The sequence below is a fragment of the Rhizobium sp. WW_1 genome (assembly GCF_003610155.1).
GTDB classification, from domain to species: domain Bacteria; phylum Pseudomonadota; class Alphaproteobacteria; order Rhizobiales; family Rhizobiaceae; genus Rhizobium; species Rhizobium tropici_A.
Map to the genome: position 1 here is coordinate 57,419 of NZ_RAIN01000013.1, position 106,150 is coordinate 163,568.

The window sequence follows — 106,150 nt, forward strand, 5'->3', positions numbered from 1 at the left end:
CAGACTTCGCAGCCCATGATCCTGAGCGGACGCGGCGTGACCGCGGTGCTCGGACCGACCAATACCGGCAAGACCCATTATGCCATCGAGCGCATGGTGGCCCACGGCAGTGGCGTAATCGGCCTGCCGCTGCGGCTGCTTGCGCGCGAGGTCTATACGCGCGTCGTCGAAAAGGTCGGGGTGCAGCATGTCGCGCTCGTTACCGGCGAGGAAAAGATATCGCCGCCGAATGCACGTTTTTCGGTCTGCACCGTCGAGGCGATGCCGCGCGACACGCGCGCCTCCTTTGTCGCGATCGACGAGGTGCAGCTTGCCGGTGATCTGGAGCGCGGGCATATTTTCACCGACCGCATTCTGCACCTGCGTGGGCGCGACGAAACGCTGTTGCTCGGCGCTGCCACGATGCGGCCCATCCTCGAGCAGCTTCTGCCTGGGATTACCGTGCTCGAGCGGCCTAGGCTCTCGCATCTTTTCTATGCCGGACAGAAGAAGATCACGCGTTTGCCGCAGCGCACCGCCATCGTCGCCTTTTCCGCCGACGAGGTCTATGCGATCGCGGAACTCATCCGCCGTCAGCGCGGTGGCGCGGCCGTCGTGCTGGGGGCGCTCAGCCCGCGCACCCGCAATGCGCAGGTGGCACTCTATCAGGCCGGCGATGTCGAATATCTGGTGGCGACAGATGCGATCGGCATGGGTCTCAACCTCGATGTCGATCATGTCGCCTTCGCCCAGGATCGCAAATTCGACGGTTATCAGTTCCGCAATCTCAATCCGGGCGAACTCGGCCAGGTCGCCGGTCGCGCCGGCCGCCACCTGAAGGATGGCACCTTTGGCGTGACGGGACAGGTGGACCCGTTCGACGATGAGCTGGTGCGCCGGATCGAGGGACACGAATTCGACACGGTCAAGGTGCTGCAGTGGCGCACCAAGGATCTGAATTTTGCATCGATCGCGGCGTTGCGCGCCAGTTTGGAAGACGCGCCTCGCGTGCAGGGCTTGACGCGGGCGCTGCCTGCGGTAGACCAGCAGGCGTTGGAATATCTGTCACGCGATCTGGAGATAGTCGATCTTGCCAGCAACCCGGCCAGGGTTGAGAAATTATGGGAGGCCTGCGCGCTTCCCGACTATCGGCGCATCACGCCTGCACAGCACGCCGATCTCATTGCCGCCCTCTTTTCCGATCTCGTGCGCTATGGCACGGTGAAAGAGGACTTCCTCGCCGAACAGGTGCATCGCGCCGATCGGACGGATGGCGAGATCGACACGCTTTCGGCGCGAATCGCGCAGATAAGGACTTGGACCTATGTGTCGAACCGGCCCGGCTGGCTTGCCGATCCGACACACTGGCAAGAAAAGACGCGGGAAATCGAAGATCGATTGTCCGACGCGTTACATGAGAGGTTGACGAAACGCTTTGTTGATCGCAGGACATCTGTGCTCATGAAGCGCCTGAGAGAGAATGCGATGCTGGAAGCTGAAATCAGTGTGAATGGAGATGTCTTCGTTGAAGGACATCATGTGGGACAGTTGACCGGATTCCGGTTCACGCCTATCGCAGGTACCGAGGGACCGGATGCCAAGGCTGTCCAGACGGCCTCGCAGAAGGCGCTATCGCTGGAGTTCGAGGCACGTGCCGCACGTCTGCATGCGGCCGGCAACGGCGATCTCGCCATCAGCGCCGATGGTCTCGTGCGCTGGCTTGGCGATCCCGTGGCGCGCCTGTCAGGCAGCGATCATGTCATGCGTCCGCGCGTCATCCTGCTCGCCGACGAGCAGCTGACGGGCAATGCGCGCGATCACGTCGCCGCTCGTATCGAGCGCTTCGTGAACCACCATATCAGCACGATCCTGAAGCCGCTGGACGATCTCCAGCGCGCCGAGGATCTGCAGGGCCTTGCCAAGGGGCTGGCCTTCCAGCTGGTGGAAAATCTCGGCGTTCTGTTCCGCCGCGACGTCACCGAAGAAGTGAAGTCGCTGGATCAGGATGGACGCGCTTCCATGCGTCGCTACGGCGTTCGCTTCGGAGCCTACCATATTTTCGTGCCCGCGCTTCTGAAGCCGGCTCCGGCCGAACTCATCACGCTGCTTTGGGCTCTGAAGAATGATGGCCTGGACAAGCCCGGCTATGGCGATCTGATCCCGGTTCTGGCAGCCGGCCGCACGTCTGTCGTGACCGATCCGGGCTATGAGCGCACCTTCTACAAGCTCGCAGGCTTCCGGTTCCTCGGCAAGCGCGCGGTGCGCATCGATATCCTCGAGCGCCTGGCGGATCTCATCCGTCCGCTGCTGCAGTGGAAGCCCGGCCAGACTTCGCGTCCTGACGGCGCTTATGACGGCCGCCGTTTCACGACGACGACCGCGATGCTCTCCATTCTCGGCGCAACGCTCGAGGACATGGAAGAGATCCTCAAGGGTCTCGGCTATCGCGCCGATTCGGTAAAGGCTGAGGAGGCGACGGCCTTCCTCGCTCAGCAGGATGCGGCAGCAGCCCCGGCGACGCCGGACGCCGTTGCCGAAAAGGCGGATCACGATGACGCCGATGCTGCGAGTGAGGAGCCGGCTAAGGAAACGGAAGCGGTGTTGCAGGAAGCAGCTCCGGCTGCCGATGCCCCGGCTGAACCGGTCGCGGTGGCAGCCGAGGTTGTCGAGGCTGGAGCCGTTGCCGCGGAGTCGGCCGAGCCGAAGCCGGTTCTGCTCTGGCGCCTCGGCGGTCGCAGCGACCATCAGCAGCGGCAAGGCGGCCGTGGTCATGGCGATCGCCGTGGCCAGCAGGGCGAAGGTCGCGGTCAGCACGGCAATCGCCGTGGCGGTGGCGAGCAGGCAGCCGGCGAAGGCAATCGCGAGGGCGGTCGCGACCGTCGCGACGGACGTGACAATCGCGAGGCACGCGGCGACAACAAGGGTCCACGCGGCAACCGCGAAGGCGGTCGTCCGCAGCATCAGGGCAACCGCGGCGACCGTCAGGAGCGTGGCGAACGCAACGACCGGAACGATCGCAACAATCGCGGTGCCTCGCAGCCGTTGCGCTTCGAAGCCAAGCCGCCGCGCAAGGAAAAGCCGATCGATCCGGATTCTCCCTTCGCAAAGCTGGCTGCCCTCAAGGAGCAGATGAAGAAATAAGCCATGACGGACGAGAAACAGCCATTTTCCGGTTCGCGCCAGCGCATCGACAAATGGCTGTTCTTTGCCCGCATGGTGAAATCCCGCTCGCTGGCGCAACTGTACGTGCAGAATGGCAGCGTGCGGATCAACGGCGAACGGGTCGTGCAGCCGAGCCATGGCGTCAAGACCGGCGACCGCATCGAGCTTTCGCTGGAGCGTCGGGATGTCATTCTGATCGTACGGGCACCCGGCGAGCGCAGGGGCCCTTTCGAGGAAGCCAAGCTGCTCTATGAAGACCTGACTCCACCGCCGGATGAGACAAAACGCCTCACCCCTTTCGAGCAGGCATTGCGGGCGCCGGGAAGCGGCAGGCCGACGAAACGGGATCGGCGCGCGATCGATCGCCTGACTTCCGACGAGGATTAGAAAACTCTGCCTGTCGCAGGCGGTTTTCAAGATTGTTTGTCCTTGAAATTGGCTGACAAAGTGGATACCTCACGATCAACCTGCCGGTAACCAGCCGGACGGCACGTCTGCGCGTGACGCATTCGTCTGCCCGTTCGGCACCGCGGAAGGGCGCGACGTTCCAGGTTGCGCATCTGCGGAAGCTAGAGACATTCCTGGAGTGCTTCATGACATATGTCGTGACCGACAATTGCGTTCGCTGCAAATACACCGACTGCGTGGAAGTCTGCCCGGTCGACTGCTTCTATGAGGGCGAAAACTTCCTCGTCATCCATCCCGACGAATGCATCGATTGCGGTGTCTGCGAACCGGAATGTCCTGCCGAGGCGATCAAGCCCGACACCGAGCCGGGTCTCGACAAGTGGCTGAAGGTCAATGCGGAATATGCCGCCATCTGGCCGAACATCACGGTCAAGCGCGACCCGATGCCGGAAGCCAAGGAAATGGACGGCGAACAGGGCAAGTTCGAGAAATATTTCTCGGCCAACCCCGGTGCTGGCGACTGATCGAAGGCCGTGACAGGCCGCCGATAAAGGTGTAGTCGATATCGCAGAAAGCGAATCATTGCCGTTGGGCCGCTGGTCGGTCAACGTGGCCATTTTGGCGCGCGCGCAGCAAATTATTGATTTCCTCAGATTTTTGTGATAGCTTCCTCACACTGATCCACTGCGGCATTTCGCGTGCCCAAAACCATCACGAAAGCAAATCACCAATCCGTACGCGGTTTCCTTGACATATCAACGTATTGTGTTGTCGGGTCCCGGATCGCGATGGATGGGTTTCTGTTTGTATAAGTCTGGCTGGACCAGGATGAAGTGACCCGACGGTATGCCCGTCTCATCCGGGCCTGACTGACCCGGCCCCCCGGCCCCAACGGGGCGCGTAACAGGGAGTTTTTGAAAAGAATGACGACCCAGCAGAAAAAACCTTCAGCAGCACGCCATGGCTTCAAGACTGGTGAAGCGATCGTCTATCCGGCCCACGGTGTCGGCACGATCACTGCGATCGAAGAGCAGGAAGTCGCAGGCATGAAGCTCGAGCTGTTCGTAATCGACTTCGAGAAAGACAAGATGCGCCTGAAGGTGCCGGTGGCCAAGGCGATGAGCATCGGCATGCGCAAGCTTTCCGAGACGGATTTCGTCGATCGTGCGTTGAAGGTCGTGCAGGGCAAGGCCCGCGTGAAGCGCACCATGTGGTCGCGTCGCGCGCAGGAATACGATGCCAAGATCAATTCCGGCGATCTCATCTCGATCGCAGAAGTCGTTCGCGACCTCTATCGCGCCGAGAATCAGCCGGAGCAGTCCTATTCCGAACGCCAGCTCTATGAAGCAGCGCTCGACCGCATGGCGCGCGAAATTGCCGCCGTCAACAAGATGTCGGAAACCGAAGCCGTCCGCCTCGTCGAGACCAATCTTAACAAGGGTCCGAAGCGCGGCAAGGCCATTGAAGAAGACGACTCGCAGGACGAAGCCGCATAAGGCCAAGGCGCCCATATTGCTTCAAAAAACCCGGCCTTCGCGCCGGGTTTTTTCTTTGGAACCTTTTCCGTTCTGCCGCGTTTAAACCTCGTGTTTGCGGTCGGTGTGGGTGCGCTCCCGTGGAGAGGGGTTCCGGAACGGCCGTTTTATAGACATTCACGAGGACCGGCCTATGCGTTTTCATCCGAAGCTCCCCGGCGATCTGCAGACGCTTCAATCGTCAGACCCGTTCGATGAGATCGAACTAGACTAGTCATCGATATCCGGCACGCCGGATATCGGTTTCCAATTTGCAATTTCATTCATTGATTTCCATCCGAACAGCGATGTTCGGAAACGATGCTTGCTGCCCTTTTCGTCGACCGCGGCATAGAGACGATTTGAGGCCGAACCCAGGAGATGCATATGACGAATATGTCTGCAGATCGGCGCATGATCAAAGTTGCGATGGCTGCTCCCTATCTCGATCGCGACGAAGAGCATAATCTCGCCATTCGCTGGAAGGACCACGATGATCGTGGTGCCCGCAATCAGATCGCAACCGCCCATATGCGCCTCGTCATTTCCATGGCGGGGAAGTTTCGCAATTTCGGACTGCCTATGAGCGATCTGGTGCAGGAAGGCTATGTCGGCCTGCTGGAAGCGGCTGCCCGCTTCGAGCCGGAGCGCGAGGTTCGCTTCTCGACCTATGCAAGCTGGTGGATACGCGCTTCGATCCAGGACTATATTCTGCGCAACTGGTCGATCGTGCGTGGCGGGACAAGTTCGGCGCAAAAGGCGCTGTTCTTCAATCTGCGCCGTCTGCGTGCCAAGCTCGCCCGCAGCAATTCCAGCGTCACCGTGCAGTCCATCCATGAGGAAATCGCCGTCACGCTTGGCGTCAGCCTTGCGGACGTGCAGACGATGGATGCGCGCCTCTCCAGCAGCGACGCCTCGCTGCAGGCGCCGTCGATTGCGGGTGATTCCGAAAGTGCCGAGCGTATCGATTTTCTCATCAGCGATGAGCCGCTTCCCGACGAGCAGGTTTCGGACATGATCGACGGCGAGCGCCGCCGCATCTGGCTGGCCTCGGCACTCAAGCACCTCAACGAGCGCGAAATGAAGATCATCCAGGCACGTCGCCTTGTCGAAGACGGGGCGACGCTCGAAGAGCTCGGCGCCGATCTCGGCATTTCCAAGGAGCGCGTCCGCCAGATCGAAAGCCGTGCCATGGACAAGCTGCGCAACGCGCTCGTCGATGCAGATCCCCGCATGGCAAGCTACGCCTGAGGGTATTCTTTTTCCGGCTTCGGGAAGAAGAGCCGATCGCTATTCGGAGATAATCTTGACCTTGTCGCCCGGTGCAATCGTCGCGCCGGTCGGCAGGGCATTGATCAGTTTGAACAGATCGAGCTTGCGGTCGGTGCCCATCATGCGGGCGGCGAGCGTCGTGATGGTGTCGCCCGGTCTGACCGTGACGACGCGGACCCTGAGCGGCTTCAGCGAGGCCGCCTCTTCCGGTGTCATATGCCGGAAGCTCGAGCGCAGCACATCGGCTGTCTGGTTGAGCTGAGCGATGTTCCCCTTCGGCACCGCCGTCAGGAAGCGGAAGATCTGCGTGCGGTCGCGGATCACGGTCACGTCGAAATCCCAGCGATCGGCAGAGGCGCGTGCGGTCGCGGCCGGCATGCCGTTGACGGTGATCGACTTGATCGAGGAGGGATCGAGGCCCGTCACCCAGCCGCTGGAAATATAGTTCGTCAGATTCTGGTTCTGCGTGTCGGCGACGCCGTCGAAGCGGATGGCGATGTCGCCAGGGCCGGTCGCCATCACGGCTTCAGCCTTGTTGTCGATGCGGAAATCGGTCGGCACGTCGAAGCGGATGCCAAGGCCGCCATGCAGGAAGGTCTGGCCGCGCACATAGCCTTCCTCGGGGCTGTCGCCATAGAGCAGGCCGTCGATGCCGTTCAGATAATAGTCGCGGCCGGTGTCGCCAACCTTGCCTTCCTCGCCGAATTCGCGCGCATGCGCCTTGGCAAGATCAATACGCTGTGGCGTGCTCGGATGGCTCGAAAGGAAGTCCAGGCTCTGGTCGACGTCGGAATTGGCCGACATGAAGCGGCTGTAGTCTTCCATGGCGTTCAGGAAGCGAGCGGCGGCGTAAGGGTCGTAGCCGGCTTGGCCGAGCGTGCGGATGCCGATCTCGTCGGCCTGTAGTTCCTGCTGGCGCGAGAAGGCGGCAAGGCGCAGCTTGCCGCGGGCAAGCGCCTGCTTGCCAGCGATATCGCTCGACAACACTTCGGCGACGACGCGGCTGGCGATGACTTCGGCTTCCTCGCGCTTCTGACGCTCGATGCCGTGATTGGCCGTGACGTGCGCCATCTCGTGCGCCAGCACGGCGGCAACTTCCGAGGCGTCGTTGGCAAGGGCGAGAAGGCCGCGTGTGACGTAGAGATAGCCGCCGGGCAGCGCAAAGGCATTGATCGAGGGCGAGTTGAGAATGGTGATCCGGTAGGATTGCTGCGGGTTCTCCGAGACGCTTGTCAGTGCGCCGGCGATGCGGGCGACCAGCCGCTCGGTCTTTGCGTCTTTGTATTCGCCGCCGTAGCTTGCAAGGATGCGCGGATGCTCGCGTGCGCCCATCTGTGCGCGCGGATCGTTCTTCTGAACCTCGGAGACAATTTGCGGATTGGCTGATGGAGAGACGCTCGGCTGATAGGATTGGTCCATCACCGTTTGACAGCTGTCCAATATCACCGCGGCGACTAGAAGGGGGACCAGGCGGCGCAAGTGAACTGCGACGGTCGCACCGATCCTTCGTTCTGCTCGCTTGCTCTGCTTCAGGACCTGTATCCTACTCATTTCGCTGCCATGCCGGCTCGGCGCCCAATCCGGTTGATCGTTACCGGGGCGATCATCGTCGCGTGCCGATAGCGGTTGCTTCCAACCCCTTCGATCCGCATTTACCCGGACGGTCTCCAATCCTTGCTGTAGCCGATTTTGGGACCGGTTGCATAGCGAGACTCCGTTTAAATGTGGCAGCGTTGTATTTTAGCAAGCATTTGCCAGGACTTTCAGCTGCTCGGCTAGACGAAATTAAGGCAAAGCCGGCGACAAGGTGCTGTGGCGCAATCAATGTTGCAAAAATGTGGTCAATGCCGGAATGCCGCCCGTCTCCAGGAAGGTTCCTATGGGAGCGGCGAGCTTGATCGTGCCGTCATCGATGAAAACGGCATGGTCGGCAAGGCGCCGCACCTCGGCCGGATCGTGCGAGACGATGAGCACCGTATTGCGGGTTTCGCGATGCAGCGTCTTCAAGAGTTCGGCCATGCCGGAGCGCAGGCCAGGATCGAGCGCGGCAAAGGGCTCGTCCAGAAGCAGGATCGGCTTGTCGCGCACCAGCGCCCGGGCGAAGGCGGCGCGCTGCCGCTCGCCGCCGGAGAGCGTTCCCGGCTTGCGTTTCTCGAAACCGGGCAGGCCGACGCGGGCCAAGGCCTCGGAGATCCGCTGCCGGTCCTGCGTCGCGAGCTTCAAGGACGGGCTGATGCCAAGGCCGACATTGGTGAAGAGATCGAGATGGGCAAAAAGGTTGTTGTCCTGGAAGACGAGGGATACCGGCCGTTCGGCGGGGTGCAGGCCGGTGACATCCTGTCCGGCCAGCAGCACGCGGCCGCGATCGGGCTGTTCGAAGCCGGCTAGCAAATTGAGGAAGGTCGATTTGCCAGATCCCGACGGCCCGGCGACGGCGATGATCCTGCCCTGCGGCAAGGTGCAGTCGAAGCGGAAGTCATGCCTGCCGAGGCGCAGCTCGACACCGGCCATGGCGATGCCCTGTTTCATCATGTAGTCGCCGTCAGTCATTTCGTCTGCTTTCGTGATCGCGCGCGCCCTGGCCGGCCGTGCCGGCAATGGTCAGGAGAAGGCACAGCAGGCCGAGGATCAACGCATATCCGTCGGCGTCGTTCGTGCGGTAGCTGCCGAGCTTGCTGTAGATCAGCCAGGGCAGGGTCATCAGACTGTCGGAACCGAAGAGCGCCACGGCGCCGAGATCGCCGAGCGACAGAGCCATGGCAAAGGAGAGTGCGGTGAAGAGCGGTTTGCGCAGGCCCGGCCAGTCGATCAGGCGAAGACGGGAGACGCCGTGAAGCCCGAGGCTTGCCGCCAGCCGCTCCGTGCGGCTGACATGGACCGAATAGGCCGGTTCGATGACGCGAATGACGAAGGGCAGCGCCATCAGCGCATTGATGACGACGATCAGGATGGCGGCAAAGTGGCTGGGATCGCCCAATGGCCGGAGCGCCAGAAACCAGCCGGTCGCCAGGACGATCGGCGGCACCAGCAGGATGAGCGAGGAACTTCCGCCCAATGCGATCGTCAGCGCGCGCAAACCGAGGGCTTTGCGGCGATCCGCCGATATCACCGCTCGGGCACGAATGATCGTAAAGGATATCAGCACGGCCAGAAGCCCTGCGGCGAATGCGATTGCCAGGCTCGTAACGGCCGCTTGCAGGAAGATCGGCTGGACGGCGAGTTTCGGAAGATCTGACTCAAGGCCGGTTACGACGACCGAAGCGAGCGGCAGGCCGAGAAAGAGGGCGGCCAGCGACAGCAAAGCGGCGTCGGTCCATCGCGCGGCCGTCCTTTGCCCATCGATGCGCCGCAGGGCGCGGCCGCTGGTCAGCCCGTGATCGTCGGGCGCGCGAAACAGCGTCATGGCGCCGAGGACAAGGAGGGTGACGACGATCTGCAGGAGCGACAGCATCACGGCACGGCCAGGATCGAAATCGAAGCGGAGCGCCTGATAGATCGCCACCTCCAGCGTCGTCGCAGCCGGGCCGCCGCCGAGGATCAGCACCAGCGTGAAACTGGTAGCGCAGAGCATGAAGATCAGGCCGGCAATGCCGGGGATGAGGCCGCGCAGGATAGGCCATTCGATGAAGCGGAACACCGATATCGGGCGCATACCAAGGCCGCCGGCAACGAGCCAATATTCCGCCGGCACGCGCTCCAGCCCGGCCAGCATCAGTCGGCAGGCGAGCGGCATGTTGAAGAAGACGTGTGCCAGAAGGATGCCGGCTAGCCCGTAGATGCTGACGGGCTGCGACAGGCCGAGGGCGGCAAGTGCCTGATTGAGCAGCCCTTGCCGGCCCCATATGCCGAGCAGGCCAAGAGCGCCGATCAGCACGGGCAGGCCCATCGGGACGGCCATCAGCCGGATCAGCCATAGCCGGCCGGGAAAGCGCGGCTGGCGCGCGAGAGCGCGGGCAACCGGTATGGCGAGCATGACGGAGAGCAGCGTCGAGAGCACCGCCTGCAGCAGCGTGAAGCGCAGGACGCGCAGCAGGTACGGGTCCGTCAGCGGGTTGTCGCCGCCGGATTCGATACCGGCGGCAAGCAGGATCACGACGGCGATCCCGACGAAGAGCATGATGCCGGCGAGGCTGAGCGCTCCGCCGGAAATGGCGCGTCGTCTTTCGGGCATCGTGAGCATGGTCAGGATGTCAATTGCCGCTGGTGGCGGTCAGCCATTCGTCGATCCAGGCCTTGCGGTTCTTGTCGACGTCGGCGGGGCTCATCAGGAAGGTCTTCGACGGCACCACGAGCTTGCTGAAGGCATCCGGCAGCGGCTCCGACGTGGCCGAGACCGGCATCATCCAGTTGCTTGTCGGGATGATGTCCTGGAAGCCGGGGGAGATCATGAACTTCAGGAAGTCGCGGGCAAGCTCCTTGTTCGGGGAGGATTTGGTGAGGCCGGCGACCTCGATCTGGATATAGTGCCCTTCCGAGAAGGCGGCCGCCTGATAGCGATCGGTCTTGTCCTCGATCATGTGATAGGCCGGTGAGGTCGTGTAGGAAAGCACCATCGGCGCTTCGCCCTTGGTGAAGAGGTCATAGGCTTCCGACCAGCCGGGTGTTACCGTCAGGATGCGGCCCTTGAGCTTTGTCCAGGCGTCGGCCGCCTTGTCGCCATAGATCGACTTGACCCAGAGCAGCAGGCCGAGGCCCGGTGTCGAGGTGCGTGGGTCCTCGATGACGATCTTTTGCGAGGGGTCGCCCTCGACGAGATCCTTCATGCTCTTCGGCGGGTTCTTGATCGTCTGGCTGTCGTAGATCACGGCGAAATGGCCGTAGTCGTAAGGCACGAAGACATCGTCCTTGAAATCGCCGGGAACCTTGAGGGCCGATGTGTCGACGCCGCTCACATCGAACAGGCCGGTATCCTTGGCTTCGTCGACGAGATTGGTGTCGAGGCCAAGAACGACGTCGGCCTTGGTGCCGGCACCTTCGAGCTTCAGGCGGGAGAGAAGCGCCACGCCATCGGTGACGGCGACGTAATTGACCGTGCAGCCGCAGGTCTTTTCGAAGGCGGCCTTGACCTTGGCGCCCGGACCCCAATCGGCGGTGAAGCTTTCATAGGTGTAGATGGTGAGTGTCTTGTCGGCCGCCGCGGCAGGCTGTGCGGCGAGAAAGCTCGTTCCGGCGGCAAGAGCCAGGCCGGCGAAGAATGACAATAGCGAACGGTCGGGCATGGCAGCGCCTCCTCTTTGGTTTCGTCTTGAAGGGGAAAAGGGCGCTATGATTTCGTCACGCGTCTAATCCCTCCGCCGGTGTTAGCCGGATCAGGTTCCGCGGGTTGGCCGGTGAAAGCCTCTCAGCCAGATATCCGATAGGACATAAGGCACCCCGTTAGAGCGACGGCAGATTTAGCCTTGTGACGGAGGGATGACAAGGGAAATGATTCCCTTGTCGATTGCAGGATGGAGGACGTTACTCGGCGGCGTGGGCAGCGGCGACGCTGTCCAGTTTCTTCGCGGCACTCGGCAACTGCACGTTCTTCAGCGTCAGCGCAGCCAGAAGGCCAAGCAGACAGAAGCTGGCGGCCGTCATGAACAGCGGGCTGAAGGCGCTCGCATAGGCGTTGGCGACGGCTTCGCGGGTTGCTTCCGGCAAGGTCGCCATCATTTTCGGCGTCAGCTGCTCTATATCCGCGACACCGGGAATAGAGAGGCCGATATTGCCGAGCTTGGCGGCGATGATGGCGCCATAGATGGAGATGGCGATAGAAGCGCCGCCCATGCGTGACAGCGTGACGGCACCTGTCGCGGCTCCGACGTCACGGGCTGCGGCCGCATTCTGCACGCCGATGACGGGCACCTGCTGCGCAAGACCGATGCCAATACCATGCAGCAGCATGAGAACGCCGATGACAGCGATGGGCGTGCCGGCATGGACGAAGGCGAGCGATGCAAAGGCGATGGTGCTGCAGGCGGCGCTGGCGATGGCGAAGGGCTTGTAGCGTCCTCTGGCGGCAATCAACCGGCCGGCGGAGAGCGAGCCGCAGACGAGGCCGCCGGTCAACAGAATGAACAGCAGCCCGGTCATCGAGGGCGAAAGACCCGTTGTCGTCTGCAAGAACAGCGCGAAGTAGTTGACCATGCCGATGGCGACGGCGCCACTGGTGATCGAGATGATCAGCAGCAGGCCGAAAGTCGGATTGCGGAACAGCGTCATTGGCACGATGGGTTCGGGGGCGCGGCGCTCGATAAAGACCCAGGCGATGGCGCAGACGACGCCAAAGGCGATGATCCCAAGGCATTGTGGTGACAACAGCGAGCCGAACAATTCGCTGCCGTCGGCGGCAAGCACGATGCTCGTCGTCGTCAGCGCAAGGACTATGGCTCCGGCATAATCGATCTTCGGCCGCCGGGCCGGCTTGCGATAGGGAAGCATGAAGGCGAGGCCGGCGAGCACGACAAAGCCGATCGGCACGTTGACGAGGAAGATCGAGCGCCAGCCGAAAAGATCGCTCATCGTGCCGCCGAGAACCGGGCCGATGGCGCCCGACGCCATCAGCACGAGGCTCGAATAGCTCTGGTAGCGCGCGCGCTCGCGCGGCTCGAAAAGGTCGGCGTTGACGGCGAAGATCGAGACCATGATGCCGCCACCGCCGAGGCCCTGGAGCACGCGGGCGGCAATCAGCGTGTTCATCGACACGGCAAGGCCGCACACGGCGGAGCCGATCGTGAAGATCGCGATCGCCGTCATCATCACATATTTGCGGCCAAAGAGATCGCCGAGCTTGCCGTAGACGGGCATGACGGCGGAGAGGGAAAGAAGATAGGCCGATCCGATCCAGCCGAAACGTTCCAGATGGCCGAATTCGCCGACGATCGTCGGAAGTGCAGTCGATACGATCTGGTTGTCGAGGGTTGCCATGAACATGGCCGTCATCAGAAACAGGAAAAGTATAAGCCGCCGCTTATGATCCGCCACAAGCGGCGGTAACGTTGTCTGCATGTCCATGGAGCTAGAAATCCGAGCTTGGCCGAAGCGCTGCGCGATCGATCGAATGCGCGGGGCGCCCCGGTTTTCATACTTGAGATATATGTGCCATTAGCATATAATTGTCAACGACAGGTGAATGCTGTTTGCATGTTTTCTTTGTTTTCTGCCTCTGATATGGTGGAATGATGACATCAGCGACGAATACACGTGAAGTTGAAGCTTCGCCTCCGATTGAAGACGAGAATCTGCTGCGCATCGGCCAGGCAATGGCGCGCATGCGCCTGCTGACGGGCCGCCGCATGATCGGCAGGCTTGCCATCCAGAGCGTCGCGCCGGGGCTCGAGCTTTCGCATCTCGACGTGCTCGATGTGGTCAGGCGGGCGGAGGCGGCGAGCGAAGTCACCGTTGGAACGATCGCCGAGATGCTGCGCATCGATCCGTCGCGGGCAAGCCGCATCGTTGCCGACATGGTGGCTCGCGGCGTTCTGCGCCGCAAGGCTTCGCAGGCGGATGCCCGCCGCATCGTCGTCGTGCTGACCGCGCTTGGCCAGCGATTGCTCTCCGAGATCCAGGCGCAGAAATATGCGGTCATCGGCAGCATCTTTGCCGACTGGACGCAGGAGGAGATTGCGGACTTCTCCGTGCTGTTCGACCGCTATGTCACCGGCTACGAGCAGGTTTTCCAGGCGCGGCTGAAGGAAACGGACGACTGAGCGGTCCGCAGGGCCGTTCTTGCGCATGGCGCTCTTCCCTAGGGATATGACTTTGCGCTATGGGCTTGCCTCATGAGCCAGTCCACCACGTTCACCATCCTGCTCGGCGGCGAGCTTCGCCTGACGAAGCGGTTGCGCACCGCCATTTCCGGCAGCCGCTTCATCGCGGCCGATGGCGGCATGCGCCATGCGGTCGCGCTCGGGGTGGAGCCTGAGCTTTGGGTCGGCGATTTCGATTCCACGCCAGCCGATTTGCAGGCTGCGTTTCCCGATGTGCCCAAGCAGCCCTATCCGGCTGCGAAGGCTGCCACCGACGGCGAGATTGCCGTTTCGGAAGCGATCGATCGCGGCGCGGTCAGGTTGATACTCGCCGGCGCCATGGGCGGCGAGCGGTCCGATCATGCAATCCAGCATCTGCTCTACGGCGTGCATTTGGCCGAAAGGGGCCTCGATGTGCTGCTGACTTCAGGCGACGAGGAAGCGGTGCCGCTTCTACCCGGCGATGTCACGCTGGCGCTGCCGGCGGGCTCACTGTTCTCCGTCCTCGGGTTCAGCGATCTGACGGGCCTGTTCATTGAGAATGCTCGTTATCCCTTGCGCGATTTCCATTTGCCCTTCGGCGCATCGCGCACCATTTCCAACGTAGCGGAAGGCGACGTGCGCTTTTCGCTCGGCAGCGGCAGGGCGATCGTTCTTGCCCGCCCTTATGACCTTTCCGGAGTCTGATCTTGGCCCCTCGCATTCTGAAACTTGACGACATCTTCCTGAGCTTTGGCGGCGCGCCATTGCTCGCCGGTGCCGGCCTGCAGGTGGAGCCGGGCGACAAGATCTGCCTTGTCGGCCGCAATGGTTCCGGCAAGTCGACGCTCCTGAAGATCGCCGCCGGTCTTGTCGAGGCGCAGTCGGGCGAGGTATTCCGCCATCCGTCATCGACCGTGCGCTATCTCGAGCAGGCGCCGGATTTCGCCGATTACAAGACGGTGGCAGCTTATGCTGAATCCGGCCTCGGACCCGGTGACGATCCCTATCGCGTCACCTATCTCCTGTCTCATCTCGGCCTGACCGGGGAGGAAGACCCAAAAAACCTCTCCGGCGGTGAGGCACGCCGCGCCGCTCTGGCGCGCGTCATGGCGCCTGAGCCGGATATCCTGCTGCTCGACGAGCCGACGAACCATCTCGACCTACCGACTATCGAATGGCTGGAAGGCGAGCTGCAGAAGAGCCGCAGCGCGCTCGTGCTGATTTCGCACGACCGGCGTTTCCTGGAGAAGGTTTCGACCGCCACCGTCTGGCTCGATCGCGGCACCTCGCGCCGGCTGGACAGGGGATTTGCCCATTTCGAAGCCTGGCGTGACCAGGTGCTGGAGGCCGAGGAGCTGGAGCAGCACAAGCTCGGCAAGCAGATCGAACGCGAAGAGCATTGGCTGCGCTACGGCGTGACGGCGCGGCGCAAGCGCAACATGCGCCGCCTCGGGGAGCTGCAGGACATGCGTTCGCGTTACCGTGGCCACAAGGGTGCTTTGGGCACTGTGCAAGCGGCTGCCTCCGATGCGCAGGAAAGCGGCAAGCTGGTGATCGAGGCCGACAAGATCACCAAGACCTACAATGACCGCACCATCGTTGCGCCGTTTTCTATGCGGGTGCATCGCGGCGATTGCATCGGCCTCGTCGGCCCGAACGGTGCCGGCAAGACGACGCTTCTGAAGATGCTGACCGGCCAGCTCGAGCCAGACAGCGGCACGGTAAAGCTCGGCACCAATCTGGAAATCGCCACCCTCGACCAGAAACGCGAGGAGCTCAATCCGGAAGATACGCTCGCCAACTATCTGACCGACGGCCGCGGCGAAAACCTGCTCGTCAATGGCGAACAGCGGCATGTGACCGGCTACATGAAGGAGTTCCTGTTCCAGCCTGAGCAGGCGCGCACGCCGATCAAGAACCTTTCCGGCGGCGAGCGCGCGCGGCTGATGCTGGCACGTATCCTGTCGCGGCCGACCAATCTTCTGATCCTCGACGAGCCGACGAACGATCTCGACATCGAGACGCTCGACCTGCTGCAGGAAATCGTTTCCGGCTTCTCCGGCACGGTCATCCTGGTCAGCCACGACCGCGATTTTCTCGATCGCACCGTGACCTCGACGATCGCTCCCGCCAATCCGGAAGATCCGGATGGTCGCTGGATCGAATATGCCGGCGGCTATTCTGACATGCTTGCCCAGCGCAAGGGCGCGATGGAAGAGCGCAAGCGGGCAGAAAAGGCGGCTGAAAAGCCCAGGGCAGCAGAAGCACTGGCGTCCGATGCTTCGAAGAGCAAGGGCAAGCTTTCCTACAAGCAGAAATTCGCGCTCGAAAACCTGCCGAAGGAAATGGCAAAGGCTGAGGCCGAAATCGCTACCCGCGAGCAGAAGATGGCCGATCCGAACCTCTTTTCCAAGGATGCCGCAACCTTCAACCGCCTTGCGGCGGAGACGGAAAAGCTACGGGAGAGCCTGATGCGCATGGAAGAGGAATGGCTCGAGCTCGAAATGCTGCGCGAAGAGCTGGGGGGCTGAGGCCCTCGGCCCACTCATCCTATGGGCGTCTTTCTCTGCAATGAAAACAAGTGGTTGCGTTCCCGCTGCCGCTTCATTCCCTGTTGTCGAATTCGATAAACCGTTTATACATTAGCGCGTGGTGCCAGCCCGTAGGCTGGATGATACCCGGGTCGATGAGGCCCGTGGCGCATGTTGGGGAAGTCCGAAGCAACCTGATTTGATTACGCCTGATGGCGACAGGTTCTTCGTGGAAAGTTGCAGGCAAATTTCGTGAGCGCTTACCGTGATGACGGCGCGTGATGCCGCATGCGGTTTTTCGAGGGGGGCTTCATGCCTATGCTGCCGCGTGCCATTTTTTTCAGCTGTGTTCTTACCGTTTTCATGGGTGCCGAAGCCCTGGCACAGGGGGCGCCGTCTGCGCCGCCGGTGACCGTTGCCAAGCCCGTCGTTCGCGATGTCATCGACAGCGATGAGTTCATCGGGCGTTTCCAGGCGGTCGATGAGGTTTCCGTGCGTTCGCGCGTCGGCGGCTATCTGCAGGAGGTGCATTTCAAGGATGGCACCATGGTCAAGCAGGGAGACCTGCTTTTCGTCATCGACCAGCGGCCTTTCATAACGACGCTGAACGAGTCGACTGCCTCGCTGGAGGTGGCGAAATCATCGCTCACGCTTGCCGATGCACAGTACAAGCGGGCGGAATCCCTCTCGACCACAGGCAGCCAGTCGGCTTCGACACTGGATGATCGCCGTCGCGACCTTCTCTCCGCGCAGGCGAATGTGCGCGGCGCGCAGGCGACGGTCGACCGCGCCAATCTCGATATGGATTTCACCCGGATCACCGCGCCGCTCAGCGGTCGCATCGACCGGCGGTTGATCTCGGTCGGCAATCTCGTGCAGGCGGACCAGACGGTGCTGACGACCATCGTGTCGCTCGATCCCATCGATTTCTATTTCGATGTCGACGAGCGCCGGCTGCTCTCCTATGCCGACGAGGCCCGCAAGAACGGCAGCGCGCTGCAGCAAGGCGGCGGCGGGCTTGATGTGACCGTGACGATCGCGGATCAACGCCAGAAGCCGTTCAAGGGCAAGCTGGATTTCGCCGAGAACCGCGTCGACAACCAAACGGGCACGATCCGGGTCCGCGCCAGGTTCCCGAACCCCGATCTTGTCCTCCAGCCCGGTCTCTTCGGGCGCATCCAGGTGCAGGGTTCCAACAGCTACAAGGCGATCCTCGTTCCGGACGAAGCCATCGGTTCGGACCAGAACCAGCGTGTCGTCTACACCGTCGATACCGCCGGTAATATTACGCCGAAGTCCGTCCGTCTCGGACCGAAGCTCTATGGCTATCGCGTCATTCGCGACGGCATGACCGGTGACGAGACCATCATCGTCAACGGCCTGATGCGCGTGCGGCCTGGCGTCAAGGTTTCGCCGCAGCTGATCGAACTGCCGCAGCAGGCGACCAACGACGAGCCGCCTGCTCAGGCGGATGCACAGGGGACGGATCAATGAGATTCTCCCATTTTTTCGTCGATCGGCCGATTTTCGCGTCGGTTCTCTCCATCGTGCTGCTGATCGTCGGCGGCATCGCCTATTTCCAGCTTCCGGTTGCGCAATATCCCGAGGTGGCGCCGCCGACAATCGTGGTGCGCACCTCCTATCCGGGCGCGGATTCGCAGACCATCGCCGATACGGTGGCGACGCCGATCGAGCAGGAAGTCAACGGCGTCGAGGACATGCTCTATATGTCTTCCTACTCCAGCGCCGATGGCTCGATGTCGCTGACGATCACATTCAAGCTCGGCACCGATCTCGACAAGGCGCAGGTGCTGGTGCAGAACCGCGTCGCCATCGCCGAGCCGCGCCTGCCTGACGATGTCCGCCGCATCGGCATCACCACGGTCAAAAGCTCGCCCGACCTGATGATGGTCGTGCATCTCCTATCGCCGAACAATCGCTACGACCAGCTCTATATCTCCAACTATGCCCGCACGCGTATCCGCGACCTGCTCGTCCGTCTCGACGGCGTCGGCGATGTGCAGCTCTTCGGTGAGCGGCAATATTCGCTGCGTATCTGGCTCGATCCGGAAAAGCTCGCCGCCTATGGCATGACCGCTGGCGACATCGTCCAGGCGTTGCGGGATCAGAACGTGCAGGTTTCGGGCGGTTCGATCGGCGGACCGCCGGTTTCGGGCACCAACGCCTTTCAGTATACGGTGACGACGCAAGGGCGCTTTTCCGATGCGCGGCAATTCCGTTATGTCATCGTCAAGGCGACGGATAGCGGCCGGCTCGTGCAGCTGCAGGACGTCGCCCGCATCGAACTCGGCGCGCAGGATTATGTCACCAACAGCTACTTGAACGGCAATCCGGCCGTCGCACTCGGCATCTTCGCTCGCCCCGGCACCAATGCGCTCGATGCCGCCGCCGATATTCAGAAGACCATGCAGAACCTGTCGCAGGATTTCCCGCAGGGGCTCGAATATCGCATCATCTATAACCCGACGGACTTTATCGCCGAATCGATCCACGAGGTCTACAAGACGATCTTCGAGGCGGCCGTTCTCGTTGCCATCGTCGTGCTCGTTTTCCTGCAATCGTGGCGGACGGCGATCATCCCGATCATTGCCATCCCCGTTTCGCTGATCGGCACCTTCGCCTTCCTGCTCGCCTTCGGCTTTTCGTTGAACATGCTGACGCTGTTCGGCCTGGTGCTGGCGATCGGCATCGTCGTCGACGACGCGATCGTGGTGGTGGAGAATGTCGAGCGAAACCTCGCGCTCGGCATGACGCCCAAGGAGGCGTCGCACGTGACGATGAACGAGGTCGGCACAGCCGTTCTGGCGATTTCGCTGGTGCTGATCGCGGTCTTCCTCCCGACGGCTTTCATCCCGGGCATTACCGGGCAGTTCTATCGACAGTTCGCCGTGACGATTTCGGTCGCGACGGCGATCTCCTGTCTGAATTCGCTGACGTTGTCGCCGGCGATCGCCGCGATCGTCCTGCGTCCTCACGATCACAAGAAATCGAACAACATCTTCTCGCGCTTCGGCAGGGCGCTGGGAGATGGGTTCAATCGCGGCTTCGAGAAGATGAGTGAGGGCTACTCATGGATCGTGCGCCACCTCGTCACGACCTGGGCAGCCTTGGCCTGCGCGCTGCTCGTCTTTGTCGGGCTTCTGGCCGCTACCCTGTATATGGGCAGGATCGTGCCGCAAGGCTTCGTTCCGACAATGGACCAGGGCTACGCCATCGTCGTCGTGCAACTGCCGGACGGCGCTTCGCTCGCCCGCACCAATGCCGTCATCCAGAAGGCGACAGCCATCATCAACAAGACGCCGGGCATCGAGAATGCCGTCGCCTTCGCCGGCTTCAATGGCGCGACCTTCACCAACGCCTCGAATTCCGGCGTCATCTTCACGCCGTTCAAGCCTTTCGAGGAGCGGTTGAAGACCGGAGATTCGGCGACCAAGATCATCGGTGCGCTCTATGGCGGCCTCCAGGGCATTCAGGAAGCCTTCATCATCGCCATCCCGCCGCCCTCGATCCGCGGCGTCGGCAATTCGGGCGGCTTCAAGATGCAGATCATGGACCGGGAAAATCCGGACATGCGCCGCATCCTGCCGCTCGCCTATCAGATGATGGGTGTCGCCGCGCAAAATAAGGGCGTCAGCGGCGTCTTCACCACCTTCTCCGCCAATAGCCCGCAATATTTCCTGGCGATCGACCGCGACAAGGCGCGGGCGCTCAACGTGCCGATCCCGAATATCTTCGAAACCCTCTCGATCAATTTGGGCACGTCCTACGTCAACGACTTCAACGCGTTCGGCCGGGTCTATCAGGTACGGGCACAGGCCGATCAGCAATATCGCATGGAGCGGGAGGATATTCTGGCGCTGAAGGTGCGTTCAGCGACTGGGGCGCTGGTGCCGCTCGGCACGCTGGTCGATATCAGGGATACGACCGGGCCGGCGCTGGTGCAGCGCTACAACATGTATGTTTCGGTTCCCGTGCAGGGCAATCCGGGACCGGGCGTCTCCACGGGTTCGGCTCTCGACACCATGGAAGGCATAGCGAAGAACCTGCTGCCGTCGGGTACGACCTTCGAATGGACGGAGCTTGCCTATCAGGAGAAGCATACCGGCAATACGGCGATCTATATTTTCGCCCTGTCGGTCATCTTCGTCTTCCTGGCGCTTGCGGCCCAATATGAAAGCTGGGTCCTGCCGCTCGCCATCATCCTCATCGTGCCGCTCGCGGTTCTAGCGGCGCTGATCGGGGTGCATCTGAGAGGCATGGACAACAATATCCTCACGCAGATCGGGTTGATCGTGCTGATCGGCCTTGCGGCCAAGAACGCGATCCTGATCGTCGAGTTTGCGCGACAGGCGCAGGCTGAGGGGAAGAGCGCCGTCGAGGCGGCGATCGAGGCCAGCCACTTGCGCCTGCGCCCGATCCTGATGACGGCGTTTGCCTTCATCTTCGGTGTCGTGCCGCTGATGATCGCCACCGGCCCGGGCGCGGAAATGCGCCAGTCGCTCGGCACGGCCGTATTCTCAGGCATGCTCGGGGTGACGCTGTTCGGGCTGTTCCTGACGCCGGTGTTCTATGTCGTCCTGCGCCGGCGGCGCAAGCAGGAGGAGGCAGCCGCGGAGGAGCCATCGGCAACGGACGCCGCGGCGCAATGATATCCGACGGAGCGACCGAGCGTCTCACGGGAATCGTTCGGTCGCACTCTTCGCTTGCCGTTGCGCGGCTCCGAGCGAAAGGCTGCCGTGAGCTTACCCGACAATCGTTTCAGAGGTGCGGGTTGCGCGGCCGGTATTTTCTAACCAATTGCTGATTGATTTCCTTGGCGCCCGGCATATTGGCGCTGAGGTAGACGGGCGGATTGCCGTCCTTGCAGAGTTCGGCGGCGACATCGGCGAAGATGGCGTTCAGGACCGTCGTGCCGACGGCCGTCGAGGCCGGTCCGACCTTGAGCTCCGTACCCGGCAGGTCGATCATGGCGTCGCCCGGCGGCAGGCCGTTGTCCAGCACGATATCGGCGATATCGGCGAGCCGCCGCCTGCCGTTGGCAATGGCGGCGGAATAGGCGAGCGACGTGATGGCGATGACGGTCGCGCCGATTTCGCGGCCGTAGTCGGCAGCCTCGATCGGCGCGGCATTGACTCCGGAATTGGAGGCGATGATCAGCACATCGCCCGGCTGCATGCCGTAGCGTTCGAACACGGGGCGGATGAGGCCTTCGGTGCGCTCGTAGACCGAACTGATGACGGCGCCTTCATGCAGCATGGCGGAACCCACCAGCACCGGAATGGTGAAGGCGAGGCCGCCGGCGCGATAATGCACCTCTTCGGCCAGCATATGCGAATGGCCGGTGCCGAAGACATAGACGCGGCGATCGGCGCGCGCGGCGGCACAGATGGCGGCCGACGCCTGGGACATGGGCTCGGCCAGCGCCTCGCGCAGGGTTTCCAGCCGGCCGATGAGCGCGGTGAAATAGCTGTCCGTGACTGCGGTCATGCCGCGCTTCCTCTTCGAATGTATCGGAGCATTTCGCTTTTCCTCGCGGCGCGAAATCGCTCCAGAGCCTTTCCGCTTTCCTTCGAATCGCGAAAAGGCTCTGTCTGTTTGCTTCTACGCAATTCCGGGCGGAAAGCCGCTATGCGGCTTTCCTGGAATTGCTCGATTGTCTTGCCCTTACGCATTTCGAACGGAAGACCGCCGAGCGCTTTTCGGCATCATGCTCTACTTCTCTGATTCTAGAGCGGATTCAGATTTTAGGTCGAACAGACCTAAAATGATCCGGCTCTAGGCCGATGGCTGGCCGGAGATCCATGTTTCGGTGACTTCGATGCCGTCGTTGATGTGAACGAGATCGGCGCGCATTCCCGGCGTCAGATGGCCGCGATCGGTCAGCCGCAGGAAACGGGCAGGATAGGAGGTCGCCATGCGCAGAGCTTCGGCAAGCGGTAGCTCGAGGATGTTGACGCCATAGCGGATGGTGGAGGCCATATCGACATCGGAGCCCGCCAGCGTGCCGTCATCCAGCGTCAGCTTGGAGCAGTAGCCGCCCTTGGTGCGATAGACCGTGCGGCCGTTCAGCGTGAAGCTCGGAAGGTCGGTGCCGACGAGCGACATGGCGTCCGTCACGAAGAACAGGCGACCTTCACCGCGCTTGGCGCGCAGCGCGACCCTGAGCGCCGCCGGCTCGACGTGGTGCCCATCGGCGATGATACCGCACCAAGGAGCAGGGTGATCAATCGCAGCACCGACGAGGCCGGGTGCGCGATGGCCCATCTGGCTCATGGCGTTGAACAGGTGGGTGACGCCACGCGCGCCGGCGTCGAAACGGGCATCGGCGGCTTCCGCGGTACAATCGCTGTGACCGATGCTGACGATGACGCCGCCTTCGGCCAGCGCCTGCACCTGTCGCTCGGTGACCTGTTCGGCCGCGATCGTCACCAGCAGCGTGCCGATCGCCTCGCGGGCGCGGATGAAGGTTCTGACATCGCTGTCTTCGACCGGACGCATCAGCTCGGCAAGATGGGCGCCCTTGCGGGCGGGAGCCAGATGCGGGCCTTCCAGATGCAGGCCGGCGACGCCGCGATTGGCCTTCACGGCCTCGATGGCACCCTCGATCGCCGCAGTGGTCGCGGCCGCGACATCGGTAATCAGCGTCGGCAGCAGCGATGTCGTGCCGTAGGGGCGATGCCCCTCGGCGATCATGTACATGGATTCTGCCGAAGGCTCGTCATTCAGCATGCGGCCGCCGCCGCCGTTGACTTGCGCATCGATGAAGCCGGGGGCGAGGACGCCACCCTTCAACTCGATCGTTTCGGCATTGTCGGGCACATCGTTGATGTCGGTGATCGCGTGGATGCGGCCGTTGCCGATGACCAGCGCGCTGTCCTCGTGAAAGCGGTCGCCATCGAAGATGCGCGCGCCTTTAAAGACCTTGTAGTCCATCACATGGTCTCCGTTACCTTGAGAAGATTAGCCGGCTTGTCCGGGTCGAAGCCCTTGCGGCGCGTTACTGCCTCGATGAGGCGATAGTAGCACAGCAGCGACACCAGCGGATCGAGCAGGCCGTTACCCGTCGTCGGCATGCGCAGGTTGATGCCGGCGAGCGGCGCGGTCGAGAAGGAGACGGCGGTCGCCCCGAGCTTCTGCAAGCGTTCAAGCGCCTGCGCATTGTTGGCGAAGGCGGCGTCGTCGGGCGAGAAGGCGACGATCGGGAAGCCGGGCTGCACAAGGCGCATCGGGCCGTGCATGAGTTCGGCCAGCGAGAAGGCTTCGGCGTGCAGGCCGGCTGTTTCCTTGGCCTTCAGCGCTGCTTCCAGCGCAATGGCGAAAGCGGGGCCGCGGCCGCTGGTATAGAGCGACGAGGCCTCGAAGAGCACATCTTCAGCGGCCTTGCCATCGATGCCCGAGGTTGCGGCCAGCGCTTCCGGAAGCTTGGCAAGGCCGTCGATCAGGGCCTTGTCCTGCGAGACCGCTGCGGTGACGCCGGCAAGAGCGGCAACGGAAGCAATGAAGGATTTGGTGGCGGCGACGCTCTGCTCCTTGCCGGCATTGAGGCCGAGCACGATGTCGGCCTCCTTGGCGAGCGGGCTGTCGGTGACGTTGACGACGGCGATCGTGGTGGCGCCGCCCTTCTTGGCGGCTGCCTGCATGGCGATGATATCAGGGCTGCCGCCGGACTGGGAGACGGTGAAGTGGATGCCGCCCTTCAGGTGAAGCGGCGCGCCGTAGACCGAGGCGATCGACGGGCCGACGGAGGCGACCGGGATGCCACAGGAGATTTCCAGCAGATATTTGAAGAAGGTGGCGGCATGGTCGGACGAGCCGCGCGCCGCCGTCGTGATCAGCGACGGACGACCGGTCGAGAAGAGCTTCGCGATCTCGGCGAAGGCGGGCTTTTCCTTTTCAAGCAGGGTTGCAACCACTTCAGGCGATTGGCCTGCTTCCGTCAGCATCAGGGACTGGGTCTCGCTCATAGGTCATCTCCAATTCTCAATTCGGCAACAAAATCATAGGCATCGCCGCGATAATGCGAGCGGGTATATTCAACCACGCGCTGGTCGGCCAGGCGGGAAACGCGCTCGATCAGAAGCGCCGGCGCTCCGGCCTTGACGGTCAGGATCGATGCGGAGGTGGGGTCGAGCGTCACGGCGGTCAGCCGCTGCTGTGCGCGCACGGGCTTAAAGCCGTTGGTGGCCAGTGCATCGTAGAGCGATCCTTCGGATACGGCGCCTTCGCCGAGAAACTTGATGGGAACGACGGCGCGCTCGATGGCAAGCGGCTGGCCGTCGGCGAGGCGCAATCGGTCGAGCCGCAGCACAGGTTCATCGAGGCCGAGGCCGAGAAGGAAGGATTCTTCCGGCGCCGGTGCGCTGATGGTGCGTTGGAGGATGCGGGCCGCCGGCTCGCGGCCACGCGAGCGCATGTCGGCGGAGAAGGAGGAAAGACGCCAGAGCGGCTGTTCGATGCGCTCGACATGCTGCGAAACGAAGGTGCCGCTGCCGTGACGGGATTCGATGACGCCGGATGCCAGCAGGTCACGATAGGCGGTCCTGACGGTAACGCGGCCGATTTCCAATGCACCAGCGAGATCGCGCTCGCCTGGCAATGCCGTGCCCGGTTTTAGCAGGCCTTCCTGGACAAGACCGGTCAGCGCCTGCGCAAGGCGCTTGTACAGCGGCCCGCTTCCGGTCCCGTCGCTGAGACCGCGATTGTTCAATTCGGCGATCAAACTGGTTCTATCCATGACTTCTATATAGAACCTATTTAGAACCAATTCACAAGATGAATCTGGCCGTGGCGCAAAAAAGAATCGGCCGGGCGCTTTGGACGCCCGGCCGAAATTCACGAGAGCGGCACATGGCCCGCTCAGTTCTTGGTGAAGATGTAATCCGTTTCCTGCCGCAATACCTCGCCCGGGCGGAGCACGGCATTGGGGAAGCCTTCATGGTTGATGGCATCGGGCCAGACCTGCGTCTCCAGGCAGAAGCCGGCAAACGGGCCGATCTTGCGGCCGTCGTGGCCGGGAACGGGAACGTTGAGCTTGAAGCCGGTATAGAACTGCACGCCGGGCTCGGTGGTGCGGACCTCAAGCGATACGCCGGAATTGACGCTGCGGGCGAGCACGACGGAGCGCTTGGCTGTGCGCTCGGTCGACAGGCAGAAATTATAGTCGTAGAGCGCCTGCTCGGCCCCGTCGAAGCGCTTCATCGGCGACATCTCGCGGAAATCGAAAACTGTGCCCTCGACGGCGCGGACCTCGCCGGTCGGCACCTGCTTGTCGTCGGTCGGCGTATAGTGGTCGGCGGCGATCATGATGTCGTGGCCCAGCGCATCGTCGCGGCCGTCGAGGTTGAAATAGGCGTGCTGGCAGACATTGGCGAGAGTCGGCTGGTCGGTGGTCGATTCGTAGGTGATCGAGAACTCGCCGTTGCCATGCACCCAATAGGTCGCCTGGATCGTGCAATTGCCGGGATAGCCGGCCCGGCCATCGGGATCGACGATCTTCAGGACGACACGGTCGGTAGCGTGCTCGACGATCGTCCAGTTGCGCTTGGCGATATTGTCCTTGCCGCCGTGCAGATGGGTGACGCCCTTCTCGTTGAGTTCGAGCTGGTATTGCTTGCCGTCGAGCGTGAAGTGGCCGGCGCCGATGCGGTTGGCGCAGCGGCCGGGCGTGGCGCCGAAATAGGAGGAGTGGGCGGGATAGTCGGGGAAATTGTCGAAGCCGACGAGCAGAGCGGGCTCATGGCCATCAAGCCGGAGATCCTGGATGACTGCGCCCCAGGACATGATATGGGCCGTCAGGCCGCCGCCCACGATCTTGACCCGATAGACGGTTTCTCCATCGGCCGTCGTCCCAAAAACTTCCCGCTGCAAAGTGCTTTCCGTCATATCAGCTCATCCATTGATATCGATCATGCAAGGCTCAGACCCTGCCCCCATTCGCCGCGTTCCGCAACCGATTCCCTGGCGAAATTTAGGGGCGGGCGAAGGGGGATCAAGGTTCAACTGAGCTTTCCCCAATAGCTTCGGACCGGCAGGCTACGCCATGAATGTACGACGCGTAAGACAAGCGGACGGTTTGCCTTGGTTTGGGGGCGCGCTTGATTGTTGGCGTGGCGTTCCTTCTGCCGCATTCATGGAAAAATGCATCCGCCTGCTAGGTCTTGTCGTTGAGAAATTTAATCGGTTTCCTGCTGAAAAGCGCTTTGATCGGTTGCTTTGATCCATCCGCTTTTCCGATAGCCATGATTATCATCAGCCTATTGCCATCAACGGCAAGAAAGATATCGAACGGCTTTGAGACGTACACGCCGGTTTGAGCGCTCCATCGCCCTGCGCCTACCGCGTAGTTCACATTTCCATTTCGACTGGTCTCCGCCGTTGCGCTCCAGCCGTTGTTCGCGCTGATCGTCATAAATCTGCCATGCCTTACTATTCCCACGCGGCATTTTCCGCATGGGCCGATGTCGGAATGGGTCTGGTCCCACTGGCCGGAAAAATCTCCTTCCTCTGATCTCGCCGGCTGCGAGACCAACAACATGGTTGAGATGAAGAAAAGCAATCGAACAACATAGCGCACGCACATCTCCACCAGTTTCCCCAGCGATCGGAGCCAGTTTTCCTGCGTCTATTTTTCTACAAACGGTTGTGGTGATTTGGTGGCGTTTCGGTTCGCAAATATGGCCGCGGCCGCTCCAAAAGAACTGAATTCAGCGCGACAATTCTCTTGTCGCCTTTTCCAGCCCGCCGAGGGTCAGCGGATACATGCGGTCGGTCATCAGCCGGCGGATGATGGAGATCGAGGTCGTATAGCCCCAGTAGTTTTCCGGCACGGGATTGATCCAGATGCATTTGCGGAAATGGCCGGTCATGCGGCCGAGCCAGGTCTCGCCGGCTTCCTTGTTCCAATGCTCCACCGAACCGCCGGCCTGGGTGATCTCGTAGGGGCTCATGGAGGCGTCGCCGACGAAGACGACGCGGTAGTCGGGGCCGAAGGTGCGGATGAGATCCGTCGTGGCGGTGATGTCGACGCGCCGGCGGCGATTGTCCTTCCACACGCCTTCGTAGAGGCAGTTGTGGAAGTAGAAATATTCCATGTGCCGAAATTCTGACCGGGCGGCGGAGAAGAGTTCCTCCACGACACGGATGTGATCGTCCATCGAGCCGCCGACGTCGAAGAACATCAGGAGCTTGACGGCGTTGCGGCGCTCCGGCCGCGTCTGGACGTCGAGATAGCCATGCTCGGCGGTGGAGCGGATGGTGCCGGAGAGATCCAGCTCCTCGGCCGCGCCTTCGCGCACCCAGCGGCGCAGGCGTTTCAGCGCCACCTTGATATTGCGGGTGCCAAGCTCGACGCCGTCGTCGAGATTCTGGAAGTCGCGGCGATCCCAGACCTTGACCGCACGGCGGTGGCGCGAGGTTTCCTGGCCGATGCGCACGCCTTCCGGATTGTAGCCATAGGCGCCGAAGGGCGAGGTTCCGGCGGTGCCGATCCATTTCGAGCCGCCCTGATGCCGGCCCTTCTGCTCGGCCAGCCGCTCGCGCAGCGTTTCCATGAGCTTGTCGAAGCCGCCGAGCGCCTCGATCTCCCGTCTTTCCTCTTCGGTGAGATGCCGCTCGGCGAGCTTGCGCAGCCATTCTTCCGGGATGGCGGTCGCTTCGACCGCTTCCCCTTCGGCGCCTCCGCCGATCGCTTCGACGCCGCGGAAATAATCCGCAAAAATCTGATCGAAGCGGTCGATGAAGCGCTCGTCCTTGATGAGCGTCGTGCGCGCCAGATAATAGAAGGCCTCGACGTCATAGTCGGCAATCCCCTCTTCCATTCCCTCAAGCAGCGACAGGAATTCCCGGAGCGTTACCGGAACTTTCGCTTCCTTCAGTTTGAGGAAGAAGGGAATGAACAAGCCTCAGGTCCTTTCCTGGCCGATCTCCTCCAGATCATACGGCGTGGTCTGGTAGATCTCGTTGATCCAGTTGCCGAAGAACAGATGCGCGTGACTGCGCCACCGGTTCTGCGGGGCGATTTCCGGGTCGTTATGCGGGAAGTAGTTGTGCGGCATCTTGATCGGCACGCCCGCATTCACATCCCGGAAATATTCGTCCGCCAGCGAGGTGGAATCATACTCCACGTGATTGAACATGTAGAGCCGGTTGCAGGCCCGTTCGTGCACGAGGCAGACGCCCATCTCGCTCGAATCCATCAGGATCTGCAGGCCGGGCACCTTTTCGATGTCGGCGCGCCTCACTTCCGTCCAGCGCGAGACCGGAATGGCGAAATCGTCGGAGAAGCCGTTGAGATAGACCGAGGAGGGCTTCAGGTTCTGGTGGCGGTAGACGCCGAAGGCCTTTTCCGTCAGCGTATATTTCGGCACGTTGTGGAAATGGTAGATTGCCGCCATCGCGCCCCAGCAGACGTTCAGCGTCGAATGGACGTTGGTGGCCGTCCATTCGAAGATCTCCTGCATTTCCTTCCAGTAGGTGACGTCCTCGTATTCCAGCAGCTCGATCGGCGCGCCCGTGATGATGAAGCCGTCGAATTTGCGGTGCTTCACCTCTTCCCAGGTCTCGTAGAAGGAAAGGAGATGTTCTTCCGAGGTGTTCTTGGCCTTGTGGGCGCCGATGCGCACCAGCGAAAACTCCACCTGCAGCGGCGATGCGCCGACCAGGCGCGCCATCTGGACCTCGGTCTTGATCTTGTTCGGCATGAGGTTGAGAAGCCCGATCTGAAGGGGGCGGATATCCTGACGGAACGCCACCGTTTCGGTCATCACCCGCACACCCTCGCTCTGGAGGGTTTCAAACGCGGGGAGCGTATCGGGAATCTTGATGGGCATTGCTTCACTCGCCAAATACAAAAAAACCGGCCGCGATGAATCGCTACCGGTCCGCACGCGGCCCTTTAGCGACTTATTTAACGTGGCTGCAAGCCGGCCGGCCAAATCACCACGAGGGAAATTTCATAAACCTGTCATTCCGGCGGGTCAATGGGCTAATGTTCAGCTGTTGCGGCCGCGTTCCGAGGTCGGCCGCAGCTTACAGACGGTCGAGTAGGGCTTCCATGTCGTAGCCCAGATGTTTCCGTGCCTCGGCAATCGGTATCCAGGAAAAATGGAAGCAGATGGGCTCGCCGCCGCCAAAAGGCGTTGTCTCGACATGATGCCATTCGGCCGGCGCGGCTTCAGGCACTTCGCAGCGAAAATAGTGCCGTCTGTGATGATGGCAGCGCCCGTTCTTTTCAAACCGGTAGTCACTGACGCCCAGCGGCCGCAGCGCTGTTGCGATCAGTCCCGTTTCCTCCTCGAATTCGCGCGCTGCTGCCAGAGCCAGATCTTCGCCGACCTCGACCGTGCCGCCCGGAACCTGCAGCTCGATGGCCGGAAAATCCGGCTCGTCGAAGACGAGCAGATGCCCGTCGCGAACGGCATAGATCAGGACCTTGACCGCATCCGGCTGCATTACTTCCCCTGCCCGCGCGCCATGAAGGCCAGGCGTTCGAAGAGATGGACGTCCTGCTCGTTCTTCAGCAGCGCGCCATGCAGCTTCGGCAGCGCGTTCTTCGCATCGGCGCGCAGCGTTTCGGGATCGACGTCGTCGGCGACCAGCAGGCGAATCCAGTCGAGGGCTTCGGAGGTCGAGGGTTTCTTCTTGAGGCCGGGCACCTCGCGGATCTCGAAGAATTGCGTCAGCGCCGCGCGGACGAGCGCCTGCTTGATGCCGGGATAATGCACCTCGACGATGCGTGTCAGCGTCTCCATGTCGGGAAAGCGGATATAGTGGAAGAAGCAGCGGCGCAGAAAGGCGTCCGGCAACTCCTTCTCGTTGTTGGACGTGATGATCACGATCGGGCGGATGGCCGCCTTGATGGTCTCTGCGGTTTCGTAGACATGGAATTCCATGCGATCGAGCTCCTGCAGGAGATCATTCGGGAATTCGATATCGGCCTTGTCGATCTCGTCGATCAGCAGCACGCATTTTTGCGGCGCGGTGAAGGCCTGCCAGAGTTTGCCCTGGCGGATATAGTTGCTGACGTCATGAACTCTAACGTCGCCGAGCTGGCTGTCGCGCAGCCGCGAGACGGCGTCGTATTCGTAGAGGCCCTGCTGGGCTTTCGTCGTCGATTTGACGTTCCATTCGATGAGGTCGAGTCCAAGGGCGGCTGCGACCTGGCGGGCCAATTCGGTCTTGCCGGTGCCGGGCTCGCCCTTTACAAGAAGCGGTCGCTCTAGCCGGATGGCGGCGTTGACGGCCACCATGAGATCCTTGTCGGCGATGTAGTCGGCAGTTCCTTGGAATTGCATCGGAAGGCTTTCTCAATCTTTCGGGTGCAAGCTATTCCCTCACCCAATTCGGTTCAAGGCGCGAAACGGTGTATATAGGAACGTGATCGCACCTATCTGCTGCAAGGATGGACATGAGGGCGGGTCATGATTAACTGACGGGACGCGTCGCAGGGAAGTGCTGATGGCAGTTGAAAAGCAAGCCAAGCCGAATATCCAGGGAAACGAGCAGGTCGGGTACGATTTGAGCCTTTTCTTTCGGCTGAGGATGATGTTCTCCGCCTTCTGGAATTCGCCGGTCCGCCTCAAGATCATTTCCCTGACAGTTGCGCTTTTCGTGATCATTCTGGGCACGGCCTACGTCCAGGTGTTGCTCAACAACTGGAATGCGCCCTTCTACGATTCCCTGGCGCGTCGCGATATCTCCGCCTTCTTCCATCAGCTCGGCGTCTTCGGCATCATCGCGGGATCGCTGCTCGTCCTCAATGTCATTCAAGCCTGGCTCAACCAGATGACGGCGCTCTACATGCGCGAGGGGTTGGCGCGGGATCTGGTCAATCAGTGGCTGCAGGCCAAGCGCGCGCTTCGTCTCGCCTCTTCCGGTTTGATCGGCGTCAATCCCGACCAGCGCCTGCATGAAGACGCCCGCAATCTCGCGGAAAGCACCACGGGACTTGCCATCGGTCTGGTTCAGGCGACGATCCTGCTTTTGAGTTTCATCGGCGTGCTCTGGGAACTTTCCAACGGCATGGTCTTTCACCTCAAGGGCATGAGCTTTTCCATTCCCGGCTATATGGTCTGGGCGGCGATCCTCTATGCCGGATCGGCATCGTTCCTCAGCCAGTTCGTCGGGCGCCGCCTGGTGCGGCTGAATGCGGATCGCTATTCGAAGGAAGCTGAACTGCGCTTCGCGCTCATGCATGCCAATGAGCACATGCCGGCGATCACGATCGCCGGCGGCGAGGAGAACGAGCGCAGGCGGATCAATATCGACATATCGGCCGTGCTTGCCGTCATCCGCCAGCTTGCCATCGCCAACACCAATCTCACCTGGGTTTCGGCCGGTTACGGCTGGCTGGTGCTGATCATCCCGATCCTCGTGGCGGCGCCAGCCTATTTCTCCGGCGGGTTGACCTTCGGTCAGCTGATGGTCGCTGTCGGCGCCTTCAATCAGGTCAATTCGGCGCTGCGCTGGTATGTCGCCAATTTCGGCCCGATCGCCGAATGGCGAGCGACGCTGATGCGCGTCACCGATTTCCGCAAGGCCCTGACGGAAATGGACGACAAGACGCCGATGCCGTACACCCTCGTCTTCGACAAGGCGGCTCCCGGCACGATGGTCTGGACCGATCTGGAGATCTCGACGAAGACCAACGACGAGGCGACGGAAAACGGTTTCAGGATCGCGGAAGGCACGGTCACGATCAATGCCGGCGAGCATGTCATGATCAATGGCGATCATGGCGTGAACCGCAGGCTGCTGTTCGAGGTGCTGGCGCATCAATGGTATAGCGGCTCCGGTACGGTCAGCCTGCCGCCGATGGAAGACATGATGTTCGTGCCGCACACGCCCTATGTGCCGACCGGCACGCTCCGGGAGGCGATCTGCTTTCCCGAGGACCGGGACGCCTACGACGATGCCGCCGTCGATGCCGTTATGGATAAGGTCGGGCTCGGCCGCCTGAAGAATCGCCTCGACACGCAGGCCCGTTGGGATCGCTTGCTCGATACCGAAGAGCAGAAGGCCGTCGGCTTTGCGCACCTGCTGCTGGCGAAGCCAAAGTGGGTCGTCTTCGACGATGCCCTCGAAGGGCTGGAGGCCGAAGTGCAGGCGAAAGCTTTTGCCCTATTGGCGGAACTTGACGATGCGACCCTGATCTATATCGGCCGCTCCGATGCTTTCATGCACGCCATGTCACCGCGCGTCCTGCATCTGCAGGCTTTGGCTCCGCATGAACACAGCACCGATATGCAAGCGCCTTCCGAAGCTGCCGCTGTGGCGGAGACGGACGAGAAAAAGGCCAGCGCGCCGTAACGCGGCGGCGCAGTATCGCAAAGCGTCCCGGATGGTGCTCGGCTATCAGCTGGCCCAAAATGCAAAACGCCCCGTCACGAGGACGAGGCGTTTCTTATGCAAGCAGGAGGCCGAGGCTCAGTCCTTGGCGCGCTCAACGTAGGAATTGTCTTCCGTTGCGATGACGACGCGGGTGCCGGCTGTGATGTGCGGCGGCACCAGGGTGCGGATGCCGTTCGACAGTATGGCGGGCTTGTAGGACGAAGATGCCGTCTGACCCTTGACGACCGGTTCGGTCTCGGTGATTTCGAGCGTCACGTGGCGCGGCAGCTCGAGCGCCAGTGGGATGCCTTCGTGGATCGACAGGATGCAGGTCATGCCTTCCTGGAGGTAGGCCTTCTGGTCGCCCATGGTTTCGACGTCGACGACAACCTGGTCGTAGGTGGCCGGGTTCATGAAGTGGAAGCCTTCGCCGTCTTCATAGAGGTACTGGAAGTTCACGTCTTCAACGAAGGCGCGCTCGACCTGCTCGGTGGTGCGCCAACGCTCGGACACCTTCACGCCGTCGACGATGCGGCGCATGTCGACCTGGGTGACCGGGGTGCCCTTGCCCGGATGAAAGTTCTGTGCGGTGAGAACGACATAGAGCTTGCCGTCGACGTCGAGAACGTTGCCCTTGCGGACGGAAGAGGCGATGACCTTGACCATAAGACTTCCTTGTAACGCTGCGTTTTGCGTCGTAGAGGGACTGTCAGAATGCTCTCCGAGACGCAGCTTTTGTTTGCTTGGGGGCGCAACTACCCTAAATCAACGGAAATTGCCACCCCCCAACGCAGCCGGTGCGCGGAAGAAAGCCAGGAATGAAGCCAAAGACGAGCAAAGCGTCCCCCTGGTGGTCCCGCAATGTCCATGCGGACCGGCGGCCATTCCTCATCGGCCGCAATGCCATCCAGGCGGCACTGCGGATTTTCTTCGCGCGCAACGACTTCATCGAGGTCGATACCGCAACGCTGCAGGTGTCGCCAGGTAATGAGGCGCATCTGCATGCCTTCGAGACCGAAGCGCTGACCATCGATGGCAAGGCATCGCCTCTCTATTTGCATACGTCGCCGGAATTTGCCTGCAAGAAACTGCTTTCGGCCGGCGAGGAGCGCATCGCCTGCTTCGCCCATGTCTATCGCAACCGCGAGCGCGGCCCGCTGCACCATCCGGAATTCACCATGCTGGAGTGGTATCGGGCCGGCGAGAGCTATGAGGCCCTGATGGCCGATTGCTCCGCGCTTCTGGCGCTGGCGGCCGAGACTGTTGGCGCGAAGAAGCTCACCTATCGTGGCGCCGAGACCGATCCGTTCCTGCAGCCCGAACGCATCAGTGTGGCCGCCGCCTTCGAGCGCTATGCCGGCATCGACCTCTTTGCCTCCATCGGCTTGGACGGTTCGACGGATCGTGAGCGTCTGGCGGCGGATATGCGCAAGGCGGGCATCCGCGTTGCCGATGACGATCTCTGGCAGGATCTCTTCAGCCGGGTGCTGGTCGAGAAGATCGAACCCAATCTCGGTTTCGGCCGCGCCACGATCCTTGACGAATATCCCGTTTCCGAGGCCGCACTTGCCCGGCCATCCGCCACCGATCATCGCGTCGCCGAACGTTTCGAGCTTTATGCCTGCGGCGTCGAGCTTGCCAATGCCTTCGGCGAGCTCACCAATGCCGGAGAACAGCGCCGCCGTTTCGAGATCGAGATGGCCGAAAAGCAGCGCGTCTACGGCGAGACCTATCCGCTGGACGAGGAGTTTCTGGAAGCGCTTGCCGTCATGCCCGAGGCGAGCGGCATCGCACTCGGCTTTGACCGGCTCGTGATGCTGGCAACCGGTGCTTCGCGGATCGAGCAGGTGCTATGGGCCCCCGTTGCGGAGTACGGCATATGAACGTGATGCGCCCCATCCGGACGGTCGGCGAGCTTGAGCGTGCCGGACTGATCGATGCCGATCAGGCAGTTGCGCTCGAAGCGGTGGCGGAGCGCTATGCCGTTGCCCTGACGCCGACCGTGACGCGCCTGATCGATCCGACCGACCCGGCCGATCCTATTGCCCGGCAGTTCGTGCCCGATGCGGCTGAACTTATCGTCACGCCCGATGAGCGTGCCGATCCGATCGGAGATCATGCGCATAGCCCCGTCGAAGGCATCGTGCATCGTTATCCGGATCGCGTGCTCTTGAAGGCCGTGCATGTCTGCCCGGTCTATTGCCGTTTCTGCTTCCGCCGCGAGATGGTCGGGCCGCAGGGGCTGGGCACGCTGGACGGCGATGCGCTCGACGGCGCCTTTGCCTATATCCGCGAGCGCAAGGAGATCTGGGAGGTCATCCTCACCGGCGGCGATCCGCTCGTGCTTTCTCCGCGGCGGCTGGAAGAGATCTTGAGGCAACTTGCCGATATCGACCATGTGAAGATCGTTCGTTTCCACACGCGCATCCCGGTCGTCGATCCCTTGCGGGTGGATGCCGCGTTGATCGCGGCGCTGAAGGCGAGCGGCAAGACCGTTTATGTGGCGCTGCATGCCAACCATCCGCGTGAACTGACGGAGGAGGCACGCGCCGCCTGCGCAAGACTGGTGGATGCGGGGATCGTGCTTGTCAGCCAGTCGGTTTTGCTGAAGGGCGTCAATGACGATCCGGACGTGCTGGCGGCGCTGATGAAGGCTTTCGTCGAAACGCGGGTGAAGCCTTATTATCTGCATCATCCCGATCTTGCGCCCGGCACCAGCCATTTCCGCCTGACGATCGCCGAGGGACAGGCGATTGTCGCCGCTCTGCGCGGGCGTATTTCCGGCCTCTGCCAGCCGACTTATATCCTCGATATCCCCGGCGGCTATGGCAAGGCCGATATCGGTCAGAGTTCGGTTCGCGAGTTGGGCGAAGGCTGCTATTCGATTTCAGACTATCGTGGTGGCGCGCATGTCTATCCGCCCGAAGGCTAGAGCGTGGCATCGCAAGTCTATACTTCGACTGACGCTCTGATTGTGATGATATTTTTCAAATAAAACGTTGTGGCGAATTCGGGTGCGTTAACCTTCTCTGGTATCGGTCCTTTTCAAAAGTCATCACATCTTAATATTAGACTTATTTAATATTTATGCGTGAGCCGCGATTTAGATGGCTTACGTTTGGTAAATTTCAATCGTAAAAGTCTCGAATATAGCAATTTCCTACAAACTATAAGTTGTTTGTATTTACCACGTCGCTTAGTGGAATGTTCTATTTTGCCTGTTACTTCTTGGCGAAAGATAAGACTGTGTAACTGCGGTTATGCTTGTCATTGCCAGAAGGGACTAGACTATGAACAAGACGATTCGCGATTTGCTGGCCAAGTTCGGCGCTCTTCCCGTTGCTACCGATCAGATCGAAGACGATGCTGATCTCTACGCAACCGGACTGTCTTCTTTCGCTTCCGTACAGTTGATGCTTGGCATCGAGGAAGCCTTCGACATCGAATTCCCGGACAATCTTCTGAACCGCAAGTCCTTCGCCAGCATCGCTGCGATTGAAAGAACTGTCGGCATGATCCTCGACAGCAGAAAGGTCGCATAATGACTGCGGCGGTCGCTTTACTCGAGGTTGGGACGGGCGAGGGAGCGGCGGTACGCGCCGCCCGTGTCGCAGCGATCGCCAGCCAGCACGCCGACGCCGTCGATGCCGACGGCCGGTTCCCACGTGAAGCCGTCGACGCCATGCGCGCCGAAAAGCTTCTCTCCATCCAGATTCCCGCCGATCTCGGCGGCGAAGGCGCGTCGATGACCGAAATCGCCGAGCTTTGCTCGATCCTCGGTCAGGCTTGCGCTGCCAGCGCCATGGTCTTCGCCATGCATCAGATCAAGCTTTCGAGCCTGGTCGAGCACGGCGCCGAAAGCGACTGGCACCGCGACTTCATGCGCCGTATCGCGCGGGAACAGCTGCTGCTCGCTTCGGCGACGACCGAGGGCGGGATCGGCGGCAACCTGCGCAACAGCATCTGCGCGATCAAGGTCGAGGGCGACACCTGCTACCTCGAAAAGGATGCGACCGTCATCTCCTACGGCGCCCATGCCGACGCCATCCTGATCACCTCGCGCAGCCATGCCGAGGCTGCCTCCTCCGATCAGGTGCTGACCTGCTTCCTGAAAGACCAGTACGAGATCAAGCGCACGGTCGAGTGGAACACGCTCGGCATGCGCGGCACCTGCTCCGACGGCTTCCTGTTCAAGGGCGAAGCTCCGGCCAAGCAAATCCTGCCGAAGCCGTTTGCCGAGATCGCCGCGCAATCGATGCTGGCAAGCTCGCATCTTCTCTGGAGCGGCGTGTGGTACGGCATTGCTGCCGACGCGGTTTCTCGCGCCCAGGCCTTCGTGCGTGCCGCTGCCCGCAAGTCTCCCGGTGCGCCGCCGCCCGGCGCGCTGCGTCTCGCCGAAGCCTCCAGCATGCTGCAGATGGTGAAATCCAATGTGGTTGCCGGGCTGAAGGCCTATGAAGAGGCGAAGCTCGACGCTGACCGTCTGTCGTCGATGGCCTTTGCCGTGGCGATGAACAACGTCAAGATCGCCTCGTCTGAGATGATCCTGCCGATCATCAACCACGCCATGCTGATCTGCGGCATCATGGGCTACAAGAACGGTACGCCCCACAGCCTCGGCCGCCACCTGCGCGACGCGCATTCGGCGCAATTGATGATCTCGAATGACCGCATTCTCGGCAACACGTCGACCATGCTGCTCGTCCACAAACAAGATACCAGCCTGTTGGGGTAATCGTCATGGATATGCAAACATCGTTTCTCGACCGTCTTTTCGATTCCGGCCTTTTGATCGACACCGGCGTTGATGGCCTCTATGGCCGCAGCGGCCAGTTCGAAGACGTTATTGCCGCTTTCGAGCGGCTGATCGACACGTTCGGCGGTGCCGATGGCGCCGAAGCCATCCGCTTTCCGCCCGGCATGAACCGCGCCTTCTTCGAAACGAGCGGCTACATGAAGAGCTTCCCGCAGCTCGCCGGCACGGTGCACAGCTTCTGCGGCAATGAGCTCGACCATATGAGCCTGTTGAAGTGCATGGAAGTCGGCGACGACTGGACGAAGGATCAGCAGGCGACCGATATCGTGCTGACGCCGGCGGCCTGCTATCCGCTTTATCCGACGGTTGCCAAGCGCGGTGCCATTCCTGAAAACGGCGCGCTCTACGACCTGCAGTCTTATTGCTTCCGCCACGAGCCCTCCAAGGACCCGGCCCGTCAGCAGCTCTTCCGCATGCGCGAATATGTCTGCATGGGCAGCGAAAAGCATGTGACTGACTTCCGCCAGAGCTGGATGGATCGCGGTGTCGAGATGATGAAGGCCGTTGGCCTCGACGTGACCATCGACGTCGCCAACGACCCGTTCTTCGGCCGTGCCGGCAAAATGCTTGCCAACAACCAGCGCGATCAGAATCTGAAGTTCGAGCTGCTGATCCCGATCACCTCGACTGCCAAGCCGACCGCCTGCATGAGCTTCAACTACCACCAGGATGCCTTCGGCACGAAGTGGGGCCTGAACTTTGCCGACGGCAGCGTCGTGCATACGGCCTGCGTCGGCTTCGGCCTGGAGCGCATCGCGCTGGCGCTGTTCCACACCCATGGTCTCGACGTCAAGGAATGGCCCGAGAGTGTGCGCAAGGCATTGTGGGGCTGATCGCTTCCATGGCTGCCGTCTTTCAGAGCCTTGACCCCTCCGCCTACAAGCCACATGCGCTGCATGATAGCGAGCGCATGTGGCCCGAGACGAATTGCTACATCGATCTCTGGATCGAGGTGCTTTCGAGCCTGAAGCTGCCGCCGGAAGCCATGCTCGGCTTCACGGTAGGTCAGGATTTCGAAGGCGACCAGTTCACTTTCTTCAAGGTGCCGCTGGAGGATCTGGAAGCGCTTTACGGAGTGCGCTGCACCGAGCTTGCGATCTACGACAAGGTTGAGAACCATGTCGCCGAGCAGATCGGCCGTGGCCGGCTCTGCCTAGTGGAGATGGACTCCTTCTTCATGCCGGACACGCAGGGCGTCGGCTATCGCCGCGAGCACGGCAAGACGACGGTGGCGATCAACCGGCTCGACATGCAAGGCCGCACGCTCGATTACTTCCACAATGGCGGCTTCTTCCAGCTGTCCGGCGAGGATTTCGACGGGCTGTTTCAGCTGCATTTGACGGATGAGGATCTGCCGTTCCTGCCTTACACGGAATTTGCGAAATTCCCGGATAGGGCGCCAGCTGAAGCCGCAATCCATCAGACGGCACGACAGCTCTTGTCTTTCCATTTCCGCCGCCGCCCGCAGGCCAATCCGATCCGCGCCTTTGCGGAGGTTTTCCCCGCGCAGGTGGAAGCGATCGCTGAACGGCCTTTCGGCTTCTTTCATAAATACGCTTTCAACACCCTGCGCCAGCTCGGCGCCAATTTCGAGCTTGCCGGCAGTCATTTCGACTGGCTCTCGGCCGATCTGTCCGAAGCGGCGGCTGAGGCACGGAAGATTTCCGAGGCGGCGAAGTCGGTGCAGTTCCAACTGGCCCGCGCCATCACGCGCAAGAAATTCGAGCCGCTGCGCACAGCCCTTGATCCTGCCGCAGATGCGTGGGATGCCATGATGGGCGAGCTCGAACGGAAGCTTTGATCGGCTTCCATTCGATCGTCATAAGGCTGGGTTATTTCTGAACATATTGGGGCGGGGGAAATCCCCGAAAAATGTCATGGGCGGGCGCTTGGCGGATCTCGGCGGTGCAATGCGGCTGAGCGAAGGATGGAATCTGGTACTGACGGATGCAGGCACCTGCATCTTGCCGTCAGATGTGCCGCTGACCTCTGGCTTCATTCCGGCACCCGTGCCAGGCACTGTGGCGGAAGCGCTGGAAAAGGCCGGGCGTTTCGACCGGACGAAACCTCAGCCTCTTAACGAACGCGATGCCTGGTATATATGCCGTCTGGTGGATGCCGAGGCCGGTGAGGCGGTTTTGCGGCTGGAAGGGCTGGCGACGCTTTGCGAAGTTTTCCTCAATGGCCAGCAAACCCTCGTTTCCGAAAGCATGTTCGAAGCGCACGACGTCGACGTCACGCTGCTTGGTGGCGACGAGCTGGCGCTTTGCTTCCGCGCGCTGGAGCCGAAGCTTTCCGAGCCCGGCCCGCGTGCCCGCTGGCGGCCGCAGATGATCACGCCGCAGGGCTTGCGGACGGTGCGCACGACGCTGCTCGGCCATATGCCCGGCTGGTGCCCGGAGGTTCACGCGGTCGGCCCGTGGCGGCCGATTTCGCTGTTGCGGCCGAGCGCGCCCGTCATTCGTGATCTCTCCTTGCGGTCGGATTTGCTCGAAAACGGCGAGGGCAGGCTCTATGCCTCGCTTGCGGCCGAGGGCGATATCAACGAGCTGGTGCTGAAATGCGGGGAGACTGAGCAGGCGTTTGAGAAGGATGGCGGCGGTCGCTACACGGCAATCCTGAAAATTCCCGATGTGGCGCCGTGGTGGCCGCATACGCATGGCACGCCGCAGCTCCATGATGTCTCGCTCATCGTCGATGGCGCCGAATACGCGCTTGGAAAGACCGGCTTTCGCCGGCTGTCGGTCGATCGCGGCGCTGATGGCGAGGATTTCGCTGTGATCGTCAATGGCGAGCGGATTTTCTGCCGGGGTGCCGTGTGGACGACGGCCGATATCGCGCGCCTGCCCGGCGGCCGCGAGGATTACGAATCCTGGCTGCGGCTGGCAGCCGAGGCCGGCATGAACATGATCCGCATCGGCGGCACCATGGCCTATGAGACGCCGGACTTCTTCCGCCTTTGCGACGAGCTCGGCCTGCTGGTCTGGCAAGATTTCATGTTCGCCAATTTCGACTATCCGAAGAATGACAAAGCCTTCAATGCCCATGTCGAAACGGAGGTTTCACAGCTTCTGAGCCGTACCCGCCTCTCGCCATCTCTGGCAATCCTTTGCGGCGGCAGCGAGATCCACCAGCAGGCGGCGATGATGGGCCTGCCCGAGCAGTTCTGGAAAAGCCCTGTTGTCGAGGAGATCATCCCGCCGCTGGTGCAATCGCTGCGACCGGATGTGCCCTATGTGGTCAATTCGCCCTCCGGCGGCCCGATGCCGTTTTCTTCGAATGTCGGCGTCACGCATTACTATGGTGTCGGCGCCTATATGCGGCCGCTTGCCGATGCCCGTCGTGCCGATGTCCGCTTTGCCGCCGAGAGCCTGGCTTTCGCGCATGTGCCGCAAGCCCGCACGCTTGGACAGCATCTGCTGGTTCCTGCAGTCCATAGCCCACTATGGAAAGAGCGCGTGCCGCGCGATCGCGGCGCATCCTGGGATTTTGAGGATGTGCGCGATCATTATCTTCAGGAACTCTATGGCTTCGAGCCCAACAAGCTGCGGCGGGAGGATGCGGATCTCTATCTCAACCTCTCGCGCGCCGTGACCGGCGAAGTGGCCGAGGAGACCTATGCCGAGTGGCGCCGCCATGGTTCCGGCTGTAACGGGGCGCTCGTTTGGACGCTGCAGGATCTCTTGCCCGGTCCGGGCTGGGGTGTGATCGATTCGACCGGAGAGCCGAAGCCGGTCTGGTATGCGCTGCGCCGTGCCTTCCGGCCGGTGCAGGTGCTGCTCACGGACGAAGGCACCAACGGTCTCGATCTGCATATCATCAACGAGAGCGATGCGGCGCTCGATCTCACGGTCCAGGTCTCCTGCCTGCGCGACGGCCGTCAGATCGTCGTCGGCGGTGGCCGCGATCTGGTGCTCGAGGCCCGAGGCAAGCAAAAGATAGCATGCACTGATCTTTTCGGCGCGTTCTTCGACACGACCTACGCCTTCCGTTTCGGCCCGCCGTCGCATGATGTCACCGTGGCGCGGCTGACGGTGCCGGCAACCGGTGCTGTCATCGCCGAAGCCTTCTATTTTCCGCTTGGACGCACAAAGGCGTTTCACGATGCCGAGATCACGGCATCGGCAGTGCTGGAGGGCGAGGATTGGTTCCTTGATCTCAGCACCGATCGGCTCGCGCAGTCGGTGCAGATCGATCTGGAAACCTATCGGGCGGAGGATGACTGGTTCCATCTGGCGCCGGGCAGCGGCCGGCGCGTTCGGCTGCATCGGCGCGATGGCGTTCCGGCCGATGTCATTCCGTCCGGCCAGATCCGCTCCATCGGCAGCCGGCGGATCGTCGAGGTTTGATCGATCCGCAGCATGCTTCGATTATAGCGTCACGCCGTCCGGGCCGAACAGATGGCAGCGCTCGGGATCGATATGGATGCCGACCGTTTCGCCGGCGCGGATGCTCTGCTGATCTTCCAGCGCGACCGTCAGTGCCTGGCCGCCATGCAGCGTGACATAGAGGATGGTCTGGCCGCCGAGGTGCTCGACGAGATCGACTCGGGCATCGCCGAGCCCGACACCACGGTCACGGACATTCAGATGTTCCGGGCGGGCGCCGAGGGTGACGGGTTGTCCTGGCTGCAGGCCGCCTAGCCGCCGCGGCAGGCGCACCGTCTGGCCGGCGAGATCGATGATGGCGGAACCGTCGTCGGAGGCGACGATCTTTGCATCGAGGAAGTTCATCTTTGGCGAGCCGATGAAGCCGGCGACGAACTTGTTCTTCGGTTTGTTGTAGAGGTCGAGGGGAGCGCCGACCTGCTCGATCTTGCCGCCATTGAGCACGACGATCTTGTCGGCCATGGTCATGGCTTCGGTCTGGTCGTGGGTGACGTAGATCATGGTGTTGCCGAGACGCTGGTGCAGACGGGCGATCTCGACGCGCATCTGCACGCGCAATTCGGCGTCGAGGTTCGAAAGCGGCTCGTCGAACAGAAAGATGTTGGGCTCGCGCACGATGGCGCGGCCGATGGCGACGCGCTGGCGCTGGCCGCCGGACAGCTGCTTCGGCTTGCGCTGGAGAAGCTGGGTGATCTGCAAGATTTCGGCCGCCTTTTCGACGCGCGGCTGGATCTCGTTCTTCTTCATGCCGGCGGTTTCGAGGCCGAAGGCGAGGTTCTTGTAGACGGTCATGTGCGGGTAAAGCGCATAGGACTGGAAGACCATGGCGATGCCGCGCTTGGACGCGGGGACATCGTTCATGCGGCTGCCGTCGAGATAAAGGCCGCCGCCGGAAATCGGCTCGAGACCGGCGATCATGCGCAGCAGCGTGGACTTGCCGCAGCCGGAGGGGCCGACGAAGACAGTGAATTCCCCCGGCTCGATTTCCAGGTCGATCCCGTGAACCACCTGAAGCTCGCCATAGCGTTTGATAACCTTCTGCAGCGATACGCTTGTCGCCATGGGCGCCTCCTCCTTGTTTCTGATGGCTCGCGGGGCAATGTTCATGCCGGCCTCCAGCTCTTGTATTTCTTGGCTTCCGGCCCGACGGGGAAGCGGACTTCGGTGCGGGTTTCCGACGATTCATAAAATGCCGTGACCAGTTCCAGCGCCTGGCGGGCATCGGCCGTCGTCACCGGAAGCGGTCCGCCCGACACAAGCGCTTCATGGAACAGCCTCATCTGCGTGTTGAAACGGTTCGGGATCGGCGACCAGTTGGCGAGCAGCGCATCGATCTTGGAGGCAATCTCGTCATTGGCGGGAACGATCTTCCAGGGGTCCTGGCCGGGGCTGTAGGGCTCATGGTTGCTTTCGATCAGGACGTTTTCGAAGGCAAGGCGCAGGCGGCTGATCTGCTCCTGGGACCCGAGCGTGGCGCTGATGGTGGCGAGCGCGCCGTTTTCCATCAGCAGGCTGGCACTGGCGCAATCCTCCACCTCGATATCGTTGACCCGGGTGGCGACGCGGCCGAAGAGGCCTGCGATCGGCCCCATCAGATAGGTGAGCATGTCGTGCAGGTGAATGGAGTGCGTCATAAGCACGCCGCCGAGTTCGGTCTCCCACTTACCACGCCAGGGAACCGCGTAATAATCGGCGCCGCGCACCCAATGCGTCTCCGACGTTGCGACATAGGGCTTGCCGGCAAGGCCTGAAGCGATGATGCGCTTGGCTTTCTGGATGCCGTCGCCATAACGGTACTGGAAGATCGGCATCAGCCGGCCCTTGGCGGTCCTTTCGGCGGCGATGACGGCATCGACATCGGCGAGCGATCCCACGAGCGGCTTCTCGCAGACGACATGCTTGCCGGCTGATAGCGCCTGCATGATGAGCTGGAAATGCGAGCCGGGCGGCGTGCAGATATCGATGATGTCGATATCGGGCATGGCGAGGACTTCGGAGAAATCCTTGACGCGCTTGGCAATACCAAATTCGTCACCGACCGCGTTTAGGCGTTCCTCGTTCAGATCGCAAAGAACGGCCACCTCGAAGCGATTGGCATGCGGCAGATAGCCTTCGACGATATGGGAGCGGCCGATGCCGAGGCCGATGATCGCGACTTTCTTGATGTCGGACATATCGAAATTACCTCTGAATGTTCTTGAGCGATGTCGCTTCGGCCAGCGCCTGCGCCTTCAGCGCCAGCTCCATCGCCTTGAAGCAATGTTCCTGACCCATCGCCGTTTCCGTACGGTCCCTTATGTCGGCGGCAAGCTGACGGCCGTAGGGCAGGTCGAAACCGGTGCAATCGATATGCTGCATGCCCTTGCGATCGGTGAGGAGGAGGTGATCGGTGCCGGGGCGACCGGCGACGTCGATATATTTGCGCAGCTCGATCGTGCCTTCGGTGCCGACGATAAAGAGGCGGCCGTCGCCCCAGGTGGAGAGACCGTCCGGGGTGAACCAGTCGACGCGGACGTAGCCCGTGACGTCAGGCGTGCGCAGGTGGAAATCGCCATAGTCCTGCAGGCCGGGCGTATCGGGATTGGCGCGGTTCGACACAGTCGCCGACAGCACTTCGGCTTCGAGGGAATCGGCGAAAAACAGGAACTGCTCGCATTGATGCGAGGCGATGTCGGTGATGATGCCGCCGTAGCGCTTGCGATCGAAGAACCAGTCCGGCCGGGTCGGCTTGCGCAGCCGGTGCGGGCCGAGGCCTGTCGTATGAATGACCTTGCCGATGGCGCCTGCCTTCACCAGCTCGCCGGCCTTGACCGTCGATGCCGTCTCGAAATGCTCGGAATAGAGGATGGAGACGATACGCTTGGTTTCGGCCTGCACCTTTTTGACATCCGCGAGCTGATCCAGCGTCACCATGCCGGGCTTGTCGAGCATGACGTCCTTGCCGTGGCGCATGGCTTCAATGGCAAGGCCTGATCGCTCGCTGGAAATGGCGGCACTGACGATCAGCGCGATCGAACTGTCCTCCAGGATTTCTTTTCTGTCGGCGACACGTTTCGCTTGCGGGAAACGTCCGGCAAAGATGGCGGCGAGATCGTCTTCCACCGCATGGAAGGCGACGAGTTCGGCGCCGGCCCGTAGCATGACGTTGACCTGGCCGTAGATGTGATCGTGATTGAGGCCGATGGCGGCAAAGCGCAGCGCGCTCATGCGACATTTCCTTTCAATGGGTTTCTTTGGTTACGGTCCCAAATCTTGGGGTATTCGGGACCGCGGGTTCGTAGTCAGCGCTTGAGGCCGGCGGTCGCGATGCCGTCGATCAGCAGCCTCTGGAAGAAAAGGAAGATCAGGAAGACCGGGATCAGCGACAGGCTCGACATGGCGAACAGGCTGCTCCAGTCGGAACTTCCGGTGGAGTCGACGAAGGAACGCAGGCCGAGCTGCACCGTGTAGGTATTGATGTCGGAGAGGTAGATCAGCGGCCCGAAGAAATCGTCCCAGGTCCAGATGAAGGAGAAGATGGCGGCCGTCGCCATGACCGGCAGCGACAGCGGCAGCATGATGCGCCAGTAGATACGCCATGGGCTGCAGCCGTCCATCATCGCGGCCTCGTCCAGCTCGCGCGGGATGCCGCGGAAGAACTGCACCATCAGGAAGATGAAGAAGGCGTCGACCGCGAGGAATTTCGGCACGACGAGCGGCAGCATCGTCTTCACCCAGCCGAGCTTCAGGAAGAGGATATATTGCGGGATCAGCGTGACGTGATAGGGCAGCATCAGCGTGCCGAGCATCAGCGCGAACCAGAAATTCTTGCCCCAGAAGTTCAACCTTGCGAAGGCGTAAGCGGCCAGCGAGCAGGAGACGACGTTGCCGATGACCGAAAGAACGGCGATGACGGCCGAATTCCAGACAAAGGTGCCGAAGGTGACCTGGCCGCCGAACCAGCCGCGGGCATAGGAGCTGAAATCGAATTGCGACGGGATCAGCGATGCCGTGCCGAAGATCTCGTTCTGATCCTTGATCGAGCCAGAGAGCATCCACAGCAGCGGATAGAGCATCACGATCGACGCGGCGATCAGGGCGATGTGGATGAGGACGGAGAGGAACCACGGGCGCTCGCGCGGCGGCTTCATGTCCTCGGCAAAATGGGTGAGCTTCGCGTCAGTCATCGTAATGGACCCAATAACGAGCGGAGAGGAAGGAGAAGGCGGTGAAGATGGCGATGATAACAACCAGAACCCAGGCGAGGGCTGCGGCGTAGCCCATGCGGAAATAGCCGAAGGCTTCCTGGTAGAGATAGAGCGTGTAGAACAGCGTCGAATCGATCGGGCCGCCGGTGCCGGATGAAATCACATAGGCTGGCGTGAAGGCCTTGAAGGCATCGATCGTCTGGACCACGGCGTTGAAGAAAATGACGGGCGTCAAAAGCGGCAGGGTGATCTTGAAGAAGATCCGCACTTTCGAGGCTCCATCGAGGCTGGCGGCCTCATAGAGATCGGTCGGGATCTGGCGCAGGCCGGCGAGGAAAATGATCATCGGAGAGCCGAACTGCCATATGGCGAGGATCACCAGCGTGTAGAGCGAATAATCCGGATTGGAGATCCAGCTTGGCCCGTTAATGCCGAAGGCATACCAGAGCAGGGTGTTGACGATGCCGTCGGCATCGAAGATCTGCCGCCACAGCACCGCGATGGCAACGCTGGAGCCGAGCAGCGACGGCAGGTAGAAGATGGCGCGATAGACCGGCAGGCCCTTGATGCCGCGATTGAGCAGCAGCGCCACCAGCAGCGCGAAGGCTAGCTTCAGCGGCACGGAACAGACGACGTAGAACAGCGTCACCTTCATCGACGACAAGAATTTATCGTCGGCCGTTGCAATCCGCACGTAATTGTCGATACCGACAAGGTTCGGCGACTGGAGCAGATTGTAGTCGGTGAAGGAGAGATAGAGCGAGGCGATCGCCGGCCCGAGGGTCAGGCCGAAAAAGCCGATAAACCATGGCAGAAGGAAGAGGTAGCCGGGCGCGTTGCGCGCGAAAGCGCTCGGCGCCTTATAGGTGGTTTCCACGCGCAACGGCGCGGGCGCACCGACGGCCAAGCCGCCGGCAACGCTCTTGCTGTTTGTACCCACGGTATCAGCCTCGCGTAATGTTTGCTGCTGCCTGTTCGGTGAACTTCGTGCCAGCGTCCTGCGCGCTGGTCTTACCGAAGGCCACTTCCTGGGCGATCTTCGTCAATAGGAGCGCGTTTTCGCCGGCGCCGTTCGGTGGAGACGGCGGCAGCGCTCCGACATGCGGCGTCAACCGGCCGATATAATCGACCACCTGCTTGCTCGTTGCGTCGAGATCCGGGGTCAGGAGGTCGCGTATCTTTGGCGACGGCGGAATGCCGCGCTCGACGCCGAGCGTCTTGGCGCCTTCCGAATCCTCCACCAGATAGTTGACGAAGGCGACGGCGGCATCCTTGTTCGCAGATGTTGCCGAGACCGACATCAACATGGAGGGCTTCAGATACTGCCCGGGTTTGCTGTCCGCACCGGCGACCGGAAAGGAGACGATGGCGAGCTTTTCCTTGCTCAGGCCCTGGATGGCCACGAACTGGTTGGAATGGGCGAAGCTCATCGCCGCCTTCTTGGTGACAAGCATGTCGGTTTCAAGCGTCTGCTGGTCGAGCGCCTGGACGTCGGCCGGAACGCAGGCGCCGCTCTTGCGCATATTTCCCCACAAGTTGAACCACTCGGTCGCGTCCTTGGCCTCGAAGGCGAGCTTGCCGTCCGTCGTATAAAGCGCCTTGCCGCGCTGGCGCAGCCAGCATTCCAGCGCCGGTTCGTTGCCGCTGGCATCCCCTGTGCCGTAGAAACCGCGCCGCTTCTTGGCTGATGTCACCTTGGCGCAGGCATCGCCGATCTGCTCCCATGTCATGGCGTCATGCGGCGGCTCGACACCGGCTTCGGTCCATGCGGCCGAGTTGACGACGACCATGAAGGAATTCACGCCGAGGCTGACGCCGTAGATCTTGTTGTCGACCTTGCCGGAATCGATGTTGGCCTGGCCGAAATCCTCGATCTTGAGGCTCTTGCCGAGATAGGGCGTCATATCGAGCAGCGCGCCGCGGCGGGCATATTCGAAGATGTAGCGATAATCCATCTGGATGAGGTCGGGGGCGTTGCCGCCGCCCGTCTGCGTGGCGAGGCGAGTCCAGTAGCTGTCCCAGCCGAAGGATTCACCGGCGATGGTGATATCCGGGTTCTTGGCCTGATAGGCCTTCACGGCTGCAAATGTGCGGTCGCTGCGCTCCTTCGATCCCCACCAGAGAAGGCGCATTGCGGTTGCCGCATTGGCGCGTGATAGTCCAATACTGCTGAAAGCCAGCGTAGCTGCCATGCCGGCAAGCATCTGCCGGCGGTCGATCGTCAACGTCATCCTGGTCTCCTCCCCAGCGAACCGATGATTTACGAACTGCTTGCATGATATAACTATTTGGTTACAAGTTGGATAGAAACGCGACCGCTGTCAAGCGCCAATCGTGTGACAATCAAAACGGGGCATGCGGGAGCCGATGGCATCCGTCGCTGAAAGCACCGGTCAGGAAGGAGATCGTCCATGGCGGGTAGGGCGAGGCAACAGACTGAAAATACAGCGGAAGCGAGTGCGGACAAGAGCGCCAAGCCGCGCTCGAAGAAGGTGTCGCGCAATCCGCAGCGCACCCAGGAGACGATCCTGGACGCGGCGACCGAGGAATTCGCCGCGCACGGCTTCGGCGGCGCGCGGGTGGATGCGATCGCGGCGCGGGCGCAGACCAACAAGCGCATGCTCTATCACTATTTCGGCGATAAGGAGGGGCTTTATCTCGCCGTGCTGGAGGCGACCTACGCGACGATCCGAAATGCCGAAAAGCAGCTTGATCTGGCGCGTCGCCATCCGGAGGAGGGGATGCGGGAGCTTGCCTTGTTCACGTGGCGGCATTTCCTGGCGCATCCCGAGTTTCTGAGCCTGCTTGCCACCGAAAACCTGCATCATGCGCATTATCTGCAGCGATCGGAAAAAGTCTCGGTCATGCATTCGCATCTGATCGACGAGCTTGCGGATGTGCTGCGTCGCGGCGAGGCGCTCGGCATTTTCCGGCCGGCCGTTGACCCGATCTCCGTCTATCTGACAATTGCGGCCCTCGGCTATTTCTATCTGTCGAACCGTCACACGCTGTCGACGATCTTTGCCCGCAAGCTGACGACCCCGGATGCGCTTAATGCCTGGGGCGAGCACATCGTTGCCGTCACTCTCGCTTCGATCCGGGTATAGATGCCGGAAATACCGGACTTCCGGCACTTTCGAGAAATTTCCAAAAGGCGATTGACAAGGTCGGAGGTTACGCGCGATCTTGTAACTATATGGTTACATTGCTTGGCCGGCCAAGCATTTGCTTTTCCTGATTCTGGAGGGAATCAGGGCATGGAGGATGATGATGAATCCTGTCGTATCGGCACCGTCCGTCGTTTGCCATAAGGCGGAACGATTGGCCGACGGTACAACGGCTTCTGCAATGGCCTAAATAGCCCCTCACCCCAGCCCTCTCCCCGTTGAAACGGGAGAGGGGGCGCCACAGCAAGCCAACTCGCTATCTCTATCGTGAGTTGGACATAGGCTGAAAAACTCCCTCTCCCCGCAGGCGGGGAGAGGGCTGGGGTGAGGGGCCATGCGGATTTACCCCTATGCAAACAGACTTGCCTGACAATCACGGGAGCCGACCAGCATCATGAACGATCCATTGAACATCAGGCTTGTCGAGGCCGACGCATTCGAGCGCCCGGTCAAGCTGCGGCTTCCCTTTCGCTTCGGGGCGGCGACCTTGCGGGAGGCACGGCAGATTTTTCTGCGTGTGCGTATCGAGGATGCGCAGGGACGCGCGGCGCAGGGGATGGCGGCCGAGTTGATGGTGCCGAAATGGTTCGACAAATCGCCTGAACTTTCCAATGCCGACAATGAAAACCAGCTGCGTCGCTCCCTGGCCTTGGCGCTCGATGCGCTGAAGAATGCCGGATCGGGAACGGCCTTCGGCCTGCATGCGGCTGTCGAGGCCTCGCATCACGCCCGCGCGGCGGCAGAGAAGCTGAACGGGCTGGTCGCCTCCTTCGGTCTTGCGCTTGCCAATCGGGCCATCCTCGATGCGCTCTGCCGGTTGGAAGGATTGACGATCGCGCAGGCGGTCAAGGCCAATCGTCCCGGCATCGATGCCTCCACGGCGCGCGATCTCGCAGGCTTCGATCTCTCCGGCTTCCTATCGACGCTGGAACCATCGGCGAGCCTTGCCGCCCGCCATACTGTCGGCCTGGTCGATGCCATCGTCGCTGGCGACATTCCGGCTGGCGAGCGGCTGAACGACGGGTTGCCGGAAAGCTTCGAGGAGGCGATCGACGCCTATGGCCTGACTTTCTTCAAGGTGAAGGTTTCGGGCGTTGCGGACGCCGATATCGACCGCCTTTGCCGCGTCGCTGCCGTCATCGACGCCAAAGTGCCCTCTTATTCGGTGACACTCGACGGCAACGAGCAATTCTCATCCGCAGAGGCTGTGGCCGATCTGCTGGCCCGTGTGAAAGAGGAGCCCAGATTAGCGCGATTTGCGGCATCGATCCTGTTCGTCGAGCAGCCTATCGCCCGCGCCCATGCCTTCGAGAAGCCGGTCAAGGTGCTTGCCGCCTTCAAGCCGGTGGAGATCGACGAATCCGACGCCGATATCGATGCTTTTGTGACCGCCAGAGGGCTCGGCTATAGCGGCATCTCCTCGAAATCCTGCAAAGGGTTCTATCGCTCGCTATTGAACCGGGCGCGTGTTGCCCAATGGAGCGCCGAGGACGGCATTGCCTATTTCATGTCGGCGGAAGATCTGACGACGCAAGGGGGCCTTGCCGTGCAGCAGGATCTGGCGCTCGCCTCCCTGATCGGCATGACGCATATCGAGCGCAACGGCCATCACTATGTCGACGGCATGGCCGGTGCGCCGGAGGCGGAGCAGGCGGCCTTCGTTGAGGCTCATTCCGATCTCTACCGCATCAGCAATGGCCGCACGCGGTTGCGCATCGAGGCGGGACAGCTTGCCATCGGCTCCGTTGTCAATTCCGTTGGACTTGGTTCGTCCGCGGAACCGGATTGGGCGGCGATGGAGAGGTCACGGATGTAGGATTTTGGTCGAGGTCGTGAGGGTTTTGATCCCTCTCGAGCATGGCCCCTCACCCTAGCCCTCTACCCGCTCGCGGGGAGAGGGGACGACGGAGGAAGACGGTCGAATTCTCAGCTCGGATCGCGGCTTTGGTTTGGTAGGGAAAGCTCCCTCTCCCCGCAAACGGGGAGAGGGTTGGGGTGAGGGGCACACCACGGAGATCAATTCAGGCCGCAAGGCCTCGTCATCGCTGTTTGCAGATTCTGGAGGAGCAGATGCAGTCATCGAAGAAACGTTACGTTCTGGTCGGAACGGGAAACCGCGGCGCGACCATGTGGGGCAAGGATCTTGTGGAGCGCTGGAGCAACGAGGTCGAACTCGTGGCAGTCTGCGACCTCAATGCCATGCGCGCGAAGCGGGCGTTGGAGTATATCGGTGCATCCGTGCCCGTTTATACCGACTTCGACGAGTTGTTGCGGGTGGAGAAGCCGGATCTCGTCATCGTCTGTACCCGCGATTCCACCCATGACGATCTGATCGTCAAGGCGATGGAAGCCGGCGCCGATGTCATCAGCGAAAAGCCGATGACGACGACCGTCGACAAGATCAAGCGTATCCTCGATGCCGAGGCGCGCACGGGCAAGCGGCTGGATATTTCCTTCAATTACCGTTTCGCGCCGACCTCCGCGAAGATCAAGGAGCTGATCAATTCCGGCGTCATTGGCGACGTCACCTCCGTCGACTTCCATTGGTATCTCGACACCAGCCATGGCGCTGACTATTTCCGCCGCTGGCACGCTTTCGTCGAAAATTCCGGCAGCCTCTTCGTTCACAAGGCGACGCATCACTTCGACCTTCTAAACTGGTATCTGGATTCCGATCCGGAGAAGGTTTCAGCCTTTGCCGATCTCAAGCATTACGGCCGCAAGGGTCCGTTTCGCGGCGAGCGCTGTCGCAGCTGTCGCTACAAGGGCGAGTGCGACTACTATCTCGACATCAGCGCAACGCCATTGCTCGAAAGCCTCTATGAGGACCCGTCAATCGTCGATGGCTATGTGCGCGACGCCTGCGTCTTCCGCGAGGGTATCGACATCCCCGATACGATGGTTGCTTCCATCCGCTATCGCAATGGCGTCAATGTCTCCTATTCCCTGAATACTTATATGCCGATCGAAGGGCATCATCTTGCCTTCAACGGCCATAAGGGGCGCATCGAGTTGCGCCAATACGAGAAGCAGCATTGGACGACGCCGCCGGCCGATGAGATCGTCGTGATGAAGAATTTCGGCGATGTCGAGCGCATCTGGGTGCCGCACTCATCGGGCGGGCACTATGGCGGCGACGACCGGCTGCGCAACATGCTCCTGCGCTCCGGCCCGAACGATGAGCTCAAGCAGCGCGCCGGCTCGCGGGCAGGGGCGATGTCTGTCCTCTGCGGTATTGCCGCATTGCAAAGCAGCCGCACAGGCCAGCAGGTATCGGTTGCCGATATCTGGGGCGAGGACGACGGCTTGAATCTGCTGGAGCCGCGGCCCTGAAGCCTCGGCTCCTTAATCTTCGCGAATCTTCATCCTGACCGGTTGTCGAGATCAATTGCAGCCGGGCAGCTGCTGCGCATAGATTCTCGTCATGCCGTTGAAGCGTCTGGCGCCGGCGAGAGCGGTCGCATTGCCGCGCCATGACCCCTGCAGATAGCCCTTGGGGCCGGAGTAATAGGCGAGATAGAGGCTGTAGGAGTCGTTCAGCGGAATGCCGGTCTGCTGGTGCGTCTGGTAGTGATACCAGCCGACGAAGTCGATGGCGTCGGAGAAGTTGGTGCGGCTTGCCGTCCAGTTGCCGGTCTCGCGCTTGTACTTGTCCCATGTGCCGTCCAGCGCCTGCGAGTAGCCATAGGCCGTCGTCGGCCGCTTCCAGGGAATGAAGCCGAGCAGATAGCGGCGCGGCGGACGGGCGCGCGGCCGGAAGCCGGATTCGGTATAGATCGTCGCCATCAGGATCGGCACCGGCACGCCGTATTTGCGCTCCGTGCGCTCGGCTGCCCGCTGCCAGTTGTTGAACCAGCCATCGCGCTGGTCGAAGATCGCGCAGATGTTGCGGGTGCGCGATGGTGCGGTGGCACAGCCTGCCAGCACGCCGAGCAACATCACGGCCAGAATGGAAAGGACGCGGGTACGCATTACTAGAACCTCTTCATTGCTGCGCCGCGCGTCTTTCAGGCGCGCAAAGGACGCAGCAACAACTTTGTTGGCGCATGATCCTTTTCAAAAATTCGAGGTCGAACTTTTGAGATCATGCGCTAGGAAGAGTGCTAGCGCGGAATGATTAAAAACGGGTTGTCTGCCTGTGCCGAAATGGGGCGATTTCAGGGTGTTTTCATGAATTTGCTGCGCCGCATCATGCCATGCGCGCCATGTCCTCTCGGCGCACCTCGTAGAGCAGCGGCCTGCCTTCGATGAAGCGGATGGTTTCGTCGACCGCCATTTCCCCAAGCCGCGCCCGTTCCAGGCCGACAGCGCCGGCAATATGCGGCGTCAGGAAAACATTGGGCAGCTCGTAGAAAGCCGATGCCGCTTCTGGAATTTCGGGGTCGGTGACGTCGATGATTGCGTCGATGTGGCCGGTCTTCAGCACACGGATCAGGGCGGCTTCGTCGACCAGGGCGCCGCGTGCCGTGTTGATGAAGGTTGCTCCATCTTTCATCATCGACAGGCGGCGCGCGTCGATCATATGCCGGGTGGCGGGCAGGGAAGGCGCGTGCAGCGAGACGATATCGGCCGATGCCATCAGCGCGTCCAGTTCGGCTTTTTCGACGCCGAGGCGCGCCGCTTCGGCCGCATCGACCATCGGGTCATAGAGCAGAATGCGGTAGTCGAAGGGAGCAAGCAGTTCGATCACTCGCCGGCCGATGCGCGAGGCGCCGATGATGCCGATGGTGCGGCCGTAGTTGCCGATGGCGTCGGCCTGCATCGGTACCGTCCGTTGGCGGTTGCGGTCGGCAACGTAGAAATCGCGGAATCGAAAGACTTTCTTGCCGGCAAAGATGATGGCGGCAAGCGTGAATTCGGCAACCGGCAGCGCATTGGCCTGTGCCGCATGGCTGACCAATATACCGCGATCGAACAGGCTGTCGCCGAGCAGCCCCTTCACCGTACCGGCGGCATGGACCACCAGCTTCAGGTGCGGCGTCTGTGCGAGCGCGGCGGCGTCGATCGCCGGCGAACCCCAGCCGGTGATCAGGATTTCGGTTTCTGCCAGCAGCTTCGCCGCACGCTCGTCGTCGAAGCGTTGCATAGGCGTGGCGTCAAGTAAGCGCCCGACGGTGCCGAGACGCTGAATAAGCGTCTCGGGCAGAACATGCTGTGTGCGCGATGGCTGCATGGCAAGGGCAATGGCCGGGTGGCCGGATAGAAATTGCATCATGGCAGGCGACCGGGTGCCTGGATGGCGCTGACTGTGATCCCCTTGTCGGCCATGAGGCCGCGAAGGGCATCAATATCGGGCTTGGCGGGCGGCTTGGTCCAGGCATGATCGACGGCGGACGGGTCCTTCTCCGCAAGTACTGCGGAGACGAGAATGGTCTCGCCCGCCGGGATCGTGCCTCGCAATTGCGGCACCAAGGTCTTTGCGACGATGAGGTTGGTGTTGGGTGGCGCCTTCTGGGCGAGGCCCTCCCTAGAGATCGTCGAGCCAAGGTCGAGAATGCCGCTGAAATCCTCCTCGCCGATCGCGTAGGCGGCGCCCGTCTCGGATGAAAGCGTGTCGGCCTCGAGATCGCGCCTTGCGATGGCAAAGCCGCCTTCGGCTGTCTGCAGCGGACGCGGCGTATTGATCTTGTGCAGGCGGACATGCCAGGGCGCGGCCGGCAGCAGCCATGTCTCCACCGTCACATCCGGATAGGGCGACCATTTTGCGTAGAGCGTATCGCCAGCGAGCTTGGCTTCCTCATTGGTTTCGCGCACGCGGTAGTGCAGGCCGTCGTCACTGAAGGCGAGCATGCTGTCGAAGGCGCCGCCGGCAAAGATGCGCTCGTCGCTTTCGACGCTGAAGCCATAGCGGGCGGAGTAGGCGAATTTGGAATACTTCTCCGCGCCGAAGCGCATCTGCTGGTTTTCCTGGCCGCAGGAGAGCGCCACGACATCGGCCTTGCTTGACATCAGGACCATGCCCGGATGTTTTTGCGGGATGATAGCCGGCTCATTTTCCGACGGCTTTTCTTCCGCCATCCAGAATGGGTGCGTTTCCGGCAGCGCCAGCGGCAGGAAGGCCTTGAAGGCCCAATAGGGCGAGCCGGCGGAATTGTAATTCTCCGACATCAGCAGGTTGGGATAGGCAAAGCCGATCGGCAAGGTGCCGTCGCGATGGGCGATCGGCTTGTCGGCCCACCAGCGCAAGTGCCTGAGGCAGAGGCCCTTGATCTCACCCCATGGCAGCGCCTCGACATCGGCGAAAGCGAGCGCCGACCAGAAGCCGGCGCAGGCGAAGCGATAGGTGAGGCTCCGGCCGAAGGGGATCGTGGCGCCATCAGGCGCAAACCAGTGGCGGAAATCCTCGGCGAAGAGGATTGCGCGCTCTCGGTAACGCTCGGCGCGATCATCTTTGACGAGCTTGGAATAGATCAACCCGTAAAAATGCATGGCGAAGGGAATGTAGTGATCGATGCGCCGGACATTGCCGTCGCGATACCAGCCATCGGCGATGTAGAAGCCATCCAGTTCGTTCAGGTAGCTTTCCGTGAGGCTACGGTCAAAGGAGACGCCGAGGCGGTCTAGCGCGATATCGACGAGGATGCGGAAGAACTTCCAGTTGTTGTCGGCATAGTCGAAGCTGCGCGCATGCTTGAGGTAAGTGACGAGGTTGTCGCGCGCGAGCTGATCGAGCGGCTCCCAAACCTTTTCAGGCACGAGGGCAAGGGTAAAGCCGAGGGCTGCAAGTTCGACCATGCGCTGATCGCGGCCGTGGAGCGTGCCCCAATATTCCGGGTGTTTCGGATCGACGCCGTTGGCGAGGCCTTCGGCGAAGCGGTCCCAATGGCGGAAGTCGCCGCCACCGGCGCCGAGCGGTGCCAAGCCCCAGAGCGGACGGGCAAAGCCTTCGAGATCGGCGGCGGTGCGGTCGAAATGGGCTCCTGCGCCGTCGATGCGGACGCGGGCATTGCCTTGCGAAAAATAGGGTAGCAGCGGATCGAAAAGATCGGTCAGCGCGCGGCGCATGTCGGTTAGATTCTTCAACGGATTGCCGGCAAGCGGATTGGCGCTGGCTGGGTCGTAGATCATCGGCGTGGCTCTCTCGATTGTTTCCGCTTTGGGGAAGGCTCAGCTTTCGGGTGGAACGGTGCCTCCGGCGATCGGTTGAACGCCATGGCAGATTTGGCGGGCCTGCGCGTCACGGTCGCGGAAGCGCGCGACCATCAGGCCGATGGCCTCCCGCCCGAGCGCTGCGCGGTCGACGCGCATGGTTGCCAGCCGGGGGTTGGTCATCAGTGCGCAGGGAAGATCATCGAAGCCGACAATGGCGAAATCCTCCGGCACGCGCAGGCCGGCTTCGATCGCGGCGTCGAGCGCACCGACGGCAATGAAGTCGTTCATGCAGAAGGCGGCCGTATAGCCCTCGCCCGCGGCGAGGATCTCGGCGGTCTTGTCATGGGCCTCATGGCTGGAACTGCCGCGAAAATTCATCGGCACGATCCGGCCCTCGGCGCCTTCCACCGAAGCGACTGCCGCCTCGAAGCCACGGATGCGCTCGCGGATCGTCTGGCGGTGCGAGCCAGTCAGATGCAGAATGCGGCGGTGGCCGGCATCGATCAGACGGCGCGTCGCATTATAGGCGCCGAAGAAATTCGAGGGCGAAACGCCATCGAAGCGCAGCTTCGGGTCGGTGCCGTTGACGAGCACGGTTGGCGTGCCGCTTGCCTCGAGCCAGCGGCACAGCTCTTCAGAGGGGTCGATACCGACGAGAAACAGGCCTTCGGCGCCGGCGGTCTGCAGATATTCCTTTACCAGGTCCGGCTCCGTCCTCGCTTCCCGGACAAGGCGGATGTCGAAGCGCATGCCGCGCTCGGCAGCCCCAGCGCGCAGACCTTCCAGAATGCCTTCGTAGAAAATGCTCAGGCCGCCCGTGACGCTGTCGCTGGCAATCAATGCGAGGCCGCCGGTTTCGGCTTCCGTTGTTGTCTTCAACGGATAGCCGAGATCGCTCGCCACCTTGAAGATGTGCTGGCGGATCGTCTCGCTGATGCCGGGTTCGTTGGTGAGTACACGCGACACGGTGGAAACGGAGACGCCGGCTGCGGCAGCAATGTCGGCCTGTCGGATGCGTTTGGAGCGGATATCGTTCATATCGCAAACGGTATGCAAAATTATGCAAATTTGCAATAGAAAGATTTTTTATTGCGCAATGCTGTGAAGTTGCATATCGTCGCGCCACTTGTCCGCTGAAGGCGTCGGGGAGATCGTCGCGGACGACAACGCAAGAGAAGGAGGAATCTCATGCGCATGAACCGCCGTTCTTTCATGATCGGAACAGCCGGAGCCGCCGCGGGTCTCGCATTCGGGGGAGGGGCAATGCCCGCCTTCGCCGATGCCACGCAATTGCGGGCGATGTGGTGGGGCTCGCCGGACCGAGGCAAGCGCACCGTCGCGGTTGCAGAGTTGTTTCACAGCAAGAATCCGGATCTGTCCGTCATTGGCGAAAGCATCAGCGGCGACGGTTATTGGACCAAGCTTGCAACGGGTATGGCCAGCCAGAACATCGCCGATGTCTTCCAGCTCGAGCCGAGCACGATCTCCGACTATTCCAAGCGCGGCGCCTGCATGCCGCTCGACCAGTTTGTGCCTTCGACGCTGAATATCGACAATTTCGGCAAGGACGTGCTGAAGCTGACCACGGTCGATAACAAGCTTTACGGCGTCGGCCTCGGGCTGAACTCCTTCGCGATGTTCTATGACGAGGACATGTTCAAGAAGACTGGCCTGACGCCGCCCGGCCCGACGACGACATGGGCGGAATATGCCGATCTCGCCGTGGAAATGACCAAGGCCGCCGGCAAGCGCGGCTATTGGGGCGGACCTTACGGAGCGCGCTATAACTATGTGCTCGACGTCTGGCTGCGCCAGCGCGGCAAGAGCCTCTTCACCGAGGAGGGCGGGCTCGGCTTCGGTGTCGATGACGCCAAGGAATGGTACAGCTACTGGGAAGAGCTGCGCAAACGCGGCGGCACCGTTTCCGCCGATGTCCAGACGCTCGACCAGAACGTCATCGAGAGCAACTGCCTCGCGCTCGGAAAATCGGCGATCGGCATGGCCTATTCCAACCAGCTCGTCGGCTACCAACTCGTGGTCAAGAGCAAGCTCGCCGTCACCATGCTGCCGCGCGAGAAGAAAGATGGCCCCTCCGGCCATTATTATCGCCCGGCCCTGATCTGGAGCGTCGGCGCCACCAGCAAGAACGGCGAAGCAGCGGCGAAGTTCATCAACTTCTTCGTCAACGATGTCGATGCCGGCAAGATTCTCGGCGTCGAGCGCGGTGTGCCGATGTCACCCGCCGTGCGGGCTGCCATCCTGCCGACGCTCAATCCGGTCGAGCAGCAGACGGTGCAATATATCGAGCTGTTGAAGGATCAGGTCGGCACCTACCCCGTGCCGGCACCGCTCGGTTCGGGAGAGTTCGACCAGAACGTCGCCCGCCCCGTCGCCGACCAGCTCGCCTTCGGCAAGATCACGGTCGCAGAGGCGGCGAAGCGGCTGGTGGAAGAAGGCGCGACGAAGCTGAAGCGGAAGAGCTGATTGGGGCGCGTCGGAGGCTCTTGATGGGCGTCCGGCACCCCCCTCTGTCACTTCGTGACATCTCCCCCACAAGGGGGGAGATTGTTGGGAGTTCGTTGCGCCTCCCAACTATGCAATGCGCTTCAGTCTCTACTGATGCAATGTTGGTTTGAGGCAGGTGGTCAATCTCCCCCCTTGTGGGGGAGATGTCCCGAAAGGGACAGAGGGGGTATCGCATCCTCCTCGAATTCCTTATCAACGCCTTCTCCCCAATCTTCACCGCGCCGCCCAATTGGCGCCGCGGCGGAAGATGGTCTTCATCTGCGGCACGTCGAATTCCTTGGCCTGGTGGCCGAGCGAGGAGTAGAAGACGCGGCCCTTGCCGTATTTGCGCTTCCAGGCGACTGGCATGACGACACCGTCGATCCAGTAGGCATGATCGCCGGTGAAGGTCGTGGTTGCCAGCACCTCGTTCGACGGGTCGACATGCATGTAATATTGCTCCGACGTGTAGGGGAAATCGGTGATCCCCTCCATGATCGGATCGTCCGGCCGTGTGATATTGACCGTGTAGTCGATGATGTTGCCGGGATGGGCGACCCATTGGCCGCCAATGATGAACTGGTACTCGACGCTTTCGCGGAACGAGTCGCCCGCGCCGCCATGATAGCCGGCAATGCCGACGCCGCTTTCGATCGCGGCGGCAAGGTTCTTCACCTCCTCCTTCTCGATCTTCGACATGGTGACGATCGGCACGATCAGGCTGAGATCGTGGATCGATGGGTCGGCGAAGGCCTCGGTGCTGTTTTCGAGGTAGACCTTGAAGCCATCCTCTTCCAGCATGTCGCGGATAATATGGGCGCATTCCTGCGGTTCGTGGCCGCTCCAGCCGCCCCAGACGATAAGTGCTTCACGCATGATGATCCTCCTGAAATTGTACTGTTAGCGGCCGATCTGCCCATCCACGAGGGATTCGGACAGAGGGGCCGGACGCTCCGTTTGCGTCGTGATGGTGACCGTGCGCCCGCTGTCGGAAGCCGTCTGGAAGGCTTCCATGACCTCGAGCACGTGCAGCGCCAGGCTGCCATTGGCGCGGTGCGGGCGGTTCGAGCGGATGGCATGCGCCATGTCCGCGACGCCAAGCGAGCGGTAGTTGCCATCGGCGTAGGGCGCGGCGATCTCGCGCTCGGCGAATTCGCCGCCCTTCTTGAGGAATTCCACCGGGCCACCGAAGCGGTTCGGATCGGGCACGATCAGCGTGCCCTCAGTGCCGTAGACTTCGAGCGGCACATGCTTGTGGCCGGCGACATCGAAGCTCATGCCGATCTGGACGACCGCGCCATTCGCAAAAGCCATGACGCCGGCGACATGCGTCGGCACATGCACGGGGATGTGTTCGCCGTTGCGCGGCTCGCTGGTGATGATGCGCTCCTTGCGCGGCGTAACGGTAAAGCCGGCGACCTGGGAGACGGGGCCGAGCAGGTTGACGAGGTCGGTGATGTAATAGGGACCCATATCGAGCATCGGGCCACCGCCGACTTCGTAATAGAAAGCCGGATTCGGATGCCAGCGCTCATGGCCGGGGCACATGAATGTGGCGGTGCCGCCGACCGGGGTGCCGATCGCGCCTTCATCGATGATGGCGCGGGCCGTCTGGTGGCCGCCGCCGAGGAAGGTGTCCGGGGCTGCGCCGATCCGCAGGCCCTTGGCGGCCGCTGCATCCGCAAGCTTCTTGCCTTCGGCGAAATTGATGCCGAGCGGCTTTTCCGAATAGGTGTGCTTGCCGGCATCAAGCGCCTGTAGCCCGACAGCGACATGTGCCTTCGGAATGGTCAGGTTGACGATGATTTCGATCGTGGGATCGGCCAGCAGCGTGGCGATATCGACGGCCTTCAGGCCGAATTCGGCGGCTTTCGCCTCGGCGAGCTCGCGATTGAGGTCGGCGACGCCTTTGATGTCGAGAATGGGAAAGGATTTCATGGCGGTGAGATAGGCGCCGGAAATGTTCCCGCAGCCGATTATGCCGATACCGACCTTATTCATAAGCTTCCTCCAAATGTATTGTCTTTGTTGCTCTGCGGGATCACAGGGCCGGTGCCGGCCCCGTCGTCCCCCAAGGCGATTCGTAGAGTTCGCGCAGCGCCACGACCGCGGCGCCCTGCGCCCAGGTCTCGTCGGTCGACTGGTCGAACACCAGCTCCGTCACGCCTTTGATCGACGGCGGAATGGCCAGCGAATAGGCCTCCCGCAGGCTGTCGAGGAAGGGCTGGCCAAGCGCCAGGCTCGATCCCACCAGAATGACGCGGGGCGGGGCAAACAGCGTGACGATATTGGCGAGCGCCATGCCGCAGGCCTCGCCGGCGCGGGTGGCCGCGCCGATCAATGAGATATCCTCGGCATCGATCAGCGTCTTGGCATGGGTCATTCCGCGGCCGAGGCGGATGGCTTCGGCAAAGCGGCCGCTGGGCTGGTCGCCAAGAATGGCGCTTTCGCCGGCAAGGCTTGCCAGGCGGATGATGCCCTGCGGCCCCATGCCGAGCACGAGATCGCCGAGATTGTGGCTGAGGCCGCCGGCGCCGCGAAAAAGCTGGCCGCCATGCAGCACGCCGAGCCCCAGCGTCTGTTCCAGCGATACCAGCACCATGTCGTCGAGGTCTCTTGCCTTGCCGAACCAGTGATGGGCGAGCGTGATCGCGTGCGCATCGCTTTCGACGATGGTGGTCACGCCCAGTCGCTCGGACATTTCCTTGGCGAAGTCGACGCCGCTTTCGCGAAAGATCGGGCTGGTGCGGACATGGCCGGTGCGATGCTCGACGACGCCGGGCAGACCGAGGCAGACGGAATCGATCTCGTCCAGCGCCAGATTGGCATCGACGACACAGCGGCGCACACCATCTTCGATCAGATCGGCGATGACGCCGATCGGCTGGCGGTCGACGCGCAGCGCCAGCGTCAGCGTCGAAAGAACCTCGCCGCAGAAGTCGGTGACGACGAAGACCATGCGGTTGGCGGCGATTTTCGCGCCGACGACGCGCACGGCATCGGGATTAAGCTCCAGCATGACGCGCGGCCTGCCGCGGCTGGCGGACTCGCGCAGATCGCCTTCGGTGCGGGCGAGAATCAGCCCGTCGTCCAGCAAGGATGCCGTGATCGCCGACACCGTGGTGGTCGAAAGCTGGGTGCGGTCGCTGATTTCGATACGTGCGATGGAGCCGGCCCGCCGGATCGTATCCAGCACATTGAAGCGGTTTATCGCCCGCATAAGCTCGGGATCTGCTGTTTTCATGAGATTCGTGCCGAATGACGGACCCGCTCGGCTGCGGCCTGGTATTTTTAACGGAATGCGAATTAAATAACCTATGGTCGTTGCCCAATGTCAAGCCGTTTTGCTGCCAATCTGCCGAAAATTTAGCGGTGGCGGTTGACATTTCACCAAAGCTCCGTTGAATTATTCCGCATAAGGGAAAAAATATTGAGGCTCTTGGTTCCCTTGGGAGGAGAAAATCATGATCCATCTACGTGGGGCCAAGGCCCTTCGCATTGCCGCTATTGCCGCGACGAGCGGGCTGGCGATTCTGGCCGCCGTCACGAGCGCTGCCGCCGAGACCACCGTGAAGTGGCTGCATCTTGAGGCCAATCCGGCTTACGTCGCCATCTGGCGCAAGATCGCCGACGAATATCAGGCCAAGCATCCCGGCACGAAGATCGAGATGCAGTTCTTGGCCAACGAGGCCTTCAAGGCCAAGCTGCCGACGCTTCTGCAATCGAAGGATGCTCCGGACCTGTTCTATAGCTGGGGCGGTGGTGTGCTGAAGCAGCAGCAGCAGACCGGCACGCTGCTCGACCTGACCTCGGCGATGGATGCGAAGGACGGCGCCTGGAAGAAGAGCTACAATCAGGCTGCGATCAAGGGCCTGACCTTCGATGGCAAGATCAGTGCCGTACCCTATCAGATGGGCACCGTTTCCTTCTTCTATAACAAGGCCCTCTTCGCCAAGGCCGGCGTCGACGCCGACACGATCAAGACCTGGGACGACTATCTGGCCGCGGTGAAGAAGATCAAGGCCGCCGGCATCGTGCCGATCGCGGGCGGCGGCGGTGAGAAATGGCCGATCCACTTCTACTGGAGCTATCTCGTCATGCGCGACGGCGGCCAGCAGGTGTTCAACGATGCCAAGAACGGCAAGGGCAACGGCTTTAACGATCCGGCCATCATCAAGGCCGGCGAACAGCTTGCCGAACTCGGCAAGCTCGATCCCTTCCAGCCGGGCTATCTCGGGGCCACCTGGCCACAGACGCTTGGCGTCTTCGGTGACGGCAAGGCGGCGATGATCCTCAGCTTCGAGACGACGGTCGCCACCCAGCGCGTCAATTCCGGTGACGGCAAGGGCCTGGCGGACGACAATATCGGCCGCTTCGCCTTCCCGGCTGTGACTGGCGGTGCGGGCGCACCAACCGATACGCTCGGCGGCCTGAATGGCTGGGCCGTTACCAAGAAGGCTCCGCCTGAGACCCTCGACTTCCTCGCCTATCTGACGAATGCCGAGAATGAGCGCACCATCGCACAGGCCGGTTTGATCATTCCTGTCGCTGTCGGTGCGGAAGACGGCATCAAGTCACCGCTGATGCGCGGAGCAGCCGATCAGCTGGCGCATTCGACCTGGCACCAGAACTTCTTCGATCAGGATCTCGGTCCTTCCGTCGGCCGTGTCGTCAACGACATTTCCGTCGGCATCGTCTCCGGCCAGATCACTCCCAAGGATGGCGCACAGCAGGTCCAGGACGCCTTCGAACAGGACCAGCTCTAGCGGCATCCGGCGCCGGCCACTCCCTTGTGCCGGCGCCGGTTTTTCTTTGAACTGCAATTGTCGAGACCGCCCATGACCGATGTCAGCGCCACGACCGCTATCCCTGCCGTCGCAAGATCAAGGCCTGCCGCGAAGCGAAAATCGCCGGCGGCGCGCGGCCGTATGCCGGTTATCCTGCTGTTCCTGCCTCCCGCCATTCTGCTTTTCACCATCTTTGTCATCCTGCCGATGGGGGAGGCGGCCTGGTACAGCCTCTATCGCTGGAACGGCTACGGCCTGCCGACGGAGTTTGTCGGCCTGCGTAATTTTGAGGTGCTGTTCAAGAACGGCGCGTTCCTGACATCGCTCAAGAACAATGCGCTGATCATCGTCGTGTCGATCGCCATACAGGTGCCGCTTGCCATATGGCTCGCGACGATGCTGGCGAACCGCATACGCGGCGTCGTGCTCTTCCGGCTGATCTTCTTTCTGCCTTACGTGCTGGCCGAAGTCGCCGCCGGCCTGATCTGGCGCTTCGTCTATGACGGCGACTACGGCCTGTTTGCCGCGATCGCGCATTTCCTCGGCACGCCGACGCCCTACGTGCTCGCTGACAAGGATCTGGCGATGTATGCCGTGCTCGGCGTCATCGTGTGGAAATATTTCGGCTTTCACATGATGCTGTTCATCGCCGGCATGCAATCCCTAGACAAGAGCGTGCTGGAGGCGGCCGAGATCGATGGCGCCACCGGCTGGCAGAAGTTCCGTTACGTGACGCTGCCGCTGCTCGGCTCGACGCTGCGTCTCTCCGTCTTCTTTGCTGTCGTCGGATCGCTGCAACTCTTCGACATGATCATGCCGCTCACCGGCGGCGGCCCGTTCAACTCGACCCAGACGATGGTGACCTTCCTCTACAATTTCGGCGTCACCCGCATGCAGGTCGGTCTCGGCAGCGCCGTCGGCGTCGTGCTGTTCGTGATCTGCGTCACCCTCGCCTTCGGCTACAAACGGATATTTATGCGCAATGACTGATCTGGCCTCATCCGTTCGACTGACCACCGGCACGAAGATCTATCTCTATGTGTCGCTGACGATCATTGCCGCCATCGTGCTGATCCCGCTTTTGACGACCGCGCTCGGCGGCTTCAAGACACTCGGCGATCTCCGCACCAATCCCTTCGGCCTGCCTGTCGAATGGCATTTCGAGAATTACACTGGCATTCTCTTCGGCGATCGCTACTGGCGGCAGATGATGAATTCGTTGATCATCGCCGTTCTCACAGTGTTCCTGACACTGTCGGTCTCGGCGATGGCTGCCTTCGCCTTCGCGCATGTAAAATTCTTCGGCTCGAACTTTCTGCTGAACTATTTCCTGATCGGCCTGATGTTTCCGGCGGCCACTGCCATTCTGCCGCTGTTCATCCGCATCCGTGATCTCGGCCTGCTCAACACCTATTGGGGCGTGGTGTTGCCGCAGGTGGCTTTCGGCCTCGGCATGAGCATCCTGCTCTTCCGGAATTATTTTCGAAACCTTCCGGAAGAATTATTCCAGGCCGCCTTTGTCGACGGTTGCGGCTATATCCGCTTCTTCTGGCATATCTCGCTGCCGCTTTCGCGGCCGATCATCGCGACCGTCAGCATCATCTCCTTCGTCGGCAGCTGGAACAGCTACATCCTGCCGCTGATCATGCTGAATTCGGATTCGATCTATCCCTGGCCGCTCGGCATGATGGTCTATAGCGGCGAGTTCGGCACGGAATGGGAGCTGGTGCTCGCGTTCATCACGCTCACCATCCTGCCCACCATCATCGTTTTCTTCCTGGCGCAGAAGCACATCATTGCCGGCCTCACCGCCGGCGCCGTGAAATCCTGAGCCTTACTGGAGCACAAACAAATGGCATCCGTCGAACTGCACAATATCCACAAGGCTTATGGCGCGCTCACCGTCATCCACGATGTCTCGCTCTCGATCGACGACGGCGAGTTCATCGCGCTCGTCGGCCCATCCGGCTGCGGCAAGTCCACGCTGCTGCGAATGATCGCGGGGCTCGAGGAAATCACCGATGGCGACGTGTCGATCGGCGGGCAGGTGGTCAACGCCATGACGCCGCGCGAGCGCAACATCGCCATGGTCTTCCAGTCCTATGCGCTCTACCCGCATATGACGGTCGCCGAGAACATGGGCTTCAACCTGAAACTCTCGGGCGAGACCAAACCGGTCATCGAGCAGCGGGTCAACGAGGCCGCGCGCATGCTCGATCTCACCAAGCTGCTCGACCGCAAGCCGGCGCAGCTTTCCGGCGGTCAGCGCCAGCGCGTCGCCATGGGCCGCGCCATCGTGCGCAATCCCGCCGTCTTTCTGTTCGACGAGCCGCTCTCCAACCTCGATGCAAAGCTGCGTGTGCAGATGAGGTCCGAAATCAAGGCGCTGCATCAGAAGGTGCAGACCACCTCGATCTATGTCACCCACGACCAGATCGAGGCCATGACGCTCGCGGACCGTATCGTTGTCTTGAACCAGGGCAGGATCGAGCAGCAGGGCACGCCGATCGAGCTCTACCGCAAGCCGGCCAATCTCTTCGTTGCCGGCTTTATCGGTTCGCCGGCCATGAATTTTCTCGATGGCGTGGTGGAAGGTGTCGAAGGTGCGCCCGCCGTGCGGTTGAAGGACAGCACGCCGATCCGCATCGCCGGGGAACGCAAGGTGAAGGCGGGCCAGAGCGTGAAGGTTGGTCTCAGGCCCGAGCATCTGAGCCTTGCAAGCGGCGGTTCGCCGCTCACCGGCCAGACATTGCTCGTCGAGCCCACCGGCGCACAGACACATGTGCTCTTCGACCTTGCCGGCGAACAGGTGACTGCCGTGGTCGATGGCGAGGCGCCGGTGCGCTACGGCGAGCCGCTCAACGTCTCGGTCAATCCGGAGCAGGTCTATGTCTTCGATGCGTCGAGCGGTCTCGCCCTCTAAGTGACGATATCGATGGAATCGATGCGGTCGGGGTAGAAGGCCATATAGTCCTTGATACGGCCGACCGAAGGATAGGGGCTTTCATAGGTCCAAATCGCGTTCACGGAACGCTCGCCGCCGGCGGAGATGCTGTAGTAGGAGCACTCGCCCTTGTAGGGGCAATAGGTCGTGTGGCTGGTCTTCTCCAGCAGCGACATGTCGACATCCTTGCGCGGGACATAAACGACGGCAGGATAGGACGCCTCTTTGAGCGACAGCGCCTCGCGCGTGTCGGCAATCACCTTGCCGGCGACGGAGACGGTGACATGCGCCTGCTTTTCCTCGATCGTGATCGGATGATCCGGACCGGGGATCTTGATCGGCTTTTCGGACATTCTCGTTCTCCTCAGCTTTGATAGTGCTCAGCGGAGCGTGGTTCCGTCGTGACTATGTGCCCCTGCCCCTTATCTTAGCCTCTCCCCGCATCGCGGGGTGAGGGGCCAGGCATGAGGTTGCGGCAGCAGGAGACTCGCCTGACGATCTCAATTCAAAAGCATATAGGAAACGTTCTGCCGATTATCAGGCCCTTTGCGGCAGCCGCGCCTTCGGGGCTCCCCAGCGCAAGCCATCCATCAGCAGACGCACCAGCCGGCGGGAGCGGTCATACCATTCCGGCGAATTCGGCATGGAATAGGTGCCCGACAATGCGTGCAGCACATCGGTGCTGTCGACATCGGCGCGGATCGCGCCGGCGGCGATCGCCTTTTCGATCAGGCCTGCGAGAGCGATCGGCACCTTGCCGTAGCTGTCGGCAAAGAGTTTGGAATTGCTGTTGATAAGGATGCGCAGGCTCTCGGCCATGCCGCGCTTGGTGGCGATGTATCCGACGAAGCGGTTCATCCATTCCTCCAGAGCCTCGTCCGGAGCCCGCTCACGAGAAAGCTCTTCGGCCGCATCGCACAGCGCCTCGACTTCGTGATGATAGACCGCCTCCACCAGATGTTCGCGGCTTGGAAAATGCCGGTAGAGCGTCCCGATGCCGACATCCGCGCGCCGCGCGATATCCTCCAGCGAGGCCGCGGTGCCATGGCTGGCGAAGGCCTGCGCGGCAACGTCGATCAGTTTGTCGTAGTTGCGTCGTGCATCGGCGCGCAGACGCCGGCTTTCATTCGGCAGCTTGGGTTCCGGCAACGGCTTGCGCGCCAATTTCTGCTCCTTGCGGATCGCTGCGTGACGATGCCAGTCATTCGCGACAGATCGTGCGCGGCAACATCTTCTCCATGGCGATGCACTGCAGGATTGTTAGCGCATTCGGCATCGACGCGCCATTGTCCGCTGCGGGAATCGCGAGGGATAGATCGGGCGCCGGATTTTTGGCCGATTTACGGAGACGGTGCGCCGAAGTGGCTCGGTCCCGGGCCCGGACCGAAACTCGGCCCAAGGCTGGGTCCGAAGTCAGATCCCGAATTCGGCCCAAAGCTCGGGCCTTGATTGAAGCTGGCGAAGGGGGCGGCAGGATTGTCGCGCGCTGGCGGAACGTCGAGATAGCTCATGATGTTCTCGACGTGGCTCACCTGCGAGCGCAGGCTGTCGAGCGACTTGCCGGTCAGATTGGTGCCGGCGGGCAATTGCGCCGTCAGCGGGTTTTCGTAACGGCCGTTGACCCGCAGTTCGTAATAGAGGTGCGGGCCGGTGGAGTAGCCCGTCGAGCCGACATAGGCGATAACCTGTCCCTGGGTGACGCGCTCGCCGACACGCAGATCCGACGGCGTCGACGAGATATGGGCATAGGTGGTCTCGTAGCCGCCGTCGTGGCGGATGCGGACATATTTGCCGTAGCCGGTTTCCCAGGAGATCTTTTCGACGACACCGTCGCCGGCGGCCTGGATGGGGCTGCCCATCGGGGCGCGGAAATCGACGCCGTTGTGGAATTTCCTCACGCCGAGAATCGGGTGAATACGCCAGGCAAAACCGTCGCCGAGCGTGCCGTTCGGCACGGGGCGATGCACGAGGACCTTGGCGATCGAATGGCCGCGTTCATCGTAGAATTCCGAAGAGTCTTCGCCATCGTTCTTGTGCAGATAGAAGCGATGCGTATCGCCGTCGGCGTGGAATTCGATGAACATCAGTTCGCTCCGGCCGTCATCTGCCTTGCGGAAAAGCAGATCGACGCTGTCGGGAGCATCGTCGATGCTGGTGAGCGAAATGCCCTTGGCCTTGGCGAGCTTGATGAGCTGCGAGGCATATTCCTTGGTCAGACCGGCTCTTTCGAGCTTTTCGCCGACCGTCGTCTCGTCGCTTTCGTCGACACCCTTGAGATCGACGGCGGCGACCTCCGTCGAAGACGGGGCGTCGGCCTGGCTCTCGCTATAGAGCGTGGAAAACAGCCTGTCGTTGGCCATCGGCACGAAACCGTTGGCATCGTCGCGGGCAACGACGCGTTCGGGCGTCTTGTCGCCGCTGAGACGCGCCATGATCAGCTTCGGGCGGGCATTGGGGCCCTTCTTCTCAAGCAGCAATTCCAGGCTGTCGCCGGGGGAAACGGTGTCGGTCTCCAGCGCGCGCTGCAGCTCGTCGCCGGCATCGCTGCCGAGGCCCGCGGATGCCAGGATGTCCTGCAGATCCTGCTTGTCCTTCGGCATGGAGACGAGCCTGTGGAATTCGCGGCCGGTTTCGCCGGTGGTGGCGCGCGCCACGCTGACATTCAGCGGCACGCCGCGAACCGGGAAGCGCGAGCGCCGCACCGCATCATAGCGCGTGGTGGACTGAGGATAGATGCCGTGGCGGATATCTGAAAGCGACGGCGGCGAAAACACCACCTTGTCGGCCCGTTCCTCGCCATAGGCGGCGTTGATCGCGCCTGCATTTCCGCGCACGAGGGCGGTCTCCTCGGATTTGAAGACCAGCGTCGTGCGATGATAGGTGAAAATTCGGGTTTCGCCGCTGGAGAGCTTTTCGGCCACCTGGGCAAAGCGGGCGCCGTCGAAGCGCTGTCTTGCCGCCAGACGACCGGCTTTCCGCATGGCCGGCTGAGGGCGCGCGAGCTGGGCGGTACGCACCGGCGTTGCCCGTTCGATCGTATGACGGGCGAGCAGCGGATAAACGATCGTGGCGAGCAGGCCGAAAGACGCGGTGCCGGCAAGACCGATGGCGATCAGATGGCGCAGATGGGCGGAACGCGGCAGAAATGGAATATGAAAATCGTGATGCGGCCGCGCCTGGATCGCAGCCTCTGCAGGAAATTGAACGCGCAATGGACTTTCGGCCATGAAGTGAGGAACCCTGCAGATTGCGGTGGGCCCAAACTAGGGCAAATCATGGCAAAATCTAGGCAAATATTACGAGTCTGTTAATTGCCGTGATCGTCCACAGGGCCAGATTCGCGCGTTCAGGGTGATTCGTCAACCGACGATGGTGTCGTAGAGCAGTTTGAAGTTCAGCACCAGGATGATTGCAGCAACGATCCACGAGAGAATGGCTATGCTTCTGGAGACGGTAAAACTGCCCATTTTCTCGCGATTCGTGACGAATTGGACCAGGGGAATGACGGCGAAGGGCAATTGCATTGACAGGACGACCTGGCTCAGCACCAGCAGGTTGGCAGTGCCTTTTTCACCATAAATGGCGGTCACGAACACAACCGGAATAATTGCGAGGCTGCGGGTTAAAAGTCGTCTTGCCCAGTGCGGAATCCGCAGCCGAAGGAAGCCTTCCATGACGATCTGGCCGGCAAGTGTGGCCGTCACCGTAGAATTGAGGCCCGAGGCAAGCAGCGCGACGGCAAAGAGCGTCGAGGCGATGCCGAGACCGAGCAACGGCGACAGCAGTTCGTAAGCCTGACCGATCTCCGCCACATCCGAGTGGCCGGTGGTGTGGAAGGCGGCGGCCGCGACGATCAGGATGGCAGCGTTGACGAAGAGCGCCAGCATCAGCGCGACGGTGCTGTCGACCGTCGCCCACTTGATGGCATCGCGGCGGCCTTCTTCCGTGCGCTTGTAGGCGCGCGTCTGCACGATGGAGGAGTGCAGATAGAGATTATGCGGCATGACCGTCGCGCCGATGATGCCCATGGCGATATAGAGCATCGCGGGGTTTGTGACGATTTCGGGCGATGGAATGAAGCCGTGGAGGATTGCCGCGACCGGCGGCGCGGCCGCGGCGATCTGGACGGCAAAACAGATGGCGATGACAGTCAGCAGCGCGATGACGAAAGCTTCGAGATAACGAAAGCCCTTGCTCATCAGAAGCAGGACCAGGAAGGCGTCGAGCGCAGTAATCAGCGCGCCGCCGATCAACGGGATTCCGAAAAGCAGCTGCAGCGCGATGGCCGTGCCGATGACTTCGGCAAGATCGCAGGCGATGATGGCGAGTTCGCAGGCCAGCCACAGCGCCAGATTGACCGGGCGCGGATAGTGATCGCGACAGGCTTGTGCAAGATCGCGGCCGGTGGCGATGCCGAGCCTTGCGGAAAGCGCCTGCAGGAGGATCGCCATCAGGTTCGACAGCATGATGACGGTGAGGAGCGTGTAGCCGAACTGCGCGCCACCAGCGAGATCGGTCGCCCAATTGCCGGGGTCCATATAGCCGACCGAGATCATGTAGCCCGGTCCGACAAAGGCGATCAGGCGGCGCACCCAGCTGCCGGTATGGGGAACCTTCACGGTCGCGTTGACTTCGGGCAGGCTCGGACGGTCGTCCTCCTCGCGACTGGCAAATTGCCATGCGCGCCGCTGCGTGGCAGCTTCCTGAACTTGCGTCATGCGGGGCTCCGGGAGGATCATGCTGTGATGCTACCAAACAAATATGACCGATATCAGAATTATGCAACGGGCTATATTTCAATGGTTGCTGCATCCATGCTGCTGAAAGCGCTGGCCTGTCGGTCGTTTGCCCATATCGGGGAGCTTCGAGGGGGCAGGGCTTCAATCGGCGCGGCAATCTTTGAGCCTGCGATGGGAAGGTCGGATCAAGCCGGGGATTGCGAGGGAGGGAGGCGGTACGGTTTGGTGGAGAAATGCCGGCCCGTCTTCGAGCGAAGGAGGGTCACAGCCTACCGTCGCGCGACGGTGAAATGGCGGGTTTGAGCGCGGGCTCAATCTTGTGTCACCCGGAAAGGCCTTCCGCCATTCCGGATGGCGAAAGGCGAATTACCGTCAGCGCTTATTCTGCGGCGTCGTGCTTGGAAATGGAATCGCGAACGACGCCGTATTGGCTGCCCCAGCGATCGGTCATTTCGGCGCGGATGTCCCAGAGATCGGGAAAGAAGCGATGGCGCGCGCCCGCCTGCAGCAGCTCGACGGGGCGTCCCTTCAGCGATTTCGAACCGAGCCCGATGGAGCGCTGGATCAGGTACATGTGGTTGGCGCGGAATTTCTGGAACAGTTCGTCATATTCCACCAGCGCTTCGGCGACCACGTAGCTGTCGCCGTGGTCGTATTCGCCGTCATAGATGTCGGCGATCGTGAGACCCGGCGCATCTAGATAGTTCGCCTTGAAGGCGTGCCAGAGATCCGGCGGCATGCGAAGCAGAAAGCCGAAACCGGGCGATTCCTGGCCGCTGCCATTGCCGAGCTGCAGGCGGATTTGCTGATATTCCTTTGGCGACATGGTTTCGAGAAGATCGAGCTGGGTCGTCATCATGCGCATGATCCGATGAACTCGGCCCATGAGGGTGACGACGCGATGCGTATTGCGCTCCTCCATGAAGGCGATGACGTCGACCAGCGTGTAGGCCATCAGCTTCATCCAGAGTTCTTCGACCTGATGGACGATCTGGAACTGCAATTCGTCGCCGTTGACCATGCCGTTCAACGGCTTCTGACAGGCCAGCAGCTTGTCGCATTGCAGGTAAACGCCATAGTCGCGCATTTCGGGCGCCTCGATGCGCGCGTAATAGTCTTTCTTCTGCATCTTCGTTCCCTTTGTTCGGCTCTTCGCCGCCAAGCATGTTTGCCCTTTCTCAAGGATACGAATTTCGGCCCGAACATTGTTCCTATTTGTCATTCAAGATCGGGAAAATAGAGTACGATCGGTCATATTTTCCTGAATGGAGAGAACGATGGAATTGGATGCGCTCGACCACAAGATCATTGCTGCGCTGGAGGCTGATGCCCGCATCTCCTTTGCCGCGCTTGCCGATCTCGCCGGTCTCAGCAAAACGCCCTGCTGGAAGCGGGTGAAGGCGCTGGAGGAGGCAGGGGTCATCAGGGGGTACAGGGCGCTTCTCGACCCGGCCCGGCTGGGCTTCGGGCTGGAGGCCTTCGTGCAGGTGTCGATCGATGTCGAGCGCTTCGATGCCTTCGAGGCTGCCGTGCGCCGCCATCCGCTGATCTGGCGCTGTCATGCGACGACGGGCGAGGCCGATTATCTCCTGCATATCCTTGCGACAGACATGGCCGCACTCGACCGGCTGCTACGGCAGGAACTCAACCGGCTTCCGGGCGTCCGGCATACGGTGACATCGATGTCGACGCGGGAAATCAAGTCGGACATCTCTCTTGCCGAGGCCGTGCGCCATGCCGGCGCGTGAGGCGCCCTGCTATCCCTGGCTTTGCTTCCAGCGTTTCAGCTTTTGTCCTTATTGGAGGCGGCCAGCGGCTTTCGCGCCGCGCATGGAGCCGATGAGGCTGCGTATCAGCCGCTCGCCGATATCGACCAGGGGGAAGGATTTGCTCGACCGGAGCCATTCGGCCAGCAGGCCGTTCATGGAGCACTGGATGGCGCGAGCGGCGGTGTCGGCGGTCCATAGCGGCGCAAGCGGGCTCTGCTGGTCGGCCATCTCTATCAGTCGCGTCAGCTTGCCGAACATTTCGTGATTGGCGGTCACTATTCTCTGGGCTGCATCGGACAGGTGCTCCGTGAACTCGCAGCCGAGGATCATGATGGCGAAGACCCGCTGCTGCTGCTCGTCGTTGGCAAGGGTCTGCAGCACCTGGATGGCGCCTTCCTCGATCAGCCCGAGCGGATCGTCGTGGCCATGTTCGATCGCATAGTCGACGATGGTTTCCTGCGGCAGGCGAATTTCCCTGTGCAGTGCCGTGAGCACCTCGGCCTTGTCCTTGAAATGCCAGTAGATCGCGCCGCGCGTCACGCCGGCGCGCTGTGCGATCTTTTCGAGGCTCGAGCCGCTGACGCCGTTTTCATAGAAAATCTCGGCGGCGGCAGTCAGCACTTCCTCGCGGGTCTTGGCGGCATCTTCCTTGGTTCTGCGCATGCGCCTCCTCAAAAATTCCGCGGGCGAAAAGGGGGATTTCGCCTCGCTCTATGTCGCTGATTTCATGCGCCAATGTTCTAGACCCGCTTGAGGTTCCCGACACCAGACACGAAAGCCACGTCGATTTGGTATTTACAATCATTCATGTATGTTTGTATATTGCAGCGCAACAAGAATGTCGAATCTCGCGGTGATTTTCCCATGACGACGCATAAATCCCTCCTTCTGCGCAACAGTCTCCTTGCGGCCGGACTGCTCTTTTTCTGCGCGTCTTCCTCCCTCGCGCAGCAAGCCGGACAGATGCCGCCGCCACAGGTGACCGTGGTCGACGTCAAGCCCCAGACCGTGGCGCTCTCCTATGAATATGCTGCGCGCATCTCCGCCTTTAGGCAAGTCGACGTGCGGGCGCGCGTGGGCGGTATCCTGTTGAAAAGAAACTTTGTCGAAGGCGCGGAAGTGAAGGCCGGCGATGTGCTGTTCCTCATCGATCCGGCGACGTACAAGGCAGCGCTTGCCCAGGCCCAGGCGCAATTGCAGCAGAGCCAGGCGCAGCTGACCCAGACCCAGCGCGAAGAGAAGCGCAACGTCACGCTCTTCCAGCAGAATGCTGCGACACAAAAGGCGCGGGATGATGCGATTTCGGCGCGGGAGCTGGCGGAGGCGGCCGTTGCGGCTGCGCAGGCGCAGGTCCAGACGGCACAGCTCAATCTCGACTATACGCAGGTCACAGCCCCGGTCGGCGGCATCACCAGCCTCGAGCAGGTCTCCGAAGGCAGCCTCATCGGCACGACGGGCGATACCGGGTTGCTCACCAGCATCACCCAGCTCGATCCGGTCTACGTCAACTTCTCCTTCTCGGATACCGAAGCCGCCGAAGTGCGCAAGCTGATCGACATGAAGAAGGCCAAGGGCGAGGCGCCTAACCTCGGCGTCAAGATTTCCTTCGGCGACGGCTCGACCTACGATCACGATGGCGTCGTCGACTTCACCTCTTCGACGATCGACGTGTCCACAGGCACGCTGCAGGCCCGCGCCGTGGTCGACAATCCCGATCGCCGCCTGCTGCCGGGTCAGTTCGTCCGGGCGAAGGTAACGGGTGTTTCGCTCGACAATGCCATCACGATCCCCGAAGTGGCGCTGATGCAGAGTCCGCAGGGGCAGTTCGTCTACACGATCGACCAGGAAGGCAAGGCGCACATCAACCCGGTGACGCTCGGCCAGAAGGTCGGCAATAGCTGGCTGGTGCTGTCTGGCCTCAAGGCCGGCGACAAGCTGATTACCGAAGGCATCATCAAGGTGCGCCCGGGTGCACCGGTGCAGGCGACGGCCGATGCAACGCCTAAGGACGCGAAGAAGGTGGCGCAGAACTAATGTTAGGCAACAGATTCTTTATCGACCGCCCCGTTTTCGCGGCGGTGATCTCGATCGTCATCCTGCTTGCAGGTGCGGTCTGCATTCGCATCCTGCCGATCGCGCAATATCCCGAGCTGACGCCGCCGCAGGTGGTGGTCACCGCAACCTATCCCGGCGCCAGTGCCGAGACGGTGGCGCAGACCGTTGCCGCTCCGCTGGAGCAGCAGATCAACGGCGTCGAAAACATGCTCTACATGCAGTCGACGAACTCCAACAGCGGCGCCATGCAGATCACGGTGACCTTCGCGCTCGGCACGGACCCGGATCAGGCAGCGATCAACGTCAACAATCGCGTCCAGCGCGCGGTATCGACCTTGCCGCAGGACGTGACGCGCCTCGGCGTCGTCGTGACGAAGCGGTCGACCTCGATCCTTGGCTTTATCGCCATGTATTCGACCGACAGCCGCTATGACCGCACCTATGTCGGCAACTATGCGCTGCTCAACGTCGTCGACGACCTCAAGCGCATTCCGGGCGTCGGCGACGTCAATCTGCTTGGCGATATCGACTACTCCATGCGCATCTGGCTGCGGCCGGACAAGCTGGCCCAGTACAATCTGACGCCGAGCGATGTCGCGACCGCGATCCAGGAACAGAATTCGCAGTTTGCCGCCGGCCGTTTCGGCGATCAGCCCAGCAACAATCCGCAGGCCTTCACCTATACGGTGACGACGCAAGGACGCTTGCCCGACGTCGATGCCTTCGGCGAAATCATCCTGCGCTCGACGGCGAACGCCGCGACGCTCAGGCTGAAGGACGTGGCGCGCATCGAGCTCGGCACCAAGAGCTATTCGGTTCAGAGCAGCCTCAATGGCACGCCGGCCATCCCGATCGCCGTCTACCTGCAGCCGGGCGCCAATGCCCTGAACACGATGCAGGCACTCAAAACGCGCCTCGACGAGCTGCAGAAGTCGTTCCCGCAGGGCGTTGCCTATGAAATCCCCTACGACACGACGAAGTTCATCCAGGTGTCGATCGAGGAGGTGATCAAGACCTTCATCGAAGCGATCCTGCTCGTCATTATCGTCGTCTTCGTCTTCCTGCAGAACTGGCGGGCGACGTTGATCCCGGTCATCGCGGTGCCGATCTCGATTATCGGCACGTTCGCCGGCATGTATCTGCTCGGCTTCTCGATCAACCTTCTGACCCTGTTCGGATTGGTGCTCGCCATCGGCATCGTCGTCGACGACGCCATCGTCGTGCTCGAAAACGTCGAGCGTCTGATGACGACAGAGAAATTGTCCCCGAGAAAGGCCGCGATCAAGGCGATGGGCGAAGTGACCGGGCCGGTCATCGCTATCGTGCTCGTGCTCTGCGCCGTCTTTATCCCGGTCTCGTTCATGGGCGGGCTGGCGGGCCAGATGTACAAGCAGTTCGCCGTCACCATCGCGATCTCGGTTACCCTGTCCGGTATCGTGGCGCTGACGCTGACGCCGGCGCTCTGCGCGCTAATCCTGAAGCCGGGCCATCACGAGCCGGTCCTGCCGTTCCGCATCTTCAATCGCGCCTTCGACCGGTTGACGGCTGGCTATGCGGCAGGCGTCGCCTTCTTCCTGAAGCGCGTCATCGTCGGCTGCGTGCTGGTGGCGGGCCTGCTCGGCGTCACCGGTTATCTCTTCTATACGCTGCCGGGTTCGCTGGTGCCGGACGAGGATCAGGGTTCGCTGTTCCAGATCGCCATCCTGCCGCCGGCCGCCTCGCTGACGCGTACGCAGGCTGTCATGGACGAGGCAATGGTCAACACCCAGAAGCTGCCGGGCGTCGAGAACGTCTTTGCAGTCTCGGGCTTCGACCTCCTGTCCGGCGGCCTGAAGAGCAGCGCTGGCGTCGCGTTCGTGACGCTGAAGGACTGGAGCGAGCGCAAGACGCCGGAACTCGATGCCCGCAATCTCGCAGGCCCGATGATCGGCGCCAACATGGGCATCAAGGATGCCATGGTGCTGGCCTTCAATCCTCCGCCGATCATGGGTCTTTCGACGACCGGCGGCTTCGAGGTCTATCTGCAGGATCGCAGCGGCAAGGGTGTCGCCGGTCTTTCCGATGAGGCGCAGAAGCTCGTGGCGGCCGCCTCCAAGCGACCGGAGCTGGCTGGTGTCCGCACGACGCTCGACACCAACGTCCCGCAGTTCCGCGCCGATCTCGACCGTGAAAAGGCCAAGGCGCTCGGTGTGCCGATCAACTCCGTCTTCGATGCCATGCAGGCAACCTTCGGCAGCCTTTACGTGAACGACTTCACGCTCTATGGCCGCAACTATCAGGTCAACCTGCAGTCGGAAGCGCCGTTCCGCGAATCGCCCGACGATCTGCGTCAGGTCTTCGTCCGCTCGGACAGCGGCAAGATGATCCCGCTCGACACCCTCATCAAGGTGACGCGCTCGATCGGTCCGGACCAGCTCGAACGCTACAATGCCTTCAATGCCGCCAAGATCACCGGCAATCCGGCGCCCGGCTATACGTCAGGCGACGCGATCAAGGCGATGCAGCAAGTGGCGGCCGAGACGTTGCCGCAGGGCTTCCAGATTGCCTGGACGGGCTCCGCCTATCAGGAGCTGGAGACCAGTGGTGCCGGCACGCAGGCGATGATCTTCGGTGTCATCATGGTGTTCCTGATCCTCGCTGCGCAGTATGAAAAGTGGAGCTTGCCGCTCGCCGTCATCACCGCGATCCCCTTCGCGCTGTTCGGTGCGTTGCTTGCCACCTATCTGCGCGGGCTGACCAACGACGTCTACTTCCAGATCGGCATGGTGACGCTGATCGGCCTGGCGGCAAAGAACGCCATCCTGATCGTCGAGTTCGCGGTGCTGAAGCGCAAGGAAGGCATGGGTGCGGCGGAAGCCGCGCTCGAGGCGGCGCGGCTGCGCTTCCGCCCGATCGTGATGACCTCGCTCGCCTTCATCCTCGGCGTCGTGCCGCTCGCGATCAGCAGCGGCGCGGGCTCGGCGAGCCGCCATGCCATCGGCACCGGCGTCATCGGCGGGATGCTCGCGGCGACCTTCATCGCCACCTTCTTCATCCCGATGTTCTATCGCCTGATCGCCTGGAAACAGCCGAAGCCGGTAGAGGACGATGAGGACGAAGCCGTCGACCATCGCCCGCATGCGCAGGCGGCGGAGTGACGAGGTCCTAAATATTCGCCACGCATCAAGAAAACAGGCGGATCGCAGCAATGCGGTCCGCCTGTTTTCTTTAGATGGCAAATCAGCGCTCACATCGGCGGCACGGTGCCGTTGAGGCCGACGGCGACGCGGTCGGCGGAGACCGTGGTCCCGTCCGTTTGCTCGCCTGTGATGAAGACGCCGGCGCCGGGTTTCAGATCGGCTTTCGTCGCCGGCGCCAGTGTTACGACGGGCGTGCCATCCGGTATCTTGATCTTGCGTTCGCCGCCCTTGTAGGTGAGCGTCAGGGTCGGGCCGTTGACGGAGGTCACGGCATTGGCGACCGTCGCATTGGTCATAGAACTGTTCGGCTGCGCATCCCAGGGGCGGTCGCCTTCGCCCGTTCCCTTCATCGCGGCCGGGAATATCACCACTTCGATCGCGCCATTGATGCCGCTATCGGTCGGCTTCGAGGCGATACCGACGAAATCGCCGGGCTTGATGTCGGCGATGGCGGCCTTGACGACACCACCGACGTTCAGACCCGATTTCAGCGCAACGCTGACGTCCTTGCCGTCGCGGGATTTGACTTTGAGGGTATCGCCATCGAGGCTTTCCACGGTGCCGCGCACCCTTACCCGCTCGGCAGCGTTGGCGCTTTGCAACGCGGCGAGCGTTGCGACGGAGAGCGTAAGCGCAACCGCGATCAGACGTTTGCGATGCATGGGCAGTGTCTCCCTTGAATGTCGACCGTGCGATCGGCCGGTCGTCTACGATGAGAAATTTGCGGCCTGTCTGCAGGATCTTTGCCATGCCTTACGATGGGCATAGGGCATCTGCGCCACGATCCTATGCGCCGGCTGCCCCATTCGCCATTCAAACAAGCGTGAGACGGCCTTCTTGGCCGGCGAGAGGAAAAATTTCGGGAAAAGGGCAAATATTCGCCAGAACATAAAGCATTGATTAACGTTTGCCGTTAGACTGCGCCGGTTATCTCGAATTCCCTATCGCGCGTTGCGCAGGGCTGGGGAGATTGGAGAACGAAATGACCGCGATTCGTCCACTTTTGATCGGAATCATTCTGATTCTGGCATTGGTGTTGATTGCGCTCAGCATCCTGCTGGTCGATCCCGTCCAGCCCTTCCGTCAATCGGAAAGCCTGATCCCGCCGCCGACAGAATCTCCGCAGCGTCATTAGAATAGGTCTGAAAACGTGGTCAGCTTGCGGGTGTAAAGCGCGCAACGAGGCTATGGAGATCGCCGGGATAGGTGAGACGGACATGCGTTATCGGGCCGGCCGCGCTCCAGGTGCGGCGTTCGACGACAAGGCAGGCCGTACCCTTCTGGATATCGAGATTGGTGACGGCGTCGCCTTCGGCCGATATCGCGCGGATCTGGTTTTCGGCGGTGCTCCATGGCACCTGGTTGAGCAGCCAGGGGCCAGGCGGGAGTGTCTCGAAATCCGCCGTTGCCGCCTCCGGCACCGCGTCCAGATTGATAACGCGATTTTCCAGGCAGAAGGGGCGCGGGCCAGCATAGTGGATGCAGGTGATCTCTATCACCGGGATAGAGCCGACGAACTGCAGTCTGCGCGCGTCTTCCTGCCGTCCGCGCCGTTCGGCAAGCTTTATCAGCCTGTGCGAATAGGGCAGGTTGAGCGACAGGACCTCAGACTTGATGTCGTGGATCTCAAGCACGGCGGATTGCGCCTGCGGATGCGTGACGAAGCTGCCCGAGCGCTTGCGCCGCTCGATCAGACCGGCGCGCGCAAGCTGGGTCAGCACTTTGTTCACCGTCATGCGCGAGCAGGCATACTGCTCAGCCAGATCCATCTCGAATGGAATGCGATGGCCGGGCGGCCAGGCGCCGGAGACGATCTGACCCTCGATGTCGCTGAGGATGCGCTGATGCAGAGTCGCCTCTTTGCTCGTGGTCATACCGTCCGTCTGTTTCGTGTGAGACATGGGATTTACCGGACGTTATTTAGGGGCCAATCAATGGGAGGAAAAGCGGTTTTTAACCAATGAGTTCGGCCATCGCTTTACGGAAGCGCGCAGAGATCGCCTCTCTCTTGCCGTGGCGCCCTGCTTCGACCTGCTTGCGACCGAGAACCCAGACACCATCGACCTTGACGCCGCCGGCAAAGGTCCAGTGATCGAGGATGCGGTCGCCGGAGAGGTAAGGCACGGCGCTCGTGTCGAGCGAAACGATGTCGGCATGGTTGCCGACGGCAAGACCCGCGGGTGCCTTCAGGGCTGTGCCGCCGCCCGCCAAGGCGCCGTCGAACAGCATGCGGGCCGTCGAGCCGCCGGTCGTGGCGATGACGTTACGGGCGCGACGTGCGAGGCGCTGCGAATATTCGAGCTGCCGCAGCTCCTCGGGCACCGAAATCAGGACGTTGGAATCCGAGCCAACGCCGTAGCGGCCGCCTTCTTCGAGGAAGAGCGGCGCTTCGAAAACGCCGTCGCCGAGATTGGCTTCGGTGATCGGGCAGAGGCCGGCGATCGCGCCGCTTCTGGCCATGCGCCGGGTTTCGTCCTCGGTCATGTGCGTGGCATGGATCAGGCACCAGCGATCATTGACAGGCGCGTTGTCCAGCAGCCACTGCACGGGGCGGGCACCCGACCAGGCGATACAGTCTTCCACTTCCTTCACCTGCTCGGCGACATGGATGTGGACCGGCCCGTCGCCGGCGATCGGCACGAGCTTTGCCAGCTCTTTCGGCGTCACGGCGCGCAGGCTATGCGGCGCGATGCCGAGTTCGGCGCCGGGCAGGCGGCTGGTGACGGTGCGGCAGCCTGATATCAGCGCTTCGAAGCTCTCGATCGAATTGATGAAGCGACGCTGGCCCTCGATGGGCGCGGCGCCCCCGAAACCGGAATGGGCATAGAAGACGGGGAGCAGCGTCAGCGCGATGCCGGTCTCGGCGCTGGCAGCGCCGATGCGCTCGGCGAGCTCGGCGATATTGGCATAATGGCTGCCGTCCTTGTCATGATGCAGATAGTGGAATTCACCGACGCGGGAGAAGCCGGCTTCCAGCATCTCCATGTAGAGCTGCGCGGCGACGGCCTCGACATGATCCGGGGTCATCGACAGGGCGAACTTGTACATGACGGTACGCCAGCTCCAGAAGCTGTCGTTTGCCGGGCCGCGGACTTCGGCAAGGCCGGCCATGGCGCGCTGGAAGGCATGGCTGTGGAGGTTCGGCATCGCCGGCACCAGAACATCCTGCCTGCTGTCACCGGCTTCGGCTGCGACATCCGTCGCAATGGCGGCGATCCGTCCGCCTTCGAGGGTCAACCGCACATTCTCGTGCCATCCGTCGCCAAGCAATGCAGTGCGTGCATGAAGTGTCGTCATGGTCTCACCCTTTCCTTTTGGACGCGGAGTCCAAAATCCCTCTTGTCAGCCTTTCGATTATGTATATACATTATGAGCCAACGAGGAAAGGCGTAAAGCTGATGGGTGGGAACAATTTTTCCGACAATGGCAAGGAAAACGGCGCGGCAAGCCGCGTGTGGCGCAACGCGCGTCTCGCGACCTTGAAAGAAGGCGAGGCCCGGCTCGGCACGATCGAGAAGGGTGCGATCCTGACGAGGGATGGCCGCATCGTCTTTGCGGGCAGCGAAGCCGACTTGCCTGATACCTCCGGTGCCGAAGCGATCGATCTCGAGGGACGCTGGGTGACCCCCGGCCTCGTCGATTGCCATACGCATATCGTCTATGGCGGTAATCGCGCCCGCGAATTCGAGATGCGGCTGGAAGGCGCAAGCTATGAAGAGATCGCGCGGGCCGGCGGCGGCATCGTTTCCTCCGTCAATGCGACCCGTGCGCTTTCCGTCGATGAACTCGTTGCCGTCGCGCTGCCGCGGCTCGATACGCTGCTTTCCGAAGGCGTGACCACCATCGAAGTGAAGTCCGGATACGGTCTCAGCGTCGAATCCGAGCTGAAAATGCTGCGCGCCGCGCGTAAGCTCGGCGAAGTTCGCCCGGTTCGTGTCGTCACTTCCTATCTGGGCGCTCATGCCACGCCGGCCGATTACAAGGGCCGCAACGGCGACTATATCACTGATGTCGTGCTGCCGGGCCTTAAGCAGGCTCATGCCGAAGGGCTCGTCGATGCGGTCGACGGCTTCTGCGAGGGCATCGCCTTTTCGACAGCGGAAATCGCCCGCGTTTTCGATCTTGCCAAGTCGCTTGGCATCCCGATGAAGCTGCATGCGGAACAGCTCTCCAATCTCGGCGGTGCGAAGCTTGCCGCTTCCTATGGCGCGCTGTCAGCCGATCACGTCGAATATCTGGATCAAGACGGCGTCAAGGCAATGGCTGCTTCCGGCACTGTTGCCGTGCTTCTCCCCGGCGCCTTCTATGCCATTCATGAAAAGCAGAAGCCGCCGGTGCAGGCGCTGCGTGATGCCGGCGTGCCGATCGCGATCGCAACGGACTGCAACCCCGGCACGTCGCCGCTGACCTCGATGCTGTTCACCATGAACATGGCCGCGACGCTCTTTGGCCTGACCGTGGAAGAATGCCTTGCCGGCGCGACGCGCGAGGGCGCGCGTGCCCTTGGGCTGCTCTCTGAAACGGGCACGCTCGAAGCCGGCAAGTCGGCCGATTTTGCCATCTGGGATGTCGAAAGCCTGGCGGAGCTCGTCTACCGCATCGGCTTCAATCCCCTCCATGCCCATGTCTTCAAGGGAAAAAGGTTCAACCGATGACCGTCGTTCTCCACCCCGGCTCCGTTTCGCTCGCGCAATTGGCGGCAATCTACTGGACCGGTGAGCCGGCCAGGCTCGATGCCTCCTTCGATGCCGGCATCGCCAAGGCGGCCGCTCGCATCGCTGAAATCGCCGCCGGCAACGCGCCGGTCTATGGCATCAACACCGGCTTCGGCAAACTGGCGTCCATCAAGATCGACAGCGCCGATGTTGCGACGCTGCAGCACAATCTCATCCTCTCGCATTGCTGCGGTGTCGGCCAGCCGCTGCCCGAGAATGTCGTTCGTCTTATCATGTCGCTGAAGCTGGTTTCGCTCGGACGCGGCGCGTCCGGCGTGCGGCTGGAGCTGGTGCGGTTGATCGAAGGCATGCTCGAAAAGGGCGTCGTTCCCGTGATCCCCGAAAAGGGTTCCGTCGGCGCATCGGGCGATTTGGCACCGCTCGCGCATATGACCGCCGTCATGATGGGTCATGGCGAAGCCTTCTACGCCGGCGAACAGCTGTCCGGCGCTGCAGCGCTCGAGAAGGCCGGCTTGAAGCCGGTCGTGCTCGCCGCCAAGGAAGGCTTGGCACTGATCAACGGTACGCAGGTTTCGACCGGCCTTGCGCTTGCCGGCCTCTTTCGCGCCCATCGCGCCGCGCAGGCCGCCCTCATCACCGGCGCCATGTCGACCGATGCGGCGATGGGCTCCTCAGCACCGTTTCATCCCGATATCCATACGCTGCGCGGCCATAAGGGCCAGATCGATACGGCCGCTGCCCTTCGCGGCTTGCTCGCCGGCTCTGTGATCCGCGAAAGCCATATCGAGGGCGACGAGCGCGTACAGGACCCCTATTGCATCCGCTGCCAGCCGCAGGTGGATGGCGCCTGCCTCGACCTTCTGCGCTCCGTCGGCCGCACGCTCGAAATCGAGGCCAACGCCGTCACCGACAATCCGCTGGTGCTTTCGGACAATTCCGTCGTTTCCGGCGGCAATTTCCACGCCGAGCCCGTCGCCTTTGCCGCCGACCAGATCGCGATTGCCGTTTGCGAAATCGGCGCGATTGCGCAGCGCCGTATCGCGCTGCTCGTCGACCCCGCGCTGAGCTATGGCCTGCCGGCCTTCCTCGCCAAGAAGCCGGGCCTGAACTCGGGCCTGATGATTGCCGAAGTGACCTCGGCGGCGCTGATGTCCGAAAACAAGCAGATGTCGCATCCGGCCTCGGTCGATTCGACGCCGACGTCGGCCAACCAGGAAGACCATGTGTCCATGGCCTGCCATGGCGCGCGCCGCCTGCTCGGCATGACCGAAAACCTCTTCGCCATCATCGGCATCGAGGCGCTGACGGCTGCCCAGGGTGTGGAGCTGCGCGCACCGCTGGTCACCAGCCCGGAACTGAAGCTTGCAATTGCCGCCATCCGTGCCGCCGTCCCTTCGCTGGAGGTAGACCGCTACATGGCAAACGACCTCAAGGCCGCCAGCGATCTGATCGCTTCCGGCGCCCTCAATGCCTCGATTTCAACCGACATCCTGCCTTCCTTGGAGATGTGACATGACCAACCCACGCCATAATATCCGCGAAATCCGCGCGCCTCGCGGCCCGGAGCTCAACGCCAAGAGCTGGCTGACCGAAGCGCCGCTGCGCATGCTGATGAACAATCTCGATCCGGACGTTGCGGAAAACCCGAACGAGCTGGTCGTCTACGGCGGCATCGGCCGCGCTGCCCGCACCTGGGACGATTTCGACCGTATCGCCGCGACGCTGAAGACGCTCAACGAAGACGAGACGCTGCTCGTGCAGTCGGGCAAGCCGGTCGCCGTGTTCCGCACCCACAAGGATGCGCCGCGCGTACTCATCGCCAACTCCAACCTCGTGCCGCACTGGGCGACCTGGGATCACTTCAACGAGCTGGATAAGAAGGGCCTTGCCATGTACGGCCAGATGACGGCCGGCTCGTGGATCTATATCGGCACGCAGGGCATCGTGCAGGGCACCTATGAGACCTTCGTCGAAGCCGGTCGCCAGCACTACAACGGCGACCTCAAGGGCAAGTGGATCCTGACCGGCGGCCTCGGCGGCATGGGCGGCGCACAGCCGCTCGCAGCCGTCATGGCCGGCGCCTGCTGCCTTGCCGTCGAGAGCGACGAAACCCGCATCGATTTCCGCCTGCGCACCCGCTATGTCGACGAGAAGGCCAAGACGCTCGACGAAGCGCTTGCCTTGATCGACAAGTGGACGAATGCCGGCGAAGCCAAGTCGGTCGGCCTGCTCGGCAATGCCGCCGAAATCTTCCCGGAACTGGTGAAGCGCATGAAGGCCGGGGGTCCGCGCCCGGATATCGTCACGGACCAGACCTCTGCCCACGACCCGCTGAATGGTTACCTGCCGGCCGGCTGGACCGTTGCCGAACACAGGGCCAAGCGCGAGAGCGACCCGAAGGCCGTCGAAGCCGCCGCCCGCGCTTCGATGAAGGTTCACGTCGAAGCCATGGTCGATTTCTGGAACGCCGGCGTGCCGACGCTCGACTACGGTAACAACATCCGCCAGGTCGCCAAGGATGAAGGCTTCGAAAACGCCTTCGCCTTCCCGGGCTTCGTGCCGGCCTATATCCGCCCGCTTTTCTGCCGCGGCATCGGTCCCTTCCGTTGGGCCGCTCTCTCGGGCGATCCGGAAGATATCTACAAGACCGACGCCAAGGTGAAGGAACTCACCCCCGGCAATACTCACCTGCATAACTGGCTCGACATGGCGCGCGAGCGCATCGCCTTCCAGGGCCTGCCGGCGCGCATTTGCTGGGTCGGCCTGGGTGATCGTCACCGCCTCGGCCTCGCCTTCAACGAAATGGTCAGGAACGGCGAGCTAAAGGCGCCTGTCGTCATCGGCCGCGACCATCTCGATAGCGGCTCGGTTGCTTCGCCAAACCGCGAAACGGAAGCCATGAAGGACGGCTCGGATGCCGTTTCCGACTGGCCGCTCTTGAACGCCCTACTCAACACCGCGTCCGGTGCGACCTGGGTGTCGCTGCATCACGGCGGCGGCGTCGGCATGGGCTTCAGCCAGCACTCCGGCATGGTCATCTGCGCCGACGGCACGGATGATGCGGCCCGCCGTCTGGAGCGCGTTCTCTGGAACGACCCGGCAACCGGCGTCATGCGCCACGCCGATGCAGGCTACGATATCGCGCTTGACTGGGCCAAGCAGCAGGGCCTGCGCTTGCCGGCTATCCTGGGGAACTAAGATGAAGCTGTTACGCGCCAGTGATCACAAGCGCATGCCCTGGAAAAACGGCGGCGGCGAAACGGTGGAGATCGCCGTTTCGCCCGACGGCGTGGGGCTTGCCGACTTCGACTGGCGCGTCAGCATGGCGACCGTTGCTACGGACGGGCCGTTCTCGGTCTTTCCGGGCATCGATCGTACGCTATCCATTCTCGATGGCGAAGGCATGACCCTCTTCATCGAGGGGCATGAGGCCAAGCGCCTGACGCAGGCGAGCGAGCCGCTACCCTTTGCGGCCGATGCGCCGACCTCGGCAACCTTGATCGATGGCACGATCACGGACCTCAATGTGATGACGCGGCGGGGACGCTTCACCCATTCGGTGCGGCGCGTTTCGGTCGATGGTGACTGCGAAATCGCGTTGACGGGCGGTACGGGCCTTGTTCTTTGCCATCGCGGCAATGCTGAAATCGATGGCATGGCGCTTGCTTCGGGCGATTGCCTGCTCGTCTCGGACACTAACGCCGACCGGCGCTCGATCGCGGGCAAGGCGCTGCTGTTCCAAATCACGATCGCGGCTATATAGTCGGCTATCTTCCGTCCATGGCTTGACTCCTGCTCAGCTCGCTTATCCTATTTCTGTGCCGCAGAGAGGATAGCTGCATGAGCGACGACCAGATTCCCACTGACAGCAAGCTCACGACTTCCAAGCGCCGCTGGGCGGCGGAGGGCAAGTTTCTGACGGGTCGTGTCAGCCGGCCCGAAACCGAGCGGCTGCCGCCGGGGCAGCATCTCGTGAAGAACTGGCCGGTGCTCGATCTCGGCGTGCAGCCGCAGATTTCCCTCTCCAGCTGGCGGCTCGATGTCTTCGGCTTCGTGGAAAAGCTGTTCAGCCTCGATTGGGCGGCTTTCCAGGCGATCGGGCAAAGCACCCATGTCAGCGACATTCATTGCGTGACGACCTGGTCGCGCTACGACAATCGCTGGGAAGGGGTTTCGACGCGCGATCTCCTCGATCTCGTTATGCCGACGGCCGAGGCGCATCATGTGCTGCTGACGAGCTATGACGGCTATACCACCAATCTGCCGCTTGCCGATTTCGCAGCTGAGGACGCCATCCTCGCCACCGCCTGGGAAGGCCAGCCGCTGACCGGCGAACATGGCGGGCCGATGCGGCTCGTTGTGCCGCACCTTTACTTCTGGAAGAGCGCCAAGTGGCTGAACCGCATCGAGCTCATCGGCGCCGACCGGGCCGGTTTCTGGGAGAAGAATGGCTATCACATGTATGGCGACCCCTGGCGGGAGCAGCGTTACTCGGACGATTGACCCTGGGATGGCTGTCCGGGCAAACGGCGCTGCCAAGCAACCCTCGCAAGCATCGCGGCTTCTTTGTCACCGTACCGATTTTTGATGGCGTCGGTCGTGGTTGCGACTTTGCAAGCCGCCGTCATCGGCGTATTCAATGATCCTATCATTATTGCCGGCAATCTCCGGCCTGTTTGAACGTCATTTTTTGAAATTCACGTCATGACCGTCGCCCGGACCATAGAGCAGCCTTCCGAAGACAATTTCGGCCGGCAATCCCGCATCATCGCCTTTGTCGTCGCCGTCTCCTTTTTCATGCAGTTTCTGGACGGTACGATCATCACGACCTCGTTGCCGCAGATGGCGGTGAGCTTCGGCGTCGAGCCGGTGTCGATGAGCATCGGCATCACGGTCTATCTGCTGACCATGGCGGCCTTCGTGCCGCTGGCCGGCTGGGCGGGTGATCGCTATGGCGCCCGGCGGGTGTTCTTGGCATCGATCGCCATCTTTACCATGGCGTCGCTGTTCTGCGGCCTCTCCGGCAATTTGACCGAGTTTATCATCGCTCGTGCGGTTCAGGGTCTGGGCAGTGCGTTGATGACGCCTGTCGGACGCATCATCGTGCTGCGCAACGCGCGCAAGTCCGATCTCGTCAATGCCATGTCGATGATCGTATGGCCGGCGCTGACGGCGCCCGTCATCGGCCCGGTGCTGGGCAGTTTCATCACCACCTACCTGACCTGGCACTGGAACTTCCTGATCAACATCCCGATCGGTATTATCGGCCTTGGTCTCGTCCTGCGCTTCGTGCCCGATCAGCGCGAGGAAAAGGTCGCACGGCTCGATGTCGTCGGCTTCCTGCTATCGGCGGCAGGGTTGACCTTTTTGCTGGCCGGTCTCGAATTCGTGGTTCAGGGCACCACCGCACTCGTGGCCAGCGTCGGGTTGATCGCAGTCGGCGTGGTCTTTTCCGTTATTGCCACCCGGCATTTCCTGAAGGTCGACGAGCCCCTGCTCGATCTTTCCGCCTTCAAGGTGCAGACCTTCGCCATGTCGACGCTTTCGGCGGGAACGGCGAGCCGGGTCGCGATCAACGCCACGCCTTTCCTCATCCCGCTGCTCTTCCAGGTGGGCTTCGGCAAGACGGCGATCGACGCCGGCACCTATCTGCTGTTCTATTTCGCCGGCAACCTCGGCATGAAGGCAATCACGACGCAGATGTTGAGGATTTTCGGCTTCCGCAACGTGCTCGTCGTCAACGGCCTGATCTCGTCGGCGAGCATTGCGGGATGTGCGTTCCTTTCGCCGTCGACATCTGACCTTCTGATATATTGCCTGCTATTTATTGCCGGCCTTTCACGATCGATGAATTTTACGGCGCTGAATACGCTGGGGTTTGCCGATATCCATGCTGCGCAGCGCAGTTCCGCCTCGACATTGTCGAGCATGCTGCAGCAGGTTTCGCTGTTGCTGGGCGTTGCCGTCGCCGCCGCCGTTCTCAATCTCTCGCGCACTTTTCATGGTGGGGAAACGCTTTCGCTCGTCGATTTCCGCTGGGCTTTCCTCGCCGTTGGCCTTATCGGTGCCATCTCCGCACTGCGTTTCATCAGCCTGCCGCATGATGCCGGCGCAGAGGTGTCCCGCCACAAAGTGAAGCCCTGATCAAAACCTTCAAATTCTTAACGATATTGACAGGCAAGCCGCTGTAAAAATGGCTCGCCAATTCCCATATGAAAATCGCGTCAACTCCCACAGGAGCCAGTCCCATGCTGCTCAGAACCCTCGCCATCTCCGCTCTCGTCGTCGCCATGTCCAGTGCCGCCATGGCGGAGCAGGTGCATAAGCATCATCCCAAGCGCGTCAATCGCGTTAATGTCGAGGCGCTGCAGACCGACATCGGGAGCGTCGATCATTCGAAGGACGCCATCCTCCCGAACGGGGTTATCAATACCGACCCTTCGGTGACTGGCCCGATCCGCGCGGGTGACACGATTTCCCGTCTGCAATGCGCTGCCGCACCGAACTCTGTCGGCGCGCGCGCGAGCGCATTTTCCGCAGGTTCAGCATCGCTTTGCCCTTGATGGCAGTATCGCATCGAGCTGCTTAGGCCGGCTCGATGTCCGTCTGCTTGAACCCGTCGCTTTTCGACAATAGCGGCTGGCGATAATAGCGAACGCAGGCATAGGTCATGCAATCGTCAAGGCTGAGGCCCGCCGAATGGCGGCCTTGGCCAAAATGCTCATATGCTTCAGCCGCCAAAGCGGCGGCACGGGGCGGAATTGCGAGCAACTGAATATTCATCAGTTGCAGGAATGTGCGCACTGCTTCGCCGGCCTCGGTCGGCGACAATCCCAAAGCGGTGGAAACCTGGATTGCGGCGTTGGCTGCGACAAGCGGCGAGGTCATTCTGACCGTTGCCGGCTGCATGCGGATGGCGAAGGCGCGCGCCTCCTCTTCGTCGGTCATCATCGCCGATAGCACGGAAGCGTCGATGAACATCAAATCTCCTCCCTTGCGACGGAGCTTTCGTCCTTGGCAATGGCCTTCCGCTTGAGATTGCGGCAGAAGGCGACGGCGACATCGGCGAGAGCCGGTTTCGTCAGTTCTTCATCCAACGCCTTCTGCAAGGCGAGCCGCACGGCTTCCGTCTTGGTGGAGCTCTTGGTCAGCGCCTGATAACGCCGTGCCAGACGGTCGATGGCGTCGTCCTTGATGTAAAGCGGCATAGAATATCCTTTTTTCCAAATATGAATATCCATAGGCGGTGTCGCGCGCGGAGGCAATTGCATCCTCACCTGCCGCGACCTGCGACATTCAATCCGGTTACACCCGTCATATTTAGATGACGATCATCATCTAACGTGCTAATCGTATCAGCAAGATGCCGTTTGCAGACTGTGAGGAGATGTCATGTCCGCTATCGATCCCGTCGTCATCGTATCCGCCACGCGCACGCCGCTTGGTCGTTTCCAGGGAGACCTTTCGCCATTGCAGGCGCCGGAGCTTGGCGCGCATGTCATCCGCGCCGCGCTGGATCGTGCGGGTCTGGCGGCGGAGAGGGTGGATGAAGTTCTGTTCGGCTGCGTCCTGCCGGCGGGGCAGGGGCAGGCGCCGGCCCGGCAGGCTGCTCGCGGGGCCGACCTGCCGGATGCCGTCGGCGCCACCACCATCAACAAGGTCTGCGGTTCCGGCATGAAGGCGACGATGCTGGCGCATGATCTCATCCTCGCCGGTTCGGCCTCGATCGCGGTTGCCGGCGGCATGGAATCCATGTCGAATGCGCCGTATCTGCTCGCCAAGGCGCGCGGCGGCTATCGCATGGGCCATGACCGCATCTTCGACCATATGATGCTCGACGGGCTGGAGGATGCCTATGAGAAGGGCCGCTCGATGGGCGATTTCGGCGAGATGGCGGTCGAAGCCTATCAGTTCAGCCGCGACGATCAGGATGCCTATGCCGTCGAGACCCTGTCACGCGCCCGTGCAGCTACCGAAAACGGTGCCTTTGCGGCCGAGATCACGCCGATTTCGGTCGCCGCCAAGGGCGGCCCGGTGACGATTGCCAAGGACGAGCATCCGCAGAAGGTTTCGCCGGAAAAGATCCCGATGCTGAAACCTGCCTTCCGCAAGGACGGCACCATTACGGCCGCCAGTGCCTCGGCCAATGCCGATGGTGCTGCGGCGCTCATTCTGACGCGCCGCTCGATTGCCGAGCGCGAGGGGTTGCCGATTCTTGCCGAGATCAAGGCGCATGCCACGCACAGCCAGGAGCCGGCCTGGTACACCACCGCGCCGATCCCGGCGATCCGCAAGGTGCTCGACAAGACCGGATGGAAGATCGGCGATGTCGATCTCTTCGAAATCAACGAAGCCTTTGCCGTGGTTGCCATGGCCGCCGCGAAGGAGCTCGGCATTGCGCGCGATCGCTTGAACGTCAATGGCGGCGCCTGCGCGCTCGGTCATCCGATCGGCGCCACGGGCGCGCGGCTGATCGTGACGCTGCTGCATGCGCTGGAGCGCCAGGGCGCGCGGCGCGGCGTTGCCGCGCTCTGCATCGGCGGCGGCGAGGCGACGGCGATCGCTGTGGAACGGGTGGGGTAAGAGAATTCGGGCAAGTCAGTTGCGTTTGCCGATGCCGCGCTTGCGGGCATGGCCCCTCATCCTAGCCTTCTCCCCACTCATGCGGGGAGAAGGGACGACCGTGCAAGGCGGCGAATTTGCGTGAAAGATCGTAGGCTATCGATTAAGACTCCCTCTCCCCGCATGCGAGGAGAGGGCCGGGGTGAGGGGCAACGTGGCACGCCCTCTCAGGGCAGCTAAACATAGACCAATTCGTAGACGTGGGATTTCTCGCCCTTCTTGCTCACCCACTCGCCTTCAGGCGGGTAATCGGCATCTTGCTCGGGAAATGGCACGTTCCACGGTCTGCCGAGCAAAACCCCGTCTTTGTCGTCCCAAACGCCCCAGCCGAAGCCTGGCTGAAAGCTGGTCCAGAGGTCGGCGTCCTCACGCTGATAGCCGATCTTTCCGTCGGGCAGCTGTTTGCGATGAAACGTATAGACCAAGTGGTCGCTTCGCCGCCTCAGCTGAAATCGATCCCTGTTCATGCCCCATCCGCTGTCTTGTTCATAGCAAGGATACTGTCATCGGGCACCAGAAGTGTCCAATTTGCCAATATTGCCCTATCGAGCCAACCGCAGCCGGAGCGCATTGGCAATGACCGAGACCGAGGACAGGCTCATCGCGGCCGCGGCGAGCATCGGCGACAGAAGCAGGCCGAAGACGGGATAGAGCACGCCTGCGGCCAGCGGCACGCCGAGCGCATTATAGCCGAAGGCGAAGGCAAGGTTCTGCTTGATGTTGCGGATGGTCGCTTCCGAGAGGCGCCGTGCCCGGACGATACCGTTGAGGTCGCCCTTGACCAGCGTAATCCCTGCGCTTTCCATGGCGACGTCGGCTCCGGTGCCCATGGCGATGCCGACATCGGCGGCGGCAAGCGCAGGTGCGTCGTTGACGCCGTCGCCCGCCATGGCGACCATGTGGCCGTTTGCTCTTAATTCGTCGATCAAAGCCTTCTTGCCCTCGGGCAGCATGTCGGCGCGCACTTCGTCGATGCCGAGTTCTCTGGCGACCGCAGCGGCGGTCTTGCCATTGTCGCCGGTCGCCATGACGATCTTCAGGCCGCTCTCGTGCAGTGCCTTGATCGCTGCTGCTGTGGTCGGCTTGATCCGGTCGGCGACGGCGATAAGGCCGGCCAGCTTGTTGTCGATCGCAATGAACATCACGGTCTTGCCTTCGCCGCGCAGACGCTCGGTTTCGGTCTTCAGGGTTTCGGTGGAAACGCCAAGGTCGGCCATCATCGCTGCGTTGCCGAGCGCGATCGGCGTATCGCCGGCGCGGCCTTCCACGCCTTTACCCGTGATTGCCGAGAAGCCGGAGATATCAACAAAGCTGGCCCCGCGGCTCTCGGCGCCGGCAACGATCGCTTCGGCCAAAGGATGTTCCGAGCCGCGTTCCAGGCTGGCAGCGAGTGAGAGCAGATGTGCCTCGTCGGCGCCCGCTGTGGTGACGACGTCGGTGAGATTAGGCTTGCCTTCAGTCAGGGTGCCCGTTTTGTCGACGATCAGCGTGTCTACCTTGGCGAAGCGCTCCAGTGCTTCCGCATCGCGCACCAGCACGCCCTCATGCGCGCCCCGACCTGTGGCGATCATGATGGACATCGGCGTTGCCAGCCCAAGCGCGCAGGGGCAGGCGATGATCAGTACGGCGACGGCGGCAAGCAGCGCATGGGCAAGCCGCGGCTCCGGACCGACGAAGGCCCAGACGGCAAAGGCGAGGATGGCGGCGACGACGACCGCCGGCACGAAGATGGCGGAGACGCGGTCGACCATCGTCTGGATCGGTGCGCGCGAGCGCTGCGCCTTGGCGACGAGTTCGACGATGCGCGAAAGCGTCGTGTCGGCTCCGACCTTTTCCGCCTGCATGATGAAGGTGCCGTTCCTGTTGATCGTGCCGCCGGTCAAGGCGTCGCCTTTCGTCTTCTCTACCGGGAGAGGCTCGCCTGTGATCATCGATTCATCGATAGTGGATTGGCCTTCGACGACGGAGCCGTCTACCGGAACGCGTTCGCCGGGGCGTACGCGCAGCTGGTCGCCGGCCTCGATCTCCTCGACCGGCACATCGGTTTCGCCGCCACCAGCGCCGATACGCCGCGCCGTCTTCGGGGCAAGGTCGAGCAGGGCGCGGATGGCCGAGCCGGTGCGTTCGCGGGCCTTCAGTTCCAGCACCTGGCCGACGAAGACCAGCGCGACGATGACGGAGGCCGCTTCGAAATAGACGGGCACGCTTTCGCCATGTCCACCGAACGTCATGGGAAAGAGACCGGGGGCAAGTGTGGCGACGACGCTGTAGACATAGGCAGTGCCGACGCCGAGGCCGATCAGCGTCCACATGTTGGGACTGCGATTGACGAGCGAATTCCAGGCGCGGCGGAAGAAGGGCAGCGCCGCCCACAGCACGACCGGCGTCGCGAGCACGAGTTCGATCCATGTGGCGAGGGGTTCGCCGATCCAGTCGCGCACGGGCAGGCTGATCATCGGCCCCATGCTGATGACAAGCAGCGGCAGCGACAAGGCGGCGCTGATCCAGAGGCGGCGCGTGAAATCGATCAATTCCGGGTTCGGGCCGTCATCGGCGGCGGGGACACCCATCGGCTCCAGCGCCATGCCGCATTTCGGGCAGTCGCCGGGATGGTCGCTGACGACCTCGGGGTGCATGGGGCAGGTATAGAGCGTGCCCTTCGGCGCCGGTTTTGGCGCGGGCTTGTTGCCGCCGAGATAGGAGGCCGGATCTGCCTCGAACTTGGTCTTGCAGCCGGTCGAGCAGAAATAGAATTTCTCGCCCTGACGCTTCAGGAAATGGCGCGCGGTGGCGCGATCGACCGACATACCGCAGACGGGGTCCTTGGCCGTGAGGTAGCTTTCCGGCGCAGCCTCGAACTTTGCGCGGCAGCCATCGCTGCAGAAATGGAAGGTGCGGCCATGATAATCCAGCGACGGCTTGCCCGCTTTCGGATCTACGGTCATGCCACAGACGGGATCGCGGATCACCTCGTCCTGAGCTTTGGCGTCATCATGACGGTGGGGGGCGTGACCATGATGGCTGTGATCGTGCTCGTCGTGCGGTGTCATATCATGCTCCTTTGCCCGAGGGGCGTCGGATAGGTTTATGAACCTTCCCATCGCTGGAAGGTCAAGACGAAAAATAGTGATTGCCATCCACAGTTCACAGGGCCTCCTTCCTATCCCCCTTAACGGCGCGATGATAGGTTCCGTAAGAACGATGCAACGGTGTGATTCCAATGCGATATGATCTGACCACGTTGCCGCTTGCCGCGCTTTTGCCTGCCCTCGTCAAGGCGGAGGACATGCTGGCGCGGCTTGACGAGCGCGTCCTCAGGCACACGGTAGCGGACGGTTTTCGTGAGCGCGGGCATTTTTTCGATGCCGCCGGCGCGCTCTGGGTCGGCGGCGAACTCGTGCATGTGGAGGATCTCGTCCTGCACGATGCGCGCATGGACACGCGCACGCCCACGCATGAGCTCACCATCGCGCACGCGGTGCTGCGCAGCCGGCGCCGCCTTTGGACTGCCGATCCTAACTGGGGGCTGGAACCGGCCGGTCTTGCCGTCCTGCGCGGCGATGTCGGCGAGGCTGAGGATGCAATGGCGCCGCGTTCGACGCTCCCCGATGCCATGGAGCCCGACGAGCCGGAGGAAGATGAGGATGACTTCGGCGTCGATTTCGCCGAGATCGACGCCATCCTCGCGCGCTCCGACAAGATCCTGAACGGCGGCGTTCCGGAAGCCCGGCAGCCGACCGTCGATGTCGAAGACCCTTTGGCGCTGGTCCGCGACGAGGATTGGGATGAGGGGCAGCGGCTGGAGAGCTGGCGTGCCGTCATCCGCGAGGCCGATCTGCTGCCTGCGGCCCTCGGGGCGGCGGTGCTTTTCGACGCGTGGGAACGCATCGAGCCGCTGCGTCGGCAGCATTGGCTCGGCGGCTTGCTGGTCAGCGCCTATCTGCGCAGCCGCGGCAAGGTCACCTCGCATCTCTTCTGCCTGAATGTCGGGCTCAAAGCCGTCCGGCACGATCGTCGGCGTGCGCCGGATCGCGTGACCCGGCTGACCGCCTTTCTGGAGGCCATGGCGCTTTCGGCCGATTCGGGCTTGAAGGAGCTCGATCGCCTTTCGCTCGCCCGGCTGCAGATGGAGCTGCGGCTGAAGGACCGGCGATCGAACAGCAGCCTGCCTGACGTGATAGACATCGTACTGTCGCGGCCGATCGTGTCGGCGAAGATGATTGCGCGCCACGTCGGCGTTACCTCCAGGGGCGCTCTCAATCTGGTGGCTGAGCTCGGGCTGCGCGAGATGACGGGCCGCGGCCGCTATCGGGGCTGGGGCGTGCTTTGATACAAAATAGCGGCCGATGCGAGTAAGCGGCGGAGGCCTTGCAACCACAACCCTAGTTTTTCGTCCAATATTACAGTTTGTGACGCTAAGTAGCGCTAAAATGGACAAAATTTAATGGCTATACCAAATTCCTAAGCGACGAGATGCAAGCTAAGGTCGCGCCATGAATTACGGGGGATCGCAGATCACCTAGTGCTTTGAAGAAAGGTGTATGAATGGCTCGGACGTTTCGGGTCGTGGTGTGGTTGGCTGTGATTGGCGCGGTGGGGTACGGTGCCTATGCAACACGCGATCGTTGGCTTGGGCCGGCAGAAAAGCTGCTCGGCTATCAGAATGCTGCGGCCCCCGGGGACCAAGCCCAGGGCGGACGCCGTGGCGGCCAGGGGCAGGGCGGCGGACGGCGCAGTATGTCGCAGTTCAGCGGGCCGGTTCCCGTGCTTGCCGCCGATGCGACGACGGCCGATGTGCCCGTCTACATCAACGGCGTGGGATCGGTGAAGGCGCTGAATACCGTGACGGTGCGTGCGCAGGTCAGCGGGCGAATCGTCGCAATCAATTTCGTCGAAGGCCAGGATATCAAGAAGGGCGACGTCATCGCCCGCATCGACGATTCCGTCTACAAGGCGCAGCTCGACCAGGCGATTGCCAAGAAGGCGCAGGACGAAGCCCTGCTCGCTGGCGCTCAGCGCGATCTCGTGCGTTACCAGCTGATGGTGAAGAGCGCCTCCGGCACACAGCAGCAGGTCGACACGCAGACGTCATTGGTGGCGCAATATACCGCACAGGTCCAGGTGGATGTGGCGGCGATCGAAAGCGCACAGGCGACGCTCGACTATACGACGATCAGGGCCGCCTTCGACGGGCGTACAGGCATCCGCAACGTCGATGTTGGCAATCTCGTCAGCTCGTCGGATGCGACTGGGATCGTGACGCTCTCGCAGATCAAGCCGATCTCCGTGCTGTTTTCCATTCCGCAGCAGCAGCTAGCCCGCATCAATGCGGCAAGCGCGGCCGGAACCCTTGCCGTTCAGGCCATGGGCAACGACGGTGAGACCGTGGTCGACAACGGCTCGCTGGGCGTGGTCGACAATCAGATCGATCCCACCACGGGCACGGTCAAGCTGAAGGCGAATTTTCCGAACGACAAGCTCGCGCTGTGGCCTGGCGCCTTCGTCAATGCCCGCCTGCTGGTGGAGACGCTGAAGGGTGTCACCGTCATTCCGAGCGGAGCCGTACAGCGCGGACCGAACGGCACCTTCGTCTATATCATCGGCCAGGATCAGAGCGTGGCGATGAAGTCCGTGAAGGTGCGGCAGCAAGACGATACGTTGGCCGTCATTGCCGATGGCGTAGCGCCCGGCGACAAGGTGGTGACCACAGGCTTCGCTCGGCTTCAGAATGGATCGAAGGTGCAGATTTCGACCAATCCGGATCAGGCGTCGCCGGCTGCTCCGTCAACCGATAGTAACGCCCAGCCGGTCGCTGAAAACGATCCGCAAAATGGCGGCGCTGGCACCGCCAATGCCAGCGAGCGCCCGCATCGCCGTCATAATGGACAGGGCGGCCAAGGCGGTCAGGGTGGCGCGGGCAGTCACAATGGTCATCCCGGCCAGGATGGTCAGCCGGCAGCTGCCGGCACGGAAGGTGCCGATAAGAGCGGAGGCTCGGCTTCCAACAATTCCTCCGCTACGCCGACACAGCAACAATGAACGTCTCGTCGCTCTTCATTTCCAGGCCGATCGCCACCTCGCTTCTCGGGGTGGCGGTTCTGTTGGGCGGCATTCTGGGGTTCCTGTTCCTGCCGGTCGCGCCGCTGCCGCAGGTGGATTTCCCGACGATTCAGGTGACGACGCAGCTTCCGGGGGCTGATCCGGATACGATGGCAGCGCTGGTGACGGCGCCCCTGGAGCGGCCGCTTGGCCAGATTCCGTCGCTCGCCTCCATGACGTCATCCAGCGCTTTCGGCATCAGCCAGATCACGCTGCAATTCGATCTCGGCCGCGATATCGATGGTGCCGCGCAGGACGTTCAGGCGGCGATCAACGCCGCCGGTTCGACACTGCCGCGCACGCTTCCCTATCCGCCGACCTATTCGAAGGTGAATCCGGCCGATACGCCGATCGTGACGCTGGCGCTGCGTTCCAACAGCTACTCGATCCGCGAACTCAGCGACTTCGCCGATACGATGATGGCGCAGCGCCTAAGCGAAGTGTCGGGGGTCGGCGACGTCAACATCCAGGGCGGCGTCAAGCCGGCCATCCGCATCCAGGTGGACCTGCCGCGCCTTGCTTCCTATGGTCTTGCCCTCGAAGACATCCGTTCGGCCATCACCAATGCGAGCGTTGCCGGCGCCAAGGGCTCGCTCGACGGCACCCAGCAGAGCTTTACGCTTGCGGCCAACGACCAGATCGTCGATCCCAACATCTACAGATCCGTCATCGTCGCCTATCGCAACAGTGCGCCGGTGCAGCTGAAGGATGTTGCGACCGTTGTCGAGGGATTGGAGAACAATCGCGTCGGCGCCTGGTATCAGGGCCAGCCGGCCGTCATTCTCGACATCATGCGCCAGCCGGGCGCCAACGTCATCCAGACGGTCGAAAATGTCCTGCAGCAGATCCCGAAACTGAAGCAGGCGATGCCAGCAGGCGTTTCCCTCGATATCGTCAACGACCGCACCGAGACCATCCGTGCCTCGATCCATGACGTGCAATGGACGCTGGTTATTTCCATCGGCCTCGTCATTCTCGTGGTGCTGCTCTTCCTGCGGACGATGACGGCGACCTTCATTGCCGGCGTTGCGTTGCCGCTGTCGCTGATCGCGACCTTCGGCGTCATGTGGTTCGCCGGCTTCAGCCTCGACAATCTCTCGCTGATGGCGCTGACCATCGGCACCGGCTTCGTCGTCGACGATGCCATCGTGATGATCGAGAATATCGCCCGCCATATCGAAGAGGGCGAGAACCCGATGCAGGCGGCGCTGAAGGGCGCCGGCGAAATCGGCTTCACCATCATATCGCTGACCGTCTCGCTCGTTGCCGTCTTCATCCCGCTGCTGTTCATGACTGGCATCGTCGGGCGCATGTTCCGCGAATTCGCGCTGACGCTGACCATCGCCGTCGTCGTGTCGGCCGTCGTCTCGCTGACGCTGACGCCGATGATGTGCGCTCGTATCCTGCGCAAGCCTAAGGAGCGCGAAGGCGGCTTTCTGGCCGGCGCCGATCGCTTTACGGATTGGATGATCGAAGGCTATCGGCGCAGCCTCGTCTGGGCTGTCGATCGCAGCGCACTCATGCTGCTTGTGACGGTGGTGACGCTCGCCGCGACCATTGCGCTCTATATCGTCATTCCCAAGGGTTTTCTGCCAGCGCAGGATACCGGCCTCATCACCGCCGTCATCGAGGCCGAGCCGACGACCTCCTTCGAGACGATGAAGCAGATCCAGGCCTCGGTGGCTGACCGCCTGCGCAAGGATCAGGATGTCACCGGCGTGGTTTCGGTCATCGGTTCCAGCGCCAGCAACCTAACGCTGAATACGGGCAATCTCAGCCTCGTGCTCAAACCGCGCAACCAGCGCAATGCCTCCGCCGATCAGATCATCGATAGGATGCGCGGCGAAGTCACCGGTATGCCGGGCATCCACGTCACCTTCCAGAGCGTGCGCGACATTTCGATCAGCACCAGGGCCAGCCGCGCACCCTATCAATACACCCTGACGGGTACGGATACGAACACGGTGGTCGACTGGTCGCAGAAGCTCGCCCAGCGCCTGCAGGAGAGCCCGAAGCTCATCGATGTCTCCTCCGAAGTCGAGATGGGCGGCGGGCGCATCTTCGTCGATGTCAATCGCGAGACCGCCTCGCGGCTCGGCGTATCGATGCAGGCCGTCAGCGATACTTTGAATGATGCCTTTGGACAGCGTCAGATCGCGACGATCTACGGCCAGGCCAACCAGTACCGCGTCATCCTGGAGGCGGCGCCGCAGTATCAATCTGACCCGAAATCGCTCGACAAGCTCTATGTTGCCGGTGCCAGCGACACGCAGGTGCCGCTCAATGCCTTCACGACGGCGACTTTCACGACCGCACCGCTGGTCATTAGCCACGACGAGCAGTTTCCAGCCGTGACCCTCAGCTTCGATCTGGCCAAGGGCGCGTCGCTCAGCGACGCCATCGCCGAGATCAAGGCGGCGGAGCTTGACATCGGCATGCCCGACAACATCCAGCGCAAATATTCCGGCGACGCCGAGGAGTTCGCCTCTTCGCTCGCTGGCGAGCCCTGGCTGATCCTGGCCGCTGTCGTGACGATCTACATCGTGCTCGGCCTGCTCTATGAGAGCGCCGTGCATCCGGTGACCATTCTATCGACGCTGCCGTCGGCCGGCGTCGGCGCGTTGCTGGCGCTGATGCTGTTCGGGCAGGACCTGTCGATCATCGCGCTGATCGGCATCGTGCTCCTGATGGGCATCGTCAAGAAGAACGCGATCATGATGATCGACTTCGCGCTCGAAGCGGAGCGCAAAGAAGGTCTCGAGCCGCGCGAGGCCATCCTGAAAGCCTCGATCCTGCGTTTCCGGCCGATCATGATGACGACGCTTGCCGCGCTCTTCGGCGCCTTGCCGCTGGCGCTCGCTCAAGGCACAGGTGCGGAACTGCGTATTCCGCTCGGGATCACCATCATCGGCGGTCTCGTGCTGTCGCAGCTCCTGACGCTCTATACGACGCCGGTCATCTATCTGGCCTTCGAACGCCTGCGCGCCAAGGTCGTCGGCCGCACCAGCGGTATGCCGAGCGCCGAGATGGACGAACTGGCGGGTGGTGAGACATGAACATCTCCGGGCCGTTCGTCAAACGCCCTGTCGGGACGACGCTTCTGGCGATCGGGCTGATGATCCTCGGCATCGTTGCCTATCGCTTCCTGCCGGTCGCAAGCCTGCCGACGGTGGACTTGCCGACCATTGTCGTCTCCTCCAGTCGTCCGGGCGCCGACCCCGCCAGCATGGCGGCAAGCGTTGCGGCACCGCTCGAACGTCATCTCGGCACCATTGCCGGCGTGACGCAGCTGACCTCCGTTAGCTCGCTCGGCTCCAGCACCATCATCGCGCAGTTCGACCTCTCGCGCAGCGTCGATGGCGCGGCCCAGGATGTGCAGGCGGCGCTGAATGCAGCGGCGACCGATCTGCCTGGAGATCTGCCGACCCTGCCGTCCTTCCGCAAGATCAATCCGGCTGCAGCGCCGGTGCTGATCCTGGCGCTGACATCGGATAACGTCTCTCCGAGCGCTATCTACGATGCGGCTGATACGGTGGTCGTGCAGCGCATTTCGCAGGTGGATGGCGTCGGCGGCGTCACCGTCAGCGGCGCCGACCAGCCGGCTGTGCGGGTCAGGCTCAATCCCGATCGGCTCTCGGCCATGGGCCTGTCGCTCGATGCCGTCCGCACGGCGATCGTCAATGCCAGCGTGCTCGGACCCTTCGGTTCCATCGACGGAGCCTCGGGCGCGTTCTCGCTTGCCGTGAACAGCCAGTTGCGGACGCCGGAAGCCTACGGGCGGATCATCGTCCAGAGCGGGGACGGCACCGCTGTGCGCCTCTCGGATATCGCCACCGTCGAGCCAGGCGTGCGCAACAGCCGTTCGGATGCCTGGTATGACGGTAAGCCGGCGGTGTTGCTCAACATCACCAAGCAGGCGGATGCGAACGTCATCGCCACCGTCGACGGCGTCAAGCAGCTCATCCCCGAGCTGCAGCGGCTCATTCCCGCCGGTGTGAAAATATCGATCCTTTCCGACCGCACCACGACGATCCATGCCAGCGTCAACGACATGCAGTGGACGCTGCTTGCCACGATTTGCCTGGTCATGGCCGTCGTCTTCGTGTTTCTGCGGCGCGCGACCCCAACGGTCGCGGCCGGCGTCACCGTGCCGCTTTCGCTTGCCGGCACCTTTGCCGCGATGTGGCTCTTCGGGCTGTCGATCGACAATCTCTCGCTGATGGCGCTTGCGGTCTCCGTCGGCTTCGTTGTCGATGATGCCATCGTCATGATCGAGAATATCTATGCGAATCTCGAAACCGGCATGAAGCCGATGCGGGCCGCGCTCGAAGGTGCCAAGCAGATCGGCTTCACGGTGGTTTCGATCAGCCTGTCGCTGCTGGCCGCCTTCATCCCGCTCTTCTTCATGGGCGGCATCATCGGCCGCTTCTTCCAGACCTTCTCGCTGACGCTCGGTTTCACGATCGTCGTTTCGACGCTGGTGTCGCTGACGTTGACGCCGATGATCTGCGGCCATCGCCTGCGCCAGCACGATATCGATGCCAAGCCTGGCCCGTTCGGACGTGTCGTCGAGGGCACGTTGGGCGCCATCATCGGCTTTTACGGTCGCACGCTGCGGGCGGTGCTGCATCACCGTGTCCTCTCCGTGGTCGTCATCATCGCCTGCGTGGTCATGACGGCTTATCTTTACGTCAAGGTTCCGAAGGGCTTCATCCCGCAGGACGATACGGGCTTCATTCAAGGCGGGACGCAGGCGGCGACCGATATTTCCTATCCCGCCATGGTCAAGCTCCAGCAGCAGGCTGCGGATATCGCCTCGAAGGACCCCGCTGTGTCGGGCCTCGGCTCCTCCGTCGGCGGCGGCGGCTTTTCCAGTTCCATCAATCGCGGACAGCTCTATATTTCGCTGAAGCCGGAATCGGAGCGCGCGCCGACGGCCGAGGTCATCGATCGGCTCCGCAAGCAGCTGATGGCCGTTCCCGGGCTCAGCACGTTCCTGTTTTCACCCGGCGATATCCGGGCTGGTGCCCGCCAATCCCAATCGCAGTATCAATTCACGCTATGGAGCGCGAATTACGACGAGCTGGTGGAATGGGCCCCCAAGGTGATGGAGCGCCTTCAGGCCATTCCGACGCTCACCGATGTCGCGACCGACAGGCAGCCTAACGGCCTGCAGGCGACCGTCAATATCGACCGCAGCCTGGCCTCGCAGCTCGGCGTCAACATCCAGTCCATCGATTCCGCGCTCAACAACGCTTTCGCGCAACGGCAGATCTCGACGATCTATACGCAGCGCAACCAGTATCGCGTGGTATTGGAGGCCGACCCGAATTATGCGCTCGATCCGCAGGACATTTCGAAGCTCTACGTGCCGGCTTCGGGCGGCACGCAGGTGCCGCTGAGCGCGGTGGCATCGATCGACCGGACTTTGGCGCCGCTGGTGGTCAATCACCAGGGGCAATATCCTTCCGTCACCATCTCCTACAATCTGGCGCTCGATACGCCGCTGCAGGTGGCGAACGATGCCATCCAGAAGGCGGTGCTCGACATGCATCTACCCGATACGTTGCATGCGGATTTCGCGGGCGATGCGGCGAGCGTCAGCCAGTCTTCCGGCAGCCAACCGCTGCTGCTGCTGGCGGCGTTGCTGACGGTCTACATCGTTCTCGGCATCCTCTACGAAAGCCTGGCACACCCGCTGACGATCATCTCGACGCTGCCGTCGGCCGGACTGGGTGCTCTGCTGGCACTTGCCATCAGCGGCACCGAACTGACGATCATCGCCTTCATCGGCATCATTCTTCTGATCGGCATCGTCAAGAAGAACGGTATCATGATGGTGGATTTCGCCCTGCAGGGCGAGCGCATATTCGGGCTGTCCTCGGAGGAGGCCATCTATCAGGCGTGCCTTAAGCGTTTTCGCCCGATTTTAATGACGACGCTCGCCGCATTGATGGGCGCCATCCCCCTGATCATCGCCACCGGCCCCGGCTCGGAACTGCGCCGCCCGCTCGGGATCACCATCGTCGGCGGTCTCGTCGTATCGCAGGTGCTGACGCTCTATACCACGCCGATCATCTATCTGATGCTTGCCAAGCTGCATGCGAAATGGTCGCCGAAGCCGCAGCCAATCGCACCGGTTCCGGCTTCGGCCGGCTGACGCGGCCCACCTCCCGGACAGCGTGCCGAACTGGCTTGTAGTCCGCGCGTGGCCAACGAAAGGCGAGGCGGTCTCTGCTTGAACGCCCATACTGCCGGACGATGCATGATGATGAAGAAATCCCGGACGTAAAGGATCTTCGGCTCTCGTGAAGTCAAAAACAAAGGGCTCCCGTGACAGAACGGGAGCCCTTTGTTCGAAGTGATATCTGCCCCGCCCGCCCTTCTCTATCGAAGGCGGGCGGTGCTTCGTTTAGTGCGTCGCGCCGCTATCCGGCGCCGGCGTTTCCTGTGTCGTCACCGGACCGATCCTGCCCTTGAAGACGCGGCGGACGGAGACGAAGAGCAGCGGGATGAAGAAGATGCCGAGCACGGTTGCCGAGATCATGCCGCCCATGACGCCGATGCCGATCGAGTTCTGGCTGCCGGAACCGGCCCCGTTGGCGATCGCCAGCGGCAGAACGCCGAGGATGAAGGCAAGCGAGGTCATCAGAATCGGTCGCAGGCGCTGTCGGGATGCTTCGAGCGTCGCGTCGATCAGGCTCTTGCCCTGGTTCTGCTGCTCGATGGCGAATTCGACGATCAGGATGGCGTTCTTGGCCGCCAGGCCTATGGTCGTCAACAGACCGACCTTGAAGTAGACGTCGTTCGATTGGCCGAACAGGGTTGCGGCCAGCAGCGCGCCGAAGATGCCGATCGGCACCGACAGCATGACGGCGAGCGGGATCGACCAGCTTTCATAGAGCGCTGCAAGCGCCAGGAACACAACCAGGATGGAGATGGCGTAGAGCTGGCTTGCCTGGTTGCCGGAGAGCTTTTCCTGCGCCGACAGGCTGGTCCATTCATGGCTGAAGCCGGGCGGCAGGCTCGTCATGATCTTGTCGATCTCGTTCATGGCGTCGCCGGACGAGACGCCGGGAGCCGCGGAACCGAGGATTTCGACGGCGGACGAGCCGTTATAGCGTTCCAGGCGCGGTGAGCCGTAGTTCCATTCGCCGCTCGAGAAGGCGGAGAACGGTACCATGTCGCCGCCGGAGTTGCGCACGTACCAGCGACCGAGGTCCTCTGGCTGCATGCGGAAATCCTTGTCGGCCTGGACGTAAACTTTCTTGACACGGCCACGGTCGATAAAGTCGTTGACGTAGGTGCCGCCCCAGGCCGTCGACAGGGTCGTGTCGATGTCGGAAAGGGTGATGTTCAGCGCACTCGCCTTTTCCTGATCGATGTTTACGGAATATTGCGGCGTGTCTTCCTGGCCGTTCGGACGAGTGCCGAACAGCTTGTGGTTTTGTGCCGCGGCCCCAAGCAGCTGATTGCGGGCCGCTATGAGTGCTTCATGGCCGGCGCCGTTGATATCCTTGATGAAGAAGTCAAAGCCGCTCGAGCTGCCGAAGCCAGGGATTGCCGGCGGCGCCAGCGCAAAGACGCTGCCGTCCTTGATCTTGGAAAAGGCACCCATGGCGCGGCCGGCGATGGCTTGCGCCTTCGACTGCGGCGTCTTGCGCTGATCGAAATCCTTCAACCGGACGAAGACGAGGCCGACATTCTGGCCCTGGCCGCTGAAGCCGAACCCGGCGACGGCAAATGCGCCTTCGACATAGTCCTTCTCGTTCTTGAGGTAATAGTCCCTCACCTGATCGAGCACGGCCCAGGTACGGGAGTCCGTGGCGCCCGGAGGGAGCTGGACGGCCGTCAGCAGAATGCCCTGGTCCTCGTCCGGAAGGAAGGAGCTCGGCAGACGATTGAAGAGATAGCCGACACCGACACCAATCAGGACGAAGATCAACAGGAAGACGGCGCTGAGCCGGATCATGCCGTGGACGCCGCGCCGATATCCGCGTGTTCCCCGCTCGAAATTGCGGTTGAACCAGCCGAAAGCACCCTTTTGCTTTGCCCCATGTTTCGGTGTCCTGAGGATGGTGGCGCAAAGGGCCGGCGTCAGGATCAGGGCGACGATGACGGACAGCACCATCGCCGAGACGATCGTCACCGAGAACTGCCGGTAGATGACACCGACCGAACCGGAGAAGAAGGCCATCGGGAT

Annotated in this window: 85 protein-coding genes and 2 riboswitches (1 of these 87 only partly in view); of the genes, 42 read left to right on the forward strand and 43 right to left on the reverse strand. The window is 61.9% G+C overall.

Annotated features, from left to right (window positions below):
• The 5 genes from BJ928_RS28590 to BJ928_RS28610 form a co-directional block, all read left to right on the forward strand.
• Positions 1–3,120, forward strand: the 3' portion of a protein-coding gene (locus BJ928_RS28590) for a helicase-related protein (protein ID WP_047634381.1). It extends 6 nt beyond the left edge of the window; only the last 3,120 of its 3,126 coding nucleotides appear in the window; its start codon lies beyond the left edge, outside the window; the stop codon is at positions 3,118–3,120.
• Between the two features lie 3 nt (positions 3,121–3,123).
• The gene (locus BJ928_RS28595; RefSeq protein WP_047634379.1) at positions 3,124–3,528 is read left to right on the forward strand and encodes an RNA-binding S4 domain-containing protein; all 405 of its coding nucleotides are present in this window, start codon (positions 3,124–3,126) and stop codon (positions 3,526–3,528) included.
• A 206-nt stretch (positions 3,529–3,734) separates the two neighbouring features.
• Entirely contained in the window at positions 3,735–4,073 is a 339-nt protein-coding gene (gene fdxA, locus BJ928_RS28600; RefSeq protein WP_047634378.1) for a ferredoxin FdxA, read from the forward strand.
• Between the two features lie 399 nt (positions 4,074–4,472).
• On the forward strand, positions 4,473–5,045 hold the full coding sequence (locus tag BJ928_RS28605; protein WP_047634377.1) for a CarD family transcriptional regulator: 573 nt from the start codon (positions 4,473–4,475) through the stop codon (positions 5,043–5,045).
• Between the two features lie 405 nt (positions 5,046–5,450).
• Complete coding sequence (locus BJ928_RS28610; RefSeq protein ID WP_047634376.1) at positions 5,451–6,314, forward strand: RNA polymerase factor sigma-32; 864 nt, start codon at positions 5,451–5,453, stop codon at positions 6,312–6,314.
• 39 nt (positions 6,315–6,353) lie between these two features.
• On the opposite strand, the gene BJ928_RS28615 is transcribed toward BJ928_RS28610, so the two are convergent.
• From BJ928_RS28615 to BJ928_RS28635, 5 genes are all read right to left on the reverse strand, one after another.
• Positions 6,354–7,754, reverse strand: coding sequence for a M48 family metalloprotease (locus BJ928_RS28615; RefSeq protein ID WP_245432594.1), 1,401 nt, complete (start codon positions 7,752–7,754; stop codon positions 6,354–6,356).
• 402 nt (positions 7,755–8,156) lie between these two features.
• Positions 8,157–8,885: an ATP-binding cassette domain-containing protein gene (locus BJ928_RS28620; RefSeq protein WP_047634374.1), complete on the reverse strand. Its 729-nt coding sequence runs from the start codon at positions 8,883–8,885 to the stop codon at positions 8,157–8,159.
• Entirely contained in the window at positions 8,878–10,515 is a 1,638-nt protein-coding gene (gene thiP / locus BJ928_RS28625; RefSeq protein WP_047634373.1) for a thiamine/thiamine pyrophosphate ABC transporter permease ThiP, read from the reverse strand. The genes BJ928_RS28620 and thiP overlap by 8 nt, the downstream gene beginning before the upstream one ends.
• Before the next feature lie 10 nt (positions 10,516–10,525).
• Positions 10,526–11,554 carry a thiamine ABC transporter substrate binding subunit gene (gene thiB, locus BJ928_RS28630; protein WP_047634372.1) on the reverse strand — a complete coding sequence of 343 codons (1,029 nt, stop codon included), beginning with the start codon at positions 11,552–11,554 and terminating at the stop codon, positions 10,526–10,528.
• Between the two features lie 50 nt (positions 11,555–11,604).
• Positions 11,605–11,721: riboswitch (TPP riboswitch) on the reverse strand.
• Positions 11,722–11,792: 71 nt separating this feature from the next.
• A complete protein-coding gene (locus BJ928_RS28635) occupies positions 11,793–13,328 on the reverse strand; it encodes an MDR family MFS transporter (protein WP_047634371.1) in 1,536 nt (511 codons plus the stop codon).
• A gap of 167 nt (positions 13,329–13,495) precedes the next feature.
• On the opposite strand from BJ928_RS28635, the gene BJ928_RS28640 reads away from it, so the two are divergent.
• From BJ928_RS28640 to BJ928_RS28660, 5 genes are all read left to right on the forward strand, one after another.
• Entirely contained in the window at positions 13,496–14,023 is a 528-nt protein-coding gene (locus tag BJ928_RS28640) for a MarR family winged helix-turn-helix transcriptional regulator (RefSeq protein ID WP_120296730.1), read from the forward strand.
• A 72-nt stretch (positions 14,024–14,095) separates the two neighbouring features.
• A complete protein-coding gene (locus tag BJ928_RS28645) occupies positions 14,096–14,749 on the forward strand; it encodes a thiamine diphosphokinase (RefSeq protein WP_047634369.1) in 654 nt (217 codons plus the stop codon).
• A gap of 2 nt (positions 14,750–14,751) precedes the next feature.
• Complete coding sequence (locus tag BJ928_RS28650) at positions 14,752–16,575, forward strand: ABC-F family ATP-binding cassette domain-containing protein (protein WP_047634368.1); 1,824 nt, start codon at positions 14,752–14,754, stop codon at positions 16,573–16,575.
• Positions 16,576–16,893: 318 nt separating this feature from the next.
• Positions 16,894–18,069 (forward strand): efflux RND transporter periplasmic adaptor subunit, encoded by a 1,176-nt coding sequence (locus BJ928_RS28655; RefSeq protein WP_183079470.1) that lies wholly within the window; start codon positions 16,894–16,896, stop codon positions 18,067–18,069.
• The gene (locus BJ928_RS28660; protein ID WP_047634367.1) at positions 18,066–21,245 is read left to right on the forward strand and encodes a multidrug efflux RND transporter permease subunit; all 3,180 of its coding nucleotides are present in this window, start codon (positions 18,066–18,068) and stop codon (positions 21,243–21,245) included. The genes BJ928_RS28655 and BJ928_RS28660 overlap by 4 nt, the downstream gene beginning before the upstream one ends.
• A gap of 109 nt (positions 21,246–21,354) precedes the next feature.
• Here BJ928_RS28660 and BJ928_RS28665 read toward each other — a convergent pair whose 3' ends face one another.
• The 10 genes from BJ928_RS28665 to BJ928_RS28715 all read right to left on the reverse strand — a co-directional run bounded on the left by BJ928_RS28665 (position 21,355) and on the right by BJ928_RS28715 (position 30,887).
• Positions 21,355–22,083: an SIS domain-containing protein gene (locus tag BJ928_RS28665; protein ID WP_047634366.1), complete on the reverse strand. Its 729-nt coding sequence runs from the start codon at positions 22,081–22,083 to the stop codon at positions 21,355–21,357.
• Between the two features lie 288 nt (positions 22,084–22,371).
• Positions 22,372–23,529: an N-acetylglucosamine-6-phosphate deacetylase gene (gene nagA, locus BJ928_RS28675; protein WP_047634364.1), complete on the reverse strand. Its 1,158-nt coding sequence runs from the start codon at positions 23,527–23,529 to the stop codon at positions 22,372–22,374.
• On the reverse strand, positions 23,529–24,560 hold the full coding sequence (locus tag BJ928_RS28680; protein WP_047634363.1) for an SIS domain-containing protein: 1,032 nt from the start codon (positions 24,558–24,560) through the stop codon (positions 23,529–23,531). The genes nagA and BJ928_RS28680 overlap by 1 nt, the downstream gene beginning before the upstream one ends.
• Positions 24,557–25,330: a GntR family transcriptional regulator gene (locus BJ928_RS28685; protein ID WP_047634362.1), complete on the reverse strand. Its 774-nt coding sequence runs from the start codon at positions 25,328–25,330 to the stop codon at positions 24,557–24,559. Before BJ928_RS28685 ends, BJ928_RS28680 begins: the two co-directional genes overlap by 4 nt.
• 122 nt (positions 25,331–25,452) lie before the next feature.
• Entirely contained in the window at positions 25,453–26,478 is a 1,026-nt protein-coding gene (locus BJ928_RS28690; RefSeq protein WP_047634361.1) for an aldose epimerase family protein, read from the reverse strand.
• A gap of 268 nt (positions 26,479–26,746) precedes the next feature.
• The gene (locus BJ928_RS28695) at positions 26,747–27,169 is read right to left on the reverse strand and encodes a hypothetical protein (protein WP_147413956.1); all 423 of its coding nucleotides are present in this window, start codon (positions 27,167–27,169) and stop codon (positions 26,747–26,749) included.
• Between the two features lie 130 nt (positions 27,170–27,299).
• A complete protein-coding gene (locus BJ928_RS28700; RefSeq protein WP_047634358.1) occupies positions 27,300–28,493 on the reverse strand; it encodes a VWA domain-containing protein in 1,194 nt (397 codons plus the stop codon).
• Positions 28,494–28,496: 3 nt separating this feature from the next.
• Complete coding sequence (gene metA, locus BJ928_RS28705; RefSeq protein WP_047634357.1) at positions 28,497–29,423, reverse strand: homoserine O-succinyltransferase; 927 nt, start codon at positions 29,421–29,423, stop codon at positions 28,497–28,499.
• A 45-nt stretch (positions 29,424–29,468) separates the two neighbouring features.
• Positions 29,469–29,546, reverse strand: a riboswitch (SAM riboswitch).
• A gap of 76 nt (positions 29,547–29,622) precedes the next feature.
• Entirely contained in the window at positions 29,623–30,045 is a 423-nt protein-coding gene (locus BJ928_RS28710; protein WP_047634356.1) for an NUDIX domain-containing protein, read from the reverse strand.
• Positions 30,045–30,887: a MoxR family ATPase gene (locus BJ928_RS28715; protein WP_047634355.1), complete on the reverse strand. Its 843-nt coding sequence runs from the start codon at positions 30,885–30,887 to the stop codon at positions 30,045–30,047. The genes BJ928_RS28710 and BJ928_RS28715 overlap by 1 nt, the downstream gene beginning before the upstream one ends.
• 163 nt (positions 30,888–31,050) lie before the next feature.
• Here BJ928_RS28715 and BJ928_RS28720 point away from each other — a divergent pair, with 163 nt between their 5' ends.
• Complete coding sequence (locus BJ928_RS28720; protein ID WP_047634354.1) at positions 31,051–32,901, forward strand: ABC transporter ATP-binding protein/permease; 1,851 nt, start codon at positions 31,051–31,053, stop codon at positions 32,899–32,901.
• A 117-nt stretch (positions 32,902–33,018) separates the two neighbouring features.
• On the opposite strand, the gene efp is transcribed toward BJ928_RS28720, so the two are convergent.
• A complete protein-coding gene (efp, locus tag BJ928_RS28725; RefSeq protein WP_047634353.1) occupies positions 33,019–33,588 on the reverse strand; it encodes an elongation factor P in 570 nt (189 codons plus the stop codon).
• A gap of 152 nt (positions 33,589–33,740) precedes the next feature.
• Between efp and epmA the strand changes: the two genes are divergently transcribed.
• The 7 genes from epmA to BJ928_RS28760 all read left to right on the forward strand — a co-directional run bounded on the left by epmA (position 33,741) and on the right by BJ928_RS28760 (position 42,087).
• Positions 33,741–34,805, forward strand: coding sequence for an EF-P lysine aminoacylase EpmA (epmA, locus tag BJ928_RS28730; RefSeq protein ID WP_047634352.1), 1,065 nt, complete (start codon positions 33,741–33,743; stop codon positions 34,803–34,805).
• Positions 34,802–35,854, forward strand: a complete 1,053-nt coding sequence (locus BJ928_RS28735) for a lysine-2,3-aminomutase-like protein (protein ID WP_047634351.1) — start codon at positions 34,802–34,804, stop codon at positions 35,852–35,854. Before epmA ends, BJ928_RS28735 begins: the two co-directional genes overlap by 4 nt.
• A gap of 358 nt (positions 35,855–36,212) precedes the next feature.
• Entirely contained in the window at positions 36,213–36,464 is a 252-nt protein-coding gene (locus BJ928_RS28740) for an acyl carrier protein (protein WP_047634350.1), read from the forward strand.
• Positions 36,464–37,657 carry an acyl-CoA dehydrogenase family protein gene (locus BJ928_RS28745; RefSeq protein ID WP_047634349.1) on the forward strand — a complete coding sequence of 398 codons (1,194 nt, stop codon included), beginning with the start codon at positions 36,464–36,466 and terminating at the stop codon, positions 37,655–37,657. The genes BJ928_RS28740 and BJ928_RS28745 overlap by 1 nt, the downstream gene beginning before the upstream one ends.
• 5 nt (positions 37,658–37,662) lie before the next feature.
• The gene (locus tag BJ928_RS28750) at positions 37,663–38,571 is read left to right on the forward strand and encodes an amino acid--[acyl-carrier-protein] ligase (RefSeq protein ID WP_047634347.1); all 909 of its coding nucleotides are present in this window, start codon (positions 37,663–37,665) and stop codon (positions 38,569–38,571) included.
• Between the two features lie 8 nt (positions 38,572–38,579).
• A complete protein-coding gene (locus tag BJ928_RS28755; RefSeq protein ID WP_047634430.1) occupies positions 38,580–39,539 on the forward strand; it encodes a DUF1839 family protein in 960 nt (319 codons plus the stop codon).
• A 76-nt stretch (positions 39,540–39,615) separates the two neighbouring features.
• Positions 39,616–42,087, forward strand: a complete 2,472-nt coding sequence (locus BJ928_RS28760; protein WP_047634346.1) for a glycoside hydrolase family 2 protein — start codon at positions 39,616–39,618, stop codon at positions 42,085–42,087.
• Positions 42,088–42,108: 21 nt separating this feature from the next.
• Here BJ928_RS28760 and ugpC (BJ928_RS28765) read toward each other — a convergent pair whose 3' ends face one another.
• The 6 genes from ugpC (BJ928_RS28765) to BJ928_RS28790 form a co-directional block, all read right to left on the reverse strand.
• Positions 42,109–43,188 carry a sn-glycerol-3-phosphate ABC transporter ATP-binding protein UgpC gene (ugpC, locus tag BJ928_RS28765; RefSeq protein WP_047634429.1) on the reverse strand — a complete coding sequence of 360 codons (1,080 nt, stop codon included), beginning with the start codon at positions 43,186–43,188 and terminating at the stop codon, positions 42,109–42,111.
• 41 nt (positions 43,189–43,229) lie between these two features.
• Positions 43,230–44,300, reverse strand: coding sequence for a Gfo/Idh/MocA family oxidoreductase (locus BJ928_RS28770; RefSeq protein ID WP_047634345.1), 1,071 nt, complete (start codon positions 44,298–44,300; stop codon positions 43,230–43,232).
• Positions 44,301–44,307: 7 nt separating this feature from the next.
• Positions 44,308–45,333: a Gfo/Idh/MocA family oxidoreductase gene (locus BJ928_RS28775; protein WP_047634344.1), complete on the reverse strand. Its 1,026-nt coding sequence runs from the start codon at positions 45,331–45,333 to the stop codon at positions 44,308–44,310.
• Between the two features lie 74 nt (positions 45,334–45,407).
• Positions 45,408–46,256, reverse strand: coding sequence for a carbohydrate ABC transporter permease (locus tag BJ928_RS28780; RefSeq protein ID WP_052227854.1), 849 nt, complete (start codon positions 46,254–46,256; stop codon positions 45,408–45,410).
• Positions 46,257–46,284: 28 nt separating this feature from the next.
• Positions 46,285–47,196: a sugar ABC transporter permease gene (locus BJ928_RS28785; protein ID WP_245432596.1), complete on the reverse strand. Its 912-nt coding sequence runs from the start codon at positions 47,194–47,196 to the stop codon at positions 46,285–46,287.
• A 61-nt stretch (positions 47,197–47,257) separates the two neighbouring features.
• Positions 47,258–48,544 carry an ABC transporter substrate-binding protein gene (locus BJ928_RS28790; RefSeq protein ID WP_047634341.1) on the reverse strand — a complete coding sequence of 429 codons (1,287 nt, stop codon included), beginning with the start codon at positions 48,542–48,544 and terminating at the stop codon, positions 47,258–47,260.
• 180 nt (positions 48,545–48,724) lie between these two features.
• On the opposite strand from BJ928_RS28790, the gene BJ928_RS28795 reads away from it, so the two are divergent.
• From BJ928_RS28795 to BJ928_RS28805, 3 genes are all read left to right on the forward strand, one after another.
• Entirely contained in the window at positions 48,725–49,420 is a 696-nt protein-coding gene (locus BJ928_RS28795; RefSeq protein ID WP_047634340.1) for a TetR/AcrR family transcriptional regulator, read from the forward strand.
• Between the two features lie 454 nt (positions 49,421–49,874).
• Positions 49,875–51,296, forward strand: coding sequence for a mandelate racemase (locus BJ928_RS28800; RefSeq protein ID WP_047634338.1), 1,422 nt, complete (start codon positions 49,875–49,877; stop codon positions 51,294–51,296).
• 254 nt (positions 51,297–51,550) lie between these two features.
• Positions 51,551–52,813, forward strand: coding sequence for a Gfo/Idh/MocA family oxidoreductase (locus BJ928_RS28805; RefSeq protein ID WP_047634428.1), 1,263 nt, complete (start codon positions 51,551–51,553; stop codon positions 52,811–52,813).
• Between the two features lie 51 nt (positions 52,814–52,864).
• Here BJ928_RS28805 and BJ928_RS28810 read toward each other — a convergent pair whose 3' ends face one another.
• From BJ928_RS28810 to BJ928_RS28825, 4 genes are all read right to left on the reverse strand, one after another.
• On the reverse strand, positions 52,865–53,452 hold the full coding sequence (locus tag BJ928_RS28810) for a transglycosylase SLT domain-containing protein (RefSeq protein ID WP_047634337.1): 588 nt from the start codon (positions 53,450–53,452) through the stop codon (positions 52,865–52,867).
• Between the two features lie 217 nt (positions 53,453–53,669).
• Positions 53,670–54,695 (reverse strand): hydroxyacid dehydrogenase, encoded by a 1,026-nt coding sequence (locus BJ928_RS28815; RefSeq protein ID WP_183079467.1) that lies wholly within the window; start codon positions 54,693–54,695, stop codon positions 53,670–53,672.
• The gene (locus BJ928_RS28820; protein ID WP_047634336.1) at positions 54,692–56,548 is read right to left on the reverse strand and encodes a DUF2264 domain-containing protein; all 1,857 of its coding nucleotides are present in this window, start codon (positions 56,546–56,548) and stop codon (positions 54,692–54,694) included. The genes BJ928_RS28815 and BJ928_RS28820 overlap by 4 nt, the downstream gene beginning before the upstream one ends.
• Before the next feature lie 39 nt (positions 56,549–56,587).
• Positions 56,588–57,610 carry a LacI family DNA-binding transcriptional regulator gene (locus tag BJ928_RS28825; protein ID WP_047634335.1) on the reverse strand — a complete coding sequence of 341 codons (1,023 nt, stop codon included), beginning with the start codon at positions 57,608–57,610 and terminating at the stop codon, positions 56,588–56,590.
• A 150-nt stretch (positions 57,611–57,760) separates the two neighbouring features.
• Here BJ928_RS28825 and BJ928_RS28830 point away from each other — a divergent pair, with 150 nt between their 5' ends.
• Positions 57,761–59,056, forward strand: a complete 1,296-nt coding sequence (locus BJ928_RS28830) for an extracellular solute-binding protein (RefSeq protein WP_047634334.1) — start codon at positions 57,761–57,763, stop codon at positions 59,054–59,056.
• Positions 59,057–59,311: 255 nt separating this feature from the next.
• Here the strand turns inward: BJ928_RS28830 and BJ928_RS28835 are convergent, their stop codons facing one another.
• From BJ928_RS28835 to BJ928_RS28845, 3 genes are read right to left on the reverse strand one after another with little or no spacing between them, the layout of a single operon-like run.
• Entirely contained in the window at positions 59,312–59,953 is a 642-nt protein-coding gene (locus BJ928_RS28835; RefSeq protein ID WP_015341580.1) for a ThuA domain-containing protein, read from the reverse strand.
• Positions 59,954–59,977: 24 nt separating this feature from the next.
• A complete protein-coding gene (locus BJ928_RS28840; protein ID WP_047634333.1) occupies positions 59,978–61,078 on the reverse strand; it encodes a Gfo/Idh/MocA family oxidoreductase in 1,101 nt (366 codons plus the stop codon).
• 40 nt (positions 61,079–61,118) lie between these two features.
• Positions 61,119–62,321: an ROK family transcriptional regulator gene (locus BJ928_RS28845; RefSeq protein WP_047634332.1), complete on the reverse strand. Its 1,203-nt coding sequence runs from the start codon at positions 62,319–62,321 to the stop codon at positions 61,119–61,121.
• Between the two features lie 220 nt (positions 62,322–62,541).
• Here BJ928_RS28845 and BJ928_RS28850 point away from each other — a divergent pair, with 220 nt between their 5' ends.
• From BJ928_RS28850 to ugpC (BJ928_RS28865), 4 genes are all read left to right on the forward strand, one after another.
• The gene (locus tag BJ928_RS28850; RefSeq protein ID WP_047634330.1) at positions 62,542–63,843 is read left to right on the forward strand and encodes an extracellular solute-binding protein; all 1,302 of its coding nucleotides are present in this window, start codon (positions 62,542–62,544) and stop codon (positions 63,841–63,843) included.
• Between the two features lie 72 nt (positions 63,844–63,915).
• Positions 63,916–64,854 carry a sugar ABC transporter permease gene (locus tag BJ928_RS28855; RefSeq protein WP_047634329.1) on the forward strand — a complete coding sequence of 313 codons (939 nt, stop codon included), beginning with the start codon at positions 63,916–63,918 and terminating at the stop codon, positions 64,852–64,854.
• Positions 64,847–65,695, forward strand: a complete 849-nt coding sequence (locus BJ928_RS28860) for a carbohydrate ABC transporter permease (protein WP_047634328.1) — start codon at positions 64,847–64,849, stop codon at positions 65,693–65,695. Before BJ928_RS28855 ends, BJ928_RS28860 begins: the two co-directional genes overlap by 8 nt.
• Before the next feature lie 21 nt (positions 65,696–65,716).
• On the forward strand, positions 65,717–66,787 hold the full coding sequence (gene ugpC, locus BJ928_RS28865; RefSeq protein ID WP_047634327.1) for a sn-glycerol-3-phosphate ABC transporter ATP-binding protein UgpC: 1,071 nt from the start codon (positions 65,717–65,719) through the stop codon (positions 66,785–66,787).
• On the opposite strand, the gene BJ928_RS28870 is transcribed toward ugpC (BJ928_RS28865), so the two are convergent.
• The 5 genes from BJ928_RS28870 to BJ928_RS28895 form a co-directional block, all read right to left on the reverse strand.
• Complete coding sequence (locus BJ928_RS28870; protein ID WP_047634326.1) at positions 66,784–67,161, reverse strand: DUF427 domain-containing protein; 378 nt, start codon at positions 67,159–67,161, stop codon at positions 66,784–66,786. The two genes, ugpC (BJ928_RS28865) and BJ928_RS28870, sit on opposite strands and share 4 nt — an antisense overlap.
• Before the next feature lie 184 nt (positions 67,162–67,345).
• Positions 67,346–67,972, reverse strand: a complete 627-nt coding sequence (locus tag BJ928_RS28875; RefSeq protein ID WP_047634325.1) for a TetR family transcriptional regulator — start codon at positions 67,970–67,972, stop codon at positions 67,346–67,348.
• Between the two features lie 176 nt (positions 67,973–68,148).
• Positions 68,149–70,020 (reverse strand): M23 family metallopeptidase, encoded by a 1,872-nt coding sequence (locus tag BJ928_RS28880; protein ID WP_245432591.1) that lies wholly within the window; start codon positions 70,018–70,020, stop codon positions 68,149–68,151.
• Between the two features lie 147 nt (positions 70,021–70,167).
• Positions 70,168–71,526, reverse strand: a complete 1,359-nt coding sequence (locus BJ928_RS28885) for an Nramp family divalent metal transporter (protein ID WP_047634323.1) — start codon at positions 71,524–71,526, stop codon at positions 70,168–70,170.
• Between the two features lie 400 nt (positions 71,527–71,926).
• A complete protein-coding gene (locus BJ928_RS28895) occupies positions 71,927–72,676 on the reverse strand; it encodes a tryptophan 2,3-dioxygenase family protein (RefSeq protein WP_047634320.1) in 750 nt (249 codons plus the stop codon).
• Between the two features lie 148 nt (positions 72,677–72,824).
• On the opposite strand from BJ928_RS28895, the gene BJ928_RS28900 reads away from it, so the two are divergent.
• A complete protein-coding gene (locus BJ928_RS28900) occupies positions 72,825–73,295 on the forward strand; it encodes an Lrp/AsnC family transcriptional regulator (protein ID WP_047634319.1) in 471 nt (156 codons plus the stop codon).
• A gap of 48 nt (positions 73,296–73,343) precedes the next feature.
• Here BJ928_RS28900 and BJ928_RS28905 read toward each other — a convergent pair whose 3' ends face one another.
• Positions 73,344–73,979 carry a TetR family transcriptional regulator gene (locus BJ928_RS28905; RefSeq protein ID WP_047634317.1) on the reverse strand — a complete coding sequence of 212 codons (636 nt, stop codon included), beginning with the start codon at positions 73,977–73,979 and terminating at the stop codon, positions 73,344–73,346.
• 201 nt (positions 73,980–74,180) lie between these two features.
• Between BJ928_RS28905 and BJ928_RS28910 the strand changes: the two genes are divergently transcribed.
• Together BJ928_RS28910 and BJ928_RS28915 are read left to right on the forward strand one after the other, a co-directional pair.
• On the forward strand, positions 74,181–75,350 hold the full coding sequence (locus BJ928_RS28910; RefSeq protein WP_047634426.1) for an efflux RND transporter periplasmic adaptor subunit: 1,170 nt from the start codon (positions 74,181–74,183) through the stop codon (positions 75,348–75,350).
• Complete coding sequence (locus BJ928_RS28915) at positions 75,350–78,508, forward strand: efflux RND transporter permease subunit (RefSeq protein ID WP_047634316.1); 3,159 nt, start codon at positions 75,350–75,352, stop codon at positions 78,506–78,508. Before BJ928_RS28910 ends, BJ928_RS28915 begins: the two co-directional genes overlap by 1 nt.
• Positions 78,509–78,597: 89 nt before the next feature.
• Here the strand turns inward: BJ928_RS28915 and BJ928_RS28920 are convergent, their stop codons facing one another.
• Positions 78,598–79,212 (reverse strand): hypothetical protein, encoded by a 615-nt coding sequence (locus tag BJ928_RS28920; RefSeq protein WP_047634313.1) that lies wholly within the window; start codon positions 79,210–79,212, stop codon positions 78,598–78,600.
• A gap of 320 nt (positions 79,213–79,532) precedes the next feature.
• Here BJ928_RS28920 and BJ928_RS38945 point away from each other — a divergent pair, with 320 nt between their 5' ends.
• A complete protein-coding gene (locus BJ928_RS38945) occupies positions 79,533–79,685 on the forward strand; it encodes a hypothetical protein (RefSeq protein ID WP_156151454.1) in 153 nt (50 codons plus the stop codon).
• A gap of 19 nt (positions 79,686–79,704) precedes the next feature.
• On the opposite strand, the gene hutC is transcribed toward BJ928_RS38945, so the two are convergent.
• Positions 79,705–80,424, reverse strand: a complete 720-nt coding sequence (gene hutC, locus BJ928_RS28930) for a histidine utilization repressor (protein ID WP_047634312.1) — start codon at positions 80,422–80,424, stop codon at positions 79,705–79,707.
• A 79-nt stretch (positions 80,425–80,503) separates the two neighbouring features.
• Positions 80,504–81,847 (reverse strand): formimidoylglutamate deiminase, encoded by a 1,344-nt coding sequence (locus BJ928_RS28935; protein WP_047634311.1) that lies wholly within the window; start codon positions 81,845–81,847, stop codon positions 80,504–80,506.
• A gap of 101 nt (positions 81,848–81,948) precedes the next feature.
• On the opposite strand from BJ928_RS28935, the gene hutI reads away from it, so the two are divergent.
• The 7 genes from hutI to BJ928_RS28970 all read left to right on the forward strand — a co-directional run bounded on the left by hutI (position 81,949) and on the right by BJ928_RS28970 (position 89,789).
• Entirely contained in the window at positions 81,949–83,205 is a 1,257-nt protein-coding gene (gene hutI / locus BJ928_RS28940) for an imidazolonepropionase (protein WP_047634310.1), read from the forward strand.
• Positions 83,202–84,737, forward strand: a complete 1,536-nt coding sequence (hutH, locus tag BJ928_RS28945; protein WP_047634309.1) for a histidine ammonia-lyase — start codon at positions 83,202–83,204, stop codon at positions 84,735–84,737. Before hutI ends, hutH begins: the two co-directional genes overlap by 4 nt.
• Position 84,738: 1 nt before the next feature.
• Complete coding sequence (gene hutU, locus BJ928_RS28950; RefSeq protein ID WP_047634308.1) at positions 84,739–86,424, forward strand: urocanate hydratase; 1,686 nt, start codon at positions 84,739–84,741, stop codon at positions 86,422–86,424.
• A gap of 1 nt (position 86,425) precedes the next feature.
• Positions 86,426–86,989: a HutD family protein gene (locus BJ928_RS28955; protein WP_047634307.1), complete on the forward strand. Its 564-nt coding sequence runs from the start codon at positions 86,426–86,428 to the stop codon at positions 86,987–86,989.
• 77 nt (positions 86,990–87,066) lie between these two features.
• On the forward strand, positions 87,067–87,729 hold the full coding sequence (locus BJ928_RS28960) for a sulfite oxidase-like oxidoreductase (protein WP_047634306.1): 663 nt from the start codon (positions 87,067–87,069) through the stop codon (positions 87,727–87,729).
• Positions 87,730–87,930: 201 nt separating this feature from the next.
• Positions 87,931–89,370, forward strand: coding sequence for an MFS transporter (locus BJ928_RS28965; RefSeq protein ID WP_047634305.1), 1,440 nt, complete (start codon positions 87,931–87,933; stop codon positions 89,368–89,370).
• A 104-nt stretch (positions 89,371–89,474) separates the two neighbouring features.
• Positions 89,475–89,789 carry a hypothetical protein gene (locus BJ928_RS28970; RefSeq protein ID WP_047634304.1) on the forward strand — a complete coding sequence of 105 codons (315 nt, stop codon included), beginning with the start codon at positions 89,475–89,477 and terminating at the stop codon, positions 89,787–89,789.
• A 22-nt stretch (positions 89,790–89,811) separates the two neighbouring features.
• On the opposite strand, the gene BJ928_RS28975 is transcribed toward BJ928_RS28970, so the two are convergent.
• The gene (locus BJ928_RS28975; RefSeq protein ID WP_047634303.1) at positions 89,812–90,207 is read right to left on the reverse strand and encodes a type II toxin-antitoxin system VapC family toxin; all 396 of its coding nucleotides are present in this window, start codon (positions 90,205–90,207) and stop codon (positions 89,812–89,814) included.
• Positions 90,207–90,434 (reverse strand): type II toxin-antitoxin system VapB family antitoxin, encoded by a 228-nt coding sequence (locus tag BJ928_RS28980; protein WP_047634302.1) that lies wholly within the window; start codon positions 90,432–90,434, stop codon positions 90,207–90,209. Before BJ928_RS28980 ends, BJ928_RS28975 begins: the two co-directional genes overlap by 1 nt.
• 184 nt (positions 90,435–90,618) lie before the next feature.
• On the opposite strand from BJ928_RS28980, the gene BJ928_RS28985 reads away from it, so the two are divergent.
• Positions 90,619–91,809 (forward strand): acetyl-CoA C-acyltransferase, encoded by a 1,191-nt coding sequence (locus BJ928_RS28985; RefSeq protein WP_047634301.1) that lies wholly within the window; start codon positions 90,619–90,621, stop codon positions 91,807–91,809.
• Positions 91,810–92,024: 215 nt separating this feature from the next.
• Here BJ928_RS28985 and BJ928_RS28990 read toward each other — a convergent pair whose 3' ends face one another.
• Both BJ928_RS28990 and BJ928_RS28995 read right to left on the reverse strand, forming a co-directional pair.
• Positions 92,025–92,273, reverse strand: a complete 249-nt coding sequence (locus BJ928_RS28990; protein ID WP_245432593.1) for a hypothetical protein — start codon at positions 92,271–92,273, stop codon at positions 92,025–92,027.
• Positions 92,274–92,390: 117 nt separating this feature from the next.
• The gene (locus BJ928_RS28995; protein ID WP_047634299.1) at positions 92,391–94,898 is read right to left on the reverse strand and encodes a heavy metal translocating P-type ATPase; all 2,508 of its coding nucleotides are present in this window, start codon (positions 94,896–94,898) and stop codon (positions 92,391–92,393) included.
• A gap of 170 nt (positions 94,899–95,068) precedes the next feature.
• Between BJ928_RS28995 and BJ928_RS29000 the strand changes: the two genes are divergently transcribed.
• The 4 genes from BJ928_RS29000 (at position 95,069) to BJ928_RS29015 (ending at position 104,107) form a co-directional block, all read left to right on the forward strand.
• Positions 95,069–96,178 carry an RHE_PE00001 family protein gene (locus BJ928_RS29000; RefSeq protein WP_047634298.1) on the forward strand — a complete coding sequence of 370 codons (1,110 nt, stop codon included), beginning with the start codon at positions 95,069–95,071 and terminating at the stop codon, positions 96,176–96,178.
• 215 nt (positions 96,179–96,393) lie between these two features.
• Entirely contained in the window at positions 96,394–97,887 is a 1,494-nt protein-coding gene (locus BJ928_RS29005) for an efflux RND transporter periplasmic adaptor subunit (RefSeq protein ID WP_047634297.1), read from the forward strand.
• Positions 97,884–101,003 (forward strand): efflux RND transporter permease subunit, encoded by a 3,120-nt coding sequence (locus BJ928_RS29010; protein WP_047634296.1) that lies wholly within the window; start codon positions 97,884–97,886, stop codon positions 101,001–101,003. Before BJ928_RS29005 ends, BJ928_RS29010 begins: the two co-directional genes overlap by 4 nt.
• Positions 101,000–104,107, forward strand: coding sequence for an efflux RND transporter permease subunit (locus tag BJ928_RS29015; protein WP_047634295.1), 3,108 nt, complete (start codon positions 101,000–101,002; stop codon positions 104,105–104,107). The genes BJ928_RS29010 and BJ928_RS29015 overlap by 4 nt, the downstream gene beginning before the upstream one ends.
• 252 nt (positions 104,108–104,359) lie before the next feature.
• Here the strand turns inward: BJ928_RS29015 and BJ928_RS29020 are convergent.
• Positions 104,360–106,150 (reverse strand): efflux RND transporter permease subunit (locus tag BJ928_RS29020; protein WP_183079469.1); only part of this gene is annotated, 1,791 nt, incomplete at its 5' end.

Coding starts and splice junctions, on each gene's coding strand:
- BJ928_RS28595 (WP_047634379.1), top strand. CDS start 3,124: ATGACGGACGAGAAACAGCCATTTTCCGGTTCGCGCCAGCGCATCGAC.
- fdxA (WP_047634378.1), top strand. CDS start 3,735: ATGACATATGTCGTGACCGACAATTGCGTTCGCTGCAAATACACCGAC.
- BJ928_RS28605 (WP_047634377.1), top strand. CDS start 4,473: ATGACGACCCAGCAGAAAAAACCTTCAGCAGCACGCCATGGCTTCAAG.
- BJ928_RS28610 (WP_047634376.1), top strand. CDS start 5,451: ATGACGAATATGTCTGCAGATCGGCGCATGATCAAAGTTGCGATGGCT.
- BJ928_RS28615 (WP_245432594.1), bottom strand. CDS start 7,754: ATGGACCAATCCTATCAGCCGAGCGTCTCTCCATCAGCCAATCCGCAA.
- BJ928_RS28620 (WP_047634374.1), bottom strand. CDS start 8,885: ATGACTGACGGCGACTACATGATGAAACAGGGCATCGCCATGGCCGGT.
- thiP (WP_047634373.1), bottom strand. CDS start 10,515: ATGCTCACGATGCCCGAAAGACGACGCGCCATTTCCGGCGGAGCGCTC.
- thiB (WP_047634372.1), bottom strand. CDS start 11,554: ATGCCCGACCGTTCGCTATTGTCATTCTTCGCCGGCCTGGCTCTTGCC.
- BJ928_RS28635 (WP_047634371.1), bottom strand. CDS start 13,328: ATGGACATGCAGACAACGTTACCGCCGCTTGTGGCGGATCATAAGCGG.
- BJ928_RS28640 (WP_120296730.1), top strand. CDS start 13,496: ATGACATCAGCGACGAATACACGTGAAGTTGAAGCTTCGCCTCCGATT.
- BJ928_RS28645 (WP_047634369.1), top strand. CDS start 14,096: ATGAGCCAGTCCACCACGTTCACCATCCTGCTCGGCGGCGAGCTTCGC.
- BJ928_RS28655 (WP_183079470.1), top strand. CDS start 16,894: ATGCTGCCGCGTGCCATTTTTTTCAGCTGTGTTCTTACCGTTTTCATG.
- BJ928_RS28660 (WP_047634367.1), top strand. CDS start 18,066: ATGAGATTCTCCCATTTTTTCGTCGATCGGCCGATTTTCGCGTCGGTT.
- BJ928_RS28665 (WP_047634366.1), bottom strand. CDS start 22,083: ATGACCGCAGTCACGGACAGCTATTTCACCGCGCTCATCGGCCGGCTG.
- nagA (WP_047634364.1), bottom strand. CDS start 23,529: ATGGACTACAAGGTCTTTAAAGGCGCGCGCATCTTCGATGGCGACCGC.
- BJ928_RS28680 (WP_047634363.1), bottom strand. CDS start 24,560: ATGAGCGAGACCCAGTCCCTGATGCTGACGGAAGCAGGCCAATCGCCT.
- BJ928_RS28685 (WP_047634362.1), bottom strand. CDS start 25,330: ATGGATAGAACCAGTTTGATCGCCGAATTGAACAATCGCGGTCTCAGC.
- BJ928_RS28690 (WP_047634361.1), bottom strand. CDS start 26,478: ATGACGGAAAGCACTTTGCAGCGGGAAGTTTTTGGGACGACGGCCGAT.
- metA (WP_047634357.1), bottom strand. CDS start 29,423: ATGCCCATCAAGATTCCCGATACGCTCCCCGCGTTTGAAACCCTCCAG.
- BJ928_RS28710 (WP_047634356.1), bottom strand. CDS start 30,045: ATGCAGCCGGATGCGGTCAAGGTCCTGATCTATGCCGTTCGCGACGGG.
- BJ928_RS28715 (WP_047634355.1), bottom strand. CDS start 30,887: ATGCAATTCCAAGGAACTGCCGACTACATCGCCGACAAGGATCTCATG.
- BJ928_RS28720 (WP_047634354.1), top strand. CDS start 31,051: ATGGCAGTTGAAAAGCAAGCCAAGCCGAATATCCAGGGAAACGAGCAG.
- efp (WP_047634353.1), bottom strand. CDS start 33,588: ATGGTCAAGGTCATCGCCTCTTCCGTCCGCAAGGGCAACGTTCTCGAC.
- epmA (WP_047634352.1), top strand. CDS start 33,741: ATGAAGCCAAAGACGAGCAAAGCGTCCCCCTGGTGGTCCCGCAATGTC.
- BJ928_RS28735 (WP_047634351.1), top strand. CDS start 34,802: ATGAACGTGATGCGCCCCATCCGGACGGTCGGCGAGCTTGAGCGTGCC.
- BJ928_RS28740 (WP_047634350.1), top strand. CDS start 36,213: ATGAACAAGACGATTCGCGATTTGCTGGCCAAGTTCGGCGCTCTTCCC.
- BJ928_RS28745 (WP_047634349.1), top strand. CDS start 36,464: ATGACTGCGGCGGTCGCTTTACTCGAGGTTGGGACGGGCGAGGGAGCG.
- BJ928_RS28750 (WP_047634347.1), top strand. CDS start 37,663: ATGGATATGCAAACATCGTTTCTCGACCGTCTTTTCGATTCCGGCCTT.
- BJ928_RS28755 (WP_047634430.1), top strand. CDS start 38,580: ATGGCTGCCGTCTTTCAGAGCCTTGACCCCTCCGCCTACAAGCCACAT.
- BJ928_RS28760 (WP_047634346.1), top strand. CDS start 39,616: ATGGGCGGGCGCTTGGCGGATCTCGGCGGTGCAATGCGGCTGAGCGAA.
- ugpC (WP_047634429.1), bottom strand. CDS start 43,188: ATGGCGACAAGCGTATCGCTGCAGAAGGTTATCAAACGCTATGGCGAG.
- BJ928_RS28770 (WP_047634345.1), bottom strand. CDS start 44,300: ATGTCCGACATCAAGAAAGTCGCGATCATCGGCCTCGGCATCGGCCGC.
- BJ928_RS28775 (WP_047634344.1), bottom strand. CDS start 45,333: ATGAGCGCGCTGCGCTTTGCCGCCATCGGCCTCAATCACGATCACATC.
- BJ928_RS28780 (WP_052227854.1), bottom strand. CDS start 46,256: ATGAAGCCGCCGCGCGAGCGCCCGTGGTTCCTCTCCGTCCTCATCCAC.
- BJ928_RS28790 (WP_047634341.1), bottom strand. CDS start 48,544: ATGACGTTGACGATCGACCGCCGGCAGATGCTTGCCGGCATGGCAGCT.
- BJ928_RS28795 (WP_047634340.1), top strand. CDS start 48,725: ATGGCGGGTAGGGCGAGGCAACAGACTGAAAATACAGCGGAAGCGAGT.
- BJ928_RS28800 (WP_047634338.1), top strand. CDS start 49,875: ATGAACGATCCATTGAACATCAGGCTTGTCGAGGCCGACGCATTCGAG.
- BJ928_RS28805 (WP_047634428.1), top strand. CDS start 51,551: ATGCAGTCATCGAAGAAACGTTACGTTCTGGTCGGAACGGGAAACCGC.
- BJ928_RS28810 (WP_047634337.1), bottom strand. CDS start 53,452: ATGCGTACCCGCGTCCTTTCCATTCTGGCCGTGATGTTGCTCGGCGTG.
- BJ928_RS28815 (WP_183079467.1), bottom strand. CDS start 54,695: ATGATGCAATTTCTATCCGGCCACCCGGCCATTGCCCTTGCCATGCAG.
- BJ928_RS28820 (WP_047634336.1), bottom strand. CDS start 56,548: ATGATCTACGACCCAGCCAGCGCCAATCCGCTTGCCGGCAATCCGTTG.
- BJ928_RS28825 (WP_047634335.1), bottom strand. CDS start 57,610: ATGAACGATATCCGCTCCAAACGCATCCGACAGGCCGACATTGCTGCC.
- BJ928_RS28830 (WP_047634334.1), top strand. CDS start 57,761: ATGCGCATGAACCGCCGTTCTTTCATGATCGGAACAGCCGGAGCCGCC.
- BJ928_RS28835 (WP_015341580.1), bottom strand. CDS start 59,953: ATGCGTGAAGCACTTATCGTCTGGGGCGGCTGGAGCGGCCACGAACCG.
- BJ928_RS28840 (WP_047634333.1), bottom strand. CDS start 61,078: ATGAATAAGGTCGGTATCGGCATAATCGGCTGCGGGAACATTTCCGGC.
- BJ928_RS28845 (WP_047634332.1), bottom strand. CDS start 62,321: ATGAAAACAGCAGATCCCGAGCTTATGCGGGCGATAAACCGCTTCAAT.
- BJ928_RS28850 (WP_047634330.1), top strand. CDS start 62,542: ATGATCCATCTACGTGGGGCCAAGGCCCTTCGCATTGCCGCTATTGCC.
- BJ928_RS28855 (WP_047634329.1), top strand. CDS start 63,916: ATGACCGATGTCAGCGCCACGACCGCTATCCCTGCCGTCGCAAGATCA.
- BJ928_RS28860 (WP_047634328.1), top strand. CDS start 64,847: ATGACTGATCTGGCCTCATCCGTTCGACTGACCACCGGCACGAAGATC.
- ugpC (WP_047634327.1), top strand. CDS start 65,717: ATGGCATCCGTCGAACTGCACAATATCCACAAGGCTTATGGCGCGCTC.
- BJ928_RS28870 (WP_047634326.1), bottom strand. CDS start 67,161: ATGTCCGAAAAGCCGATCAAGATCCCCGGTCCGGATCATCCGATCACG.
- BJ928_RS28885 (WP_047634323.1), bottom strand. CDS start 71,526: ATGACGCAAGTTCAGGAAGCTGCCACGCAGCGGCGCGCATGGCAATTT.
- BJ928_RS28895 (WP_047634320.1), bottom strand. CDS start 72,676: ATGCAGAAGAAAGACTATTACGCGCGCATCGAGGCGCCCGAAATGCGC.
- BJ928_RS28900 (WP_047634319.1), top strand. CDS start 72,825: ATGGAATTGGATGCGCTCGACCACAAGATCATTGCTGCGCTGGAGGCT.
- BJ928_RS28905 (WP_047634317.1), bottom strand. CDS start 73,979: ATGCGCAGAACCAAGGAAGATGCCGCCAAGACCCGCGAGGAAGTGCTG.
- BJ928_RS28910 (WP_047634426.1), top strand. CDS start 74,181: ATGACGACGCATAAATCCCTCCTTCTGCGCAACAGTCTCCTTGCGGCC.
- BJ928_RS28915 (WP_047634316.1), top strand. CDS start 75,350: ATGTTAGGCAACAGATTCTTTATCGACCGCCCCGTTTTCGCGGCGGTG.
- BJ928_RS28920 (WP_047634313.1), bottom strand. CDS start 79,212: ATGCATCGCAAACGTCTGATCGCGGTTGCGCTTACGCTCTCCGTCGCA.
- BJ928_RS38945 (WP_156151454.1), top strand. CDS start 79,533: ATGACCGCGATTCGTCCACTTTTGATCGGAATCATTCTGATTCTGGCA.
- hutC (WP_047634312.1), bottom strand. CDS start 80,424: ATGACCACGAGCAAAGAGGCGACTCTGCATCAGCGCATCCTCAGCGAC.
- BJ928_RS28935 (WP_047634311.1), bottom strand. CDS start 81,847: ATGACGACACTTCATGCACGCACTGCATTGCTTGGCGACGGATGGCAC.
- hutI (WP_047634310.1), top strand. CDS start 81,949: ATGGGTGGGAACAATTTTTCCGACAATGGCAAGGAAAACGGCGCGGCA.
- hutH (WP_047634309.1), top strand. CDS start 83,202: ATGACCGTCGTTCTCCACCCCGGCTCCGTTTCGCTCGCGCAATTGGCG.
- hutU (WP_047634308.1), top strand. CDS start 84,739: ATGACCAACCCACGCCATAATATCCGCGAAATCCGCGCGCCTCGCGGC.
- BJ928_RS28955 (WP_047634307.1), top strand. CDS start 86,426: ATGAAGCTGTTACGCGCCAGTGATCACAAGCGCATGCCCTGGAAAAAC.
- BJ928_RS28960 (WP_047634306.1), top strand. CDS start 87,067: ATGAGCGACGACCAGATTCCCACTGACAGCAAGCTCACGACTTCCAAG.
- BJ928_RS28965 (WP_047634305.1), top strand. CDS start 87,931: ATGACCGTCGCCCGGACCATAGAGCAGCCTTCCGAAGACAATTTCGGC.
- BJ928_RS28970 (WP_047634304.1), top strand. CDS start 89,475: ATGCTGCTCAGAACCCTCGCCATCTCCGCTCTCGTCGTCGCCATGTCC.
- BJ928_RS28975 (WP_047634303.1), bottom strand. CDS start 90,207: ATGTTCATCGACGCTTCCGTGCTATCGGCGATGATGACCGACGAAGAG.
- BJ928_RS28980 (WP_047634302.1), bottom strand. CDS start 90,434: ATGCCGCTTTACATCAAGGACGACGCCATCGACCGTCTGGCACGGCGT.
- BJ928_RS28985 (WP_047634301.1), top strand. CDS start 90,619: ATGTCCGCTATCGATCCCGTCGTCATCGTATCCGCCACGCGCACGCCG.
- BJ928_RS28995 (WP_047634299.1), bottom strand. CDS start 94,898: ATGACACCGCACGACGAGCACGATCACAGCCATCATGGTCACGCCCCC.
- BJ928_RS29000 (WP_047634298.1), top strand. CDS start 95,069: ATGCGATATGATCTGACCACGTTGCCGCTTGCCGCGCTTTTGCCTGCC.
- BJ928_RS29005 (WP_047634297.1), top strand. CDS start 96,394: ATGGCTCGGACGTTTCGGGTCGTGGTGTGGTTGGCTGTGATTGGCGCG.
- BJ928_RS29010 (WP_047634296.1), top strand. CDS start 97,884: ATGAACGTCTCGTCGCTCTTCATTTCCAGGCCGATCGCCACCTCGCTT.
- BJ928_RS29015 (WP_047634295.1), top strand. CDS start 101,000: ATGAACATCTCCGGGCCGTTCGTCAAACGCCCTGTCGGGACGACGCTT.